The organism is Pseudomonas sp. GLN_2 (genome assembly GCF_043106005.1).
GTDB classification, from domain to species: domain Bacteria; phylum Pseudomonadota; class Gammaproteobacteria; order Pseudomonadales; family Pseudomonadaceae; genus Aquipseudomonas; species Aquipseudomonas alloputida.
The window spans coordinates 1-110,047 of sequence record NZ_JBICMC010000083.1; the positions used below are offsets into that span (position 1 = coordinate 1).

General features: G+C 62.2%; 109 protein-coding genes and 1 pseudogene. 56 read left to right on the forward strand and 54 right to left on the reverse strand.

All coding sequences use genetic code 11. The annotated features are described in order from the left end of the window. Positions 1 to 508 precede the first annotated feature (508 nt). Complete coding sequence (locus ACF8Q6_RS19605) at positions 509 to 793, reverse strand: hypothetical protein (RefSeq protein ID WP_003247660.1); 285 nt, start codon at positions 791 to 793, stop codon at positions 509 to 511. 164 nt (positions 794 to 957) lie between these two features. Here ACF8Q6_RS19605 and ACF8Q6_RS19610 point away from each other — a divergent pair, with 164 nt between their 5' ends. Both ACF8Q6_RS19610 and ACF8Q6_RS19615 read left to right on the forward strand, forming a co-directional pair. Further along, on the forward strand, positions 958 to 1,386 hold the full coding sequence (locus tag ACF8Q6_RS19610; protein WP_014756294.1) for a DUF2231 domain-containing protein: 429 nt from the start codon (positions 958 to 960) through the stop codon (positions 1,384 to 1,386). Then, on the forward strand, positions 1,383 to 2,675 hold the full coding sequence (locus tag ACF8Q6_RS19615) for a PQQ-dependent sugar dehydrogenase (RefSeq protein ID WP_392489761.1): 1,293 nt from the start codon (positions 1,383 to 1,385) through the stop codon (positions 2,673 to 2,675). The genes ACF8Q6_RS19610 and ACF8Q6_RS19615 overlap by 4 nt, the downstream gene beginning before the upstream one ends. 84 nt (positions 2,676 to 2,759) lie before the next feature. On the opposite strand, the gene ACF8Q6_RS19620 is transcribed toward ACF8Q6_RS19615, so the two are convergent. Beyond that, positions 2,760 to 4,892 (reverse strand): TonB-dependent siderophore receptor, encoded by a 2,133-nt coding sequence (locus tag ACF8Q6_RS19620; protein ID WP_012052794.1) that lies wholly within the window; start codon positions 4,890 to 4,892, stop codon positions 2,760 to 2,762. Positions 4,893 to 5,108: 216 nt separating this feature from the next. Between ACF8Q6_RS19620 and ACF8Q6_RS19625 the strand changes: the two genes are divergently transcribed. Further along, on the forward strand, positions 5,109 to 5,690 hold the full coding sequence (locus ACF8Q6_RS19625; RefSeq protein WP_003247673.1) for a hypothetical protein: 582 nt from the start codon (positions 5,109 to 5,111) through the stop codon (positions 5,688 to 5,690). A 147-nt stretch (positions 5,691 to 5,837) separates the two neighbouring features. Here the strand turns inward: ACF8Q6_RS19625 and ACF8Q6_RS19630 are convergent, their stop codons facing one another. Continuing rightward, the gene (locus tag ACF8Q6_RS19630; RefSeq protein ID WP_392489760.1) at positions 5,838 to 6,602 is read right to left on the reverse strand and encodes a hypothetical protein; all 765 of its coding nucleotides are present in this window, start codon (positions 6,600 to 6,602) and stop codon (positions 5,838 to 5,840) included. Positions 6,603 to 6,777: 175 nt separating this feature from the next. Between ACF8Q6_RS19630 and ACF8Q6_RS19635 the strand changes: the two genes are divergently transcribed. Beyond that, positions 6,778 to 7,296 carry a DMT family transporter gene (locus ACF8Q6_RS19635; RefSeq protein ID WP_392489759.1) on the forward strand — a complete coding sequence of 173 codons (519 nt, stop codon included), beginning with the start codon at positions 6,778 to 6,780 and terminating at the stop codon, positions 7,294 to 7,296. Here the strand turns inward: ACF8Q6_RS19635 and ACF8Q6_RS19640 are convergent, their stop codons facing one another. From ACF8Q6_RS19640 to ACF8Q6_RS19650, 3 genes are all read right to left on the reverse strand, one after another. Further along, complete coding sequence (locus tag ACF8Q6_RS19640) at positions 7,297 to 8,205, reverse strand: LysR family transcriptional regulator (protein WP_392489762.1); 909 nt, start codon at positions 8,203 to 8,205, stop codon at positions 7,297 to 7,299. 160 nt (positions 8,206 to 8,365) lie between these two features. Continuing rightward, positions 8,366 to 8,695 carry a hypothetical protein gene (locus ACF8Q6_RS19645; protein ID WP_104961470.1) on the reverse strand — a complete coding sequence of 110 codons (330 nt, stop codon included), beginning with the start codon at positions 8,693 to 8,695 and terminating at the stop codon, positions 8,366 to 8,368. Positions 8,696 to 8,769: 74 nt separating this feature from the next. After that, positions 8,770 to 9,420: a DUF998 domain-containing protein gene (locus ACF8Q6_RS19650; protein ID WP_392489758.1), complete on the reverse strand. Its 651-nt coding sequence runs from the start codon at positions 9,418 to 9,420 to the stop codon at positions 8,770 to 8,772. A 198-nt stretch (positions 9,421 to 9,618) separates the two neighbouring features. Here ACF8Q6_RS19650 and ACF8Q6_RS19655 point away from each other — a divergent pair, with 198 nt between their 5' ends. Beyond that, positions 9,619 to 10,368, forward strand: a complete 750-nt coding sequence (locus tag ACF8Q6_RS19655) for a FadR/GntR family transcriptional regulator (protein WP_003247694.1) — start codon at positions 9,619 to 9,621, stop codon at positions 10,366 to 10,368. Between the two features lie 134 nt (positions 10,369 to 10,502). On the opposite strand, the gene ACF8Q6_RS19660 is transcribed toward ACF8Q6_RS19655, so the two are convergent. The 9 genes from ACF8Q6_RS19660 to ACF8Q6_RS19700 all read right to left on the reverse strand — a co-directional run bounded on the left by ACF8Q6_RS19660 (position 10,503) and on the right by ACF8Q6_RS19700 (position 21,734). After that, the gene (locus tag ACF8Q6_RS19660) at positions 10,503 to 12,083 is read right to left on the reverse strand and encodes an aldehyde dehydrogenase (NADP(+)) (protein ID WP_392499329.1); all 1,581 of its coding nucleotides are present in this window, start codon (positions 12,081 to 12,083) and stop codon (positions 10,503 to 10,505) included. A 58-nt stretch (positions 12,084 to 12,141) separates the two neighbouring features. After that, the gene (garD, locus tag ACF8Q6_RS19665) at positions 12,142 to 13,695 is read right to left on the reverse strand and encodes a galactarate dehydratase (RefSeq protein ID WP_392492735.1); all 1,554 of its coding nucleotides are present in this window, start codon (positions 13,693 to 13,695) and stop codon (positions 12,142 to 12,144) included. A gap of 77 nt (positions 13,696 to 13,772) precedes the next feature. Further along, positions 13,773 to 15,137, reverse strand: coding sequence for an MFS transporter (locus ACF8Q6_RS19670; protein ID WP_003247701.1), 1,365 nt, complete (start codon positions 15,135 to 15,137; stop codon positions 13,773 to 13,775). A gap of 105 nt (positions 15,138 to 15,242) precedes the next feature. After that, positions 15,243 to 16,154, reverse strand: a complete 912-nt coding sequence (gene kdgD, locus ACF8Q6_RS19675) for a 5-dehydro-4-deoxyglucarate dehydratase (protein ID WP_010954445.1) — start codon at positions 16,152 to 16,154, stop codon at positions 15,243 to 15,245. A 566-nt stretch (positions 16,155 to 16,720) separates the two neighbouring features. Next, positions 16,721 to 17,530: a gamma-glutamyl-gamma-aminobutyrate hydrolase family protein gene (locus tag ACF8Q6_RS19680; RefSeq protein WP_392493845.1), complete on the reverse strand. Its 810-nt coding sequence runs from the start codon at positions 17,528 to 17,530 to the stop codon at positions 16,721 to 16,723. 465 nt (positions 17,531 to 17,995) lie between these two features. Further along, a complete protein-coding gene (locus ACF8Q6_RS19685; protein ID WP_012052787.1) occupies positions 17,996 to 18,787 on the reverse strand; it encodes an ABC transporter permease in 792 nt (263 codons plus the stop codon). Continuing rightward, complete coding sequence (locus ACF8Q6_RS19690; RefSeq protein WP_003254104.1) at positions 18,784 to 19,524, reverse strand: ABC transporter ATP-binding protein; 741 nt, start codon at positions 19,522 to 19,524, stop codon at positions 18,784 to 18,786. The genes ACF8Q6_RS19685 and ACF8Q6_RS19690 overlap by 4 nt, the downstream gene beginning before the upstream one ends. Beyond that, a complete protein-coding gene (locus ACF8Q6_RS19695) occupies positions 19,521 to 20,510 on the reverse strand; it encodes a YVTN family beta-propeller repeat protein (protein ID WP_054888204.1) in 990 nt (329 codons plus the stop codon). The genes ACF8Q6_RS19690 and ACF8Q6_RS19695 overlap by 4 nt, the downstream gene beginning before the upstream one ends. A 30-nt stretch (positions 20,511 to 20,540) precedes the next feature. Next, on the reverse strand, positions 20,541 to 21,734 hold the full coding sequence (locus ACF8Q6_RS19700) for an ABC transporter substrate-binding protein (RefSeq protein WP_392491937.1): 1,194 nt from the start codon (positions 21,732 to 21,734) through the stop codon (positions 20,541 to 20,543). A 150-nt stretch (positions 21,735 to 21,884) separates the two neighbouring features. Between ACF8Q6_RS19700 and ACF8Q6_RS19705 the strand changes: the two genes are divergently transcribed. After that, complete coding sequence (locus tag ACF8Q6_RS19705) at positions 21,885 to 23,162, forward strand: histidine kinase (protein WP_392491935.1); 1,278 nt, start codon at positions 21,885 to 21,887, stop codon at positions 23,160 to 23,162. Further along, positions 23,159 to 23,797: a response regulator gene (locus ACF8Q6_RS19710; RefSeq protein WP_392491933.1), complete on the forward strand. Its 639-nt coding sequence runs from the start codon at positions 23,159 to 23,161 to the stop codon at positions 23,795 to 23,797. Before ACF8Q6_RS19705 ends, ACF8Q6_RS19710 begins: the two co-directional genes overlap by 4 nt. 205 nt (positions 23,798 to 24,002) lie before the next feature. On the opposite strand, the gene ACF8Q6_RS19715 is transcribed toward ACF8Q6_RS19710, so the two are convergent. Further along, a complete protein-coding gene (locus tag ACF8Q6_RS19715; RefSeq protein WP_392489720.1) occupies positions 24,003 to 24,662 on the reverse strand; it encodes a pentapeptide repeat-containing protein in 660 nt (219 codons plus the stop codon). A gap of 66 nt (positions 24,663 to 24,728) precedes the next feature. Then, positions 24,729 to 26,624: a quinoprotein ethanol dehydrogenase gene (gene exaA, locus ACF8Q6_RS19720; RefSeq protein ID WP_033724318.1), complete on the reverse strand. Its 1,896-nt coding sequence runs from the start codon at positions 26,622 to 26,624 to the stop codon at positions 24,729 to 24,731. Between the two features lie 254 nt (positions 26,625 to 26,878). Between exaA and pedF the strand changes: the two genes are divergently transcribed. From pedF to ACF8Q6_RS19775, 11 genes are all read left to right on the forward strand, one after another. Continuing rightward, entirely contained in the window at positions 26,879 to 27,340 is a 462-nt protein-coding gene (gene pedF / locus ACF8Q6_RS19725; protein ID WP_010953594.1) for a cytochrome c-550 PedF, read from the forward strand. A gap of 5 nt (positions 27,341 to 27,345) precedes the next feature. After that, positions 27,346 to 28,221, forward strand: a complete 876-nt coding sequence (locus ACF8Q6_RS19730; protein WP_020193827.1) for an ABC transporter substrate-binding protein — start codon at positions 27,346 to 27,348, stop codon at positions 28,219 to 28,221. Positions 28,222 to 28,229: 8 nt separating this feature from the next. Next, the gene (locus tag ACF8Q6_RS19735; RefSeq protein WP_392493110.1) at positions 28,230 to 28,991 is read left to right on the forward strand and encodes a quinoprotein dehydrogenase-associated SoxYZ-like carrier; all 762 of its coding nucleotides are present in this window, start codon (positions 28,230 to 28,232) and stop codon (positions 28,989 to 28,991) included. Between the two features lie 38 nt (positions 28,992 to 29,029). Beyond that, entirely contained in the window at positions 29,030 to 29,953 is a 924-nt protein-coding gene (locus tag ACF8Q6_RS19740) for a quinoprotein relay system zinc metallohydrolase 1 (RefSeq protein WP_003254090.1), read from the forward strand. 195 nt (positions 29,954 to 30,148) lie between these two features. Further along, positions 30,149 to 31,936, forward strand: a complete 1,788-nt coding sequence (gene pedH, locus ACF8Q6_RS19745; protein ID WP_274082856.1) for a PQQ-dependent alcohol dehydrogenase PedH — start codon at positions 30,149 to 30,151, stop codon at positions 31,934 to 31,936. 316 nt (positions 31,937 to 32,252) lie between these two features. Continuing rightward, a complete protein-coding gene (locus ACF8Q6_RS19750) occupies positions 32,253 to 33,773 on the forward strand; it encodes an aldehyde dehydrogenase family protein (protein WP_003254088.1) in 1,521 nt (506 codons plus the stop codon). Positions 33,774 to 34,004: 231 nt separating this feature from the next. After that, positions 34,005 to 34,076: a pyrroloquinoline quinone precursor peptide PqqA gene (gene pqqA / locus ACF8Q6_RS19755; protein ID WP_003243383.1), complete on the forward strand. Its 72-nt coding sequence runs from the start codon at positions 34,005 to 34,007 to the stop codon at positions 34,074 to 34,076. A gap of 51 nt (positions 34,077 to 34,127) precedes the next feature. Further along, positions 34,128 to 34,400 (forward strand): pyrroloquinoline quinone biosynthesis peptide chaperone PqqD, encoded by a 273-nt coding sequence (gene pqqD, locus ACF8Q6_RS19760; RefSeq protein ID WP_003254087.1) that lies wholly within the window; start codon positions 34,128 to 34,130, stop codon positions 34,398 to 34,400. An 89-nt stretch (positions 34,401 to 34,489) separates the two neighbouring features. Next, positions 34,490 to 35,653, forward strand: coding sequence for an alcohol dehydrogenase-like regulatory protein ErcA (gene ercA / locus ACF8Q6_RS19765; protein WP_004576476.1), 1,164 nt, complete (start codon positions 34,490 to 34,492; stop codon positions 35,651 to 35,653). Next, positions 35,637 to 37,307, forward strand: coding sequence for a NahK/ErcS family hybrid sensor histidine kinase/response regulator (locus ACF8Q6_RS19770; protein WP_392493948.1), 1,671 nt, complete (start codon positions 35,637 to 35,639; stop codon positions 37,305 to 37,307). The genes ercA and ACF8Q6_RS19770 overlap by 17 nt, the downstream gene beginning before the upstream one ends. A gap of 525 nt (positions 37,308 to 37,832) precedes the next feature. After that, complete coding sequence (locus ACF8Q6_RS19775) at positions 37,833 to 38,447, forward strand: hypothetical protein (RefSeq protein WP_392493972.1); 615 nt, start codon at positions 37,833 to 37,835, stop codon at positions 38,445 to 38,447. A 43-nt stretch (positions 38,448 to 38,490) separates the two neighbouring features. Here ACF8Q6_RS19775 and ACF8Q6_RS19780 read toward each other — a convergent pair whose 3' ends face one another. The 11 genes from ACF8Q6_RS19780 to ACF8Q6_RS19830 form a co-directional block, all read right to left on the reverse strand. Continuing rightward, on the reverse strand, positions 38,491 to 39,840 hold the full coding sequence (locus ACF8Q6_RS19780; protein ID WP_392493949.1) for a D-serine ammonia-lyase: 1,350 nt from the start codon (positions 39,838 to 39,840) through the stop codon (positions 38,491 to 38,493). A gap of 248 nt (positions 39,841 to 40,088) precedes the next feature. Next, a complete protein-coding gene (locus ACF8Q6_RS19785) occupies positions 40,089 to 40,811 on the reverse strand; it encodes a peptidase (RefSeq protein ID WP_392493950.1) in 723 nt (240 codons plus the stop codon). 73 nt (positions 40,812 to 40,884) lie between these two features. Further along, positions 40,885 to 41,664, reverse strand: a complete 780-nt coding sequence (locus tag ACF8Q6_RS19790) for a transglutaminase domain-containing protein (RefSeq protein ID WP_392493951.1) — start codon at positions 41,662 to 41,664, stop codon at positions 40,885 to 40,887. After that, entirely contained in the window at positions 41,661 to 42,611 is a 951-nt protein-coding gene (locus ACF8Q6_RS19795) for an alpha-E domain-containing protein (RefSeq protein WP_012052764.1), read from the reverse strand. The genes ACF8Q6_RS19790 and ACF8Q6_RS19795 overlap by 4 nt, the downstream gene beginning before the upstream one ends. Positions 42,612 to 42,614: 3 nt before the next feature. Next, on the reverse strand, positions 42,615 to 44,024 hold the full coding sequence (locus tag ACF8Q6_RS19800) for a circularly permuted type 2 ATP-grasp protein (RefSeq protein WP_392493952.1): 1,410 nt from the start codon (positions 44,022 to 44,024) through the stop codon (positions 42,615 to 42,617). A gap of 432 nt (positions 44,025 to 44,456) precedes the next feature. Further along, entirely contained in the window at positions 44,457 to 44,828 is a 372-nt protein-coding gene (locus tag ACF8Q6_RS19805; RefSeq protein ID WP_012052761.1) for a RidA family protein, read from the reverse strand. Between the two features lie 27 nt (positions 44,829 to 44,855). Next, positions 44,856 to 45,551 carry a DUF3726 domain-containing protein gene (locus ACF8Q6_RS19810; protein WP_392493953.1) on the reverse strand — a complete coding sequence of 232 codons (696 nt, stop codon included), beginning with the start codon at positions 45,549 to 45,551 and terminating at the stop codon, positions 44,856 to 44,858. A gap of 2 nt (positions 45,552 to 45,553) precedes the next feature. Further along, on the reverse strand, positions 45,554 to 47,248 hold the full coding sequence (locus ACF8Q6_RS19815) for a hypothetical protein (protein WP_392493954.1): 1,695 nt from the start codon (positions 47,246 to 47,248) through the stop codon (positions 45,554 to 45,556). 26 nt (positions 47,249 to 47,274) lie between these two features. After that, on the reverse strand, positions 47,275 to 48,825 hold the full coding sequence (locus tag ACF8Q6_RS19820; RefSeq protein WP_004576485.1) for a BCCT family transporter: 1,551 nt from the start codon (positions 48,823 to 48,825) through the stop codon (positions 47,275 to 47,277). 55 nt (positions 48,826 to 48,880) lie between these two features. Further along, positions 48,881 to 49,867 carry a dipeptidase gene (locus ACF8Q6_RS19825; protein WP_003254063.1) on the reverse strand — a complete coding sequence of 329 codons (987 nt, stop codon included), beginning with the start codon at positions 49,865 to 49,867 and terminating at the stop codon, positions 48,881 to 48,883. Between the two features lie 13 nt (positions 49,868 to 49,880). After that, positions 49,881 to 51,323 carry an aldehyde dehydrogenase family protein gene (locus ACF8Q6_RS19830; protein ID WP_047602995.1) on the reverse strand — a complete coding sequence of 481 codons (1,443 nt, stop codon included), beginning with the start codon at positions 51,321 to 51,323 and terminating at the stop codon, positions 49,881 to 49,883. 95 nt (positions 51,324 to 51,418) lie between these two features. Between ACF8Q6_RS19830 and ACF8Q6_RS19835 the strand changes: the two genes are divergently transcribed. Then, the gene (locus ACF8Q6_RS19835) at positions 51,419 to 52,306 is read left to right on the forward strand and encodes a LysR family transcriptional regulator (RefSeq protein WP_014860458.1); all 888 of its coding nucleotides are present in this window, start codon (positions 51,419 to 51,421) and stop codon (positions 52,304 to 52,306) included. 66 nt (positions 52,307 to 52,372) lie between these two features. On the opposite strand, the gene ACF8Q6_RS19840 is transcribed toward ACF8Q6_RS19835, so the two are convergent. The 4 genes from ACF8Q6_RS19840 to ACF8Q6_RS19855 form a co-directional block, all read right to left on the reverse strand. Further along, a complete protein-coding gene (locus ACF8Q6_RS19840; RefSeq protein ID WP_047602994.1) occupies positions 52,373 to 53,302 on the reverse strand; it encodes a LysR family transcriptional regulator in 930 nt (309 codons plus the stop codon). Between the two features lie 98 nt (positions 53,303 to 53,400). Then, positions 53,401 to 53,910, reverse strand: a complete 510-nt coding sequence (locus tag ACF8Q6_RS19845; protein WP_104961956.1) for a flavin reductase family protein — start codon at positions 53,908 to 53,910, stop codon at positions 53,401 to 53,403. Between the two features lie 25 nt (positions 53,911 to 53,935). Then, entirely contained in the window at positions 53,936 to 54,970 is a 1,035-nt protein-coding gene (locus ACF8Q6_RS19850; RefSeq protein ID WP_143999980.1) for a methionine synthase, read from the reverse strand. A 26-nt stretch (positions 54,971 to 54,996) separates the two neighbouring features. Continuing rightward, a complete protein-coding gene (locus ACF8Q6_RS19855) occupies positions 54,997 to 55,980 on the reverse strand; it encodes a DUF1852 domain-containing protein (RefSeq protein ID WP_274144140.1) in 984 nt (327 codons plus the stop codon). Positions 55,981 to 56,211: 231 nt separating this feature from the next. Here ACF8Q6_RS19855 and ACF8Q6_RS19860 point away from each other — a divergent pair, with 231 nt between their 5' ends. Both ACF8Q6_RS19860 and ACF8Q6_RS19865 read left to right on the forward strand, forming a co-directional pair. Then, positions 56,212 to 56,712, forward strand: coding sequence for a peroxiredoxin (locus ACF8Q6_RS19860; protein WP_392493955.1), 501 nt, complete (start codon positions 56,212 to 56,214; stop codon positions 56,710 to 56,712). Positions 56,713 to 56,798: 86 nt separating this feature from the next. Continuing rightward, the gene (locus tag ACF8Q6_RS19865; RefSeq protein ID WP_010953617.1) at positions 56,799 to 57,737 is read left to right on the forward strand and encodes a LysR family transcriptional regulator; all 939 of its coding nucleotides are present in this window, start codon (positions 56,799 to 56,801) and stop codon (positions 57,735 to 57,737) included. On the opposite strand, the gene ACF8Q6_RS19870 is transcribed toward ACF8Q6_RS19865, so the two are convergent. After that, a complete protein-coding gene (locus ACF8Q6_RS19870) occupies positions 57,714 to 58,844 on the reverse strand; it encodes a porin (protein WP_104887455.1) in 1,131 nt (376 codons plus the stop codon). The two genes, ACF8Q6_RS19865 and ACF8Q6_RS19870, sit on opposite strands and share 24 nt — an antisense overlap. A 373-nt stretch (positions 58,845 to 59,217) precedes the next feature. On the opposite strand from ACF8Q6_RS19870, the gene ACF8Q6_RS19875 reads away from it, so the two are divergent. From ACF8Q6_RS19875 to ACF8Q6_RS19930, 12 genes are all read left to right on the forward strand, one after another. Next, positions 59,218 to 60,519 carry an MFS transporter gene (locus ACF8Q6_RS19875; protein ID WP_392493956.1) on the forward strand — a complete coding sequence of 434 codons (1,302 nt, stop codon included), beginning with the start codon at positions 59,218 to 59,220 and terminating at the stop codon, positions 60,517 to 60,519. Position 60,520: 1 nt separating this feature from the next. Continuing rightward, positions 60,521 to 61,705, forward strand: a complete 1,185-nt coding sequence (locus ACF8Q6_RS19880) for a M20 aminoacylase family protein (RefSeq protein WP_392493957.1) — start codon at positions 60,521 to 60,523, stop codon at positions 61,703 to 61,705. A 128-nt stretch (positions 61,706 to 61,833) separates the two neighbouring features. Next, a complete protein-coding gene (locus tag ACF8Q6_RS19885; RefSeq protein WP_392493958.1) occupies positions 61,834 to 62,091 on the forward strand; it encodes a hypothetical protein in 258 nt (85 codons plus the stop codon). A gap of 65 nt (positions 62,092 to 62,156) precedes the next feature. After that, positions 62,157 to 62,399, forward strand: a complete 243-nt coding sequence (locus tag ACF8Q6_RS19890; RefSeq protein ID WP_012052746.1) for a hypothetical protein — start codon at positions 62,157 to 62,159, stop codon at positions 62,397 to 62,399. Further along, positions 62,396 to 63,193 carry an exodeoxyribonuclease III gene (gene xth / locus ACF8Q6_RS19895; protein WP_012052745.1) on the forward strand — a complete coding sequence of 266 codons (798 nt, stop codon included), beginning with the start codon at positions 62,396 to 62,398 and terminating at the stop codon, positions 63,191 to 63,193. The genes ACF8Q6_RS19890 and xth overlap by 4 nt, the downstream gene beginning before the upstream one ends. Positions 63,194 to 63,309: 116 nt before the next feature. Next, a complete protein-coding gene (locus tag ACF8Q6_RS19900; RefSeq protein WP_161773677.1) occupies positions 63,310 to 63,990 on the forward strand; it encodes a thermostable hemolysin in 681 nt (226 codons plus the stop codon). Beyond that, positions 63,980 to 65,449 (forward strand): AMP-binding protein, encoded by a 1,470-nt coding sequence (locus ACF8Q6_RS19905; RefSeq protein WP_392493959.1) that lies wholly within the window; start codon positions 63,980 to 63,982, stop codon positions 65,447 to 65,449. The genes ACF8Q6_RS19900 and ACF8Q6_RS19905 overlap by 11 nt, the downstream gene beginning before the upstream one ends. Positions 65,450 to 65,457: 8 nt before the next feature. Next, complete coding sequence (locus tag ACF8Q6_RS19910) at positions 65,458 to 66,138, forward strand: TenA family transcriptional regulator (RefSeq protein WP_003254035.1); 681 nt, start codon at positions 65,458 to 65,460, stop codon at positions 66,136 to 66,138. Beyond that, positions 66,125 to 66,931 (forward strand): SDR family oxidoreductase, encoded by an 807-nt coding sequence (locus ACF8Q6_RS19915; RefSeq protein WP_012052742.1) that lies wholly within the window; start codon positions 66,125 to 66,127, stop codon positions 66,929 to 66,931. Before ACF8Q6_RS19910 ends, ACF8Q6_RS19915 begins: the two co-directional genes overlap by 14 nt. Beyond that, the gene (locus tag ACF8Q6_RS19920; RefSeq protein ID WP_088512291.1) at positions 66,928 to 67,569 is read left to right on the forward strand and encodes a hypothetical protein; all 642 of its coding nucleotides are present in this window, start codon (positions 66,928 to 66,930) and stop codon (positions 67,567 to 67,569) included. Before ACF8Q6_RS19915 ends, ACF8Q6_RS19920 begins: the two co-directional genes overlap by 4 nt. Before the next feature lie 2 nt (positions 67,570 to 67,571). Beyond that, complete coding sequence (locus ACF8Q6_RS19925) at positions 67,572 to 68,234, forward strand: response regulator (RefSeq protein WP_012052740.1); 663 nt, start codon at positions 67,572 to 67,574, stop codon at positions 68,232 to 68,234. Then, complete coding sequence (locus ACF8Q6_RS19930; protein ID WP_012052739.1) at positions 68,231 to 69,595, forward strand: HAMP domain-containing sensor histidine kinase; 1,365 nt, start codon at positions 68,231 to 68,233, stop codon at positions 69,593 to 69,595. The genes ACF8Q6_RS19925 and ACF8Q6_RS19930 overlap by 4 nt, the downstream gene beginning before the upstream one ends. Positions 69,596 to 69,607: 12 nt before the next feature. Here the strand turns inward: ACF8Q6_RS19930 and arsH are convergent, their stop codons facing one another. The 4 genes from arsH to ACF8Q6_RS19950 are packed head-to-tail and all read right to left on the reverse strand — an operon-like array spanning position 69,608 to position 72,474. Beyond that, a complete protein-coding gene (gene arsH / locus ACF8Q6_RS19935; RefSeq protein WP_392493960.1) occupies positions 69,608 to 70,309 on the reverse strand; it encodes an arsenical resistance protein ArsH in 702 nt (233 codons plus the stop codon). Positions 70,310 to 70,322: 13 nt separating this feature from the next. Further along, on the reverse strand, positions 70,323 to 70,793 hold the full coding sequence (locus ACF8Q6_RS19940) for an arsenate reductase ArsC (protein WP_012052737.1): 471 nt from the start codon (positions 70,791 to 70,793) through the stop codon (positions 70,323 to 70,325). Between the two features lie 28 nt (positions 70,794 to 70,821). Beyond that, positions 70,822 to 72,105, reverse strand: coding sequence for an arsenic transporter (locus tag ACF8Q6_RS19945; RefSeq protein ID WP_012052736.1), 1,284 nt, complete (start codon positions 72,103 to 72,105; stop codon positions 70,822 to 70,824). Between the two features lie 21 nt (positions 72,106 to 72,126). Next, positions 72,127 to 72,474 (reverse strand): metalloregulator ArsR/SmtB family transcription factor, encoded by a 348-nt coding sequence (locus ACF8Q6_RS19950; RefSeq protein ID WP_221100163.1) that lies wholly within the window; start codon positions 72,472 to 72,474, stop codon positions 72,127 to 72,129. Between the two features lie 212 nt (positions 72,475 to 72,686). Between ACF8Q6_RS19950 and ACF8Q6_RS19955 the strand changes: the two genes are divergently transcribed. Further along, positions 72,687 to 72,860, forward strand: a complete 174-nt coding sequence (locus ACF8Q6_RS19955) for a hypothetical protein (RefSeq protein ID WP_017147688.1) — start codon at positions 72,687 to 72,689, stop codon at positions 72,858 to 72,860. Positions 72,861 to 72,955: 95 nt separating this feature from the next. Here ACF8Q6_RS19955 and ACF8Q6_RS19960 read toward each other — a convergent pair whose 3' ends face one another. After that, positions 72,956 to 73,420: a hemerythrin domain-containing protein gene (locus ACF8Q6_RS19960; protein ID WP_014756344.1), complete on the reverse strand. Its 465-nt coding sequence runs from the start codon at positions 73,418 to 73,420 to the stop codon at positions 72,956 to 72,958. Positions 73,421 to 73,589: 169 nt separating this feature from the next. Next, the gene (locus tag ACF8Q6_RS19965) at positions 73,590 to 74,447 is read right to left on the reverse strand and encodes a glucose 1-dehydrogenase (RefSeq protein ID WP_392493961.1); all 858 of its coding nucleotides are present in this window, start codon (positions 74,445 to 74,447) and stop codon (positions 73,590 to 73,592) included. A 194-nt stretch (positions 74,448 to 74,641) separates the two neighbouring features. Here ACF8Q6_RS19965 and ACF8Q6_RS19970 point away from each other — a divergent pair, with 194 nt between their 5' ends. Then, a complete protein-coding gene (locus tag ACF8Q6_RS19970; RefSeq protein WP_010953640.1) occupies positions 74,642 to 75,166 on the forward strand; it encodes a hypothetical protein in 525 nt (174 codons plus the stop codon). Between the two features lie 56 nt (positions 75,167 to 75,222). Here the strand turns inward: ACF8Q6_RS19970 and ACF8Q6_RS19975 are convergent, their stop codons facing one another. The 4 genes from ACF8Q6_RS19975 to ACF8Q6_RS19990 all read right to left on the reverse strand — a co-directional run bounded on the left by ACF8Q6_RS19975 (position 75,223) and on the right by ACF8Q6_RS19990 (position 77,983). Then, the gene (locus ACF8Q6_RS19975; RefSeq protein ID WP_012052730.1) at positions 75,223 to 75,762 is read right to left on the reverse strand and encodes a type 1 glutamine amidotransferase domain-containing protein; all 540 of its coding nucleotides are present in this window, start codon (positions 75,760 to 75,762) and stop codon (positions 75,223 to 75,225) included. A gap of 92 nt (positions 75,763 to 75,854) precedes the next feature. Next, positions 75,855 to 76,547, reverse strand: coding sequence for a DUF421 domain-containing protein (locus ACF8Q6_RS19980; protein ID WP_017147685.1), 693 nt, complete (start codon positions 76,545 to 76,547; stop codon positions 75,855 to 75,857). A gap of 95 nt (positions 76,548 to 76,642) precedes the next feature. Beyond that, entirely contained in the window at positions 76,643 to 77,413 is a 771-nt protein-coding gene (locus ACF8Q6_RS19985; protein WP_392493962.1) for an SDR family NAD(P)-dependent oxidoreductase, read from the reverse strand. A 78-nt stretch (positions 77,414 to 77,491) separates the two neighbouring features. After that, the gene (locus ACF8Q6_RS19990) at positions 77,492 to 77,983 is read right to left on the reverse strand and encodes a DUF1543 domain-containing protein (RefSeq protein WP_392493963.1); all 492 of its coding nucleotides are present in this window, start codon (positions 77,981 to 77,983) and stop codon (positions 77,492 to 77,494) included. Between the two features lie 158 nt (positions 77,984 to 78,141). Between ACF8Q6_RS19990 and ACF8Q6_RS19995 the strand changes: the two genes are divergently transcribed. Genes ACF8Q6_RS19995 through ACF8Q6_RS20015 form a run of 5 tightly spaced genes read left to right on the forward strand, consistent with a single transcriptional unit; the run spans position 78,142 to position 81,233 of the window. Continuing rightward, positions 78,142 to 78,678, forward strand: coding sequence for a chalcone isomerase family protein (locus ACF8Q6_RS19995; protein WP_392493964.1), 537 nt, complete (start codon positions 78,142 to 78,144; stop codon positions 78,676 to 78,678). 2 nt (positions 78,679 to 78,680) lie between these two features. Continuing rightward, the gene (locus ACF8Q6_RS20000) at positions 78,681 to 79,217 is read left to right on the forward strand and encodes a DUF3833 domain-containing protein (protein ID WP_003254010.1); all 537 of its coding nucleotides are present in this window, start codon (positions 78,681 to 78,683) and stop codon (positions 79,215 to 79,217) included. Beyond that, positions 79,214 to 79,519, forward strand: a complete 306-nt coding sequence (locus tag ACF8Q6_RS20005; RefSeq protein ID WP_003254009.1) for a DUF6482 family protein — start codon at positions 79,214 to 79,216, stop codon at positions 79,517 to 79,519. The genes ACF8Q6_RS20000 and ACF8Q6_RS20005 overlap by 4 nt, the downstream gene beginning before the upstream one ends. An 8-nt stretch (positions 79,520 to 79,527) precedes the next feature. After that, a complete protein-coding gene (locus ACF8Q6_RS20010) occupies positions 79,528 to 81,054 on the forward strand; it encodes a cryptochrome/photolyase family protein (RefSeq protein ID WP_392493965.1) in 1,527 nt (508 codons plus the stop codon). Continuing rightward, complete coding sequence (locus ACF8Q6_RS20015; RefSeq protein ID WP_004576510.1) at positions 81,051 to 81,233, forward strand: DUF2256 domain-containing protein; 183 nt, start codon at positions 81,051 to 81,053, stop codon at positions 81,231 to 81,233. The genes ACF8Q6_RS20010 and ACF8Q6_RS20015 overlap by 4 nt, the downstream gene beginning before the upstream one ends. Here ACF8Q6_RS20015 and ACF8Q6_RS20020 read toward each other — a convergent pair. The 7 genes from ACF8Q6_RS20020 to ACF8Q6_RS20050 form a co-directional block, all read right to left on the reverse strand. Next, the gene (locus ACF8Q6_RS20020; RefSeq protein WP_392493966.1) at positions 81,171 to 81,659 is read right to left on the reverse strand and encodes a DUF2878 domain-containing protein; all 489 of its coding nucleotides are present in this window, start codon (positions 81,657 to 81,659) and stop codon (positions 81,171 to 81,173) included. The genes ACF8Q6_RS20015 and ACF8Q6_RS20020 overlap by 63 nt on opposite strands. Beyond that, complete coding sequence (locus ACF8Q6_RS20025) at positions 81,659 to 82,921, reverse strand: class I SAM-dependent methyltransferase (RefSeq protein ID WP_392493967.1); 1,263 nt, start codon at positions 82,919 to 82,921, stop codon at positions 81,659 to 81,661. Before ACF8Q6_RS20025 ends, ACF8Q6_RS20020 begins: the two co-directional genes overlap by 1 nt. Further along, positions 82,896 to 83,705 carry a DUF1365 domain-containing protein gene (locus ACF8Q6_RS20030; RefSeq protein WP_392493968.1) on the reverse strand — a complete coding sequence of 270 codons (810 nt, stop codon included), beginning with the start codon at positions 83,703 to 83,705 and terminating at the stop codon, positions 82,896 to 82,898. The genes ACF8Q6_RS20025 and ACF8Q6_RS20030 overlap by 26 nt, the downstream gene beginning before the upstream one ends. After that, entirely contained in the window at positions 83,702 to 84,949 is a 1,248-nt protein-coding gene (locus ACF8Q6_RS20035; RefSeq protein WP_161773663.1) for an NAD(P)/FAD-dependent oxidoreductase, read from the reverse strand. Before ACF8Q6_RS20035 ends, ACF8Q6_RS20030 begins: the two co-directional genes overlap by 4 nt. A gap of 6 nt (positions 84,950 to 84,955) precedes the next feature. Then, the gene (locus tag ACF8Q6_RS20040; RefSeq protein WP_392493969.1) at positions 84,956 to 85,708 is read right to left on the reverse strand and encodes an SDR family NAD(P)-dependent oxidoreductase; all 753 of its coding nucleotides are present in this window, start codon (positions 85,706 to 85,708) and stop codon (positions 84,956 to 84,958) included. Then, on the reverse strand, positions 85,705 to 86,127 hold the full coding sequence (locus tag ACF8Q6_RS20045; protein WP_003254001.1) for a nuclear transport factor 2 family protein: 423 nt from the start codon (positions 86,125 to 86,127) through the stop codon (positions 85,705 to 85,707). The genes ACF8Q6_RS20040 and ACF8Q6_RS20045 overlap by 4 nt, the downstream gene beginning before the upstream one ends. Positions 86,128 to 86,230: 103 nt before the next feature. Beyond that, the gene (locus ACF8Q6_RS20050; protein ID WP_012052718.1) at positions 86,231 to 86,677 is read right to left on the reverse strand and encodes a PAS domain S-box protein; all 447 of its coding nucleotides are present in this window, start codon (positions 86,675 to 86,677) and stop codon (positions 86,231 to 86,233) included. A gap of 153 nt (positions 86,678 to 86,830) precedes the next feature. Here ACF8Q6_RS20050 and ACF8Q6_RS20055 point away from each other — a divergent pair, with 153 nt between their 5' ends. From ACF8Q6_RS20055 to ACF8Q6_RS20130, 16 genes and pseudogenes are all read left to right on the forward strand, one after another. Next, complete coding sequence (locus ACF8Q6_RS20055; protein WP_392493970.1) at positions 86,831 to 87,718, forward strand: MerR family transcriptional regulator; 888 nt, start codon at positions 86,831 to 86,833, stop codon at positions 87,716 to 87,718. Between the two features lie 120 nt (positions 87,719 to 87,838). Beyond that, a complete protein-coding gene (locus ACF8Q6_RS20060; RefSeq protein ID WP_104961931.1) occupies positions 87,839 to 89,158 on the forward strand; it encodes an OmpP1/FadL family transporter in 1,320 nt (439 codons plus the stop codon). Positions 89,159 to 89,204: 46 nt separating this feature from the next. Beyond that, on the forward strand, positions 89,205 to 89,873 hold the full coding sequence (locus ACF8Q6_RS20065; protein WP_392499354.1) for a DUF3313 domain-containing protein: 669 nt from the start codon (positions 89,205 to 89,207) through the stop codon (positions 89,871 to 89,873). Between the two features lie 82 nt (positions 89,874 to 89,955). Next, on the forward strand, positions 89,956 to 90,486 hold the full coding sequence (locus ACF8Q6_RS20070; RefSeq protein ID WP_392499356.1) for a hypothetical protein: 531 nt from the start codon (positions 89,956 to 89,958) through the stop codon (positions 90,484 to 90,486). Positions 90,487 to 90,609: 123 nt separating this feature from the next. Continuing rightward, positions 90,610 to 90,807: pseudogene (locus ACF8Q6_RS20075) on the forward strand (transporter); the annotation flags it as partial. Between the two features lie 175 nt (positions 90,808 to 90,982). Further along, the gene (locus ACF8Q6_RS20080; RefSeq protein ID WP_392491509.1) at positions 90,983 to 91,864 is read left to right on the forward strand and encodes a transporter; all 882 of its coding nucleotides are present in this window, start codon (positions 90,983 to 90,985) and stop codon (positions 91,862 to 91,864) included. 102 nt (positions 91,865 to 91,966) lie between these two features. Then, positions 91,967 to 94,321 (forward strand): tetratricopeptide repeat protein, encoded by a 2,355-nt coding sequence (locus ACF8Q6_RS20085; protein WP_392491505.1) that lies wholly within the window; start codon positions 91,967 to 91,969, stop codon positions 94,319 to 94,321. Positions 94,322 to 94,426: 105 nt separating this feature from the next. Further along, positions 94,427 to 95,401, forward strand: a complete 975-nt coding sequence (locus tag ACF8Q6_RS20090; RefSeq protein WP_104961927.1) for a MoxR family ATPase — start codon at positions 94,427 to 94,429, stop codon at positions 95,399 to 95,401. Between the two features lie 13 nt (positions 95,402 to 95,414). Beyond that, positions 95,415 to 96,356, forward strand: coding sequence for a DUF58 domain-containing protein (locus tag ACF8Q6_RS20095; protein ID WP_392491504.1), 942 nt, complete (start codon positions 95,415 to 95,417; stop codon positions 96,354 to 96,356). Next, positions 96,353 to 96,862 carry a DUF4381 domain-containing protein gene (locus ACF8Q6_RS20100; protein ID WP_392491503.1) on the forward strand — a complete coding sequence of 170 codons (510 nt, stop codon included), beginning with the start codon at positions 96,353 to 96,355 and terminating at the stop codon, positions 96,860 to 96,862. The genes ACF8Q6_RS20095 and ACF8Q6_RS20100 overlap by 4 nt, the downstream gene beginning before the upstream one ends. Next, entirely contained in the window at positions 96,849 to 97,841 is a 993-nt protein-coding gene (locus ACF8Q6_RS20105; protein ID WP_392491501.1) for a vWA domain-containing protein, read from the forward strand. The genes ACF8Q6_RS20100 and ACF8Q6_RS20105 overlap by 14 nt, the downstream gene beginning before the upstream one ends. Then, positions 97,842 to 99,437 carry a VWA domain-containing protein gene (locus tag ACF8Q6_RS20110; protein ID WP_392491499.1) on the forward strand — a complete coding sequence of 532 codons (1,596 nt, stop codon included), beginning with the start codon at positions 97,842 to 97,844 and terminating at the stop codon, positions 99,435 to 99,437. It abuts the gene before it with no gap. Continuing rightward, the gene (locus ACF8Q6_RS20115) at positions 99,434 to 100,738 is read left to right on the forward strand and encodes a hypothetical protein (protein WP_392491497.1); all 1,305 of its coding nucleotides are present in this window, start codon (positions 99,434 to 99,436) and stop codon (positions 100,736 to 100,738) included. Before ACF8Q6_RS20110 ends, ACF8Q6_RS20115 begins: the two co-directional genes overlap by 4 nt. Before the next feature lie 45 nt (positions 100,739 to 100,783). Beyond that, positions 100,784 to 101,785, forward strand: coding sequence for an HAD family hydrolase (locus ACF8Q6_RS20120; RefSeq protein ID WP_392491496.1), 1,002 nt, complete (start codon positions 100,784 to 100,786; stop codon positions 101,783 to 101,785). Between the two features lie 98 nt (positions 101,786 to 101,883). Beyond that, on the forward strand, positions 101,884 to 103,449 hold the full coding sequence (locus tag ACF8Q6_RS20125) for an arylsulfatase (protein ID WP_392491495.1): 1,566 nt from the start codon (positions 101,884 to 101,886) through the stop codon (positions 103,447 to 103,449). A 159-nt stretch (positions 103,450 to 103,608) separates the two neighbouring features. After that, positions 103,609 to 106,062: a fused MFS/spermidine synthase gene (locus tag ACF8Q6_RS20130; RefSeq protein ID WP_392491508.1), complete on the forward strand. Its 2,454-nt coding sequence runs from the start codon at positions 103,609 to 103,611 to the stop codon at positions 106,060 to 106,062. Positions 106,063 to 106,179: 117 nt separating this feature from the next. On the opposite strand, the gene ACF8Q6_RS20135 is transcribed toward ACF8Q6_RS20130, so the two are convergent. From ACF8Q6_RS20135 to ACF8Q6_RS20150, 4 genes are all read right to left on the reverse strand, one after another. Beyond that, on the reverse strand, positions 106,180 to 107,817 hold the full coding sequence (locus ACF8Q6_RS20135; protein ID WP_392491494.1) for a mechanosensitive ion channel family protein: 1,638 nt from the start codon (positions 107,815 to 107,817) through the stop codon (positions 106,180 to 106,182). Positions 107,818 to 107,884: 67 nt separating this feature from the next. Further along, entirely contained in the window at positions 107,885 to 108,244 is a 360-nt protein-coding gene (locus ACF8Q6_RS20140) for a cupin domain-containing protein (protein ID WP_003253997.1), read from the reverse strand. Next, the gene (locus ACF8Q6_RS20145; protein ID WP_012052715.1) at positions 108,241 to 108,834 is read right to left on the reverse strand and encodes a GNAT family N-acetyltransferase; all 594 of its coding nucleotides are present in this window, start codon (positions 108,832 to 108,834) and stop codon (positions 108,241 to 108,243) included. Before ACF8Q6_RS20145 ends, ACF8Q6_RS20140 begins: the two co-directional genes overlap by 4 nt. A gap of 188 nt (positions 108,835 to 109,022) precedes the next feature. Then, positions 109,023 to 109,982, reverse strand: a complete 960-nt coding sequence (locus ACF8Q6_RS20150; protein ID WP_392491493.1) for a ribose-phosphate diphosphokinase — start codon at positions 109,980 to 109,982, stop codon at positions 109,023 to 109,025. Positions 109,983 to 110,047: the final 65 nt, after the last annotated feature.

Sequence of the window (110,047 nt, forward strand, 5' to 3'; positions counted from 1 at the left end):
GTAGGCCGAGTGCTGCAGCGTGGGGAAGCCTTGTTCCAGGTTGAAGCCTGCATCGGCATAGCGGCAGGCGGGGGCGTCGCCGGTGCGGGGTACGATGGCGTAGCGCACCGGCAGGATGGGCACGCGTGCGCTGCAGGCAGGGCCGGAGGTGGCGCTGCTGACGGAGGCATTGGTCATGCGAGCTCCTTGCTCAGAGAGACAGTCTTTTCGAACCAGAGACGCACTGCGGCAACTTTCAGTACTGACAAGACTGAAATGCCGTTATTCATACTGTGCTGGATTTCAGGCCCGACGCTATGCTGTAAGAAGTTTCCTACTTACTTGCTAAGTGCGCGGGCGATCAAGTATCTGGAGTTCAAGTGAAAGACAATGCCTCGATCGCTGCCTTTGGGTCGAGGCTGAAAGTGTAAGATTTTATTTGAATGTATAAGTATTGTGTTTGCGCAATGTCGTGTGAAAAGTTGCAGTGTTTTTGTAGGAAGTTTCGTACTTTAAGATTGTTATATGTTCAGTTTTTGCACTTGGCCATCACTACCTGGCAAGTCCTGGGCGTGCCTCCCGAGCGGCTGGCATAACGCACGCAGTTATTCAGGGATTTCTGTCGCGCAATGCTCAATGTATTGCCCCAGGCCAGGCCGCCTTCCCCGGTAGTGGGGACGGCCTTGGCAAAGCAGTTGGAGCCCACTGCAGGCGTGGCGTAGCGTGCCTTGCTGGCGTTGCTGGAGCAGCCGGCGAGAGCCAGGCTGAGGCCGAGCAGGGTGGCCAGGGCCCAGTACGCGTTTGGTCTGCTCATGTATTCCCCTTCTGCGCTTGGCAGCAAATGCCTTCCAGGATATTTCATTACAGCGAAGCGGTGAACTATCGGGGCGTCAAGGGGCTCCTTTGCTAAGCGCACCCTGCGCTTACCTGATGGCGCAAGACCATCAGCCCTGGGTCACTGAATGAAAAGGAGGCACCGTGACCGCACCTGATCAAACCCTTTACCGCTGTATGCCCAGCCCGCTGCATGCCCTGCTGCTGGCGGGCAGTGTACCGTTGTTCCTTGGCGCGCTGCTGAGCGATATCGCCTACTACAACAGCTACCAGATTCAGTGGAGCAACTTCGCCGCCTGGCTGATCGCCGGTGCCTTGGTGTTCTGTGGGCTGGCTCTGTTGTTCGCGCTGGCCAACCTGATCCGCGCCGAGCGCAAGGGCGGGCGCGCTACGCTGTACTTCGTGCTGCTGCTGGTGACGTGGGGGCTTGGGCTGATCAATGCCTTTGAGCATGCCAAGGACGCCTGGGCGGTTATGCCGTCTGGGTTGGTGTTGTCGGTCATCGTGACAGTGCTCGCGGTGGTGGCCGCCTGGACCGGTTTGAGCAACCTGCGTTCAGGAGGTGTGGCATGAAGCCTTTGCATGCATTTAGCCTGTTGGGCGTGGCGCTATTGCTGAGTGCCTGTGGTGGCGACGGCGAGCCGACCCAGGCCCATGGCCCGGACCCGAAGTTGCCGGAGCCTCAGCGCGGCTTGCTGCCGAGCATGAAGATTGCGCAACCGGCTGCCTGGGGCGAACTGAAACCGACCGTGCCGGAGGGCTTCAGTGTCACCGCCATTGCCACCGGCCTGAAAATTCCGCGCCAGAGCCTGGTGCTGCCCAATGGCGACATTCTGGTGGCTGAGGGCCGGGGAGGCAGCGCGGCCAAGCTCAAGCCCAAGGATGTGATCGCCAGCCAGATCAAGGCCAAGGGCAATACCCAGGTCAAGGGTGGCAACCGCCTGACCTTGCTGCGCGATGCTGATGGCGATGGCAACTACGAGGTACAGGCCGTGTTTGCGGATAACCTCAACGCACCGTACGGCCTGGCCTATGCCAACGGCAAGCTGTATGTAGCCAACCAGGATGCGCTGGTACGCTTTGACTACAAGGAAGGCCAGACCCAGGCCGACGGCCCGCCAACCAAGGTCACCGACCTGCCGGCCGAAATCAACCACCATTGGACCAAGGCGCTGACCATCAGCCCGGATGGCCGCTTCTTGTATGTGGGTATCGGCTCGAACAGCAATATCACCGAGCGCGGCCTGGAGGTGGAGATCGATCGGGCCATGGTCTGGCAGGTCGATGCCGATACCGGCGCACACCGGCCCTATGCCACCGGCTTGCGTAACCCGACAGCTTTGACCATCCAGCCGCAGACCGGGCAGTTGTGGACGGTGGTCAACGAGCGGGATGAGCTGGGCCCCGACCTGGTGCCGGACTACCTCACTTCGGTACGTGAAGGGGGCTTCTATGGTTGGCCTTACAGCTACTGGGGCCAGCATGTGGATGAGCGGGTGCGGCCGCAGAACCCGGACAAGGTGGCGGCGGCGATCAAGCCGGATTACAGCCTGGGTTCGCATGTGGCTGCACTGGGTGTGGACTTCTCCTCCTCGGCAATGGGCGAGCGCTTTGCAGACGGTGTGTTCGTGGGCGAGCACGGCAGCTGGAACCGGCCCAACCCGGTGGGGTACAAGGTGATTTTCGTGCCGTTCAGCAATGGCAAGCCTGCTGGGGAACCCATCGACTTCGCCACGGGCTTTCGCGGTGAGGATGGCAAGACCCGGGGGCGACCGGTTGGGGTGACGGTGGACCCGCGGGGAGCGTTGATCATTGCCGATGACCTGGCGAATACGGTGTGGCGGGTGACGCGTAATCGCTGAATGCCATCTGATCAAATCGGCAAAGCTAGCTGGCGATGGGCCGCAGAGCGGCCCAATTGCTGACTGACAGGCATTGCGCGTGGGTCAGAAGCGGTAGTTGAAACTGGCTTCCAGAGTGCGCGGTGCCCCTGGGGTGATCAGGTCGACCGAGCCATGTGCCGAGGCATAGTAGTCACGGTCAAACACGTTCTTCAGGCGCAGCGCGGCATCCCACTGCGGCACGCTGTACAGCAGCGCGGCGTCGAAGGTGGTATAGCCTGGCATCACCACCACATTGTCGAGTGCTGTGTAGCGTTCGTCGACGTAGTTGGCTCCGGCGGCCACACGCCACTCTGGTGTCAGGGTACGTACCAGCCAGACGTTGGCGCTGTTGCGCGGCGTCAGGGTAGGGGTCTGGCCTTCGTTCGCCACGCCATTGGTCTTGCTGTTGGACTTGGTGATTTCGGCGTCCAGGTAAGCGTAACCGGCATAGATCTGCCACTTGTCGGTGAGATGCCCGCTGACGGTGGCTTCAAAGCCATCGGTACGCTGTTCGCCAGCCAATACGGTCAGGTTGGGGTTGGCCGGGTCGGCAGTCTTCATGTTGGTGCGCTCAAGGCGGAACACTGCGGCGGTCAGTGACAGGCGGCTGTCGAGCAGGTCCCATTTGGCGCCGATTTCATAGTTGGTGGTTTCTTCCGGCTCCAGGTGCTGGTTGCTCGGGCTCACCGCGAACACTTCGCCCGAAGGCTGATAGCTGCGGCTGACCGACACGTAGTAGGACTGGATGGCGTCTGGCTGGTAGACCAGACCCGCACGCGGGCTCCAGGTCTTGTCGGTACGATCCAGGTCGATGTTTTGCACGCGGTCGTCGTCGTACTCCTGGCCAAAGATGTCATAACGCACACCGACCAGTGCCTTCCAGTGCGCGTTCAGCTCGATCATGTCCTGCACGTACAGACCGGTGGTCTGCTGGAAGTTGGTGCCCTTGGACGACAGGTTGGCGGCGTGTTCCGGTACCGGCACCAAGGCATCACGGTACACCGGTACCTGGGCCACGTTGGTCTGGCTCAGCACGCGCTGGTACTTGTCCTGAAAGCCTGCTTCCACGCCGTACAACAGGTTGTGCTGCATGCCGGCCAGTTGCGCTTGTTGCTTGAGCTCCGTCTGGTTGAACACGCCGTACTCATCGCGGGCGACGTTGCCACGGTTGAGCTTGATCAGCAGTTCACCGTCCGGCGCGGTGACGAAGCGCGTCGGGCTGCTGTCGGCCAAGGTGTTGTTGCGGTCCAGGTCGTAGCGGTAGTAACGGCTGGTGTTGGTCAGGGTGAAGTTGTCGTTGATGCGGTAGTCCAGGCTGGCTGTAAGCGAGAACACCTCGCTGCGGGCGTAATCCTGGTCCGCATCGCCAGAGCCAAAGCGCTTGTCGCGGTCCACGTCCACCGGGCGGTTGCCCAGGGCCGGGATGCCGAAGTCGATCAGGCGCTTGTCGTACAGGTAGGTGGCGCCCAGGTTCAGTTCCAGGTCGTCCGAGAGACGGAAGTAGGCCGACGGTGCGATGGCCTTGCGGTCGATGTAGCCATCATCGCGGAAGGTGTCGCTGTCTTCGAAGGCACCGGTCACGCGGTAGGCCTGGTTGCTTTGCGGGTCGGCCCAGCCGGTGTCGAACTGGGTTCGGCGTTTGCCTTCGCTGTCGACGTTCATGCCGACTTCACGCTTGGGTGTGAAGCTTGGTTTTTTGCTGATGCTGTTGATCAGCCCGCCCGAGGAGCCACGGCCATACAGCACCGCGGCCGGGCCCTTGATCACCTCGACACGCTCGATGTTGGACAGGTCGCGAAAGTACAGGGCGTCGTCACGCACGCCGTCTATGTACATGTCGCCAATGGCGCTGAAGCCACGGATGGTCACCTGATCGCGTTGGCCGTCGCCGTTGGACAGGCCGATGCCGGGCACGTTCTTCAGCACGTCTTCCATGGACTGTGCGCCTTGGTCCTTGATCACGCTTTCGGGAACGACGTTGACGGTTTGCGGGATATCGCGCAGCGGCGCGTCGATCTTCATGGCGCTGCGGCTTTCACTGGCCTTGTAGCTTTGCTGCTCATAGACGCTGCTGACGGCGGTGGCGGGCAGGGCGAGGCTACTTTGCGTATCGGTTTGGGCGGCAGCGTGGACAGCAGGCACAACGAGCAGGCCCAGCATGGAAATGGATGCTGGGGCAACAGACCTTTTTGCCATTACAGGCGACTCTTTGTTGTTATCGGGAGTCACGAATAGTAATGATTTGCAAATGTAAAGCAAGTGTAAAGAAGTCGTATTAGCTATAACAGTGATTTCGGCGACGAAATGCGTCGCCAACCGGGAGGGCCGGCAAGGCGGCCGGTAATGGCTATGCTTGTCAGCGCGTGAGCCTTTCACGCGCCTATTCGGACTTGATCACAGGGAAGCTCGCCTATGAACCCCATTCGTACTCTCGCTCGTGCTGTAGCCCTTGCCACGCTGGCCTCTGCTGCCAGCTTCACGGTACAGGCTGCCGGTATCCCCATCGGGAGCGAGGCGCTGGAAAGCCATGTCACCACACAGGTAACGGCTATCGACCTGGCCACCCGCCAAGTCACGGTGAAAGGCCCTGACGAGAAGAAGGATGTGACGTTCCAGCTGACCGAAAAGGCCAAAGCGCTGCCCAACCTGAAAGTCGGTGACCAAGTCGACATCTACGTGACACGCGCCGTGGCCTATGTGCTCAATCCGGAAGTGGGTGGGGCGCCGAAAGCGACTGAAGAGTCCGGTACCATTCGTGCAACCGAGCAAAACCCCAACCCGGGCGGCGAGGCGTTCCGCCAGGTCAAGGTTACCTCTCAGATCAAGAAGATCGACCTCAAGACGCATGAGGTGAGCTTGTTGCCACCGGAGGGCAAGCTGCAGGTGGTCAAGGTCGAGAACCCAGACCTGCAGAAACGCATGAAGAACCTCAAGGTTGGCCAGACGGTTGACGCGATCTACACCGAAGTGCTGCGCGTCGAAACCTCGCGCTGACCTCGGCCGTTGCCGACCTCGGTTACTCGCCTCCGATCGGCCGTTTGCGGTCCGGGCAGGCTGGTGCCGGGGAGCGGGCCTCAGTAGCCAGCGGCTTCGATCAAGGCCTGGGGCTCTGCACGTTAGGGGTAGTCGACTTGTGGTGTGTCACTGCCGCAGGCTTCGGGTAGCCCGGGTCTTGATGCGCTGTGAGGCCTTGCAGGCCGGGGGATGGCGCTGAAACAGCTGAAGTACCCAGTCGGGGCGGGTCTTGCTGGCATCGTTGAGCCAATTGGCGACTGAGTCCTGGGCGTATTTCTCAGCTTCGGCCAGCAGCGGTACCAGCAACGGCTCGGCCACTTCTGGTTGTTGCTTGAGCGTGGCAATGTGCTCGCACCAAACGCCGCGCGGGCGCAGGATCTCGATGCAGAACCGACGTACCAGCGGGTCTGCATCGCCGGTATGGCGGCCGAGTAGCGCCAGGGCCGCTTCAAGGTGCTGGGCCAGGCGCGGGCGCAGGGCAATCCATGCCCATTCACGCACGCCGAAGTGCTCATCGCGGGCGAAGCGAAACTGCGCCAGCAGGGCATCTTCCGCAGGCTGCGAGCGTGACAGGTGCGCCTGGGCGAACGCTGCCCAACTGCGCACGGTATCGGACGGGTGCGTGCAGCATTGCTCGAACACGTGCTGGCGCAACGACTCGGCGGCTTGCTCCAGCCACTTGCCCAGCGCCAGGCCAATGGCCGCCACTTTTTTTGACAGGCCCAGTGCCTGGGCCTGGTCCGCACTGGCAGCGAGGTGCTCAACCAATGCTGCTGGCAGTTGGCCTGTCAAGGCGTTGACCAAGGCGGCTTGATCCACCGCCAGGCATTCGGCCAGGTTGCGGGTTGGCAGTTGGCCAAGGTCGATCAGGGACTTTCGGTCGTCGCTCATGGCTAAGGCTCCATGGCAGTGGCACGGTGCAGTCGATTGCCGGCCAGGCGCACGCCGGCCGGAAGGAATGTTTCAGTATGCAGGGTACGAATAGTTCAAGTGCAGGATTTTGATTTCTATCAGTACTGGGCATGCAGCATCATGGTTGCCATCGATACCTTGGATGAGGACTGCCATGTTCAGTAAATCAATGCTTCTGCTGGCGCTTCCTGTGGCCATGGCGTTGCTTGCCGGTGCGGTGTTGCCGTTTCAGGCCGCAGGTAATGCTGCGGTAGGCCGGGCCCTTGGGCACTGGCTGTGGGGGGCTTTCACATCGTTGACGGTGAGCATGCTGGTGGTGATCGCCGCGCTGTTGATTATCCGGGTACCGGCGCCAGACATGGGCAAGGCCTTGCAAGGGCCCTGGTGGTTATGGATTGGAGGCGTGCTGGGGGCACTGTATGTAGCCGGCGCCGCAGCACTGACCCCGAAACTTGGCGCAGCAGGGTTCCTGGTACTGGTGGTGGCAGGGCAGATCATCACGGCAGTGCTTGCCGACCACTACGGGGCGATGGGGCTGGGTGGCAAGCCGCTTAGCCTGGCCAGGCTGGCTGGTGTGGTGCTGATCCTGTGCGGAGTGTTGCTGGTACAGGGCCCTTGGGCAACGGCGTCAGCGGCCCATTCCACGGCAGCTGTGAAGGGGCAAGAAAACTGATCAGCGCCCTGCTTGGCTGCAGGCCCAGACGGTTTCGCGCAGCCAGCGGTGCCCGGGGTCACTGTCCTTGCGGTTGTGCCAGGCTTGCTGATAGTCGAACGAGGGGATGGCCAGTGGCGGCGTGAACTGGCGCAGTGTCCTGTGCTGGCGCAACGACCCCACGGCGCGGCTGGCCACCGTCAGGATCAGGTCGGTGCCGGCCAGCACTTCGACCGCAGCACTCCAGTGTGGCAAGGCCAGGGCAATACGGCGTTGCAAGCCCCGGGCGGCCAGTGCGCGCTCGATTTCATCGAAAGCATCCGGGCGCATGGCCATCAATACATGTGGGCGTGCCAGCCAGTCTTCCAGGGCCATGCCGCCGCTGGCTGGCAGGACCTGGCGATCGGCAACGCTGATGAAGCGATCGGCAAACAGGGGCTGGGCGGTGATGTCCTGAGGCAGTTCGGGGAACAGGCCCAGGGCCAGATCCAGCTCGCCATCGAGCAACTGCGCCAACATGGTTTCACGGCTGGCCTGGCTGATGGCCAGGTCCACCTCGGGCGCGACTTGGCGCAGGTGGCGCAGCAGGTGCGGCAGGATGATGCGCGAGGCGTAGTCGGACAGCGACAGCCGGAACCGGCGCTGGGCCCTGGCTGGCTCGAACAGCGGGGTGGCCAGCAGGCTGTCGAGATTGCTCAGTGCATCCTGTAACGGTTGTGCCAGCGATTGGGCGCGGGCGGTAAGGGCCATGCCGCCACCTTGGCGTACCAGCAAAGGGTCGTCGAAGTGTTTGCGCAACTGCGCCAAGGCGTGGCTGACCGCCGGTTGGCTGCGGTGCAGGCGCAGGGCTGCGCGGGTCACGTGCCGTTCACTGAGCAGGGCATGCAGGGCGAGCAGCAGGTTGAGGTCGATCTTGCGCAGTTCATCCATCAGGTGAATGGCCTTGGTCAATTCTGGCGACTCGGATCAGCTTAACAAATGCTTGAGTCTTGTACGCGCTCACAAGCTGCTGGCGATAGAGGCTTTTCGCAGCACATGTTTTCTACTAAATGGCTTTATGTTTGATCTGTAACTTACTGATAAAAAAGTATTATCTTCTTGCAGTCGCATGCTGAACACACTGTTCAAAGTAAGTCCGCTTGATCGCTTCAGGCTTGAGCCGCGAGCGGCTGTTGTACGTCTGCTCGGTAATGCCGAAGGCAGTCATGCGCATCCATGGCTTGGGGAATTTGCGTACCTGCAGCTTCTTGCGCGTGGCGTACAAGGTTACCCCGGAAAGCTTGGCCTGTTGGGCCTCGGCGGCTATCTGCGCGCCCCAGCCGCAGGTGTGGCGATCGTTCTGGCTCAGTGCCCTGGCCTGGGCGCCGAAAGCGAGGGTGGCCAGCAGGCAGCCGGCCATCGTTGCTAGAAGTACTCGCATGTTGCTGTCCTAAGCATCTGAAAGAAAACGGAGTTTGCCTTCGCTTTCCGCAGCCGTGGGCCAGCAATTTGCCGTCAGGGCACAGCCATGCGCAGGGGACTGGCCTTCGGCTTCTGCAGGCTTGTCCAGGCCAGGCTGGCAACCCAGAGCACCGAAACACCATAGTTAAGGCGTTGATACAGGCCGAACAGCTGGCCACTCTGCGCCGCTTGGCCCATCAACGCGACGGTGATGATAGCCAACACCACGCAAGCCAGGGAAAACAGCGCCAGGGCGGGGGAGCCGGCAATGCGGTTGCCCAGCCATGCCCATAGGGCGCTGGCCAAGGTCAGTGAGAGGAACATCAGCAGACCAAACAGGTTATGCAGTTGCTGCGAGGTAGATGGCTGTGCCGGTGCACAGCCCTGGTCGCAGGGGAACCAGCCGGTGCCCAAACTGCCCATGCCATGCAGAAACACCAGGCCCGCACTCAGCAGCGCCAGCTTCGAGCTGTGCCAGCGCCGCATCAGGCCCCAGGCAAACAGGGCAAACAGCAGGGCTAGAGGGAAATTGTTGACCCGTGGTGACCAGCTGTGGGTTGGCGAGCCTGCCGCGCCAAGCTGGCTCATGGCCTGTTGCAGGTGATCATAGCCAGGGTAGGCCTGGGCGGTGAGCCATACCCCCGCCAGCAGCCAGAGGGGGATCAGCAGGCCACTGCCGAGCAAAAGGCGGTCGAGGGTTTTCATACTGCAGATTCCTTCCATGGAACAGTGAGCGTGGAGGCGTACAGTACAGGCTCGCGCAGGTCATGGGCCAGGAATTCTGCGCGTTTTTTCAGGGGTCAGGGACTGCAAAGATGGCAATAAATACCGCACGGGGTGTATGTGATCGTACAACCGCTTGCGCTATGATGAGCGCTGTCTTTTAAGGTGAAATACAGGGCAATGACAGAGCAGCAGGTACAGGCAAGGACCCGGCGCAAGCCGCGCAGTCTGGCCCAGGAACTGGTCACGGTGCTGACCGAACGCATTCGCAGCGGCCAGCTCAAACGCGGCGACAAGCTGCCGACCGAATCGCAGATCATGGCCGAGGAGGGCGTCAGCCGCACGGTCGTGCGTGAGGCGATCTCGCGGTTGCAGGCCGCCGGGCAGGTAGAGACTCGCCACGGCATTGGTACATTCGTGCTGGATGCGCCGGCTACGGGCGGTTTCCGTATCGACCCGGCCACCGTGGTCACCCTGCGCGAAGTGCTGGCGGTGCTGGAGTTGCGCATTGCCCTGGAGATCGAGTCGGCCGGGCTGGCAGCCCAGCGGCGAAGCGACGAAGCCCTGGCCGGTATGCGGGCGGCGCTGGACGAACTCAACGAGGGGGCGGCCCACGCCACTGATGCGGTATCGGCGGACTTCCAGTTCCACCTGCGCATTGCCCAGGCCAGCGGCAACCACTACTTCGCCGACATCATCAACCACCTGGGTACCAGCATCATACCGCGCACCCGGCTGAATTCGGCGCGCCTGGCCCATGATGACCAGGCGCATTACATGAGCCGCCTGATGCATGAGCACGAGGCGATCTATGAGGCGATTGCCCGGCGTGACAGCGAAGGGGCGAAGATGGCCATGCGCATGCACCTGAGCAACAGCCGCGAGCGCTTGCGCCAGGCGCATGAGGCGGCTGAAGCGCAAGGGACCTGAAAGCCTTTGCTGCCTGTAATGGCCTCTTCGCGGGCAAGATAGCCCTGTAGGAGCGGGCTTGCCCGCAAAGAGGCCGGTACAGTCAAAAAGAAAAGCCCCGCCGTGCGCAGGGCTTTCTTGTTGCGTGCAACCGGTCAGATCGCCCCGTCACTCCACTGCCCGTTCACCAACCGCCGCAGCCCCAGCGGGTTGCCGTCGCGCAGTGCCTCAGGCAGCAGTGTCTGCGGGTAGTTCTGGTAGCACACCGGGCGCAGGAAGCGGTCGATGGCCAACGTGCCGACCGAGGTGCCACGCGCATCGGAGGTCGCCGGGTACGGGCCGCCGTGCACCATGGCATCACAGACTTCGACACCGGTCGGGTAGCCATTGACCAGGATTCGCCCGACTTTCTCCTCCAGCAACGGCACCAGCCAGGCGAAGGCATCGAAGTCCTCCGCCTCGCCGATCAGCGTCGCGGTCAGCTGGCCACGCAGGCCGAGCAGCGCGTCGCGCAGTTGGTCGTTGTCCTGCACCTCTACAGCCACGGTGGTGGGCCCAAACACTTCTTCCTGCAACAGCGGGTCGGACTCGACCAGCAGGCGTGCATCGGCCTTGAACAGCTGAGCGCGCGCCTGGTTGCCTTCCTGCGCCTGGCCGGCCACATGCTCGATACCGGCATGGGCATGCAGGTGTTCAAGGCCGCCAACGTAGCTGCGCAGGCCGCCAGCGTTGAGCATGGTTTGCCCGGCTTGCTGGTCCAGGTACTGGCCAAGGTCGGCGAGCAACTGGCTGTACTGTGGCGACTGCAGGCCAATCACCAACCCAGGGTTGGTGCAGAACTGCCCGGCGCCCATGCACACGGACCCCGCCAACTCGCGAGCAATGGCCTCGCCACGCTTGGCCAGGGCGCCCGGCAGGATGATGACCGGGTTGATGCTCGACATCTCGGCAAATACCGGGATTGGCTGCGGGCGCTCAGCGGCCATGCGGCAGAGGGCATCGCCGCCTTTGAGCGAGCCGGTGAAGCCAACCGCCTGGATGGCGGGGTGCTTGACCAGCCACTCGCCCACGCCGCCACCAAATACCATGTTGAACACGCCCTTGGGCATGCCGGTACGCTCAGCGGCGCGCACGATGGCGCAGCCGACCAGGTCGGCCGTGGCCATGTGCCCGCTGTGCGCCTTGAATACCACCGGGCAGCCCGCAGCGAGGGCGGCGGCGGTATCACCACCGGCGGTGGAGAAGGCCAGCGGGAAGTTGCTGGCCCCGAACACGGCGACCGGGCCCACGCCGATGCGCATCTGGCGCAGGTCTACGCGTGGCAGCGGTTGGCGCTCGGGCAATGCCAGGTCGATGCGCGCGCCGAGGAAGTCGCCGCGGCGCAGCACTTGGGCGAACAGGCGCATCTGCCCGCTGGTGCGGCCGCGCTCGCCCTGAATACGGGCGGCGGGCAGTGCGGTTTCGCGGCAGACGATGGCGACGAAGGCGTCATCCAGTTCGTCGAGTTCAGCGGCGATGGCGTCGAGGAACTCGGCCCGACGTGCCGGAGCCAGTTGGCGGAATTCGGCGAAGGCAGCGGCAGCGGCCTTGGCGGCCTGGTCCACTTCGGCTTCGGTGGCCTGGGCAAAGCTGTAGGGCAGGGCTTCGCCAGTGCTGGCGTCCAGGCTCTGCAGGCGCTGAGGGCCAGCGGCACTGCGCTGACCGGCGATGAAGTTATGGCCGAGGATTTCAGGCATGGGGTGCTCCTGTGGGCTTGAGGGTGGCGTGTGTGAATGCGTGGTCAAGGCTGCGGCATCAGGTAATGGGCGCCGGGTTGAACAGGGTGATGTCGTTGTGCAGCCGGTGTTGTTCGGCCCAGGTCTGCTTGCGGCCGCTGGCTACGTCCAGGTAGTAATGGAACAGCTCCCAACCCAGCTCCTCGATGGTCGAGCGACCACTGGCGATGCGACCGGCGTCGATGTCGATCAGGTCGGGCCAGCGCTGGGCCAGTTCGCTGCGGGTACACACCTTGACCACCGGCGCCATGGCCAGGCCATATGGGGTGCCGCGGCCGGTAGTGAAGACGTGCAGGTTCATGCCGGCCGCCAGTTGCAAGGTGCCACAGACAAAGTCGCTGGCCGGGGTGGCGCAGAAAATCAGGCCTTTGCGGTTGACCCGCTCGCCTGGGCCGAGCACACCCTGGATAGCGCCGCTGCCCGACTTGACGATCGAACCCAGCGATTTCTCGACGATGTTCGACAGCCCGCCTTTCTTGTTGCCCGGTGTGGTGTTGGCGCTGCGGTCGGCGGCGCCTTGCTGCAGGTAACGGTCGTACCAGTCCATTTCGCGCACCAGCGCGTCGGCAACGTCCTGGTTTTCCGCGCGCGAGGTCAGCATGTAGATCGCGTCGCGTACCTCGGTCACTTCAGAGAACAGCACCGTGGCGCCAGCGCGGACCAGCAGGTCGGCGGCATAGCCCAGTGCCGGGTTGGCGGTGATGCCCGAGAAGGCGTCGCTGCCACCGCATTGCATACCGAGGATCAGTTCGCTGGCCGGGACCGTTTCGCGGCGGCGCTGGTCGAGCTTTTTCAGGCGGGTTTCGGCCAGGTCCATGATCTGCTCGATCATTTCAACAAAGCCAAGGCTGGCGTCTTGCAGGCGGTACAGCCATGGGTCGCTGAGGTCCACCGAGGGGTCGTTGTCGTGCATCACCTGGCTGGCTTGCAGTTTTTCACAGCCCAGGCTGATCACCAGTGCCTCGCCGCCAAGGTTGGGGTTGCGCGCCAGGTTGCGCACGGTGCGGATCGGGATGTAAGCGTCGCGGGCGTTGATTGCCACACCGCAGCCGTAGCTGTGGGTAATGGCTACCACGTCATCGACGTTGGGGTATTTGGGCAGCAGTTCGTTGCGAATGCGCTTAACTGCATGCTCCAGCACGCCGGTTACGCACTGCACGGTGGTGGTGATGCCGAGAATATTGCGGGTGCCGACAGTGCCGTCGGCGTTGCGATAGCCCTCGAAGGTGAAGCCCTCCAGCGGCGGCAGCGGTTGTGGCACTGCATCGCAGCGCGGCAGGCTGTCCAGTTCCGGGGCGGCCGGCATGGCCAGCTGGCTTTCCTGAACCCAGCTGCCTTGGTGCAGGTCTTCCAGCGCGTAGCCGATGATTTGCCCGTAGCGGCGCACGGGCTCGCCCTTGGCGATGGCCACGGTGGCCACCTTGTGGCTTTGCGGCACGCCTTCGATCAGGGTCAGGCCGTCGGCGAAGCGGGCGCCTTCGCCCAAGCCGCCGTCGTTGACGACGACCACGACGTTGTCGTCGTCGTGCAGGCGGACGTAGCGGGGCGAGTCGGAATGTTCGATCAACTGCATGTTTGGGCCCTACTTGTCAGGTTCTCAGGCTTTTGTACATCCGCCCATGCCGGGTGACCCGGCGCGGGCGTGTTTTTTCAGTGACGGGAGCTGGCCAGTTCGCCGTCGGTGGCAGGCTCAGCGTGTGGCTTTGGGGCAGCATCACGCAATTCGATACGCTTGATGGGGCCGACGATAACCAGATAGCTGAATACCGCTACCAGCGCGTTGGCACCCACGTACACAAGCGCCCACTTGAACGAGCCGGTGGCGCTGATGATGTAGCCGATCACGATAGGAGTGGTGATCGACGCGATGTTGCCGAAGGTGTTGAACAGGCCACCGGACAGCCCGGCGATCTGCTTGGGTGAAGTGTCCGCGACCACCGCCCAGCCCAGTGCGCCGATGCCCTTGCCGAAAAACGCCAGCGTCATGAAGCCAACCACCATCCACTCGGCATCGACGTAGTTGCAGAACACCATGGTGGTGGACAGCAGCAGGCCACAGACGATCGGCAGTTTGCGCGAGAAGGTCAGCGAGTTGCCGCGGCGCAGCAGCCAGTCGGAGATCACGCCACCCAGGACGCCGCCGATAAAACCACACACCGCCGGCAGCGAGGCGATGAAGCCGGCCTTGAGAATGGTCATGCCACGTTCCTGCACCAGGTACACCGGGAACCAGGTGAGGAAGAAGTAGGTGATGGCGTTGATGCAGTACTGGCCCAGGTATACGCCCAGCAGCATGCGGCTGGTCAGCAACTGCTTGATGTAACCCCATTTCGGGCCGTCGCTGCCGCGCTTCTGGTCCATGTCGACCAGGCCGCCGTTCTGCTCGATGTGCTCGAGTTCGCTTTGGCTGATGCGCGGGTGTTGGCGCGGATTGTAGATGGTCTTCAGCCACACCATCGAGAAGATGATGCCCAGCACACCCATGACCACGAAAACGTGCTCCCAGCCGAAGCTGAACACGATCCAGCCCATGATCGGGGCGAACAGTGCAGTGGCGAAATACTGCGCCGAGTTGAAGATGGCCGACGCCGTGCCGCGTTCCTGGGTCGGGAACCATGCGGCGACGATGCGCGCGTTACCCGGGAAGGACGGGGCTTCGGCGAAACCGACCAGGAAGCGCAGGGTGAAGAGGGTGACCACGGCCCAGGCAACCGGCAGGCCACCGACAAAACCCTGCAGCAGGGTGAACAGCGACCAGGTGAAGATGCTGAAGGCGTAGACGTTCTTGGAACCGAAGCGATCGAGCAGCCAGCCACCAGGAATCTGGCCAGCCACGTAAGCCCATCCAAAGGCGGAAAAGATATAACCGAGGGTTACGGCGTCAATGCCGAGGTCTTTCTGCAGGCTGGAGCCTGCGATAGCAATGGTCGCGCGGTCGGCATAGTTGATCGTGGTCACCAGAAACAGCATGAACAGGATCAGGTAGCGCACATGCGTTTTCTTAGTCGCTTGCATGCTGGCAATACTCCCACTAGTTATTTTTGTGCGGGCTCACGAATTGTAACCGGAGTGGGGGTAGGCCCACTCCGGGTGCGGCATCTGGCAGGCCGCGGGCAGCGCTTACTGCGGGCCCATCTTGTCCATCAGCGCGGCGAGCATTTCGTACTCTTCGGCGGTGAGGTCGGTCAGCGGAGTGCGCACCGGGCCAGCGTCGTAACCGGCAATTCTGGCGCCGGCCTTGACGATACTCACGGCGTAGCCGGCCTTGCGGTTGCGGATGTCCAGGTAGGGCAGGAAGAAATCGTCGATCAGCTTGGCCACGGTGGCGTGGTCGTCACGGGCGATGGCGTTGTAGAAGTCCATGGCGGTTTTCGGCACGAAGTTGAACACCGCGGAGGAGTACACCGGTACGCCCAGGGCCTTGTAGGCGGCAGCATACACTTCGGCGGTCGGCAGGCCACCCAGGTAGCTGAAGCGCTCGCCCAGGCGACGACGGATCGACACCATCAGCTCGATATCACCCAGGCCGTCCTTGTAGCCGATCAGGTTCGGGCAGCGCTCGGCCAGTTTTTCCAGCAGGTCGGCGTTCAGGCGGCAGACGTTGCGGTTGTACACCACCACCCCGATGTTTACCGATTTGCACACCGCTTCGACGTGGGCGGCGACGCCGTCCTGGCTGGCTTCGGTCAGGTAGTGCGGCAGCAACAGCAGGCCCTTGGCACCCAGGCGCTCGGCTTCCTGAGCGTATTCGATGGCCTGACGGGTAGAGCCACCGACACCGGCGAGGATCGGTACCGAAGTGGCGCAGGTGTCGACCGCGGTCTTGATCACCTGGCTGTATTCGCTGGCGGCCAGGGAGAAGAATTCACCGGTACCGCCAGCGGCGAACAGCGCGCTGGCGCCGTAGGGGGCCAGCCACTCAAGGCGCTTGATGTAGCCAGCCGGGTTGAAGTCGCCCTGGGCATTGAAGTCGGTGACCGGGAAAGACAGCAGGCCGTGGGAGAGGATGGATTTAAGTTCTTGTGGATTCATTGTTGTTGGCATCCTGTGGCGCTTGGGTGAGGGGGGTGTTGTTCTGCGTTGGAGGTAAGTTATCGTACAACCTGTGCGATGACCAGTCCTTTTTCAGAATTTTGTGTTCTCGCCAGGGTGGCCGTCTGGATAGGTGTGTTGTGGCGCAGATCGAGCGCCGCCCGCGCGGCGCTTCGCGGGTAAACCCGCTCCTACGCTTGTTTCGGGCCAGTTATGCCTGTGGCATTTGCGCGCGGACGCCTTGGCGCATGCCTCGATATCGCGTCATACAAACAAGGCGGTCGCGCGCGTCTGGCACAGGCGATACTGGCCCGAAACAAGCGTAGGAGCGGGTTTACCCGCGAAGCGCCGCGCGGGCGGCGCTCGATTTCACAGGCGCAGCAGGTACGACGACAAACACATGACGGTCATCGTATCTCTTGATGGGGGGAGGAAAAACGATCGCGGAGACAGGCACAAGCCCGCCGCCCGATTCCACGGGAAGTGTTCTGGGACCAGCAGAGGGTGACCGGGGAAACGGGGGCGGCCTTGCACCGCCCCGCGATCAAAGCAGAGGAAACTGAAGGTCAGGCCGCGTGCTGGCGCTTGATTTGCGCCTTGCGTACCTGGGCCCGGCAAGCATCGCCGAAGGCCTGGAAGATCTTTATCGAATCAGGGTTCTTCGCCGCCTGCCATTCAGGGTGCCACTGCACCGCGAACAGGAACGGTGAAATGCTTGGCGCGTGAATCGCTTCGACCAGGCCATCTTCGGCACGGGCGATGGCTTCAATACCGGCGCCGAGCTTGTGCAGGCCTTGGCCATGCAGCGAGTTGACGTGAATCTCGTCGGTACCCAGGGTGTCGTGCAGCCAGCTGCCCGGCTGGATCTTCACCCCATGCACCTGGGCGTACTGCACGTCGACCGGGTCTTCCGGGTTTTCCCGGTGGTCATTGAACCCAGGTTCGGCATACACCTTCTGGTAAATGTCGCCACCCAGGGCCACGTTGATTTCCTGCATCCCGCGGCAGATGCCGAAAATGGGCAGGCCACGCTTGATCGCCGCCTTGACCAGCGGAATGTCGAACAGGTCGCGGTTCTGGTCCTGGCCTTTGCCTGGGGTCTGGTTTTCCTGGCCATACAGGGCCGGGTCAATGTTGCTGCCAGCGCCAGTCAGGTAAACGCCGTCGGCCATGTCCAGGTAGGTCTCGAGGTCGTCAGTGCCGCAGCAGGTAGGCACCAACACCGGGACGCAATCGGAGAACTCGACCAGCGGGGTAATGTATTTGTGGGTCATGACCTGGTAGTCATGGCCTTTGCGCTCTTGGCTGCCCATGGTCATCAGGACGACGGGTTTGCGCAGGGAAGGTTGCTTGTTGCCAATGTTGCTGTTGGACATATGTCACCTTGGGACAGGTTCGACCTGTCGTTGTTGTGCAGGCGCACGGCTCGGGGCCCTGGGTGCTGCCTGTAGCCCCGAGCACTGCCGGCTCGTCAGAGGCGACGATTCCGGTCGGGGCTTGTAGATAGCTTGCCAGAGCCGTTCGATATGTCAAACGACGGAAGCGGGCTTTAGCGCGGGGGATACGCCGTTTTCTGGGGGCTGAAACCGATGCGGGCCTGTGGCGACGTGGGTTTGGCGGGGTCTGCGGTCAATAATATTTAACGATGCAGTTGGGTCATTGCAGCGGTGCAATGAATAGGTCGCATGAAGTCACCTCGCTCCATGTGCGGCCTTGTGTCGCGAAGCCAACACCGTGGTGGATGGCACGGGCTTCGCCCGTGTTCGCGGGCAAGCCCGCTCCCACAGGGATGTGGCGCCAGCTTTTGCTCCCACACGCTATCCGCGTTACACCCCAGGTTTTCAGCGCGGCTTGCGCAGCGCTGCATGCTGGGGGTTGAAGGTGAGGATCGCCAGCAGGGTGAACAATGCGGTCAACCCCAGGCACACCGCCAGCGCCAGCAGGTTCAACCGCTCATAAAGTGCAAACCGCACCAGCTCTACGGCATGGGTGAACGGGTTCGCAGCACAGAGCCAGTACAACCACTGGCTGGCCTCGCGCATTTTCCACAACGGGTACAGCGCCGACGACAGGAAGAACAGCGGGAAGATCACGAAGTTCATCACCCCGGCGAAGTTCTCCAGCTGGCGGATGGCGTTCGACAGCAATAGCCCCAGGGCACTGAGCATGAAGGCCACCAGCAGCAACGCTGGCAGCGCCATCAGCAAGCCCGCAGCCGGTGGCTGTACCCCGTATAACCAGGCGATGGCGAGGAAGGCATAGACTTGCAGCAGGGAAATCAATGAAGTTGCCAGCAGTTTGCTGCCCAGCAGGAACGGGCGTGGCAGCGGGCTGGTCAGCAACACGCGCATGCTGCCCATCTCGCGGTCGTAGACCATCGACAATGAGCCCTGCATGCCGTTGAACAGCAGAATCATGCAGGCCAGGCCGGGGATGATGTACACCTCGTAGGGGATGTAGGTGTCGTAGGGCTCGATGATGGCAATGCCCAGCGCTGCGCGAAAGCCGGCAGCGAACACCAGCAACCACAGCAGCGGGCGCACCAGCGCGCTGAGCAGACGTGTACGCTGCAGCACGAAACGCAGCCATTCGCGCAGCATGATGCCGTTGAAACATTGCCAGTAAGCGTTCATCGGGCGTTGGCTCCTGAGGGGGCGTTGGTCAAGCGGGCAAAGGCGTGATCGAGGTCACCGCCGTGCTCAAGGCTCAGCGCATCGGCGGTACCACTGGCCACCAGGCGCCCCTGATGCAGAATCAACAAATCATCGCTGGGCTGCACTTCGTCCAGCAGGTGAGTGGCCCACAGCACACTGAGCTGCTGCTCGCGGCACAACCGGCGCAGGTGCTGGTTAAGCGCCAGGCGGCTGGCCGGATCGAGGCCGACGCTGGCTTCGTCCAGCAGCAGCAGGCGCGGTTCATGCAGCAGCGCGCGGGCAATTTCCACCCGCCGCCGATGGCCGATGTTCAGCTCACGCACACGATCGCGCCGGCGTTCGCCAAGGCCTTGGCGGGCCAGTTCGGCTTCGACCCGCAGGTGGCTCTGACGCCGCGACAGGCCATGCAAGGCGGCGTGGTAGCGCAGGTTCTGCTCAACGCTCAGGTCCAGGTCCAGGGTGCTTTGCTGAAACACCACGCCCAGCTGGCGCAAGGCCGGGCGTGCAGCGTTGCGTAGCGAGCAGCCGCACACGCGGATGTCGCCATGCTGCAGGTCGTACAGGCGCGTGAGCAGGGCGATCAAGGTCGACTTGCCGGCACCATTGGGGCCCAGCAATGCGGCGAAGCGCCCAGGTGCCAGGCTGAAACCGACCTGCCTGAGTGCTTCGCGCTGGCCATAGGCAAAGCTCACATCACTGACGTCGAGGGCATTCATGGTGTCACCACCACGCCCCAGGGGTAGCGCCCGACTTTCACCGACTTGAGCACTTTGAGCTGCTTCACATCGATGACCGAAACGTCACCGCTGACACCGTTGGTGGCCAGCAACTGGCGCTGGTCCGGGGTGAATGCCAGCTGCCAGACCCGCCGCCCGACCAGCAGGTAGTCGAGCACATCAAAGGTCTTGGCATCGATCACCGCCACGTGGTTGGCCGGGCCCAAGGCGACGAAGGCGTACTTGCCATCGGCGCTGAGCTTGATGCCCACTGGCTGGACTTTGTCCGGGTGCACGCCCTTGATCTGGAAATTCAGGGTTTTCAGCACCTGGCGCGTGGCCACGTCGAGTATGGTCACCGTGCCGCCGATTTCTGCCGAGGCCCACAGGCGCGAACCGTCTTTGCTGAACTCGACGAAGCGCGGGCGCTGGTCGACCAGCGTGCTGTCGGCCAGGGTCTGGGTGCTGGTGTCGATCCAGTGCAGCATGTTGGTGGTTTCACTGGTGTTGACCGCCCACTTGCCGTCAGGGCTGACCGCCATGCCTTCGGGTTCGATGCCGACTTCGATCTGCCCGAGCACCTTGTCGGTGACGGTGTCGATCACCGTCACCAGCGCATCGTCCTCGTTGGACACATACAGCCAGCGGTCGTTGGGGTGCAGGGCGAACTGCTCGGGGTCCTTGCCGGAAGGCAGCTCCTTGATGATCTTGCGTGTGGCCACGTCCATCACCTGCACCCGGTCCGAATCGCTGGCGCAGATGTACAGCAGCTTGCTGTCGTGTGACAGCAGCAAGCCACGCGGGCGCTGGCCCACCGGCAGGGTTTCGGTGACTTCCAGCGTTTGCATGTCGATCAGGCTGAGGCTGTTGTCCTTCTCGTTGGAGACCCAGGCGGTGGCAGCCATGGCGTGACTGCTGGCCAGCGCCAGGGCGCCCGACAGCAGGCTGGGGTAAATCAGGGCCCGGTGGAAGAGGGGGCGGCGCATGGCGGATTCCTTATTGTTGTGGTTGTCGGGTCAGGGGTAGCTACACGTCACTTCGGGCTTGTCATAGCCCAGGCTGTCCATTTCGTTGAAGGGATGCAGGAAGCCCTCCTGCGGCGAGGTGCTGACCAGGGCGCGGGGCTGAACCAACGGGATCGGCTGGCGCAGTTCGCCGTTCCACGGGCGGTAACTGAGCTTGCGCCCCTTGAAACCGTCCAGCGGCAACTGCTCGCTGAGCAGCAGTTGCTGCAGCGCGCGCGGTTCGGCCAGGCGCAGCTTGCTGGCCGCACTGGCGACACTGCGCACAGCCATCCAGGCGGCGAAGTCACGGTCATTCATCCAGCGCCCGGCCTGGGCCTCGAAGCGTTTTTGCAACTGCGCCGCCCCGAAGGTTTCCACCGTCTTGTGCCAACCCGTGGGGGTCAGGCCCTGGGTACCGGCCACCGGGCGTGGATACCACGTCTGGTAGGGCAGGTACTCGCCGAAGTCACCGCGCTCGTCGGCCACCAGTACCACGTCGTATTCGGCAGTCTGGGTGAACAGCGGCATGTCGGCCTGGGCGCTGCGGCGCTGGTCGTTATCGAAGGTCCAGGTTTTTTCCGCAACCAGTTGCACGCCAAAACGTTTCACCGACCGGCGCAGGGCAGCGGCGTACGCCTGGTCGTCCGGCGTCTGGCCGACCACCAGCAGTGCCCGTTGCCATTTGCGCAGCACCAGGAACTGCGCCAAGGCATCGGCCAGCATGGCCCGGCTCGGCAGGCTGTGCAGGACGTTGCCCAGGCACTGGCTGCTGCGCAGGCTGTCGTCGGGGCTGCCGGCGTTGAACAGCAGGCTGTCGGGCAGGGCGGCAGACAGCGTGCGCAGGCTGGCGGCCGGGGCATTCACCACGAACAGGCGCAGGCCTTGTTCATGCTGGGCCCTGGCGGCTTGCAGCAGGGCTTCGGGGCTGTCGACATTGGCGCTGGTCAGCTGAAATTGCTGCTTCAGGAAGCGCCCGGTGCTGTTGCTGTCGACAATGGCCAGTTCGGCACCTTGGAGCCCGGCATCGCCGGGTTCGGGGATGACATTGGACAGCAGCGGGCCAGCGGCGGGGCGATAGCCGAGGTAGCCGATGCGTATCTGCAACGGGGCTGCGGCCTGGCCCTGAGCGGCGGGCGCCCGGGGCGTAGCCAGCGTTGCGGCCAAGGCCAGCAGGCAGGTCAAGGCAAGGTGGGCAGGCTGGCGCATAACACACTCCACGGCAGATGGCGCCAGCATAGGAAGCCCGCCGGGAGGGGGGAATATGCAGAAAGTAGCGCTCGGCCGGTACCAAGGTAGTAATTCAGTGCGGGGGCCGCAGTTTTACGATGGTCCACAACGGCCTGAGGAGAACCGCTTGTGCGCCTTGTCAACTTGTCGGCCCTGTGGCGAGTCAACCTCTGGGTCACGTTATGCTTCGCCTTGGTGACGCTGGCCTGTGCCGGGGTGCTGTTGCACCAGGCGGTGGCCGATGTCGAGCGTGAGTTGCAGTCCGCCGAAGCCGTGGTGGCATACCTGGGCGACACCGCCGAACGCGACCCGGCAAACCTGCAGCCCGGCTTGACCAAGAGCCTGCGCCATGTGCGGGTGCATTGGCTGGCAGCGGGTGAGGTGCCAAGGCTGCCGCAAGAGGCCGGTATGGATGCCTGGCTCGGCCGCCAGTTGTTCGGCGAGCGCTACCACAGCAGCCGGCTGCTGGACTTGAGTGATGGCCGCCGCGTGTTGATTGCCGTGGATGCGCGGGATGAAATCGATGAAGTCTGGGACTCCCTGCAACAACTGCTTGTCGTTTGTGGCCTGGCGTTGTTGCTGAGCTTGTTGACCATCCGCTGGGCGGTACGGCGGGCCATGGGCCTGCTGGATGAGCTGCTGGGCGCCTTGCACCAGGTCTCAGGCGGGCAATTGACGGCACGCCTGCGCGAAGCCGGCCTGCCGGAAGCGCGCCAGTTGGCCAAACACTTCAACCGCATGGCCGCAGCCCTGGAGCAGGCCCAGGCCGACAATGCCCAGCTGACCCAGGCCCTGCTGGCGGTGCAGGAGCAGGAGCGTACCCAGCTGGCGCAGACCCTGCACGATGATCTGGGGCAATACCTGGCAGGCATGCGAGCCCAGCTATGCCTGCTGCGTATGGTGGCCGAACAGCCTGAAGTGGTGACGCAGACGGCGCAGGCCCTTGAATTCAATTGCGAGCGCCTGCAGCAGGGCTTTCGCGCGCTGGTGCACAACCTGTATCCGGTGGCGCTGCACTACATGCCGTTGGCCGAGGCCTTCGGGCTGTTGGTGAGCCAGTGGCAGGCCAGCCAGGGCATCGAATGCCGGCTGCGGGTTGGCGAGCACTTGCCGGCGCTGCCTGGGGCGAGCAGAACGCATTTGTACCGCTTGCTGCAGGAGGCGTTGACCAACGTCGCCCGGCATGCCGGTGCCAGCCAGGTGCGGGTGCGCCTGCAGCGCAGTACCAAGGGCTTGCGCCTGTTCATTCGCGACAACGGCTGCGGCGGGTGCCAGCCCCAGCGCCCAGGGGTAGGCCTGCACTCGATGGCCGAGCGCGCCCGCAGCCTTGGGGGGGAGTTACGCATTTTCAGCCGCCCGGGCGGTGGCTGGGCGCTGGCCCTTAACATTCCCGAGGAGGTGCGATGAATATCGTGTTGGTCGATGACCACGCCGTGGTCCGCCAAGGCTACGCCAGCTTGCTGCGGGCGGTGCTGCCATTGGTGCAGGTGCGTGAGGCCGCCAGTGGTGAAGAGGCGCTGGCCAGGGTACAGGAGCAGGTGCCCAACCTGGTGATCATGGACTTTGGCCTGCCCGGTATCAGTGGCCTGGAAACCACCCGGCGCCTGCGCCAGCGCCTGCCGCAATTGCGGGTGCTGTTTTTCAGCATGCACGACGAGCTGCCGCTGGTGCGCCAGGCGCTGGATGCGGGGGCTTCGGGTTACCTGACCAAGAACTCGGCGCCCGAGGTGCTGATCGAGGCGGTGCAGCGGGTGTTGGCCGGGCATGCCTACATCGAGCAGCCCCTGGCCACCCAGCTGGCTTGCCTGTCACAGCAAAGCACCAATGACCCGCGGTTGCAGCGCATGACCCAGCGCGAACTGGAGATATTCACGATGCTGGCCAAGGGTACCCCGGCGCGGGTGATTGCCGAGCAGTTGTGTATCAGTGCCAAGACCGTGTCCAACCACCTGACCTTGCTCAAGAGCAAGTTGCAGGTCAGCTCGCATGCCGAGCTGGTGCATCTGGGGATTGACCTGGGGGTGGTGCGGGTGGCGGGGTGAGGTATTTCATTGCACCTGTTGGGGCTGCGTCGCAGCCCACCGCGCACAACGGAATGTGTCCAGCCCCCGACATGTGTCCACCCCCGATCTGTGTGTAGGAGCGGGTTTACCCGCGAATACGGTGGCGGCGACACCGGTGAACGGCAGTTGGAAATTGGCCAGCAGGGCCGGCCCTTTCGCGGGTGAACCCGCCCCTACAGGCCGCTCATTTGTCCCAGGTTTCAGGGCACCCCTTGCACCCCTCCATGTTGGCCTCCTGAAAATTCCCGTAATGCTGCCGCGCCCCGCGCAAATCGGCGTGTGCCAGGTTGCTCTGGCCAAACTTGGCCTCCTGCAGGTTGGCATCCCCCAGGTTGGCCGCTTGCAGGTCGGCCTTGCTCAACCAGGCCATCTCCAGGTCCGCCGCCTGCAAGTTGGCCTGCTGCAGCTTTGCCCCGGACAGCCTGGCGAACTGCAGGTAGGCTGCGCGCAGGTCCGCCTTTTCAAACTGTGCACCCTGGGCGAACAAGCCCCAGCCTTGAATGGCCACCAGCCTGCTGCTGCTCAGGTCAGCCAGGCGCAGATTGCTTTGTTGCAGGCTGGCGCGGGTCAGGTTGGCACCTTGCAGGCGGGCTTTTTCCAGATTTGCCAGGTCCAGCTGGGCATGACGCAGGTCGGCATCGCGCAGGTCGGCACCGGCCAGGTTCATCTTGCGCAGGTCCTGGTTGGCCAGGTTGGCGCCGCGCAGGTTGGCCCCCGGGCACTGGCTGGCTTCGGCAATCACGCAGCCGTTGATGGTCAAGGGGGTATCGGTGCCGGCGTCGTCGGCGTTCACTGCCAGGGCAGGGGATAGCGCCAGCAGCAAGGTCAAGGGCAGGTAATTCATGGCAAAAGCCTCCGGTCAGGAGAAGGGCAGAAACGGGGAGGGGCGCAGGCCGCTCCCCGCTGCAGGTCAACGCTGTGCAGTCTTGTTGTCCCAGCTCGGGATCTTGAACACCCAGAACGAACCACCCTGAGCCACCGGTTTGGTCAGCTCGGCCATGTCGCCGCCCCACAGCGGTACCGCACCGCCGTAGCCCACGGTCACGCCGATGTACTGCTCGCCGTCCTGTTCCCAGGTGATGGGCGGCGAGACGATGCCGCTGCCGGTCTGGAACTTCCACAGCTCTTTGCCCGTCTTGGCGTCGAAGGCCTTGAAGAAGCCGTCGCCCGTGCCGGTGAATACCAGGTTGCCCTTGGTCGCCAACACACCAGCCCATAACGGCAGGTGTTCCTTGTGTTCCCACACCAGCTTGCCGGTGGTCGGGTCCATGGCGCGCAACGTGCCGACGTGGTCGTCGTACATGCGCTTGATACGGAAGCCCATGCCCAGATAAGCCGAGCCCTTCTTGTAGTTCACTTCCTCGGTCCAGTATTCCTCTTTCCACTGGTTGCCAGGGATGTAGAACAGCCCGGTGTCCTGGCTGTAGGCCATGGGGTTCCAGTTCTTGCCGCCCAGGAACGGTGGCGAGACTTCCACCGGCTTGCCCTTGGTTTCACCCGGCAGCGGCTTGGCCGGGCGTTGGCCGGGGTTTTCCACCGGGCGGCCGGTCTTCAGGTCGATATGGCTGGCCCAGGTGATGTTGTCGACGAAGGGGAAGGCGTTCTGCAGCTTGCCGTTGTTGCGGTCGACCACATAGAAGAAGCCGTTGCGGTCGGCGTGGGCGGTGGCCTTGACCACGTTGCCGTTCTTGTCCTTGTAGTCGAACAGCACCAGCTCGTTGTTGCCGGAGAAGTCCCAGGCATCGTTGGGGGTGTGCTGGTAGAACCACTTGACCTCGCCGGTGCTCGGGTCGACGCCGACCTGGCCGGAGGTATACAGGCTGTCGAAGTCATGCGGGTTGCCGTCCTTCGAAGTGCGCGCCCAGGTATTCCAAGGGCCGGGGTTGCCAGCGCCGACAATGATGGTGTTGGTTTCGGGGTCGAAGCTCGCGCTTTGCCAAGGGGCACCACCGCCGTGGCTCCAGGCTTCGACCTTGCCGGTTTCGGTGTTAGGGTCGTCTGGCCAGGACGGCGCCTTGACGTCACCGGTCGGGGTGCTGTCCTTGCCGTTCAGGCGGCCCATGTGGCCCTCGACGAAGGGCCGCATCCACACTTCTTCACCGGTGTCAGGGTCGCGCGCGAACAACTGGCCGACCACGCCGAATTCATCGCCGGAGCTGCCGTGGATCAGCAGCACCTTGCCGCTGGTCTTGTCCTTGATCAGCACTGGCGCACCGGTCATGGTGTAGCCGGCGCTGTGGTCGCCGAACTTCTTGTTCCACACCACTTTGCCGGTGCGCTTGTCGAGGGCGATGACACGCGCATCGAGGGTGCCAAAGTAGATCTTGTCGCCGTAGATCGCCGCCCCGCGGTTGACCACGTCGCAGCAGGGACGAATGTTGTCGGGCAGGCGGTGGTTGTAGGTCCACAGGCGTTTGCCGGTCTTGGCATCGAGGGCGAATACCCGTGAGTACGAGCCGGTGACATAGACCACGCCATCGCTGACGATGGCCTGGGATTCCTGGCCGCGCTGCTTCTCGTCGCCGAAGGAGTAGGACCAGGCCGGGGTCAGCTTGAACACGTTCTTGTCATTGACCTGGGCCAGCGGGCTCCAGCGCTGGGCATTGGTGCCCATGCCGTATTGCAGCACGTCCTGGGTGGTCAGGTGGTCATTGGCGATGTCTTCCCAGGTGACGTTCTTGCCGGCAGGTGCAGCGGGTGTGCTGGCCGCTGTTGCCACATTGCCCAGGGCCAGGCTACCGGCTATCAGCAGGACGCGCACGCTCAGGGCCAGCGGGGAAAGGGCGGGTAGCGATCTTATTGTCATGGTTGCAGTTCCCAGTGGAGGTTTTGGCCTGCACAGGGTGGGGCGCAGCGGCTATCGCGGGATACGGAAAAAGTCCCGCCCTTGCCGGGAATAGTTCCCGCACGGCACCTCAATTGGCCCTTCGCCACAAGCCCTACTACCAAGGGATTAAGGCCCGGCCACCAAAGCAGCATTCGGCCGCCCGCGGGCTGTTCCTAAGATGGCGGCACGGCCTCTGTGGTTGAGGCTTTGTGTGCAATGGTGAGGGCATAACAATGACAACAAAATGCAATGTGTTGCTTGCTGCTGGGTTGCTGGCCGCAGCCGTGCTGACCGGTACAGCCTGGGCCCATGGCAACGTGGTGCCCCAGGCAGTGGAGACCAAGGGCCTGACCCCGATCAAGGACACTGGCGTGAGCCTGGACGGCGACGGCTGGGCTGCGGTCAACCCGTACCGCAGCTCGCCCGAGCACGACAAGGCCGTGGAAATCGGCGCCTCGGCCTATAACCAGAACTGCGCTGCCTGTCATGGCCTGGAGGCCAAGTCGGGTGGTATCGCCCCTGACTTGCGCATGCTCGATGCGGGTGATGCCGGCGATGAATGGTTCGTCGAGCGGGTACGCCACGGCGCGGTTCGCGACGGCCGCGTGTACATGCCGAAGATGGCCGATTACCTCAGCCAGGAAGCCCTGTGGGCGGTGCGCACCTACCTGGACAGCGTGCACGTCGAGGAGTGACGGCCATGCGTCTGTGGGCGGTGCTGTTGAGTGGACTGCTGCTGTGTTGCGCGGCGGCCCAGGCGCAGGTGCGCAACTATGACGCGATCATCGCTGCCGGCGAGCTCAAGGTGGCGGTGTACAAGGATTTCGCCCCCTACAGTTTCCAGGACCACGGCCAGCCGCGTGGTGTCGATGTGGAGCTGGCGCAGGCCCTGGCCACGGCCTTGGGGGTACGCCTGCAACTGATCTGGGCGCCACCCGGAGAAAAGCTCGACGATGACCTGCGCGACTACATCTGGCGTGGCAGCCCGCTGCGTCATCAGCAATTGGCCGACCTGATGATGCGGGTGCCTTACGATCGCGCCTACGCGCAGCGGCGCAACGAGCTGGGGGAGCTGGAAAACGCCCAGGTGGTGATGTTCGGCCCCTATCAGCAGGAGCGTTGGCAGGTGGCCTACGATCGCCGTCGCCTGGCCTCGGTGGCCAGTGTCGCGGTATTCCAGCAGCATCCTATCGGGGTCGAGGTGGACAGCGTGCCGTCGTTCTACCTGACATCGGTGTTCAACGGCATGCTCAGCGCCAGGACCCACCATTACCCCGGTGTGCAGCAAGCTTTCGCTGCCATGCAGGCCGGCCAGGTGGACGCAGTGATGGCGATGCGCGGCGAGGTTGACTGGCAGCTGCACCAGGCCGCCGACCCGCAACTGGCCTTGGCAGAAAACGCCTACCCGAACCTTGGCAAACAGGCCTGGGAAATCGGCATGGCCGTGCATGAAAGCAACCGGCAGCTGGCCTATGCCGTGGAGGAGGCCATGGAAGCGATGATTCGCGATGGCCGGCTCAAGGCGATGTATGCCGCCTACGGCCTGCGTTACGAGGTCCCGGAGATGTATCAATAGGAGTGGCCATGAACTGGCGAGCAACTTTCCTGCTGGCCTGCTGGATGCCCTGGGCCGCCCAGGCTGCGACACAAGGCACCCCCACAGACCCGGTGCCTTCCGTGATGTGGGACTTCTACCACAAGCAGTTGCTGGGGCAGGCGGCGTTCGTGTTCGATGACCGTGTGAAGCTTCTGGCGCCGCCCTTTGCCGAGGATGCACGGCAGGTCCCGCTGGAGATCGACGCCCGGGCGTTCACGGGCGAGGTGGTGCGGATAATCGCCTGGGCAGAGCTGAACCCTCTGCCGCGCATCGTCGACTTTCAGCCCGGCGAGCGCGTGTTGCCCTGGTTGTCGATCCGCATCCGCATCGAACAGGCCACACCGCTGCGCGCCGCGGTACTGACACGTGATGGCCTGTGGCACGTCGGTTCGACCCTGATCGATGCTGCCGGCGGCGGTTGTACCGCACCCAGCGTGGTGCGCACCCAGCCCGGCTGGGAGGAGCACCTCGGGGAGGTGCTGGGCGGGCGCTACCCGCGTGGCGACCGCAGCCGCCTGCGCCTGCAGGTGGCCCACCCGATGGATAACGGCCTGGTCAGCGGCATTCCTGAATTCTTTCTCAACCATGCCGAGTTGCAAGGTGCAGATGGCCAGCGCCTGGCCAGCCTGGAGCTGTACCCGGCGGTCAGCGAAAACCCCAACCTGGGCTTTGACATTCAGGGCCCTGGGCCAACACGGCTGCTGTTGCAGGACAACAGCGGCAACCAGTTCGAGGCGGCGCTGCCCTGAGCGCGTTGTCTGATTTCACCCTGACCCGAGGCACCGTCATGCGTTGGATCCTGCTGTTGCTGCTGTGCCTGGGGCTGCCGGCCCAGGCTGATCTGGCGTACCGGCTCACCCCCCGGCAGATCGCCGAGGGCACCTGGTTGCTGGAAGGCAGCACCGACAATTTCGCCAAGGCCAATGGCGGCAATGTGGTCAACACCGCGTTCATCGTCACCGACAGCGGTGTGGTGGTGATCGACAGCGGGCCGTCGAAGGGCTATGGCGAGGCATTGCGCAAGGCAATTGCCACCCTCACCGACAAGCCGGTAGTGGAGGTGCTGCTGACCCATCATCATCCTGACCATGTGCTGGGCAACCAAGCCTTTGCCGATGTGCCGATCGGTGCCCTGGCCGGCACCCGCGACCTGCTGCGCCAGCAAGGCGATGCCATGGCCGAGAACATGTATCGCCTGGTCGGCGACTGGATGCGCGGTACCGAGGTGGTGCTGCCGACCCGGCTGCTGCAGCCGGGCGTGCATGAGGTGGGTGGGCACCGCCTGAGGTTGCTGGGGCTGGGCGGGCATACGGGGGCCGACCTGGCGATTTTCGATGAAAAGACCGGCGTGCTGTTTGCCGGCGATCTGGTGTTCTACGAACGCGCCCTGACCACGCCCAACAGCCCGGGGCTGGACGTGTGGCTCAAGGACCTGGATACCCTGCAGGCACTGCCCTGGAAACAGCTTGTACCCGGACATGGCCCCTTGGCCAGTGATGCGCAGCCGTTCGTGCAGATGCGTGACTACCTGGGCTGGCTCGATGGCCTGATGCGTGATGGCGCGGCGCGCGGTGACGACATGGCTGAGATGATCCGCAGCCCCATTCCCGAACGGTTTGCCGGGATCAGCCTGACGCGTTATGAGCTGATCCGCAGTGTCAGCCACCTGTACCCGCGTTACGAGCGCCAGCAGTTGCAGCGCTTGCCATGACATTTACGGTGCCTGTGAGCCCCCGCGCCGTCCGTGCCGCGCTCTATGGCTGCCCCCGTCCATCGCTCAGGCCCCTACCAAGGAACTAGAAAACTCCGCACTGCGGGCAATTGTTGGCAATCGGGTCGGGACCAAGAATTCCCGGCACACCGGGAAATTTTCCCGGGCACAACAAAAAAACCAAAGGTAGCCGTCATGACCCGATCCCCACGTCGCCCCTTGTTCGCCGTGAGCCTGGTGCTCAGCGCCATGCTGCTTGCCGGCGCGGCGCACGCCGCTGTCAGCAATGAAGAAATCCTCCAGGACCCGAAGAACCCGCAGCAGATCGTGACCAATGGCCTGGGCGTGCAGGGCCAGCGCTACAGCCCGCTGGATCTGCTCAACGTCAATAACGTCAAGGAGCTGCGCCCGGTCTGGGCGTTCTCCTTTGGTGGGGAGAAGCAGCGCGGCCAGCAGGCCCAGCCGCTGATCAAGGACGGGGTGATGTACCTGACCGGCTCCTACTCGCGGGTGTTCGCCGTGGATGCCCGCACCGGCAAGAAACTGTGGCAATACGATGCACGTCTGCCGGATGACATCCGCCCCTGCTGCGACGTGATCAACCGCGGCGTCGCGCTGTACGGCAACCTGGTGTTCTTTGGCACGCTGGACGCCAAGCTGGTGGCCCTGAACAAGGACACCGGCAAGGTGGTCTGGAGCAAGAAGGTTGCCGACCACAAAGAAGGCTACTCCATCAGTGCCGCGCCGATGATCGTCAATGGCAAGCTGATTACAGGCGTTGCCGGCGGCGAGTTCGGCGTGGTGGGCAAGATCCAGGCGTACAACCCGGAGAACGGCGAGCTGCTGTGGATGCGCCCCACCGTGGAAGGGCACATGGGCTATGTGTACAAGGACGGCAAGGCGATCGAGAACGGTATTTCCGGCGGTGAGGCAGGCAAGACCTGGCCTGGCGACCTGTGGAAGACCGGCGGCGCCGCGCCGTGGCTGGGCGGTTACTACGACCCGGAAACCAACCTGATCCTGTTTGGTACCGGTAACCCGGCCCCGTGGAACTCGCACCTGCGCCCCGGTGACAACCTGTACTCCTCCTCACGCCTGGCACTGAACCCGGACGACGGCACCATCAAGTGGCACTTCCAGAGCACGCCGCATGACGGCTGGGACTTCGATGGCGTGAACGAGCTGATCTCGTTCAACTACAAGGACGGCGGCAAGGAGATCAAGGCTGCCGCCACGGCCGACCGCAACGGTTTCTTCTACGTGCTCGATCGCACCAACGGCAAGTTCATCCGCGGCTTCCCCTTCGTTGACAAGATCACCTGGGCCACTGGCCTGGACAAGGACGGCCGGCCGATCTACAACGACGCCAGCCGCCCGGGCGCACCCGGCAGCGAGGCCAAGGGCAGCTCGGTGTTTGTCGCGCCGGCCTTCCTCGGCGCCAAGAACTGGATGCCGATGGCCTACAACAAGGACACAGGGCTGTTCTACGTGCCGTCCAACGAGTGGGGCATGGACATCTGGAACGAAGGCATCGCCTACAAGAAAGGTGCGGCGTTCCTCGGCGCCGGTTTCACCATCAAGCCGCTCAACGAAGACTACATCGGCGTGCTGCGCGCCATCGACCCGGTCAGCGGCAAGGAAGTGTGGCGCCACAAGAACTACGCGCCGCTGTGGGGCGGTGTGCTGACCACCAAGGGCAACCTGGTGTTCACGGGCACGCCAGAGGGCTTCCTGCAGGCATTCAACGCCAAGACCGGCGACAAGGTCTGGGAATTCCAGACCGGCTCAGGCGTGCTTGGCTCGCCCGTCACCTGGGAAATGGACGGCGAGCAATACGTCTCGGTGGTATCCGGCTGGGGCGGCGCGGTGCCGCTGTGGGGCGGCGAAGTGGCCAAACGGGTCAAGGACTTCAACCAGGGCGGCATGCTCTGGACCTTCAAGTTGCCCAAGCAGTTGCAGCAAACGGCAAGCACCAAGCCATAACGCCTGCCTACTGCCGCTTGCTGCCGCTGATCGGTAGCAAGCGGCCCTAGGCTCTGACGAAAAGCCTTGATACTTGTTCATGCTGCGTTGAAAACCGCCTCGGAGTGCTCATGTACTCCCGTACAGTCGGGCGCGACCCCGGCCGTTCCTCGGCTGTTTTCGCCTTGCCTGACCTGCGTCTCAAGACTTTTCGTACAGAGCCTACTACCAAATGACGAGAGCCCCGCTGCCAACGGTGCATTCGCCCGGCACGCGGGCTTGTTACCATCGGTGCATCGCCTGTCGTGGGACAGGCACCGACCCGCAGAGGCTCAGCATGATCTACGCACAACCCGGAACTCCAGGCGCCGTCGTATCCTTCAAACCCCGTTATGGCAACTTCATCGGCGGCGAGTTCGTGCAGCCGTTGGCTGGCCAGTACTTCACCAATAGCTCGCCGGTCAATGGCCAGCCGATTGCCGAATTCCCGCGCTCCACGGCCCAGGACGTCGAGCGCGCCCTGGACGCCGCGCATGCCGCCGCCGAAGCCTGGGGCAAGACCTCGGTGCAAGACCGTGCGCGGGTACTGCTGAAAATTGCCGACCGCATCGAACAGAACCTGGAAGTGCTGGCGGTTACCGAAAGCTGGGACAACGGCAAGGCCATCCGCGAAACCTTGAATGCCGACGTGCCGCTGGCAGCGGACCACTTCCGCTATTTTGCCGGTTGCATCCGCGCCCAGGAGGGTGGCGTAGGCGAGATCAACGAAGGCACCGTGGCTTATCACATCCACGAGCCGCTGGGTGTGGTGGGGCAGATCATCCCGTGGAACTTCCCGCTGCTGATGGCCGCCTGGAAGCTTGCCCCGGCCTTGGCCGCAGGCAACTGCGTGGTGCTCAAGCCCGCGGAGCAGACGCCGCTGTCGATTACCGTCTTTGCCGAACTGATCGCCGACCTGTTGCCGGCAGGCGTACTGAACATCGTCCAGGGCTTTGGCCGTGAGGCCGGCGAGGCGCTGGCCACCAGCAAGCGCATTGCCAAGATCGCGTTCACCGGGTCCACCCCGGTGGGCTCGCACATCATGAAGTGCGCGGCCGAGAACATCATCCCGTCCACCGTCGAACTGGGTGGCAAGTCGCCGAACATTTTCTTCGAAGACATCATGCAGGCCGAGCCGGCATTCATCGAGAAGGCTGCCGAAGGCCTGGTGCTGGCGTTCTTCAACCAGGGCGAGGTGTGCACCTGCCCGTCACGGGCGCTGATCCAGGAGTCGATCTACGAACCGTTCATGGCCGAGGTGATGAAGAAGATCGCCAAGATCACCCGCGGCAACCCGCTGGATACCGAAACCATGGTGGGTGCCCAGGCGTCCGAGCAACAGTACGACAAGATCCTTTCGTACCTGGAAATTGCCCGGGAGGAGGGCGCGCAGCTGCTCACCGGCGGTGGTGCCGAGCGGCTGCAGGGTGACCTGGCCAGCGGTTACTACATTCAGCCAACCCTGCTCAAGGGCAACAACAAGATGCGCGTGTTCCAGGAAGAAATCTTCGGGCCGGTGGTGGGCGTGACCACCTTCAAGGACGAAGCCGAAGCGCTGGCGATCGCCAACGACAGTGAATTCGGCCTGGGCGCCGGCCTGTGGACCCGTGACATCAACCGCGCCTACCGCATGGGACGCGGGATCAAGGCCGGGCGAGTGTGGACCAACTGCTACCACCTGTACCCGGCGCATGCGGCGTTCGGGGGGTACAAGAAGTCCGGTGTTGGCCGTGAGACCCACAAGATGATGCTTGACCATTATCAGCAGACCAAGAACCTGCTGGTGAGCTACGACATCAATCCGCTGGGCTTCTTCTAAACCGCGTCGCGGCCTTCGCGGGCTCGCCCGCTCCCACAGGTTCACCGCTGGTTCCAGAGCCGGTGCAGAACCTGTGGGCGCGGGTTTGCCCGCGAAGAGGCCGGCACACGTAACGGCCTACCCGTACCAACGCACCCCGCCAGCTCGTTCCAAAGTAGCATTCGGTCCGGTCCGCCCCCGTGCATTAATGCTTCTACCGGAATCCTCCGGCACAAGAAGAGGACTTGCCCTATGTGGACTAAACCCGCCTATACCGACCTGCGCATTGGCTTCGAAGTGACGATGTATTTCGCCAACCGTTGATGACGGCCCGGCCATCGCCACGGTGGCCGGATCCTCCTGGAGCATGTGCCTGTGAACCTGATTGATCGCCAGCAAGCCCTTGCCTTGGGGCGAGGCTTGCGTCTGGACTGGGAGCCACAGAAGGCTTGCCACGTGCTGTTGTACGCCGGGGGCATCATCGAGCTCAATGCCAGTGCCGGCTGGGTCCTGGCGCTGCTGGACGGCCACAGTACCGTGGCAACGGTCATCGACCGCCTGGCACAACGCTTCCCCGATGTACCGGGGCTCGAGGAGGACGTACTGGCGTTTCTGGAGGTGGCCCGCGCCAAATCCTGGATAGAATGAGCGGTAGCCCCGCTTTGGTCTGGTTGCTTTCGTGGTGGGATGCTTTACGCTGGCGGTTATCTTCCAGAACAATAAGAACAGGCTTAACGATGAGCCAGAGTTTCAGCCCCCTTCGCAAGTTCGTATCGCCTGAAATCATCTTTGGTGCCGGCTGCCGGCACAATGTGGCCAATTACGCCAAAACCTTCGGTGCGCGCAAGGTACTGGTGGTCAGCGACCCTGGCGTGATCGCGGCCGGCTGGGTGGCAGATGTGGAGGCCAGCCTGCAGGCCCAGGGTATCGACTACTGCCTGTACACAGCGGTGTCACCCAACCCGCGGGTCGAAGAGGTGATGCTCGGCGCCGAAATCTATCGGCAGAACCACTGTGACGTGATCGTCGCCGTCGGTGGCGGCAGCCCGATGGATTGCGGCAAGGCCATCGGTATCGTGGTTGCCCATGGGCGCAGCATCCTCGAATTCGAGGGCGTGGACATGATCCGCGTGCCCAGCCCGCCGCTGATCCTGATTCCGACCACCGCCGGCACTTCGGCGGACGTGTCGCAGTTCGTGATCATTTCCAACCAGCAGGAACGCATGAAGTTCTCCATCGTCAGCAAGGCGGTGGTGCCGGACGTGTCGCTGATCGACCCGCAGACCACCCTGAGCATGGACCCGTTCCTGTCGGCCTGCACCGGCATCGATGCGTTGGTGCATGCCATCGAGGCCTTCGTGTCGACCGGCCACGGGCCGCTGACCGATCCCCATGCGCTGGAAGCCATGCGCCTGATCAATGGCAACCTGGTGGAGATGATCGCCAACCCCACCGATATTGCGCTGCGCGAGAAGATCATGCTCGGCAGCATGCAGGCGGGGCTGGCGTTCTCCAATGCGATCCTGGGCGCAGTGCACGCCATGTCGCACAGCCTGGGCGGCTTCCTCGACTTGCCCCATGGTTTGTGCAATGCGGTGCTGGTGGAGCACGTGGTGGCGTTCAACTACAGCTCGGCGCCGGAGCGTTTCAAGGTGATCGCCGAGGTGTTTGGTATCGACTGCCGCGGTCTCAATCACCGGCAGATCTGCGGTCGGTTGGTAGAGCACCTGATTGCCCTGAAGCGTGCCATCGGCTTCCATGAAACCTTGGGCCTGCACGGGGTGCGCACGTCCGATATCCCGTTCCTGTCGCAACACGCGATGGACGACCCGTGCATCCTCACCAACCCCCGTGCGTCCAGCCAGCGAGATGTCGAGGTGGTCTATGGCGAGGCCCTCTGACGAGCAGCAGCGGGCGTTGGCCGGGCTGCTGGGGCTGGGTGACCACTCGGCGCGCAAAAGCCATTACCCGGAGCTGTCCGCCCGCCTGGACGAACTGGAAGCCGAACGCAACCGTTACAAATGGCTGTTCGAAAACGCCGTGCACGGTATTTTCCAGGCCAGCCTTCAGGACGGCATGCGTGCCGCCAACCCGGCGTTGGCGCGCATGCTCGGCTATGACGACCCGCAATCGGTGCTTTTTTCCCTGACGGACCTGGCCGCCAACCTGTTTGACGGCGGTGCCGAGGAGTTACAGGCCATTTCCGCGGTGCTCGCCCGTGAGCACAGCCTGCACGGCTACGAAACCCGTTTGCGGCGCAAGGACGGCAGCCATCTCGATGTGCTCATGAACCTGCTGCTCAAACCCGGCCATGAAGGGCTGGTGGAGGGGTTCGTCGCCGACATTACCGAACGCAAGCTGGCCCAGCAGCGCCTGCAACAGCTCAATGATGAACTGGAGCAACGGGTCGCTGCGCGTACCGATGAATTGCTGGAGGCGCGCGATGCTGCCGAAGCTGCCAACCGCAGCAAGGACAAATACCTCGCCGCCGCCAGCCATGACCTGCTGCAACCGCTGAACGCCGCGCGCTTGCTGATCTCAACCTTGCGCGAGCGGCCATTGCCACAGGCCGAGCATGTGCTGGTGGAGCGGACCCACCAGGCCCTGGAGGGCGCGGAAGACCTGCTGACCGACCTGCTGGACATTTCCCGGCTCGACCAGGCGGCGGTAAAGCCGGATGTGGCCGTGTACCGCCTGGACGAGCTGTTCGCGCCGCTGGTCTCGGAGTTCAGCTCAGTGGCCGATGCGGCGGGCCTGAAGCTGCACGCACGCATAGCCGACTACGCCATCAGTACTGACCTGCGTTTGCTGACACGCATCCTGCGCAATTTCCTCAGCAATGCCTGCCGGTACACCGACGAGGGGCGGATCCTGCTCGGGGCGAGGCGCCGCAGTGGTCATTTGCGGCTGGAGGTGTGGGATACCGGGCGGGGCATAGCGCAGGACCGGCTGCAGGACATATTCCTCGAGTTCAATCAGCTGGATGTGGGGCGTGCAGCGGATCGCAAGGGTGTTGGCCTAGGGCTGGCCATCGTCGAACGGATCGCCAAGATTCTCGGTTATCGGATCGAGGTGCGGTCGTGGCTTGGGCGTGGCTCGGTGTTCAGCATCGAGGTACCTCTTGGCAAAGAAGTGCCGCTGGCTGTTCACCAGGCTGTGCCGCTGCCCAGCGCCGGTAATCCGCTGCCGGGCCGCCGCCTGCTGGTACTGGACAACGAAGTGAGCATACTCGAGAGCATGGGTGCGCTGTTGGGGCAGTGGGGGTGCGAAGTGGTCACGGCTACTGACCAGGAGGGCGCCTTGCTGGCGTTGCAGGGGCGAGCCCCGGAACTGATCCTGGCCGACTACCACCTGGACCATGGCGTAGTGGGTTGCGAGGTGGTGAGGTACCTGCGTGAGCATTTTGCGGCTGCCATACCGGCAGTGATCATTACCGCTGACCGCAGCGATCAGTGCCGGCGTGGATTGCAGAAGCTGGGGGCGCCGCTACTGAACAAACCTGTGAAACCCGGAAAACTGCGGGCGGTATTGAGCCAGTTGCTCCTGGTGCATTGACGGGGTAGTCGTTCACCACTCAGCGAAATAGAGCACTTAAATGGCCTGTCGCGGAGTTTGGATCCACGGGTCTATAAAACTTACCATTCGGTCAGCTTGCAAGAAGTTAGTAAACTAACTAATACGGCTTTAAATACCGCTGGTCGGTGCTTTTGCTCAAGAAATGAACGATTTGCCAGTGGGTCGCTCATATTTGCCAGCAAGTGTGTTCTTCAAGCAGCGCACTTCGCACCTCTCCCCAGAACGTAATGGACGTTCAACTTGATCTGAATCGCAGGGATGCACACGGGCTTTTTTACCTCTGACGATGGAGTAACGCCATGCCCAACCGAGGCTCAACGGTTGAGCCACTGTGTGCAATTGAGTAACCATTCGCTGTTTCAATTAACGATATGAATTTGGTCTTCCCGGTGCGATCAAGCCGTACGCATGCTTGTTGCAAGGCCATCTAGCGCTGATGCATTACGTGGAGAATTCGACGTGGAGTTTAATACAATTATTAGCCTGTTCGGGCAGAAAGAATCCATGGAGCTGGTGCGGTTGTCGGTCATTTATGTTCATTTACTGGCCTGTTGTGTTGCCATCGGCCTGGTATTTACCAGTGATGCCGAGATGGTCAGGGACTTGTTGAAGGGGCATCAACAGGCCCGCCATGACGGTAAGCACATGGCGCGATTGCAAGCGTCCGTTGCCAATGCCTTGATGTTCCTGTGGCTTACCGGTGCCGCGATCATTGGCATCGATTACCTTGAAAAAGGCATGAGTTATTTTGCCAATCCCAAACTTCACGCCAAGGTCATTATTGTCTTGCTCCTGACCTTCAATGGCATGTTGTTGCATCGTTATGTATTACCTGCCTTGCTCAAGGCCGGTTCCTTGCTTGACCTGAATATAGGCGTGCGGATGTTTGCCCTGTTTTCTGGCGCACTGTCAGGTGTTTCCTGGTTATATGCAGCGATGTTGGGCGTCGGTCGGCCACTGGCCTGGAAGTATTCGCTGACCGAGTTGCTGTTGGCGTATCCGGTGATGATCCTGCTTGGCTTTGCCCTGATGGCCGCACTGACCCAGTGGGCGCGAAAACGCAATATGGCCAAAGCGACACCAGCACCTGTGTGGCCGCTGGCGGGCATTCCTTGCTGATGGCCTGAGGCACTGCAACGGCGCCGCGAAGCGGCGCTCGCGGTTACGCGTTTGCCTGCACGCTGCGCCCTTTCGCCAGATAGGCATTGAACTCATCTTCCGGCACCATGCTGCCCCCCGTTCCCCAGACGAGGTGGGTAGCCTGCTGCAGCCGGGCTGGGGTGAAGCCTTGGCGAGCCAGGTATTCGCCGGCGTGCAGCACCCGCAGCATACCGGGTACGCCGGCCAGGGCCGAAGGTTCCAGTTTGACCTTGTCCTGCTCATGGGCGATGACCATCAAACGGTACAGTTCTTCGTCGGTCACGGTGTAGTAACCATCGATCAGCCGCTGCATGGCTTTGCCGACAAACCCTGATGGGCGCCCGACCGCCAGGCCGTCTGCGGCGGTGATATTGTCGATGCCGAAGTCCTGCACGCAGGTTTCATCATGCAGGCCGGTATAGACACCCAGCAGCATGCAGGGGGAGTGGGTGGGTTCGGCAAAGATGCAGTGCACCGCATCGCCGAACACCAGCTTCAGCCCGAATGCGACACCGCCCGGGCCGCCCCCTACGCCGCACGGCAGGTAGACGAACAAGGGGTGATCTGCGTTCACCTGGATGCCAGCCAGGTCGAATTGCCGCGCCAACCGTTCGGCGGCGACGGCATAGCCGAGAAACAGCTGTGGGGAGTTTTCGTCGTCGACAAAATAACAATTGGGGTCTGAAGCCGCCTGCTGGCGACCCTGCTCGACCGCTACGCTGTAGTCGCACGCATGTTCTACCACGGTCACGCCGTTGGCCCGCAGCCTGTCCTTCTTCCATTGCCGGGCGTCTGACGACATGTGCACGCTCACCTTAAAACCCAGCTTGGCGCTCATGATGCCAATCGACAGCCCCAGGTTGCCGGTCGAACCCACGGCGATCGTGTACTGGCTGAAGAATGCGCGGGCCTGGTCGCTCGCCAGTTTGGTGTAGTCATCCGTTGGCGTGATCAATCCGGCCGCCAGGGCCAGGTCTTCGGCGTGCTTGAGCACTTCATGGATACCGCCCCGGGCCTTGATCGAACCGGAGATGGGCAGGTCACTGTCCGCCTTGAGCCACAGGCTGCCTGCGTTCTGCAGTGATCCTTCTTCGACAAGCACCCGGCGCAGCTGTGGCAGCGGGATGACAGGCGACTCGATGACCCCGCCGGCAGCGGCTGTTTCGGGGAACACAGTGGCCAAGTAAGGCGCGAACCGCTGCAGCCGCGCGCTGGCCGCTTGCACGTCGGTAGCCGTCAGGCCCACATCGTGCAGGGCTTCTGCAGCCTTGGCGATACCAGGGTTGAACCAGCTGGTCTGCTTCAGGGCAACCAGCTCGGCGATGATCGGGTGGCTTTGTTGCCAGGCTTCCAGGGTTTTTCCGTGAATCATGATTTCACCTGCAGTGCAGTCTGTTGTCCGCCTGCAGCAGTCTCGTGACAGGGGGAAGGGGCAGGATAACCCACGGAGTCTCGAACATTACACATTGGCTTTACTGAGGTGTTGCCTGTACCGGCCCCTTCGCGGGCTCGCCCGTTCCCACAGGACATCACAGCCTTGAAGGCTTGCACAGTACCTGTGGGATCGGGCAAGCCCGCGCAGGGGCCGGTCCAGGCAAAGGATCTGAACCGTTTGCGTGTTCAGCCATAAGGCGGCGCTGGCAGTTCGGCCAGCAGGGTTTTCAAGCCGTCGCTCCACTGCCTGCGAATCTGCTGGTAATAGGCATCGTCGCTGGTAATGCGCTTGCGCGTCATGCTTTCCAGGCTGTTGTTGCGGTACACCAGCAAGTCCAGCGGCATGCCCACCGACAGGTTGCTGCGGATGGTGGAGTCGAACGAAATCAGGCCGCAGCGCAGCGCTTCATCGAGCGGCGTGCGGTAATCCAGGTTGCGGTCGAGTATTGGCCTGCCGTACTTGCTTTCACCCAGTTGCAGAAACGGGGTGTCCGGTGTGGCCTGGAAGAAATTGCCTTGTGCATACACGTTGTAGATGGCCTTGGGACCGCCGGCTATCTGGCCACCGACGATGAATGAACTGCTAAGGTCGATATCGGCCGTGAGCTTGCTGCGGTCTCTTTTGACCACCTCGCGCAGGGTGTCGGCGACCAGCACCGTTGCATCGTAGAGCGTGGCAACGTTCAGCAGGTGGGGGCCGTTGCCCTGGGTGCGTTGCTGCAGCAGGTTTACCACCGACTGTGAGGTCGCCAGATTGCCAGCGGTCTGCAGCACGATCAGCCGCTCGCCCGGGACGCTGAAGACGAACAACTTGGTGAACGTGGAGATCTGGTCGATGCCGGCGTTGGTGCGTGAGTCGCTGATGAAGACAAGCCCGTCCTCCAGGTGCATGGCGACACAGTAAGTCATGCGGTTTCCCTTGTGTTGCGTGTGGAAGGGTCTTGCCGCACTCGCGCGGCAAGACCGGTCTGACGCCAGCCTGTCACTGGCGATGCACGTGGACGCTGGCCTGCATCGATTCGGCGCCGCCGCCGCGGCGTACGCCCCTGACCGGACAGGCATCGAGGTAGTCCAGGCCCACCGCCAGCTTCAGGTGACGCTCTGGCCGGGTCAGGCGGTTGGTAATGTCGAAGCTGTACCAGGCTTCGTCGACCCAGGCTTCGGCCCAGGCGTGGCTGGCCAGGTGTTGTTCGTCCTCGGTGCACAGGTAGCCGGACACATAGCGTGCCGGCACCCCCAGGCTGCGTGCGCAGGCCAGGAAGGCGTGGGTGTGGTCCTGACACACGCCTGCGCCACCGCTGAAGGCTTCGATGGCCGTGGTGCCCACCGACGTGGCCCCAGGGCTGTAGGGCATGTGCTCGGCCAGGCCTTGCATCAGCCCGATCAGTGCTGCCCGGTCGCGGTGACTGCCACATTGCCGGGCGGCGAAAGCAATCAGGTTGTCGTCGGCCTGCGTCAGGTGGCTGCCGCGCAGGAACGGCAGGGGCGACTGGCTCTCGGTTTCGTGTTCGCAATCCGGGTCGATCTCGACCTGGCCGTGTGCGGTAAGCGCCAGGTGGCCATGGGGTTTGTCCAGCGTCAGCACATGCAGGATGTTGCCGTAAGGGTCGATCTGGCCCTTGACCTTGCAGGGCAGGTCCAGTTGCCATTGATTGATACGCTGGCGTTCGCTGCTGCGCGGCGTCAGGCGCAGGAACTGGATACTGTTGCACACGTCGCTGGCGTAGCTATAGGTCGTGTCGTGGCGAATGGACAGTTTCATACAACCTCCAGGTAGGAGTGATGGACGGCCTGGCCCAGTTGGTTGATGCGGCCAATGAAGTCGCTCAGCCAGGGGTGCAACCCGGCATCGAGGATTTCGTCGATTGCGGTGTAGCGCAGGCGCGCATTCAGTTCGGCGGCCATGCGCTGGGCGGCACGCCCGGTACTGCCCGGCAGGCCCGCCAGGATCAGGTCCAGTTCCTCGATGCAGGCATGCAGCGAGCGCGGCACGTCTACCCGCAACAGCAGCAGTTCGGACACCGGCCGGGCACTGGGCGCGGCGCGATAGAGCTCGTTGAAGGCCTCATACGAGGTCAGCGCGCGCAGCAGGGCGCTCCATTGGTAATAACCGCGGGCGGAGTCGTCGCTGACCTCTTCGGAAGCCTCGCCGAACATTTCATAGCGCGAATCGAGCAGGCGCAGGGTGTTGTCCGCCCGCTCCAGGAAGGTCCCCAGGCGAATGAAGCTGTAGGCATCGTTGCGCATGATGGTGCCGGAGGTCGCACCGCGAAACAGGTGTGATCGTTCCTTGACCCAGTCGCAGAACTGGCTGATGCCGTAGCGACCCAGGCCGTTGCTGGCAATGTTGCGCATTTCGATCCAGGTGGCGTTGATGTTCTCCCACATGTCGGCGGTGATACGGCCGCGCACTGCATGGGCATTGGTTCTGGCGGCCTGCAGGCAGCAATAGATGCTGCTGGGATTGGTGGCGTCGAGGGCGAAGAAGTGCAGCATGCGCTCGGTGTCGAGTTCATTGTGCCGACGCAGGTAGTCGTCCAGCATGCCCGAGGCCATCAGCGACATTGCCAGTTCGGCATGGCCGTCGCTGCGCCCGGCCTGGGGCATCAGCGACAGCGAGTAGCTGACCTCGAGCATGCGCGCGAGGTTTTCTGCACGCTCCAGGTAGCGGGACATCCAGTACAGGTCGGAAGCGGTTCGCGAAAGCATGGCTCAGTCCTCCACCACCCAGGTGTCCTTGGTACCGCCGCCTTGCGACGAGTTGACCACCAGCGAGCCTTCCTTGAGCGCCACGCGCGTCAGGCCACCGGGCACCAGGCGGGTTTCACTGCCCGACAACACGAACGGGCGCAGGTCGATGTGACGCGGTGCGATGCCGCTGTCGACGAAGGTCGGGCAGGTTGACAGGCACAGCGTCGGTTGAGCGATATAGACGTGCGGGCGGGCTTTGATGCGCGCTCGGAAGTCCTCGATCTGGGCTTTGGTCGAGGCGGGCCCGACCAACATGCCATAGCCGCCGGAACCTTGGGTTTCCTTGACCACCAGTTCGGGCAGGTGGGCCAGTACATGGGACAGGTCCGCCGGCTTGCGGCACTGCCAGGTCGGCACGTTGTTCAGGATCGGTTCTTCGCTCAGGTAAAAGCGGATCATGTCGTCGACAAAGGGGTAGATGGATTTGTCATCGGCCACGCCAGTGCCGACGGCGTTGGCCAGTACCACATTGCCGGCGCGGTAAACCGAGATCAGCCCCGGCACGCCCAGCATCGAGTCAGGGTTGAAGGACAGCGGGTCGAGGTAGTCGTCGTCCAGGCGACGATAGATCACGTCCACCTGATGGGGGCCGGCCGTGGTGCGCATGTACACATGCTCATCACGTACGAACAGGTCTGCGCCTTCGACCAGCTCGATGCCCATTTCCCGGGCCAGGAAAGCATGCTCGAAATAGGCGCTGTTGAAACGGCCGGGCGTGAGCAGCACCGCGGTAGGGTTGTCCAGTGGACTGGCGCTCTTGAGCGTGTCCAGCAGCAGGTTGGGGTAGTGATCGATGGGCGCGATGCGCTGGGCGGCAAACAGTTCGGGGAACAGGCGCATCATCATCTTGCGGTCTTCGAGCATGTAGCTGACGCCGCTGGGGGTGCGCAGGTTGTCTTCCAGCACGAAGTAGCTGCCATCGCCGTCACGTACCAGGTCGACACCGGCAATATGCGCATACAGCCCACGGTGAAGGTCCAGGCCCTGCATGGCGATCTGGTAGCCCTCGTTGGCCAGCACTTGCTCTGGCGGGATGATGCCGGCCTTGAGAATGTGCTGGTCGTGGTAGATATCCTGCAGGAACAGGTTCAGCGCCTGTACCCGTTGAATGCAGCCACGCTCGACCGTGCGCCATTCGCTGGCGCGGATGCTGCGCGGGATGATATCGAAGGGGATCAGGCGCTCGGTATCCTGCTTGTCGCCGTACAAGGTGAAGGTGATGCCAGCGCGGTGAAACAGCAGGTCGGCCTCGCGTCGGCGCTGTTCCAGCAACTCCAGCGGGGTGTTGGCCAGCCAGCGGGCGAACTCCTGGTAATGCGGGCGGCAGTTGCCGTCCGCTTCGTACATTTCATTGAAAAAAGCCCGGGACATACCCACTCCTTGCCGCCGTTGCCGGCAGCTTCATTGCGGTTCATCTGCGTCTTTCAGGGTGCTGCCTTGCTGGGGTAAGTGGGAGCTGTGTCTCGCGTTAACCTCGGTTTCGGTAGATTGCCTATGCGTTGAGTACAACCAGTCTGTGCAATAAAAGTGCCGAATACCCCTGGCGGTTCTGGCGATGCAGGAAATGTGAGGGGCGCACCCGATGTGTGCTGCCTGGCCGCAAGGGCCGGCGCATCAAAAAAGGGCGCTTTTGATCCGGGCGCGGGTTTTGAACCGTAATGGGGCGCAGGCCGGTGCCCGGCGGGAGAAAAAGGGAATAGTCCGGGTGCATGACTTGGGGGAAGGGGGCATGCATCGAGTGCCGCGCGGGCGGCACCCGATTGAACAAACGCTGAATATCGCGAGGCGAGCGCCTTCAGGCCCTCAGAGGCAGGCGTAGACCACCAGCTCCACCAGCATTTCTTCCCGGGCGAGGCCCGCCACCACGACGGCAGCGCGGTTGGGATAGGGTGCCTGGAAATACTCGGCGTACACGGCATTTACAGTTGCCAGATAGCGGCGGTCAGTGACGTAGATCAGTACCTGGGTCACGGCATCCAGCGAGCTGTCAGCGGCTTCCAGGGTATGGCGCAGGTTGTCCAGTGTCTGGCGGGCCTGTGCCTCGATGCCGCCGGCAACCACCTGGCCCTGCGTATCGATTGGGATCTGGGCCGTGTACAACGTACCGTTGCCGACGACCGCCCATTCCAATGGCGCCCTGGAGGCGAACAGCTCGGTCTTTATTGCATGCTTCATGGGTTGTTTCCTCAGTGGCTAGGGTGTTCAGTCGGCGTCGCTGCCGCCGCCTGCACCGTGGCGGCGTGAGGCATCGGTGCTCTCGACAAGGATGTGTTCGGCCAGCTGCCTGAGCCTTTGCCAGGTATGTTCGTTGACGGTAAAACCTTGCTGCAGTGAGCGTTGCGGGTCGGTTATCGCCTGGGCGGTCTGGCCTGCTCGGGTGAACAGCACCGTTACGTCTTGCGCGGCCGCTTCAATGCCCCGGGGCCGGGCTTCACTGCTCAGTTCCGGGCGCGGCATGCCGGCGGTAAAATCGGCCAGGTGGTATTGGCGGGCGTCCTCCCAGCGGGCTTGCACGTGCAGCCCCTGCACAGCTGCCCGGCTCAGGTAGCCCAGCAACAGCAAACGGTTGTGGCAGTGGCGGATGCGCAGTTCGGCCTGACCACAGCGCATGGCCTTGGCTGCCGCCAGTTCCACCACCGTCGCGGCGCAGCGCAATACGCTCTGGCCCTTGGCGTCGATCACCAGCAGGGCGTTATCCTCATGGCACAAGGCGTAAGGCCGTGCAGCTTCGGCTTGCAGATAAAGCAACGCCTTTTCCAGTGCACCGACGCCATCAAGCCCCTGCAGTTGCAACCAGCCCACGAGTTCGGCGGCATCCTCGCAGTCGCCCGGGGCGAAGCCCATGCCTTCGAATGCCTTGCGGCACATCACCTGTATTTCGTTAAGCGATACGCGCATGGTCAAAGCTCCCTTTGCGGCATGACTGCGAAATTCCAGTCGTCTGCGAACGGCTGACCGATGTCGCTGACCAGCGGCGCGCCCTGGAACAGCGTGATACGCACCCAGCGGCTTGACTTGGGGTCGAATTTCCCCGCGCCGAAAAATGCCAGTTTGCAGCGCAGCAGGTGAATCGGCAGCATGTCCCGGGCCAGCAGATTGACACGGATTTCACCGAAGTTTGTTTTTGCCATGCCTTGCAGGCGGCGTACCGCGCCCTTGAACCTCGGTTGGGCGATCAGGAAGTGAGCGGTCAGCGCCTGAGGCTGCCGTTGCAGGTGTTCCAGCAGCGCGCCATGGCACTGCTGGATATTGCGGGCAATACCCAGCTGCATTTCTTTTTCGGCCCCTGGCTCCTCTGCGCGAATGCCCAGGCGCGGCTCTTCTTTTTCAGCTGAGCGGTACCAGAAGAAGTGCTCCGCATCGGCAGCACTGAAGTCGTAGCGCAACGCCCAGCCATACTGCTGCTCGATGAGCTGGCGCAGTTGCCCAAGGGGCATCTGGGCGTCCAGCTGCCAGCTTTCGTTGACCCCCATGTGCTCGGCCAGGGGCGTGACCTGCTCGGGGTACAGCTCCAGCAGCAGGCTGACCAGAAGCTCCTGGCAGCCCACCCCCGTGTGTAATTGCGCCCAGGCCAGCAGGCGCGGCCAAAGGCCCGCGCCGTCGGCTTGCGTGCCAAGCCAGGTGGCCAGTAAAGCAAGCTCGGCCAAGGTTTGCAGGTTCTGCTCATGCTGGCGCTGGTCTTCGGTCCGGGACTGGCTCAGGTGCAACTGGGCGCGCGCCAGCAATTGCTGCAGGCGTGCCAATTGGTCGGGCTCCGCCGACTGCGCCAGCACCAGGGCCAGGGCCGTTTCCCGCGTACTGATCCAGTGCTCCACCAGTTGAGGGTGGTTGATCAGAAAAGGGGCCATTCCCAGCCCGGTCGCGTTGCCGACCCCCAGGTAGCGTTGTAGCGCTGGGGCCAGTTGCACTGCCCGCTGCGGGGCGAGTGCCCGGGCCATGTGGTTGATCTGCTCGATGCTGAAGTGTCGCAGCAGGTAGACGGTGAACATCTGCGCGCTGAACGGCTGGTTGAAGTCCGGGTTATCTTGCAGGCAACCAAAATCGGCGATGCCGAACTTGCCGTTACCGTAAACCGCTGTGGTGCGATACAGGTAGCCGACTTCAGCCAGTTGTTGTGGATCGGGCTGGCGTCCTTCTGCCAGCGCCGCCAGAAACCGGTCGAAATTGCGCAAGCTACGGTTGGCCCGCGACAACACCAGCACGCGTGCATCGAAGCGACCGGCTTCCTGCAGCGGCACGTTGCGTTGCAGGTCGGCCAGTTGTGCCGAGTCGACATCGCCGGCCACCAGCACGAAGCTGACGTCCCACTGGTCGGCGATGACTCGATCGCTGCGCTTTTCGGGCGGCAGGTAGGCCGAGAAGATCACGCAGTGGTAATGGCCGTTTGGCGTTTCGATGCGGTAGATCGCAGTGCCGAAGCCTTGGCCATCGAGGTCGAAACAGCTGCGCCGGATTTGCCAGCGCTGCTGCATCATCCGCCGCATGCTGCTGCGCACGAAGCTTAGCGGGCTCTGGAAGTGGCTACCCAGCCGGGCCAGGTCCATGACTTGGCTGGCAGGGCGCAACGCGGGTAATGCAGGCACGCTGTTGGGCATTGTTGTTGTACCTGGATGGATCATGTTCAGACGCCTTGTTCACGGGCCATGTGTCGAGCGATGCGCACGGCATCCCACAGCGCTGGCAGGATCACCAGCGACACCGGCACCGCGGTGATGACAATGAAGGATTGCAGGGCCGTCACACCGCCTGCGCCAATGGTGATCAGCACCACCGCCGCCAAGCCCATGCCGATTGCCCAGAAACCGCGCAACCACTTCTTCGGTTTATCGTTGCTGGACATCGCCAGCGCCACGGTGAAGGCCATGGCGTCGCCATTGGTGGCCACCGAGATGAAACTCAAGAACAGGAACAGCGCGCTGACAAGGCCACCCAGTGGCAGGTGCTGCGTCACTCCCAGCAACAGGTCTTCAGGCTTGGCGCCATGGGCGGTGACGATGCCTGGCGTTTGCAGCTCCAGGCCGATCCCGGTACCGCCCACCACAGTGAACCAGAACATGGTCACCAGCGGTGCGATGATCGACAGCGTCATGATGATCTCGCGGATGGTGCGGCCCCGCGAGATCCGCGCGACATACAGGGCCACCATGGGCGCGTAGCCGATGAACCAGCCCCAGTAGAACACCGTCCACCAGTCCAGCCATTTGGGGTCGGCGCGGAACATCGTCAGGGGGATGAAGTGCTCCACGTGCAGGGCAAAGGCCGCCGGGAAACCGCCGAGGATGAACAGCGTCGGTCCGAATACCACCATGAACAGGGCCAGGCCGATCATCAACCAGACGTTGATCTCGCTGACAAAGCGGATGCCTTTGAGGCCCACCAGGCACGAGACGGTGTACATCGCGGTCACCAGGACAATGGTCAGCGACTGGGTGACGATAGTGTTGGGCAGCCCCCACACGGCGTGCATGGCGCTGCTGATCTGCAGGCCAAGGAAACCGATCGGACCGATGGTGCCGGCCACTACCGCGATGATCGAGGCAGCGTCGGCCAAGGTGCCGATCGGGCCCTTGAGCGCTCGCTGGCCGAACAGGGGGTAAAGCAGGGTGCGCGGCGCCAGCGGAAGGCCTTTATCGTAATGCAGGTGCATCAGCACGATCGCCAGCAGGCTGCCCAGCACGGCCCAGGCCAGGAAGCCCCAGTGCACGAACGATTGCGCCAGTGCCGCGGTGGCCGCCGCTTCGCTGTGCGGTTGCAGGCCGGCGAAGAAGGGCGGTGGGCTGGCAAAGTGCATCAAGGGTTCGGCAGCGGCCCAGAAGGCGCCACCACCTGCCAGCAGGGCGCACATGATCACGGCGATCCAGTTGAAGGTGCTGACGTCCGGGCGCTGGGTGACCCCGCCCAGGCGTACACGCCCGCACCTGGAAAAACCGATGAACAGGCTGACGGCGAAGGTTGCCAGCATCAGCACTTGCCAATAGAGGCCAAAGGCCTTTGTCGACCAGGCGAACAGGGTATTGACCAGCGCCGACACGGTGTCGATGTCGATCAGCGCCGCCAGCAGGAAGGCGCCGAGGAATCCGCCGCTGATCAGGAACAACGGCCAGTCGATATCGCGTGCCATAGGCAGGCCCATGGCCTGGCCGTCGGCCTGCAAGGTAGTTGGGTTTTTCATGAAACCTCCGGAACCTGCGATTCTTTTTATTGTTGATGCTGTCCGTGCAAGGGGTTCAGGCCTGTGCCGTGGTGGCGGTCTCCAGCAAGCGCAACCAGTTCAGCCCCATGATGTTGCCCACGTCGTGCTCGGCAAAGCCGCGGGCGCGCAGGCCCTGGGCAATGTTGCGGAAGTCGCGGCTGTCGCGGAACCACTGCAAGGGCGCCGGCCAGTTGGCGTTGTCCCTGGAGCCTTCGCCGTAGTCCTTGTCCTTGCTCCAGCGGCCGTTGCGCATCCATTCCAGCACAGACAAGGGTTGCGCCTGGCACAGGTCGGTGCCGATGCCGATGTGCTCCACACCCATCAGGTCGGCGGTGCGCGCGACCATGTCGCAGAAACTTTCCAGGCTACAGTCCGAGGCACCCTTGAGGTGGAACGGGTAGGTGCTGAAGCCCAGCAGCCCGCCGGACTCTGCGATCCCGCGTAGCACCGCATCGGATTTGTTGCGCTTGGCGGCGTGGAAGCTGGCAGGGTTGGCGTGGGAGATGATCACCGGTCGGCTGGACAGTTCGATGGCCTCAAGCGTGCTTCGCTCGGCGCTGTGAGACATGTCGATGAGCATGCCGACGCGGTTCATTTCGGCGATCACCTGGCGGCCGAAGCGGCTGATGCCGTTGTCCTCGCGCTCATAGCAACCGCTGGCCAGCAGGCTTTGGTTGTTGTAGGTCAGCTGCATGACGAACACCCCGAGCTGGCGGAAAACCTCCACCAGGGCAATGTCGTCCTCGATCGGCGAGCAGTTCTGGAAGCCGAAGAAGATACCCACCCGGCCCTCCTCGTGGGCCAGGCGGATGTCGCTGGCCGTGCGCACCGGGCGGATCAGCTCGGGCCATGTCTCGAAGCGGCGGTTCCACTCGCCCAGGCGTGACAGGGTTTCGCGGGCGTTTTCGTGGTAGGCGATGGTGGCGTGCACCGCGCTCAGGCCACCGGCCTGCATCTGCTGGAATATTTCCTGGCTCCAGTTGGAGTACTGCAGGCCGTCGATCATCAAAAGGTCGTGCATGGCATGTATTCCTTCAGGGCCGCAGGTAGGTGGTCTTGACCACGGTGTAGAAGTCGCGAGCGTATTGCCCCTGTTCCCGGGGGCCGAAACTCGAGGCTTTGCGGCCCCCGAATGGCACGTGGTAGTCGGTCCCGGCGGTGGGCAGATTGACCATCACGCAGCCGGTCTGGGCGCGGCGCTTGAAGTGGCTGGCGTGGCGCAGCGACTGGGTGATGATCCCGGCTGTGAGGCCGTACTCGGTATCATTGAGCGTGGCCAGCGCCTCTTCAAAATCGCGCACGCGGATCACGCAGGCGATGGGGCCGAACACTTCCTCGCGGTTGATGCGCATGTCGTTGCGGCTGTTGATGAACAAGGCCGGGCGCATGTAGTAGCCATCGGAGGCCAATTGCAGGCGCTCGCCGCCTTCTATCAGGGTGGCGCCTTCGGCCTGGGCCAGTTGCAGGTAGGCCAGGTTCTGTTCCAGCTGGCGCGCGTCAGCTACCGGGCCGATCTGGACGCCAGCCTCCAGTGCATGGCCGACCTTGAGCTGGCGCATGCGCAGGCGCAGCGCCTCGACGAAGCGGTCGTGGATGCCGTCGCAGACGATCAGCCGTGATGACGCAGTGCATTTCTGCCCAGTGCCAAAGAAGGCCCCGTTGAGCGCGCATTCCACGGCCAGTTCGAGGTCGGCGTCGTCCATGACCACCAGGGCATTCTTGCTACCCATTTCCAGCTGGCAGCGCACCAGGTTACCGGCGGTGGCCACCGCTACGCGTCGGCCCGTCTGCAGAGAACCGGTGAACGTCAGGGCATCGATCTCGGCGGACTCGATCAGGGCCTCGCCGACGTCGGCACCGCTGCCCATCACCAGGTTGAAGGTACCGCTGGGCAGGCCCTGACGGCTGATGATCTCGGTGAGCGCCCAGGCACTGGCCGGCACCAGGTTGGCCGGCTTGAACACCACGGCGTTGCCGAAGGCCAAGGCCGGGGCGATTTTCCAGGCGGCGGTGGCCATGGGGAAGTTCCATGGGGTAATGATGCCCACCACACCCACCGGTTCGCGATGCACTTCGATGTCCACCCCTGGGCGCACCGAGGCGGCAGTCTCGCCCATCTGACGCAGCACTTCGGCGGCGTAGTAATGGAAGAACTGGCCACTGCGGTTGACCTCGCCGATGCCTTCGGCCAAGGGTTTGCCTTCTTCTCGCGACAGCAGTTCGCCGAGTTCTTCCTTGCGGGCGATCAGCTCGTCGCCGATGGCCATCAGCACTTGCTGGCGGCTTTCCAGTCCAGTGGCGGCCCACAGGGGTTGAGCGGCGCGGGCGGCCTGAATGGCCTGGCGGGCCTGTTCGGCGCTGGCCTGATGGTACTGGCCGATCAGGTCGCCAGTGTCCGAGGGGCTGTAGTTGCCCAAAGTGGCGTGGCCTTCACACCACTGGCCATCGATGTAGTTGTTGTAGGTCTTGTGTGACATGGATGAACGCCTCCGTTTGCATGGCATTCATCATGCGAGCAATATGCAGCAAATAAAAATTAATAAAAAAAATGCTTTGATAAGGAATGCTAACCATGTTGCCCGAGCTGAAAATCGCGCAGTTGCGTTACTTCGTACTGGTCGCCGAACACAAGAGTTTCCACGCGGCCGCCCGCCAGGCCTTTCGCACCCAGCCTGCGATATCCCTGGCCCTGCGTGAACTGGAGCAGAAGCTGGGGCAGGCACTGGTCGAAAAGGGCGGTGGCCGGGTAGAGCTGACGCCATATGGCGAGCATTGCCTCCCGTTGTTTCGTGGCTTGATCGAGCACCATGACCGTATTGCGCGTGAAGCCATGCTGTTTGCCCGGCATGAAATCGGCCAGGTCAGCATCGCCACCGTGCCTTCTGTGGCCAGCCGAATGCTGCCAGGGCCGCTGGCCCGCTTTGTGGCCGCGCACCCCAATGTGCAGGTCAGCATTCAGGACGGCACGGCCGAACGTGTGCAGCAGTTGCTCGCTCAAGGGCAGGTTGATTTCGGCATCAGCAGCCTGTGGGTGGACGATGACCAGCTCGAATTCGCCCCCATCGTGAATGATCAGGTTGGCGTGGTGTGCCGCAGCGACCACCCGCTGGCGCAGGCGGGGGGGCAGCTGCATTGGGCGCAGTTGCTGGGCGTGCCGATGATCCGCAACGGTACCTCGCAATTACTGGCGGGTACCGAGGCCGAGGGTTTGCTGGCCGATAGCCGGCTGTTCATTTCCAACATGATTTCGTTGATCGCCATGCTGGAGGAGGGGGTAGGGATCAGTACCTTGCCGTACCTCGCTTTTCCGCAGGAGAACGAAAAACTGGCGTTCGTGCCCCTTGTGGAGCCCAAGGTAGAACGGCACATCGGCATGCTCACCCGCAAAGGGCGCAGCTTGTCACCTGTGGCGGGGGCACTGATGGCGTTTCTGCAAGTGCAGTTGGCGAAGGCTGGCTGATTCCTTGGCCGTAGGGGCATGGCGCGCCATGGCCGGCACTGAGGTTCGCAAACGCACGCCCGGGCTTCAGATAACCGGGCCTGAAGGCACGCTGACACCTGCCAGCGTGGTGAACGAAATATCCTTGGCCGTCAGCAGAAAATCACGCACGTACGGCACCTCCAGCATGTCACTGCGCAGTGCCGCATAGAGGTTTGCCTGCAGGCCGTGTTCGCCAAGGCGCTTGGCGGTTACATAGCCGCGCGAACTGTATTCGTGCACGGCCCAGTTGGGCAGGCAGCAGACGCCGCGCCCGGACGCAACCAGTTGCATCATCATCACGGTAAGTTCTGAGGTGCGGACCTGTGCGGGCTCGACGTCGGCGGGGTCGAGGAAGCGGGTGAAGATGTCCAGGCGGGTGCGTTCGATCGGGTAGGTGATCAGTGTCTGGCTGGCGATATCGGCGGGCTCCAGGTACGGCTTGTGGCGCATGGCGTGGTGGTTGTCGATGGCCAGCAGCGCCTCGTAGCTGAACAGAGGCACGTAGCTGATACCCGGCAATGTCACCGGGTCGGAGGTCACCACCAGGTCCAGGTCGCCGCGCTCCAGGGCTGGCAGTGGCGCGAAGGAAAAACCCGAGGCGAGGTCCAGTTCCACCTCAGGCCAGGCGCCGCGGAACTCATCCACTGAAGGCATCAGCCACTGGTAGCAGCTGTGGCACTCGATGGCGATGTGCAACCGTCCGGCGCAGCCCCCGGCCAGCTTGCCCAGGTCCCGTTCGGTATTGCGGATCTGAGGCAGCACCTGATCGGCCAGCTGCAGCAGCTTCAGCCCGGCGCTGGTGAAGCGCACCGGCCTGGATTTGCGCACGAACAGTGGCATGCCGATGCGCTCTTCCATATCGCGGAACTGGTGCGACAGGGCTGATTGTGTCAGGTGCAGGCGCTCGGCGGCCTCTTGCAGGCTGTCGGTTTCACGCAGCGCGTGGAGGGTTCGCAGGTGGCGTAAATCGATCATGAGTAAAATGGCGGATCAACGCAGTAATGGCGGGTTTTCTTCACTGCTGCGTGATCCTGACAATTCCTTTGCTGGGTTTTCCGTGAGTGGGGTGAGGCTCAAGCCGCGTGAGGCGCGGCGAGGTTGCAGTACTGCCCCTTGAAATACAGCAGCGGCTGCGTGGCAGCAGTGGCCTGCAGGTTCAACGCTTTGACTTCGCCAATCACGATCAGGTGGTCCCCGGCGGCATGCTCGGCGTGAATTTCGCAATCAAGCCAGTGCAGGCTGCCGGCAATGATCGGGTTGCCCAACGGCGACGCTTGCCATTCGACGCCCTGCCACTTGTTGGCGCCGCGCCGTGCAAACTGGTTGGAAATGCCGACCTGCTCACCTGACAGGATGTTGACCGTGAAGCGGCCAGCCTGGCGGATTTTCGGGTAGCTGGCCGAACTGGACATCACACTGAATGACACCAGCGGCGGGCTCATCGATACGCTGTAGAACGACTGGCAGGTGAAGCCGATCGGCTCACCTTCGTGGTGCGATGTAATCACCGTGATGCCGGAGGCGTAGTGCCCGAGTGCCTGGCGAAAAGTCGACGGCTCGATCGCCGTACCGGAAAGCAACATGGTAGGTCCTGTGGCTGCATTCATTTCAGCGTGCGTTAGCGAGTTCCTGACGGACGATGGCTGCGCCTGCACTCAACGCCTTGAGCTTGCCGCTGGCTACCTGGCGGGGCAGGGGCGCCATGCCGCAGTTGGTGCAAGGGTAGAGCTTGTCGGCATCGACGAATTGCAGTGCCTTGCGCAGGGTGGCGGCGACCTGTTCGGGTGTTTCAATGACATGAGTGGCCACATCGATGGCGCCGACCATGACTTTCTTGCCGCGAATCAGCTCGAGCAGGTCCATCGGAACATGCGAGTTATGGCATTCCAGCGAAATGATATCGATGCTGGACTGCTGCAGTTTGGGGAAGGCCTGTTCATATTGCCGCCATTCTGAACCGAGGGTCTTTTTCCAGTCGGTGTTGGCTTTGATGCCATAGCCATAGCAAATATGGACGGCCGTTTCGCACTTGAGGCCCTCGATGGCCCTTTCCAGGGTAGCCACGCCCCAGTCATTCACGTCGTCAAAGAAAACATTGAATGCCGGTTCGTCGAACTGAATGATGTCCACGCCCGCGGCTTCCAGTTCTCTGGCTTCCTGGTTGAGAATCTTGGCGAACTCCCAGGCCAGTTTCTCGCGGCTTTTGTAGTGGTTGTCATACAGTGTGTCGATCATGGTCATGGGGCCGGGCAGCGCCCACTTTATCGGCTGTGTGGTGTGCTGGCGGAGGAACTTGGCATCTTCGACAAACACCGGTTTTTGTCGAGCGACAGCACCCACCACCGTCGGTACGCTCGCATCGTAGCGATCACGGATCCTGACAGTTTTCCGTTGTTCGAAATCAACGCCGCTGAGGTGCTCGATAAACGTGGTGACAAAGTGCTGGCGGGTTTGTTCGCCGTCACTGACGATGTCGATACCGGCGTGTTGTTGTTCTTGCAAGGCCAGGCGCAAGGCATCCTGTTTACCTTCGACCAGTTGCGCGTCTTGCAACTTCCACGGTGACCAGAGTGTTTCGGGTTGAGCAAGCCAGGCGGGTTTAGGCAGGCTGCCGGCCGTGGAGGTGGGTAGCAATGTGTTCATGAACAGTGACCTTGTGCTTTGAATGTTCAACGTGCGTATTGAGCGGACCATTGCGCTAGCGTGGCCTGGTAGGGTTTGACAAATTGCTCCTCGGCAAATTTGCCCTGCTCGATCGCCAGGCGGCTGCGCTCTTCCCGGTCGTAGACAATGCGCGTGAGCGAGTAATCCTGGTTGTTCAGGCTGGGCTGGTAGGCCTTGCCTGCGGGAGAATTGGCGTTGTAGATCTCGGGTCGGTAGATTTTCTGAAAGGTGTCCATGGTGCTGATGGTGCTGATCAGTTCAAGGTCGGTGTAGTCAGCCAGCAAGTCGCCGGCAAAATAAAATGCCAACGGGGCGACGCTGTTCGGCGGCATGAAATAGCGCACCTTCAAGCCCATTTTCTTGAAGTAGTCATCCGTCAGCGAGTACTCATCCTGCTGGTACTCAACACCTAGCACAGGGTGCTGATTTTCGGTGCGCAGGTAAGTCCTGCTGCTCGATACGCTCAGGCAGATAACCGGTGGTTTGCTGAAGTGCTCCTGGTAGGTTGGCGAGTTGACGAAACACTTGAACAGGTTGCCGTGCAGCTCGCCGAAATGATCGGGTGTGCTGAAGGTGGACCGATGCTTGTTATGCTCCAGTAACAGTACGCTGAAGTCGTAATCGCGCACGTACGAGGAGAAGTTGTTGCCTACCATGCCTTCGAGGCGAGTATTGTTCTTGCGGTCGACAATATAGGTTTTCAATATTTCGATCAGCGGCAGGGCATTGCCGTGCTGCGCGTTTTCAAGGTTCATTTCCACCGATATGATGTCCAGCTCTACGCGATAGCGATCATGTTCGGGGTTGTCCCAGTGCGCCAGCGCATTGAAACGGTTGTTGATCATCGCCAAGGTATTGCGCAGGTTCTGCTGGCGGTTTGCACCCCGTGCCAAATTGGCGAAGTTGGTCGTGATGCGGGTATTTTCGGCAGGGAGATAATGTTCGTCGAACGCAATGCGCTTGACGGTGAATGTTGGCGCTTTATTCATGGTAACGGCTTCCAGGTGCCTGAGTGTGAGCGATCCAGTGCTTGTCAGTTGCGTAGGCTGAGTCGTTCACACCGTAATCTTGATGTGTTTGATTGAGGCGTATCCTAGGTGGGGCGCTGCATGAATGATATTGAAGTTATTTCACAGGTTTTTTAGCTCTGCTCATGATGCGTTGCCTGGTTGACTGCGGCATCATGGCTGCCTGGCCTTCACTTCACCCAGGAGACAGCGATGATCAAAACCGGCGATCAATTGCCCGACGTTACCCTTTATCAATACAACAACGACGCAGGCGCCTGCGCGATCGGCCCCAAGGCCTTTTCCATTCGCGAGCGTTGCAAGCACAAGAAGGTGCTGATCTTCGCGTTGCCGGGCGCGTTCACGCCGACGTGCTCTGAACGTCATGTTCCCGGTTATGTCGCGGCGGCCCCTGCGTTGTTCGCAGCTGGCATTGACGAGATCCTGTGCGTCTCGGTGAACGATGCCTTTGTAATGAACGCCTGGGGCAACAGCTTGCAGGTTGGGGATGCGGTCAAGATGATCGGCGATGGTAATGGCGAATTCAGCTACGCGCTGGGCCTGACCCAGGACCTTTCGGCACGCGGTTTGGGGCGGCGCTCGCAGCGGTATGCGATGTTGGTCGACGACCAGGTAGTCCAGTACATTGCGGTTGAAAGCCCCGGCAAGTTCGAGGTCAGCGATGCGGCCAGCCTGCTGGCTGTGTTGCGCTAGCCATACCTTTCAGGCCTTGCCGACAACGGCTGTCAGGGCTGCCAGAACACCTTTCGAACCGGCCGCTAACAACAAGGTACAGACGGTTGAAACTTCACCAACTCAGGGCGCTGGTCGCCATTCATAACGCAGGCAGCATCCTCGAAGCCTCCAAGCTCATGCACATTACTCAGCCCGCGCTGAGCCGTTCGATCAAGGAGCTGGAGCGGGAGGTGGGGTTTACCCTGTTGCAGCGGTCGCACAAAGGCATGGCCCTTACCGAGGAAGGCAAGCGTGTCATCCGCCATGCCAACCTCGTGGTAGAGAGCATACGCCGCCTGCAGATCGAAGCGGCGAGCATTCAGGATGCGGCGCTGGGCGCCGTGTCGATCGGGGTGACGTCGTTGACGGCGATGCTCGATGGCGTCGATGAAAGTATCCTGGCCTTTCGGCGCAAGTACCCGCGGGTGAAGATCACCATCACCGACTTGCGCCCCAGCCAGATCCTGCAGCGCTTGCGCGATGGCAGCCTGGACTTTGCCATTACTTCGCAGCAACCGCTGAGTCGGCTGAGCCTGGACTGGGAGGCGCTGGGCAGTATCAAGGGCAGGGTGATTTGCCACGCCTCGAATCGGCAGAAGTTCAGCCAGTCACTGCGCACCTTGCAATACGCCCCCTGGATCAGCCTGGACGAGTTGTCCGACCAGGCTTCGCAGTTTCACCAACTGTTCGAGGCCAACGGCCTTCGGGTGCCACAGAACACCGTTGAATGCACTTCAGTGATGATGGCGCTGAAGCTGTTGAAGAACACGGAATCGTTGATGACCATCAGCGAACTGGCGGTGGACCAAGGGTTTACCTACGGAATCGATTGCGAGTTCGTCGCCATGGCGGTGCAGGAGTTGATTCCGGATTACCCCATCAATCTGGTCTGCATCGACCGCCACAGCCTCACGGCGCCTGCCCAGGAGCTGTTCCACAGCTTGCGCGGGCAGGTGCTCAAGCAGACCCGCCCCGTGGGGTCAGAAGTGGTAGTACATGCCTAGCGAGACGTTGCTTGGGTTATCGCCCGCCTGATCCACCGGGGTGCCGGCGTAGGTGACCGACGAGGCACGCTGGTTGGCGATCATGCCGAGGCGTCCATAGAGGGCCCAGCGAGGGTTGATGAAATGGTCATAGCCGATCATCACACCCCACGCGTCCTTGTCGCGGGCGCTGACCTGGCGTTGCATCACAGCCAGGCGCAGCACGTCCAGTTCGCCCACTGGCGCCATCATGCCGAAGGTGTACAGCGTGGTGCTGGGCGTGCCGGCCTGGTCCACATCCTGACGCTGCCAAGTGAGGCTGGTGGCCAGCGGGCCGAAATCGTAGAACGCCGACAGGCTCTTGAAATCATTGGCGGTCTGGCGTGAAACGCCGCCGTCGTCCCATGGGTCACTGTAGTAACGGTTGTAGGAGGCCAGCAACATCACCCGGCTGTTGCGGTACTGCAGCCGGGCGCCACCGCCACGCACGGTGCGCCCAGCGCTGGCGGCATCGTCGAAGCCGAAGCTCAGCGCGGTACCGAGGCTGAAGCCGCTGAAGGTCGGGCTGGTGTAGGCCAGGGTGTGCTTGGGGCGCAGGTCAAGGTAAAAGGCGCCCTTGCCGGCGGCAGGCAGGGCCAGGTAGGTGTAGGGCGAGCCATAGGTGGCCAGGAACGGGTCGGCGTAGGTGGGCGTGGCCATGCCGTAGGTCTTGCCGAACTCGAGCTTGCCCAGGGTGCGCGAGCGCAGGGCGACTGTCGCCAGGCGCAGGGTGCCGACGGTATCCCAGGTGCCCTCCAGGGCCTCGCCATTGAGGTTGAAACCCTCCTCGACGTCAAGCTCCACCACGGTATCGGGGTCAAGCGCCTTGCGTGCGTACAGCCCGAGCTTGTTGGTCCAGGCGCCGCCACCGGCCAGCCTGAAACCCGAGTGGTGCTGTGAGTCGTGATAGCTGGCGAATGCATCCACGGTGCCGTACACCTTGAGTGTGTCATCGAAGCCGTAATCCAGCCCGTAATAACCAAAACCCGGCGCAATCCGCGCGAGCGTCGGAAAACCCTCTGCCTGTGCCTGCCCAGCAAGGCAAGCCCCTTGGATCATCAACAGCAACGACGTAATGCGAGTGTTCATTCACGGCTCCAGGCCAGCACGGTGATGGGGTGGCTTTAGCGTCGGTGAACAGAACGTTGCAGCGTGATTGCTTATTCGGTCAGGTCATGCCGTTTGGTTAATCAAGGGCTGGCGCGGCGTGTGGATTGGCGAGCGCATCCGCGTTAGACAGGCTTCGTACCTGCGTCAACGCTGCGCTACGGATGCTGATCTGTGGGCGTTATTGGGGCCGCGCGCGGAGCGAGGGCGGACTGTGCGCCAGCTCAGGGCAATTTGGCCAACGATCGCGCCGGCTAATTAATCATTGGTTATCCCTATGCCGAAACTGCAAGTGTATTGAGTGCCCGATTGGCTGATATTCGCTGCACGCCGCGATTTGCCAACGGAGACAACAATGATCAGACCGCTACCCACATCGCCGAGCCTGCAAACAGGTGCGCATTCAGCCGCGCAGGTATCGTCCTCCCGTAAAACCTTGGTCGCCTGCTCGTTGGGCAATGCGCTGGAAATGTACGACTTCACGATCTACAGCTTCTTCGCTGTACTGATCGGCAAGCACTTCTTCCCCTCCGACTCGGCCATGGCGTCGTTGTTGATGTCGCTGGCCACCTTTGGCGTCGGTTTCCTGATGCGCCCGGTCGGGGCGATGGTCATCGGCCGCTATGCTGACCGGCATGGACGCAAGGCCGCTTTGAGCCTGACCATCGGGCTGATGACCCTGGGCACCGCAATGATTGCCTTTGCGCCCACGTATTCACAGATCGGGATTTTCGCCACCTTGCTGCTGGTGACCGGCCGGCTCATCCAGGGCATGTCGGCAGGCGGGGAGGTCGGTACCGCGTCGGTGTTCCTGATGGAATCCAGTGCAGTCGGCAATCGCTGCCAGAGCGTCAGCTGGCAGGCCGCCAGCCAAGGCTATGCCGCCTTGGTGGGGGCCGGCTTTGGCCTGGCCCTCAGTCAGTTGCTCGACCCCACGGCGTTGGAAAGCTGGGGATGGCGCATACCGTTCATCTTCGGCCTGCTGATCGGGCCAGTCGGTTGGTACATACGCACGCGGTTGCCGGAAACCCATGAGGCCGCACCGGCGCAGAAGGCAGAGCAGGGGCTGGATGCCGAACTGCTCAAACGCATCGCCCAAGGCATCGGCCTGATGGCCAGCTCGACCATTGGCATGTACCTGTTCGTGTTCTACATGCCGACCTACCTGACCACCGCCTTGCATTACCCACCCGGCAGCGCGATGGCGATTGCCTGCATCAGTAGCGGTTGCATGGCCGTCATCTGCCCGTTGGCCGGCAAATTCGCCGACAAGTATCAGCTCAGAAAACGCCTGCTGGTGTGGACGGTCGCCGCGCCGGTGGTGTTGACCCTGCCCGTGTTCTATCTGCTTGGGCACGTGCAGCACATGGGTCTGGCCATGATGGGCGTGGCGATCCTGATCTTGCCGACCTGCATCGGTGCCGGTGCGTTCTTCGCGCTGATCATGGAGGGCTTCCCGAAGGCCAGGCGCTCGTTCGGCACCTCGGTCAGCTACAGCCTGGGGGTGACCCTGTTCGGTGGCTTCTCGCCATTGGTGGCCACCTGGCTGATTGCAGCGCTGGGCACGCCGTTGGCGCCAGCCTACTTCCTGCTGGCCGGCGGCGTCGTCAGCCTGGCCTGCCTCAGGTACTTCCCCGAAAACAAAGGATGCGAGTGATATGGGTATTTTGCAGAGCAATCAAACACCGAGCTCAGCCGCCGAGCTGGATGAGTTCGTCATGCTGCGCCGGCAGATCCACGCTGCGCCGGAAATTGGCGGCGACACCCCCGATACCGCGGCCCTGGTAGCCGACAAGCTGCAAGCGTTGGGCTATGAAGTGCATCGCAATGTAGGTGGGCATGGTGTGGTCGGCGTGCTGAAAGTGGGGGACAGCCCGCGCAGCATCGGTTTGCGTGCAGACATGGACGCACTGCCCATGGGCGAAAAGAATGCGTTTGCGCATGCCAGCAAGATCCCCGGCCGGATGCATGCCTGTGGCCATGACGGGCATACCGCGATCCTGCTGGCAGCCGCTGCGCAACTGGCGGCTACACGCCAGTTCAACGGGACGTTGAACGTGATATTCCAGCCCGACGAGGAAGGCCTGGCGGGGGCCAAGGCGATGATCGACGACGGCCTGTTCGAGCGCTTTCCGTGCGACTCGGTGTATGCACTGCATAACATGCCCGGCCTGCCGGTGGGCACGTGCGTGGTGCAGGCGGGGCCCACCATGGCGTCTTCCGAACGCGTCAGCATTCGGATTACCGGCAAAGGCGGGCACGGTGCGATGCCGGAGCTGTCGGTAGACCCGGTGATGGCGTTGAACAGCCTGATCAGTGGCATCCAGACCATCAAGTCGCGCAACCTGAGCGTCGAGGACTACGCCGTGATCAGCATCGGGATGATCCAGGCCGGCACCGTCTACAACATCATCCCTGACGAGGCCTGCATGTTGCTGAGCGTGCGCACCGACACGGCCCAGACCCAGCAGAAGATCAACAGCCGCATTGACGCCCTGGCCAAGGGGCACGCAGAAAGCTATGGCGTGGAGATCGAGGTGCAATTCACCCAACTGGCGCCCGCCTTGTGCAACAGCGATCACGAAAGCGCGTTGCTGCGTGACAGCCTGAGGCCGTTGTTCGCCGACGGCGCGCTGCTGGACAAGATGCCGAAGAAGGTCATGGGCACCGAAGACTTTGCCTACATGTTGCAGGCGCGGCCTGGCTGTTACTTCATGCTGGGCAATGGCACGGGCGAGTTCCATGGGTGCTCGGTGCATAACCCCCACTACGATTTCAATGATGCGTTGGTGAAGATTGGCGCTGATTGTTGGGTGACGTGGGTTCAGGACTATTTGCGTTGACACTGCGTCATCTGCGTTGGAATGGTCTACGCTCTCAGCCGAAGCGCGTCGTGACAGGCTTCATCCCGTTAGCGTCGCTCTGGCGATTCACACCGACGGACCAGGCTCGGTCCAAAGAGGGTGCTGCAATGGCGACTATCGACACCGAGAACCTTGCAAAGGGGCTGCAGCAGGTTGAAGCCTGCTGGCAGGCGTATACCTCCTCACAGCGACTTATTGAGGGCCTTGAAGGGGGCGACCTGAGCAGTGCCATTGAAACAGCCAACCGCGATTTCACCAGGTTTCAGAACCAATGCCAGCTGTTTTATGCCGAAGTGCGCAAGAGGGCAGCGGATGCGGACAAGCTGGAGAGCGACATGGCACGGTATCCCCATTACTTTCAGTGACGCCTGATTGAACGTCGCGCTGTGCCTGGGTTCTGACAAGCAAAGGGTACAGCGAGGACGCTTTCATGAGCATCGAACGCAGCATTCCCGAGCTTGAAGCCTGGTATGCCCAGTACGACGACATCAGTTACCGGCGCGCGTCACCGGATGCCTACCACCATGAACTGCTTCGCACAGCCGAGGCCCTGCGCGACGATGGCGCCATCGACTGGGACGACTGGTTGGCGCTCAAGGCGCTGGCCGATGAGGCGCATATCCGCGCGCTGGAAGATGCCGTGCAGGCCCATGTGAGCGACCCGGACGCATGAAAGCGCTGAAGATTGCCACCTTCAACATCAATGGCATCCGCAGCCGTTTGCCGGCGCTGCTGGCCTGGCTGGAGCGGGAGCAGCCCGACATTGCCTGCCTGCAGGAGCTGAAGGCGGCCGATCAGCAGTTCCCTCGCGCGGAGCTGGAGGCAGCGGGCTATGGCAGCCTTCATCATGGGCAACCGTCATGGAACGGCGTGGCCATTCTGGTGCGGGGCAGTGATCCGCTCGAGGTTCGCCGCGGCTTGCCCGGCCTGGAAGAGGACAGCCAGAGCCGCTATCTGGAAGCTGCGGCACACGGGGTGTTGGTCGCTTGCCTCTACCTGCCGAACGGCAACCCGCAGCCCGGGCCCAAGTTCGATTACAAGCTGCACTGGTTCGAATGCCTGATCCAGCATGCGCGCAGCCTCTATGAAAGTGGCCACCCCACGCTGCTGGCAGGGGATTTCAATGTCGTGCCCACCGACATGGACATCTATAACCCGCGTTCCTGGCTGAAGGACGCACTGCTGCAGCCTGAGTCGCGAGCGTGTTACCAACGACTGCTTGATCAGGGCTGGCTCGATGCCATACGCCATCTGTACCCGGACGAGCGTGTCTACACCTTCTGGGACTATTTCCGTAACCACTGGGCCCGCAATGCCGGGTTGCGGATCGACCACCTGTTGCTCAACCCCGAGCTTGCGCCTTATCTGAAGCGGGCGGGTGTCGATGCGTGGGTGCGTAACGAGGCCAAGGCCAGCGACCATGCACCCGTCTGGATCGAGCTGGGCACGCGTCGTGCCCGGTCATAGTCAATTCAGCACATGAACGAGCGCCGGGTTGAGGTGTTGCGACAGTAGCCGACTTCAGATTGCATTCAGATTCGACCCCGATAATTTCCTCCGTCGCACCCAGGCGGGGAAATTTCATGACTCAGACTCATCAATGGCACAGTTTGCTTCCGTTACCCATCGGTAGCCATGCCGATCATCAGGCGCATCTTTCTCTTCACCTCAGCGGCGATCATGGGCGAGGCGAGCTGGAGCACTTCATACACGAGCGCTTTGCCAGTGTGCACCAGGCGGATGTGCAGCATTACCTGCCGGAGCTGCTTGCCTTGCAGGGTAGCCACGGTCGCCTGATCGCGGCGGCAGGCATGCGACCGGCCAGCGAAGGGCCGCTCTTTCTCGAGCGGTACCTGGACGAGCCTCTGGAATCTGCTGTTTCACGGGTAACCGGTGCCTCACCGGATCGCAACTGCATGGTAGAAGTAGGCAACCTGGCCTCACTCAGCGCCGGCAGCGCTCGAATAATGATCATCGCCGTGACGTGGTTGCTGGCCATGCGGGGCCTGGAGTGGGTCGCATTCACGGGCGCCGCGACACTGTTCAACAGTTTCCGGCGACTGGGGCTGGTGCCCACTGTTCTGGCCTCAGCGGATCCTGCGCGCTTGCAGGGCCAAGTCGACCAGTGGGGGACCTACTACGACCAGCGACCCCAGGTATTCGCCGGCAACATAGGCTTTGGCTTCGATGCCCTGAAGCAGGCGGGCATGTTCGAGCGGCTTGGGTTTCCCATGTTAGCCCTGGAGACCGGCCATGCGGCATGACCTGTCTGCCTTTCAGGCACTGTTGCGCCAGCACGCGCTGGAACATCCTGACGCCGTGGCCGTCCAGGGCGATGCGCAGCGTTACACCTACCGGCAACTGCTCGACGAAGTCGAATCTCGTGCGGGCTGCCTGCGTAGCCAACCACCGGGAACCTTCGCCGTGGTGCTGGATAACGGGCCCGAGGCGCTATTCTGGGATTTGGCGGCGCTGTTCGCCGAACGCGCCAGCGTGACAGTGCCGTCGTTTTTCAGCGCGACCCAGTTCCAGCACTGCTTGCAGCAAAGCGGGGTCACGGCGGTCGTGTGCGAGGCGCAGTGGGCCGAACAGCTCATGGCGCTTGGCTTTGACCTGCAGGCACCCGCTGGCGTCTGGCTGCGTGACAGTTTTGTCGCCCCGGCGCTGCCTGAGGGCACTGCCAAGATCACTTACACCTCCGGTAGCACCGGCACGCCCAAAGGCGTGTGCCTGAGCGCTGAAACCCTGCTGCGTGTGGCGCATGAGCTGGAGGCCGCCAGCCGCCCAATCGAGCCGCAGCGATACCTGGCGGTACTGCCACTGGGTGTTCTGCTGGAAAACCTGGGCGTCTACGCCGCGCTCATGGCTGGCGCTTGTGTGCAGCTCTATCCGCAGCAGCAGTTGGGGGTGGGAGGCGCGAGCCAGGTCGATTTCAAGCGCCTGCTGGGCGCAATCGCCCTCAGTGGTGCGCAGAGCCTGATCCTTGTGCCGCAACTGCTGATGGGGCTGGTGACAGCGATCGAACGCGGGCTGATGCGGGTCGGCCCTCTGCGTTTGGTGGCGGTAGGCGGCGCTCGGGTATCGCCAAGCCTGCTCGCGCGGGCCGAGGCGGTCGGTTTGCCAGTGTTCGAAGGTTACGGCTTGTCTGAGTGCGCCTCGGTAGTGGCGCTCAACCGCACAGGGGCTGTGCGCCCTGGGAGCGTCGGCAAGCCATTGCCGCATGTGCAGGTGCGCATTGCCGACGATGGCGAAGTTTTGGTGGCCGGTTCGATATTGCTGGGCTACCTGGGAGAGCCGCCTGTAACCGGGCAGTGGTGGGCAACAGGCGATGTAGGGCACCTCGATGAGGAGGGTTACCTTTACCTGGATGGCCGCAAGAAGCATCAGTTCATCACCAGCTTCGGGCGCAACGTCAACCCGGAGTGGGTAGAAGCCGAGCTGAGCCAAAGTGGCGTGATTGCCCAGGCGTTCGTGCATGGCGAGGCCTTGCCGCGCAACCTTGCCTTGCTCTGGCCGCTGGATCCCGGCATCAGCGACGAGGCCATCGAACAGGCCGTACAGCAATGCAACGCGCGATTGCCCGATTACGCCAGGGTGCACGCCTGGCGCCGCTTGCCAGTGCCTCTGAGCACGCTTGACGAAACCCTGACTGCCAATGGCCGCCCGCGACGTGAAGCGATCCTGCAGCGTTACCACACCCTGTTGTCCGACATCTCGTTGTGAGGCTCACAATGTCCTTTTTCGACACCCTGCAAGTACAAACCGCCCAAGAGCGTCAGGCGCTGTTCGCCGTACCGGTGATCCGTGAAGCGCTGGCTGGCCAGGTCAGCCTGGACAGCTACGTTGCCTTCCTGACTCAGGCCTATTACCACGTGCGCCATACCGTACCGCTGATGATGGCCTGTGGGGCTCGATTGCCGCTGCGGCTGGAGTGGCTGCGCGGCGCGGTCTGCGAATACATTGAAGAGGAGTACGGCCACGAGCAGTGGATCCTCAACGACATCAAAGCGTGCGGCGGTGACTGGGAGGCCGTGCGCGATGGCCAGCCGGTGCAATCCATCGAGCTGATGGTCGCCTACCTGTACGACCTGATCGCCCGTGGCAACCCGGTCGGGTTGTTCGGCATGGTCAACGTGCTCGAAGGCACTAGCATCGCCCTGGCCACCCAGGCGGCGGGCGTTATCCAGAACACATTGGCACTGCCAGACCAGGCGTTCAGCTACCTCAGCTCGCACGGAGCGCTCGACCAGGAGCACATGGTGACCTACAAACAGTTGATGGATCGCCTCGACGATGCCGGAGACCAGCAGGCCGTTCTCCACGCGGCCAAGGTCGTCTACCGCTTGTATACCGAAATGTTCCAGGGCTTGCCGCGTGCCGGGCAGCAAGAGGTGCACCATGCGTTTGGCTGAGTCCGCGGTGATCCTCACCGGCGCCAGTGGGGGCATAGGCCTGGAGCTGGCTGAACAGCTCTGCGCTGCCGGTGCCCAGGTGTTGGCCGTCAGTCGGCATATGGGCAAGCTGGCTGGCCTGATGAACCGGTACCCTGATCGTCTGCGCTGGCAGGAAGCCGACCTGCGCAGCCCGTCAGGGCGCGAACATGTCATCGAGCGGGCACGCGAGATGGGGGCTGTCAATGTGCTGATCAACGCGGCTGGCGTGAATCGCTTCGCTCTGCTCGACCAGCTGGATGAGTATGCGCTGGATGAGCTATTGGACATCAACCTGAAGGCCCCCTTGCAACTGACACGCGCCTGCCTGCCGTTGCTGCGCGCTCAGCCCAAGGCGTTGGTGGTCAATGTCGGGTCGACTTATGGCTCGATCGGCTACCCCGGCTACGCCACCTACTGCGCCAGCAAGTTTGCGCTGCGTGGTTTTTCGGAGGCGCTGCGCCGCGAGTTGGCCGACACCACAGTGAACGTGCTGTATGCCGCCCCCCGGGCGACCCGCACAACGATGAACAGCAGCGCTGCGACTGCGCTCAATCAAGCGCTGAAAGTTGGCATGGACGACCCGGCGGACGTCGCCCGTGCTGTGCTCCAGGCGGTGCAATCCGAGCGCACCGAGCTTTATCTGGGGTGGCCGGAAAAGCTCTTCGTGCGTATCAACGGCATGTTGCCCGGCATGGTCGATCGCGCACTGCGCAAGCAATTGCCAGTCATTCGCCGCTATATCGGTAGCCACTCCAAGGAGTCGAACAAATGAAGCGTCTGTTCATTGCCAGCTTGCTGGCATTTGCACCCTTCACCTGGGCACTGGACCAGGCAGGCAGCCAGCGCCTGAGCGATCTGCAGCAGCGCTGGGCGCAGATTCAGTACCAAATGCCCAAGGACAAGCGTGCCGACGCCTTTGAAAAATTGGCCGGCGAAGCAACAACGTTTGTTCATCAGTATCCCGGCACACCTGAACCCCTGATCTGGGAGGGCATCATCAACAGCAGTTGGGCGGGGGCGACGGGCGGCCTCGGCGCACTGGGCAAGGTCAAGGCGGCGAAAGCCAGCCTGGAGCAGGCCATGAAGCTGGACCCCAACGCCCTGCAAGGTTCGGCCTACACCAGCCTGGGCACGCTGTATGATCAGGTGCCCGGCTGGCCTATCGGTTTCGGTGATGCCGAAATGGCCGACAAGATGCTGCGCAAAGCCCTGCAGATCAATCCCAACGGTATCGACAGCAACTATTTCTGGGCTGATCATCTGTATCGGCAAAAGCGCTACCCTGAAGCTACCGCAGCCCTGCAGAAAGCCTTGCAGGCACCGCCCCGGCCGGGGCGTGAGTTGGCTGACCAGGGCCGGCGTGCCGATATCGATGCTTTACTCAAGGCCATCAAGGACAAACAGGACTGAACATGCGGCTGTTGCTGGTTGAGGATGACATTGCACTGGGGGAAGGGATCTGCGATGGCCTGCGCCAGGAGGGGTACACCCTCGACTGGTTGCGTGACGGTGTCAGTGGCCTGCATGCGCTGCAGCACGAGACCTTCGACCTGCTGATCCTGGACCTTGGATTACCCCGTATGGATGGCATCGAGCTACTCAGGCGATTACGCGCCGGCGGCGACAGCTTGCCGGTGCTGATCCTCACCGCGCGGGATGCCCTCGATGATCGCATTGCCGGCCTGGATGCCGGTGCCGATGACTACCTGGTCAAGCCTTTCGACCTCAACGAGCTCAAGGCACGCTTGCGTGCCTTGCTGCGGCGCAGCGTCGGGCGCGCCAAGGTACTGATCGAGCATGCCGGGGTCAGCCTGGACCCGACCACCCAGCAAGTGCATTACAACGGCGTCGACGTTGTGCTCACCCCCAAGGAGTACGTGCTGTTGCATGAGTTGCTGGCACATCCCGGCAAGGTATTCACGCGTGAGCGCCTCACTCAACTGCTGTATGGCTGGGATGAAGAACCGGAGAGCAACACGCTGGAGGTGAACATCTACCACCTGCGCAAGAAGCTGTTCAACGGCCTGATTCGCACGGTGCGCGGCATTGGCTATCTGGTCGAGGTCAAGGCATGAGCTCGCTACGCCAGCGTACGCTGTGGCGCGTGATGCTCTTGCTGCTACTGGGCACCGGCCTGCTCGCGCTCTATAACTACCATGACAGCAGCCACGAAATTAACGAGGTGTATGACGCGCACCTGGCCCAGAACGCGCGTTTGCTGCAAGGCGTCATGAGCATGCCGGTACAAGAGGGCTCGCGTGAGGCGCTGTATCAGGCCTTCAACGATGCCTTGGGCAAAGCGGGGCGGCACCAGGTGGGGCACCCTTACGAAAGCAAGCTGGCATTCCAGGTCTGGGGTGAAGGCATGGCGTTGCTGGTGCATACACCCAGTGCGCCGCCCATTGACCCACCACCCACTGCTCCAGGGTTCTACGACTTTTCCAGTGGCGGTGAACAATGGCGCGGGTTCGTTTTGCCGGTGCCGGAAAAGCACTGGCTTATCTGGGTGGGTGAGCGTGATGATGTGCGCTACGACCTGATCGACCGCATCGTTCGCCACACGCTGTTCCCGTTCCTGCTTGGCAGCCTGGCGTTGGCACTGCTGGTGTGGGCTGCGATCGGCTGGGGGCTACGGCCACTGCAGAACATGGCCAATGTCATCCGCAGGCGCCATGCCGATTCGCTGGAGCCGCTGCAACTGGTACCGCTTCCCACTGAACTGGAGCCCATGCAGGCGGCCATCAATCGCTTGCTGGCGCAGATCGACGATCTGCTGCGGCGTGAGCATCGCTTCATTGCCGATGCTGCCCACGAAATGCGTACGCCTCTGGCCGTACTGCGGCTGCACGCACAGAACGCGCTGGCCGCCAGCAATGATGCCGAGCGCCAGAAAGCCCTGGGCTTTCTTGTGGGCGGGGTCGATCGGCTGACACGGGTGGTCAACCAATTGCTGACATTGGCCCGCGTCGAGCCAAGACTGGGGCAGCGAGCCAGCACCCGGATCGACCTGGCCGAGGTCGTCACCGAAACCCTGGCTGAACTCACCCCATGGATACTGGACCGAGGCCTGGAGCCTTCGCTGGACATCGACGAAGGGGACCACCACCTGCAGATCGACGCCGGCGCGCTGGGCATTGCGCTACAGAACCTGGTGTCCAACGCGGTAGAACACTCACCGCCTGGGGGGCGCATCGCCGTGTCACTGCGGCGTCTGGACAGCAGCATAGAACTGGTCGTCGAGGATGAAGGGACGGGTATCGATGAGGAGAGCCTGTCCCGTGTATTCGAGCGCTTTTACAGCCGAAATAGCCCAAATGGTGCTGGCCTCGGGCTGTCCATCGTAGCGACCATCATCGACCGTATGGGGGGGCAGGTACGCCTTGAAAACAGAGCGGGTAGCGGGCTGGCCGCTACCTTGTCGTTTCCACTGTCTTGAATCACCTTTGCTTCAGATGGATCGCTGATTGACCCGCTTAGACAGCTGCTCGGCGCTTTCCTTGCGCTCTGAATAGCGATCGACCAGGAATGCCTGGCGGTCGCGCAGCAGCACGGTAAACTTCACTAGCTCCTCCATGACGTCAACCACGCGGTCGTAGTACGGCGATGGCTTCATCCGCCCGGCGTCGTCGAACTCCAGATAAGCCTTGGGTACCGAAGACTGGTTCGGGATGGTGAACATCCGCATCCAGCGGCCCAGCACGCGCAACTGGTTGACCACGTTGAACGACTGCGAGCCGCCGCACACCTGCATCACGGCCAGGGTCTTGCCTTGGGTGGGGCGCAATGCCCCCAGCGCCAACGGAATCCAGTCGATCTGTGCCTTGAACACCGCCGACATCGCCCCATGGCGCTCCGGCGAGCACCACACCTGGCCTTCTGACCACTGCACCAGTTCACGCAGCTCCTGCACCTTGGGATGCTCCACGGGTACATCGTCAGGCAGCGGCAGACCCGACGGGTCGAAGGTGCGGGTTTCGGCACCGAAGTGCTCCAGTAGGCGTGCGGCTTCTTCTACCAGCAAGCGACTGAAGGCGCGTTCTCGGGTAGACCCATACAGCAGCAGGATGCGTGGTTTGTGTTCGCTGGTCGGGGTTGCCGAAGGCGGCAGGTCGAACAGCGTGAGGTCGAGGTTAGGCAGTTGCTCGGACATGTTTTCTTCCTGTTCAAAGCGAGCCGATGCGATCCAGCGCGTGCTTGAGCTGCTCGCGGTCGAGGTGATCGAACGGCAGCGCGAAGAAGGCCTGGCAGCGAGACTCGATGCGGGCCAGTGTGGCGCGGAACGCCGCATCGACCGAAGCTTCGTCACCCACGACATCGGACGGGTCTTCCAGCCCCCAATGCGACTTCAGCGCAGGGCCGAAATACACCGGGCAGGCTTCGCCCGCGGCCTTGTCGCAGACGGTGATGACGATGTCGGGTGGGTTGCCCTCGAACGCATCGTTGCCTTTGCTGCTCAAGCCCTGGGTCGAGATATTGGCCTGCTGCAACGTGCTCAGGCTGCGTGGCAGCACCTGGCCCTTGGGGAAACTGCCAGCGCTGACTGCCTCGAAACCGGGCGGTGCCAGGTGGTTGAACATTGCTTCGGAAAGGATGCTGCGGCAGCTGTTGGCCGTGCACATGAACAGGACTCGCATGGAGGGCTCCTCCGCTGGGGGGCGAACGTCAGAGGCTCAGGCGCAGTGCCAGAGCAGAAAGGGTGATCAGCAAAACCGGTACGGTGAGCAGCAGGCCGACCTTGAAGTAGTAACCCCAGGTGATGCGCATGCCTTTACGCGCCAGCACATGCAGCCAAAGCAGTGTGGCGAGGCTGCCAATCGGGGTGATCTTCGGGCCGAGGTCGCAGCCAATGACGTTGGCGTAGATCATCGCCTCACGTACCACGCCCTCTGCGCCGCTGGCCTGGATCGACAAGGCGCCGATCAGCACGCTGGGCATGTTGTTCATGACTGAGGACAGCAGCGCGGAGATCAACCCGGTGCCAATGGCCGCGCTCCACAGGCCCTGCTCGGCAAGCCTGTCCAGCAGGTGGGTGAGCATGTCCGTGAGGCCGGCGTTCTTCAGGCCGTACACCACCAGATACATGCCCAGAGAAAAAATCACCACCTGCCACGGCGCTTCCCGCAGCACGCGACGGGTTGAGATGCGGTGACCGCGAGCGGCCACGGCAAAGAGGATTGCGGCACAGACGGCGGCCACCGCACTGATCGGGATGCCCAGAGGTTCCAGTACGAACAGGCCTGCAAGCAACACCAGCAGCACCCACCAACCGACTTTGAAGGTAGCGTGGTCATGAATTGCCTCGCTCGGCGCCTTCAGCGCATCGAGCGCGTACTGCTTGGGGATATCACGACGGAAGTACAGAAACAGCACCAGCAGGGTGGCCGCCACGCTGGCGATATTCACCGGCACCATCACCGATGCGTATTCGGCGAAGCCCAGGCCGAAGTAGTCGGCCGAGACGATATTGACCAGGTTGGAGACCACCAGCGGCAGGCTGGCCGTGTCGGCAATGAAGCCTGCGGCCATGACAAAGGCCAGTGTCGCTGCAGGTGAGAAGCGCAGCGCGAGCAGCATCGACATGACGATGGGGGTGAGGATCAGCGCCGCACCGTCGTTGGCGAACAGCGCCGATACAGCGGCGCCGAGCAGTACGCAGAAGGCGAACAGGCGGTAGCCGCTGCCGTTTGCCCAACGCGCCACATGCAATGCGGCCCATTCGAAGAAACCTGCCTCGTCCAGCAGCAAGCTGATGATGATGACCGCGATGAACGTGGCGGTGGCGTTCCAGACAATGGCCCATACGGCAGGGATGTCATGCAGCGAAACGGCGCCTGTAGCCAGGGCGATGATGGCGCCTAGCGCAGCGCTCCAGCCAACACCGAGCCCCTTGGGCTGCCAGATGACCAGTATGAGGGTGAAGACGAAGACAGCAATGGCGGGCAGCATGAAAATCTCGCTTGGTGATGATCAGCAGCAGACGGAATCACGCACGGGGCGACCGTCCATGTTCTTCAGCCGAAGGGCATTGTCAGCCAGCCATTGCGAATTGGCGTGCAAGGTGACCTGAAGCATTTCGTGAACCCAGCAAGGCAGTTCCGGATTCAGGCGGTAATACACCCATTGGCCCTGACGGCGGTCCAGCAGCATGCCATTGCTGCGCAGTTGTGCCAGATGGCGACTGATCTTGGGTTGGCTGTCGTCCAGCGCGCACATCAGTTCGCAGACGCACAGTTCGCCCAGGCTGGCGATAAGCAGCGTGGCGCGAGCGCGGGTTTCGTCAGAGAGGCTCTTGAAGACATCGGGCGGTGTGATCATGGGGTTGCCTGTACATACGGAAAGCCGAATATACGTATTTCCATATGTTCGAGCAAGCATTCCTGGGCTTGTGCGCTTGCAGCTCACCATGGCCACGCCCTTCGGTCGACAAAAGCAGGGTTCTGGCAGGCTTCAGACGCTGATGGCACTGCAGGGTGTATAGTGCTTGCCCGGGTGACTGTCGTTCAGTGGCTCATAACCGAGAGGCCAACATGTCCCAGACGTACCCCAGCGCGGCCCAAAAAGCCCATGTGCGCATCTGCGAGCAGGTCGAGGCCTTCCTTCAGCATGGCGGCCGCATTCAGCAGGTAGCGATCGGTGTCACCGGCTATGCTGAAGGTGTTTCCAGGGCGCAGTGGAAAAAAGGGCGCACTGCAAAGCCTTGAGGATGTCGGCAGTGCGCCTTTGTGGTGCTCGGCGTCCCAAACATTGACCCATGGCGCCAGGCCGGTCGCACCCGAACCGGCCTGGCGCTTTTGATTCAAGCGGCCCGTTGCTCACCCTTAAGCAGTTTTTTCTGCGCTTGCATGGCGAGCCCCAGCTCGTCCAGTTGGTCTTTCCCCAGCAGCTTTTTCGCAGTGGGGAAGAGCGCTTCTTCCTCTTCCTCAATGTGATGCTCAAGCAGCTCCTTCATCACCTTGACCCGACCGGCGAACTCAAGGGTGCCTGTTTGCGTATGCAGCAGATCAGGGAGCACCAGGGCGTCGACAGTCCGGTGTTCTTCCTTGGCTTCGTAATACATCTTGGCCTCCTCTTTACCACCGGCTTGCTTGATCGCCGGGTAGAGGATGTCCTCCTCCAGAGCAGTGTGGATCTGCAGTTCCTGCCCAATGCGCTGCAGCAGTTCGGCGCGCTTCTTCACGGCACGTTCTGTGGTCGCGCAGAGCTCTTCCAGCAGTTTCTTGACCAACTTATGGTCTTGAATCAGCAAATCGATAGCATTCATGGTGTCACCTCGTCGCGGGCGAATGAACAATGGCTTGCATGGAATTGAGTGACAGTGGGCGGCAGGGTTCAACGTCGATGATGGCTGGCAAAGCGCGCTTCGAGGTCACGGTGCGATTACGCGCTGCCAGAAGCCCAAAGGCCCGCGTATGCAGGCCTCGGCAGCACATTCAAAGGATAGGTTTGCCCCCCGTCACGGCGTACCGCGAACCCGAGATGTAGCTGGCTTCATCGGACCCCAGCAAGACATAGATTGGCGCCACCTCCACAGGTTGACCCGGCCGCCCCATCGGGTAACCGGAACCGAAGTTCCTCACCGCCTCATCAGGCATGGTGGCCGGGATCAGCGGGGTCCAGATCGGGCCGGGTGCGACGCTGTTGACGCGAATGCCCTGCTTGCCCAGCAATTGCGCAAGGCCTGCAGTGAAATTGGCAATGGCACCTTTGGTCGCGGCATAGGCCAACAGGCTGGGTGACGGGTCGTCCGAGTTGACCGAGCTGGTGTTGATGATCGAACCGCCTTTTGGCATCGAGGGCAAAGCGCGCTGGCAAATGCGGAAAATGGCGGTGATGTTGGTATCGAAGGTCTTCAGCCATTCATCGTCGTCAATGTCTTCCAGGCTTTCATGGGCCATCTGGAACGCGGCGTTGTTGACCAGGATATCGATGCGACCAAACTGCGCCACGGTCTTGTCGACGATGTCATGGCAGTGCTGTTTCTGTGCCAGGTCGCCGGGTAGCAGCAGGCACTGGCGGCCAGCCGCTTTGACCCAGCGCGCGGTTTCCTGCGCATCGTCGTGTTCATTCAGATAGGCAATGGCAACGTCAGCGCCTTCTCGGGCATAGGCAATGGCCACCGCACGCCCGATGCCGCTGTCAGCACCGGTTATCAAGGCGATCTTGCCTGCGAGGCGATTGTTGCCGGTGTAGCTCTGCTCACCGCAGTCCGGATAAGGATCCATCTCGCGCTGGGAACCGGGAACGCTTTGCGGTTGGGAAGGGAATGGCGGGGTAGGGTAGTCGCTCATGCTGGAAGCTCCTGCAGGTTTGGAACGCTCATTCCCATTCGAAAGGCGCGCCAGGCCAGTGTTGAAGTGGATCTTCGTGCTGAGCGACGAGCGGTTGATGCACCCATTTCCAGTGAATTTTTACCCACCGCACGGCTCTACCGCTGACGGGGCTTGCTGGCATGGGTGAGGCCCACGTTATCAAGGAGTCTGCGGTGCCTCGAATCATCACGCCTTCCACGCCGGAACATGAGATCGATCAGACGAACGAGAGGATGTTCGGTACGCCCAAGGAGAGGCTGGATTTCTATCGACGCGAAATTCAGTATGAGACCACCATCCTGGCCAACCGTACCGACGCTTATCTTGCGGCCCAGTCGTTCCTGGTGATCGCCTACGTGTCATCGATGGGTAACCTGAACCAAAGCTGGGGCGAAATGTTCACCCTGATGGTCCCGGCTTTTCTCGCACTGCTCGGCGTGCTCAGTACACTGAATGCCTGGCCTGGCATCCGCGCGGCCTTCCGGATTATCGAGCACTGGCAGATGAAGCAGAGCCACTTGCTGCGCAGCGAACCGCTGATGGGGCTGGCCTATGACGAGTCGCCGCTGTTCTGCGAGGCCGAAACCTCTCAGGCGGGGCACCGCAAATCGCTGCTGTTTTCCTTGCGCACGCCCTGGATTTTCCTCTGCTTCTGGGTGTTGCTGGGCAGCTATTCGGTTTTCATCCAGCTGGCCTGATCAGTGCGTGCTGGTCGGCATCATGGGCGACCAGCACGCGCTGAGCAGTAGCAGGGTCAGTCTGCCAGTGCCTTGATCAACTGCTCATTGAAGGCGGGGATATCGTCCGGCTGGCGGCTGGTGATGAGGTTGCCATCGACCACCACTTGTTCATCCACCCACGTACCGCCCGCATTGCGAATATCATCTTGCAAGGTCTTGTAGCTGGTCATTCGCTTGCCTTTGGCCAACCCGCTCGATATCAGCAGCCACGCGCCGTGGCAGATAACCGCCAGTGGCCTGCCAGCCGCATCATGGCTTTTTAGCAGTTTCTGCGCACCGGGGATCAAGCGAATCGTGTCGGAGTTCTGCACACCGCCGGGCAGCACCAAGGCGTCGTAGAGGTCAAGCTGCGCACTGTCGAAAGTCGCATCCACGCTGAACGCGTCGGCGGGTTTGTCATGGTTCCAGCCACGTACCGTGCCTTCTTTCTCGCTCAGGATATCGACCACCGCGCCGCTGTTTTCCAAGGCTTCACGCGGGCCGGTCAGTTCCACCTGTTCAAAGCCATCGGTGACCAGAAAGGCCACGCGCTTGCCGTTCAATTGTGCACTCATCATTTTCTCCTCGTGCTGATAGGCCTTTCATAAGGGCCTGCAAACAGCGAGCAAAGTTCCTGCTCGATGCCTGGCGGTATGGGGAGAACCTGCTAACGGTTGCGCACGGTATCCAATGCAGGCGACCAGACCGTATGACCGCAACGTGAACACGCCAGGGTGTCATGAGGCTCATGGTAGGCCGGGAAACCACAGCTCACGCAGCAATGCAACCCGGCGCCGGGCGGGGATGTGTACTCCGGGCGATGCTCGACCGGCAGCACTGACAGGCCTGGGCGTGTGTCTTGCTGATCGTAGAAATACAAACTGAGATCGCCATCGGTTTCCAGAAGGCCCAGTCGAACCTGGCCCAGGTGCTCGACACCTTGCTGGCGTAGCTCCATGAACAGCTCATTCGGTGAAATGTTCATGTGACGCAGCGAATGGATTTCGTACATGCCCTCTTTCACTACCGTGACTGGCAGCCCGTCGATCCAGGCCTCGCAGGTTCTGTTTCGCCTCATGAGGTAGACCGTTCCTCGGTAAAGCATGAACAGGGTGAGGAAAACCAAGGCCACCGGCAGCAGCGGTACATCTTCATAAAAGGTTACATCGCCGGCCGCTGAGCCCAGGGTGAGAATGACCACGAGCTCGAACCGGGACAGCTGTCTGATCCCGCGCCGGCCACTGAATTTCAGAAAGAAGAACACGGCCAGGAAGGCCGCTGAAACACGCACAGCGACCTCCAGCAGAAAGGTAAAGGGAAAGTCGCCTATCAGCATCCGCTGCAGATCAAACGAAACCATTCGTTCCACCCTTCCTTCTGCCGTTGTCAGATAAAGGGTTGACCGTTCTCGCTCAGGGCTGGTTCATCGACTTGGCCTGCAACTCTCCGCGCGCGTCACCAGGGAATCGGCGTGCCGTCCCACGCCCAGAACGTTCCGCTCTGCGCCGGGCCGTGACGGCTCACAAGCGCCAGGATGCAGGTGGCGGCAAACGCGGGCGAGAACAGTTTGCCTGGCGGCACATTGCCCTGAAAGGGTCGGGAAAGCTGGGTGTCGGTGGTGCCGGGATGCAATGCAAGTACCGTCGACGCGGGGTTCAGTCGCTTCAGCTCGATGCTTGCAGTGCGCAGAAGCTGATTGAGCGCGGCTTTGCTGGCACGGTAGCTATACCACCCACCCAGGTGATTGTCGCCGATCGACCCAACCCGCGCCGACAAGGCGACGAAGGCCATCGGTTGCCGACGCAGCAGCGGCAGCAAATGCTTGAGCAGCAGAACAGGGGCGAAACAGTTGGTTGTGAAAGTGCTCAGCAACCCCGCCATGTCTAGCTGGGTCAGTGCTTTTTCAGCCCGCGCCGGGCCTTCTTGCAGCACGCCAAGCGTACTGAAGACCAGGTTCAGTTGGTCGCAGCAGGCGCCCACCTGCGCGGCCAGTGTTTGCAGTGCCTGCTCGGATCGGGCGTCGCAGTCGAGGCGAACCAACCGTCGCGCGTGCTCTTTGAACAAGGTCTCCAGCGCAGGGCTGGTGGTGGCGCGTCGCGAAACGGCGAACACCAGCCCGATGTCATCGCGCGCCAGCAACTGCGTGCACAATGCCAGGCCAATCCCTTGGCTGGCCCCGCAGACCAGCACGTTGGCGGGTGTGTGAAGGTCGTTGATCAGGCTCATCGGCGTGTCCTCTTGGCTGGGCGCTGGCGCTTCGTCCTGTGATGCCTGCCAACGTTCTTGCACATGGCAGGGGCGAGCTCACAGCAGGATATAGTCGCTGTACTGCCGTAAGCCGTCATGGGGCCCTTCGATCAAGTGCACGTAACGGTCGTTCACCCGGTCGATCGGCAGGCAATCGTCGACGTCCAGTACCGCGTCGGTATGCGGCTTGAGCCAGTCTGCCTGCAGGCGCTGCTTGCCCAGTTGCCTGGCCTCGGCCTTGTCCTTGGCCACCACCAGCAGGTAGCGGTGTGCCTCGCCAAACACCCCGGGCTCGTAGCCGCCAAGGTTGATGAAAAACAATTTGGGATCGTGTGGGCCAGGCGCAACCTGACTGAAAGCGATGCGGTAGCGATCGATACCGTCGATTTCCATCCATGCGTCGATGTGCAGGCCCGTTCGGCTCCCGAACCAGGTTTGGCGCAGATGGGGGTAGGCCTGTTCAAGTGAGTCCGCTTGCGCGAACAACACGTCGTGGACCTCGATATTGGCCCGTGGGTGGCGTCCACCGAGCATGACGACGTACAGCATGAGCAATTCCTTCTATCTCGACTTTCATGGGTGTTCGATAACGGGGGCGAGTCTTACAGAAATGTGCATGCTGGGCATCAAAATCTGTACATAGCTCGTCATATATGTGTACAAGCGTCTATAATTGTATAGTATTTAACACAGTGCTCGAGGTCAGAATGGTGCACCCTGCACGTTGGACCTGCCTTTGCCTGCTGCTAGCCGCCATGTCGTCGGCGGCAGACTGGCGAGCGGAGCTGCCTGCGGCGCAACGGCTGGGCGCCGGTGATTTCACCTGGTTTGGCCTGCGGCTGTATACCGCCCGGTTATGGGCAGTTGGCCCGGTTCAGGACTGGAACCAACCGTTCGCCCTTGAGCTGCTCTATCACCGTTCATTGTCCAGGGACACGCTGGTCAAGGCCAGCCTTGAGGAAATGCAACGCCTGGGTGGCGGCAGCATGACGGCACAGCAACGCGCGGCATGGACCAGGGCGATTGAGCAGGCATTCGTGGACGTGAGCCCTGGCATGCGCATCACGGGCTTGTACCTGCCGGGGCAGGGTTGCCGCTTTTACGTCGACGGCAAACTGAGCCACGCGATCGACGATCCGGTGTTCGCCCGGGCCTTCTTCGCCATCTGGCTTGACCCGCGGGCCAGAGACCCCCAATTGCGTCAGCGGCTGCTTGGGCTGGCTGGCGATGACCGAGGAGCCTGAACATGTACAAAGCGCTGTTGCTGGCTGCCTGCCTGCTTCTGGGCAGTTGTGGCAATGTCGGTATCGAGCACTATGCCCAGGAGCAGCCGAAGCTGGACCTGGCGGCGTTCTTCTCGCGCCCGGTTCAGGCGTGGGGGATGTTCCAGAAGCGTTCCGGTGAGGTGGTCAAGCGCTTCCATGTGCGCATCGACAGCCGCCGCGAGGGTGAACGGCTGATCCTTGACGAGCATTTTCTCTATAGCGATGGCACACGCCAGCAGCGTACCTGGACGCTGGTGCCGGACGGCCCCGGGCGCTGGCGGGGAACCGCGGGGGACGTGATTGGCGAGGCGCGTGGCGAAGTGGCGGGCAACGCGCTGCGATGGCGTTACCAACTGGATCTGCCGGTCGACGGGCGGCACTGGCAGGTAGACCTGGACGACTGGATGTACCTCATGGATGACGACACCCTGATCAACCGCTCGAGCATGAGCAAACTGGGCGTGGAGATTGGCCAGATCACCTTGTTCTTCCGCCGCCTGCCAGAGGGCACACCATGAACCTGATCGCGCTGACCCAGCTGGTTTCGACCGGCGAAGCCAAGGAACTTGAACTGCTGTCGCTGGAGGGGGGCTTCTACCTCCTGCGCGCCCTGACCGACGCCGGCCCTGTGACATTGAGCGATGCCCAGGGGCAGCCCGTGCGCGTGCGCTCCACGACCGAACTGCGGCAGTTGCTGGCCGATCTGCCGCCGGTGCCATGCATGCTGGTGCAGCAGGTGGTGCACGATGAGATGTGCGGACAACGCGACGGCCCCATCGCACCGCTGCGCGTACCGGTAACGCTCACCAGCCAGTGGTAGCCCGGACGATGCGCCTGGGCCTGGTGCTGGGTGACCAACTGTCGTTCGACCTGGCAAGTCTGGCGTCCCTTGACCCTGCTCGCGATGCGGTCCTGATGGCGGAAGTGGAGGGGGAGGCCCGATACGTACCGCATCATCCGCTGAAGATCATTCTCATCTTCAGCGCCATGCGGCATTTTGCCCAGGCCCTGCGTGAACGGGGTTGGCAGGTGCACTATGTCGAGCTGGATGCCGAGGGTAACAGCGGCAGCATCGTGGGTGAGTTGCGTCGATGGCAACAAGCCTTGGGCGTCACCCACATTCACTTGACCGAGTGCGGTGAGTGGCGCCTGGAGCAGGCCTTGCGTGATGCCGCACTGCCGCTTGTGTGGTTTCGCGACACGCGTTTTCTATGCTCCCGTGAAGCCTTCGGGCGCTGGGCTACAGAACGTCGCCAGCTGCGTATGGAGCACTTCTACCGTGGCATGCGCAAGCGAACCGGCCTGCTCATGGAGCCTGACGGCAGCCCGGCAGGTGGCGCCTGGAATTTCGATGGCGACAATCGCAAGCCATTGCCACGGCAGCTGCGTGGCCCGTTCGCTGCGCATTTTGCGCAGGACGACATCACGGCAGCGGTGGTAGCCTTGGTGCGTCAGCGCTTCAGCGACCACTACGGGGGCGTCGACGGTTTCGACTACCCCGTGACCCACGCCGAGGCACAACAGCTGTGGCAGCATTTTCTGGATTTCGGCCTGGCGGCTTTCGGTGACTACCAGGACGCGATGGCCGAAGGCGAGCCGTACCTGTTCCATGCGCGCATCAGTGCGGCGCTCAACATCGGCCTTCTGGATGTGCGTCGTTTGTGCGACGACGTCGACAAAGCCTGGCGCGAGGGGCGGGTGCCGCTCAATGCAGCCGAAGGCTTCATTCGCCAGCTGATCGGCTGGCGTGAGTATGTGCGTGGCATCTATTGGCAGCGCATGCCGGCGTATGCCGGGCTCAATCACCTGAACAACGACCGGGCGCTGCCAGAGTTCTACTGGACCGGGCGCACTCGCATGCGCTGCATGGCCCAAGCCATCGGGCAGACCCTGCGGTTGGGCTACGCTCACCATATCCAGCGGTTGATGGTTACCGGCAACTTCGCCTTGCTGGCCGGTATTGTGCCAACCGCGATTTGTGAGTGGTACCTGGCGGTCTACATGGATGCCTTCGAGTGGGTCGAACTGCCCAACACGCTTGGCATGGTGATGCACGCCGATGGCGGCTACCTAGGGTCCAAGCCGTACTGCGCCAGTGGTCGTTATATCCAGCGCATGTCCGATCATTGCAAGGCTTGCAGTTACAGGGTCGACCAGGTGACCGAAGAAGATGCCTGCCCGTTCAATGCCTTGTATTGGCATTTTCTCATTCGTCATCGCCCCCAGCTCTCGGCTAACCCGCGCCTGGCCCTGGTCTATCGTAGCCTCGATGGCATGCCCGCTGGCCGTCGCGATGCCGTGTGGCAACGTGGCCAGTCATTGCTGGCTCGGCTCGATGCGGGGCAGGCGTTATGAAAAAGAGCCTTCTGCCCAGCAAGGTTTGCGTGGTGTGTGGCCGGCCGTTCACCTGGCGCAAGCGCTGGGCACGCTGTTGGGAGCAGGTGCGTTACTGCTCCGAGCGATGTCGCCGGTCAGCGCCGCGCCGCGATGCGCGCCAGCAGGGGCAGGGCCAACGCCCAAATCGGCATCAGTAGCAGGCCGGTTTCCAGCGCGCCCAATGGCAAGGCGACATCTGCCAGCCTGGCGCCGCCTACATAGGCCAGAGGGCCGCCAATCGCCCCCAGCAGTGCACCGCTTCGCCAGTGCCTGCCGGCCCATGCCAGGCTGTGACGCATCCCGCTGGCCAGCACCAACCACAGCAGCGCTAGCCACAACGGCAGGGGCCTGGCGTCGAAACTGAACACACCCAGTGCTCCCAGCGCGCTGTCGAGCACGCAGCCGATAAAGGTGACGCGCAACAGTGCCTTGAGCTCGGCATTGATGTCCGGGCACAGGCGCAGGTGTACAGCCACGCCCGGAATCACCAGCAGCAACAGCAAGGGCTGCTCGGCGCCCAGCACGCAGATCCACCAGCCGGCTTGCAGCCAGAGGGCATTGCCGATCAGCCAGCGGCTGGGCATCAGGCACCGCCAGGCAAGGGCGCGCGGCGTGCCTGGGGCGCTGCCCAGAGTAGGTGTGCTACGCCAATGGCGCGCTCCTCGAAACCGCCTTGGCAGTAGCAAAGGTAAAACTCCCACAGGCGCTGGAACATGTCGTCGTAGCCAAGGTCCGTCAGCGCGGTGCGAGCCTGACGCAGGTTTTCGCGCCAGTGCCGCAGGGTGTGGGCATAGTCCTGACCGAAATCCTCCATGTGCACAAGGTTGAGGCCAGTGTGCCGGCTGGCGGTGTCGAGCAACACGCTCAGCGAAGGCAGGGCGCCACCGGGGAAGATGTAGCGCTGGATAAAGTCGACCGAGCGCTGCGCCTGGGCATAGCGCTGGTCGCGGATGGTGATCGCCTGCAATAGCATCAGGCCTTCAGGCTTGAGCAGCGAAGCACACTGGCGGAAATACACCGGCAGGTAGCGATGACCGACCGCTTCGATCATCTCGATCGAAACCAGTTTGTCGAACGTGCCTTGAAGGTCGCGGTAGTCTTCGCGGAGCACTTGCACGCGCTGCCCCAGCCCCAAGGCCTTGACGCGCTCCAGGGTATGGCTGTACTGCGCCTCGGAGAGGGTCGTGGTGGTCACCCTGCAGCCGTAGCGGGTGGCTGCATGGATAGCGAGGCTGCCCCAGCCGCTGCCAATTTCCAGCAGGTGATCGTCAGGGCTCAGTTCGAGCTTCTGGCAGATGCGCTCCAGCTTGTGCAGCTGGGCCTGCTCCAGTGTTTGCTCAGGGTGTTCGAATTGCGCAGCCGAATACATCATGGTGGGGTCCAGCAGCCGCTCGAACAGGGCATTGCCCAGGTCGTAGTGGGCCAGAATGTTGCGCCGGGCTCCACGCTTGTCGTTGCGGTTAAGCCGGTGCAGCAGGCGCAGGGCAGGGCGGCCCAGGCGGGCCAGGCCGCCCTCGAGCGCGTCGAGCACTTCGAGGTTGGCGACGAACAGGCGGGTCACCAGCGCCAGGTCGGGGCTGCGCCAATAGCCGTGAATGTAGGCTTCGCCAGCACCGATCGAGCCATTGCCGGCGATCAGGCTCCAGGTGGCGTCATCGAGGATCTCCACCTCGGCCTGCAACGGGCTGTCGGCATCACCGAAACTCCACTGCTGCCCGTGGCTGAGCAGGCGCAGGTGGCCGTGACGCAGCTTGCTCAACTGGGCGAGCACGGCGCTTCGTGCCAGCCCGCCGAGCAGTGGCGCAAGGCCTGCGAACTTGCTAACGCTCAGGGTGGGATTTGACATCATCAAGGTCCTCGCAAGGTTGGCCGAGTGCCAGGTCACGCTGGCAGGTGGTGTGGTCATGCACGGGGGTGCGTTTGAGTAACAGGCGCAGCGCTTGCCAGTAGATGGCCGAGACAGTGCGCAGGCTCATCCATGGGAAGTTCAGGACATACCGACGTAGCGCTGCTCCGTCCAGTGGCGTGCGGCGCAGGGCGAGATCGGCCTCGAACACCTTTGTGCCGCCTTGCCAGTTCTGCATCTGAATGCGTACATGGTCCGTGTCCAGGAAAAAGCGCAGGCGATAGTCCATGTCCAACGGCATGAACGGCGACACATGGAAGGCCTTGCCGACGCTGAAGGGGCTGGCAAGGTTGCCTTGCACCGGTAGCACGTAATGAAAGCGTTCACGCCAGGGTGTGTTGCGCACTTCCATCAGGATCGCACTCAGGCGCCCGTCGCGGTCATGGCAGAAATAGAAACTCACCGGGTTGAACGACAGCCCCCAGCACCTCAGTTGCGTGAGCAGCTGTACACGGCCTTCGGGCAGGTGCCCCGTCGCCTGCCCGACCAGCAAGCGTGCAGCCTGGGCCAGCGATTCGCCTTGGCGGGTCAGGGCGGGCAGGTAGTCGGTCTCGCGCCAGCACAACGGCGCCAGGCGCCAGTGTCCCAGCAAGCGTGACAGGCCCATCAGCCAGGATTGTTCGTCCAGGTCCAGGTAGAACATGCCGATCCGGTAGCGGAACGCGTGGACCCGCGGCGTCAGCCGTCGGTGGCTGATCCAGCCCATGCAGAGGCTGCTGTTCACAGGTGCTCTCCGAAGTGCGCGGCCACCTTCAGTGCGCTGACCACCCCGTCTTCATGAAAGCCATTGCCCCAGTAGGCGCCGCAGAAGTAACTGTGCTGTTGCCCTTGCAGTTGTCCTTGGCATGCCTGGGCAGCCGACGCTGCAACGCTGTACTGGGGATGGGCGTACTGGAAGCGGGCGATGACCTGCGCCGGGTCTATCAGTGCGGTCTGGTTGAGGCTCACACAGAAGGTTGTCGGGGCCTGGATACCCTGCAGAATGTTCATGTTGTAGGTCAGCGCGGCGGGAGCCCGCTCAGGGCCGCCCAGGCGGTAGTTCCAACTGGCCCAGGCGCGCTGGCGGCGTGGCAGCAGGCGGGTATCGGTGTGCAGCACCACGTCGTTGCTGGCGTAATCGATGGCGCTGAGTACGGCGCGCTCCTGGTTGCTGGGGCTTTCCAGCAGCGCCAGGGCCTGATCACTGTGACAAGCGAACACCACATTGTCGAAGCGTTCGGTGCCGGCCGCGCTCACGAGGGTCACGCCACCTTCGTCGCGGCTGACCCGGTAAACCTTGCAGTTGAGGCGGATGCGCTCAGCGAACGGCCGGCACAGCGGTGCGACATAGCTGCGCGAGCCGCCTTTGATCACCCGCCACTGTGGACGTTGGTTGACCGACAGCAAGCCGTGGTTGCGGCAGAAGCGCACAAAGAACTCAAGCGGGAAGTGGAGCATGTCTGCGCGAGACATCGACCAGATCGCCGACCCCATCGGCACGATGTAATGATCGATGAAGCGTTGCCCATAGCGGTTCGCTTGAAGGTAGTCGCCCAGCGTGGTGCTGGCATCGATACGCTGGTTGTCCAGGTCGGCCAGTGCCTGACGGTTGAAACGCAGAATGTCCCGGATCATCCCCCAGAACCCTGGGGACACCAGGTTGCTGCGTTGGGCGAACAGGGTGTTCAGGTCGTGGCCGTTATATTCAAGGCCCGTCATCGGGTCATGCACGGAAAAACTCATCTCGGTCGGCTGTGAAGGGACCTTGAGCTGGTCGAGCAAGCGGATGAAGTTCGGGTACGTCCAGTCGTTGAAGACGATGAAACCGGTATCTATCGCATGCTGCTGGCCTTTCCAGACCACATCAAGGGTGTGGGTGTGGCCCCCGACCCATTGCTCGGCCTCGAAAACCGTGACTTCGTGCTTGCGTGACAGCAAATGGGCGCAGGTCAGCCCCGCGATGCCACTGCCGATGATTGCTATACGCATGGATCATCATTCCTGTTCATGACGGGCGAGGCGTTGGCCCAGCGCCAGGCGCAGGCGCGCGGGCAGCGCCCCGAGCAGGCGCAACACCCAGGTGAAAAGACCGGGGAAGTTGATTTCCAGGGGGCGGCGGGGCAGGCGCGTGGCGATATGCCGGGCGGCACGCTGTGCAGACCACAGCTGTGGCATGGGGAAATCGTTGCGACGGGTCAGTGGCGTGTCCACGAAGCCTGGGCTCACCAGGGTGACCGCGATGCCCTCGCGGGCCAGGTCGATTCGCTGTGACTCCACCAGATAGCGCACCGCGGCCTTGGACGCGCCATAGGCGCCGGCGCGGGGTAAGGCCAGCCAGGTTACCGAACTGCCCATCACCACCAGGTGGGGGCGCTGGCCTGCGCGCAGCAAGGGCAGTGCTGCCGCCAGGCAGTAGCTGACGCCCAGCAGGTTGGTGCGCATGACGCGCTCGACCAACGCCGGATCGAAATGCCCAGGCTCCAGGTATTCGCAGGTGCCGGCATTGAGAATGGCCATGTCCAGGCCCCCCCAGGCCTGCTCGATTTGCGCAGCGATGCCGGCGACCTGCTCCGGGTTGTCAAGATCGCCAATGGCCAGCAATGCCTGCCCGGGAAACCGTTCGGCCAGGGGTGCAAGGCGGTCGACGTTGCGCCCGCCCAAGGCGACCTGGTGGCCTTGCTCCAGGAGGATTTGTGCGAGCGCGGCACCGATACCGCTGCTGGCGCCGGTCAGCCAACAGCGGCTCATGCCAGCCTGCCTTTGAGCCAGCGGATCGCAGTGCCCATGACAGGAAGGTGCTCATAAAGCAGGGCACCGGCGTCGAAATAGTCCTGGTGAAAATGCACACGGTCGCGCCAATGCAGGCAGCTGCAGCCTTGCAACGTGATCGGCTGCCCACCGGCCAGGCGTGGGTGGCAAAACTGCAGTGTCCAACGCAGGTACCCCTGCCCGGGCTTTACCTCGTCGGCGCTGGTGAAGGCGTAGCGGATATCGGTGGCGTTGGCGTACAACTGCTCGAAGTAGGCACGCAGGGCCTGCAGCCCCTGTATCTGGTGCAGGGGATCACGAAAGGTGACATCGTCGCTGTACAGTTTATCCAGCGTGTCGAGGCTCGCCCCATCAAGGCGGGCGAAGCGTTCGGCGAATTGCTGTAGGTACGCTGACATACTGGGCTCCAGGCAATCCTGTACAACATTGAATTGTTGTACAGGTATAACTGAAGCCTAAGCTTTTATCTATACAAGTCAACGTCCTTGTATAGGTTTTTTGTCAGCGCTTGGCTTGGCCCTGCTGCCGGCGCAGTTCTGCCACTTCAGCCTCCAGCTCGCGAACCCTTTCCTCGGCGAATATTTGCGCTGTGACATCGCGCTGGATGCCAATGTAGTAGGTCAACTGGTCCGCCTCGTTGTGCACGGGTGTGATGGACAACTCGTTCCAGAACAGGCTGCCGTCCTTGCGGTAGTTGCGCAGCACCTGGCAGCAAGGGCGGCCTTCGCGGATCGCCTCGCGGATAATTGCGATGCCCGGCTGGTCGTGATCCTCGCCCTGAAGAAAACGGCAGTCCTGATAGAGGATATCGTCGGCGCAGTAGCCGGTCAGGCGCTCGAAGGCCGGGTTGACGTAGATAAGGATGCTCTCATTGCCTTCCTGCTCGGCGACAACGATGCCATCGTTGGAATGTTCGACCATCAGTTGCAGGAGTTTTGCATTGATCATGGGGCTCACCTACAGGCATTTCGTATGCGATGTGCGCCAAAGGCTTCCGTGCAGTAGCTTTTGGCGCTGTTTGTTGCATGATGAACCAAGGAGGCTCGCCGCAGAAGGTGCATCTGGGTTTAGAATGTATCACCCCTTGAATGACACCTCGTTATGACCGACGCCACCCCACCCGAATTGCTACCCATGCGCGATGTGGTCAGCCTGACCGGCATCAATCCGGTGACCTTGCGTGCCTGGGAGCGGCGTCATGGGTTGATTCGCCCGCAGCGCACCGAGGGCGGCCATCGCTTGTACACGGCCCAGGATGTCCAGCGCATACGTGACATCTTGCGCTGGACCGCCAACGGCCTGCCCATCAGCAAGGTGGGTGACAGGCTCGCCTGCCAGCCTGAGGCGCCTGTGCAGCAGCCCTCGGCCTTTGACGACTGGCGCGCCGCCGTTGCGCGCGCTTCCAGGGCATTCGATGCGCAGGCGCTGGAAGCTATCCATGGGCAGCTGTTCACACTCTTGCCAAAGGCCACGGTGCTGCGGGACGTGCTGATGCCGGTTTGGCATGAGCTGGCTTCAGGCACTGCGCCAGGCCAGCGTAGCCAATGGTTGTTTCTCGATACGTTCTTGCGCGCCCGGCTTCTGCTGCGCTTGCAGATGAACCAGGTCGATGCGCCGCGGGTGCTGCTGGCGGGTACCGAGGGTCAAGCCGAATGCCAGGTGTTGTGCGCCGGGCTGCTGTTGAGCAGCGAGCGACAACGCATCGAAGTGCTCGGCTGCGGGCAGCCGCTGGAAGAGCTCCCGCTGCTGTGTGCGGCGATGCAGCCAGCGGCACTGGTGATCGCGCTGCAGCCACCGGTGAGCCCTGCCTTGGCCAAGCGCCTGCGTTCGCTGCAGATGGACATTGCTTGTCCGCTGGCCTTGACGGGCGAGGGGCTGGCCGGTGTGCAAGCGGCCTTGCACGGGCTGCCGGCGTGCCTGTTGGACGAGCACGGTGCTGACGTCGCGCGCGTGCTTGACGCCTTGCTCAGGGGTGCGCTGGACCTCTGAACCTGGCCCTTCCCCCTGTCCAAGTAGTGAGGTGCACAGTTCCGTAACGGCGTCTACGCTCTCTGAGCGTCATTAAACTTATGCTGAACCGATACGGCGCATTGTTCAAAGGAGCTGGCAATGACTGTGTTCGTAAAGCGTTTCAGTACGCATCGGGCGGAACATGCGAAACGGTGGCTACTTGCACCGGTTATCCTGTTGGCTCTCCACAGTAGCGACCTGTTAGCCGGAGGCATCTTCATCTATGAGGCCGGCCAGGAAAGCAACGGCTTGGCCAATGCTGGCTCGGCGGCGCTGGCCACCGACCCCAGCGTGCTGATGAGCAATCCCGCAGGTATCGCCCTGCTGCCCGGCACGCAGATCAGCGCCAACACGCAGGTAATCCTCGGCGACCTGCGTTACTCACGCGACAGCAACAACCAGTTCGACGGCAACGAGGGCGGCAATGCCCTGCAATACCTGCCGGGCGCCAGCCTGTTCATCAGCCACCAGCTCGATGACCGCTCGGCCATCGGATTTGGTATGTACGGTAACTTTGGCTTGGCACTGAACTACGACGATGACTGGGCAGGGCGCTACTTTACCCAGGAAGCAGCGGTGATTGGCGTGTCTTTCCAACCCACCTTTGCGTACAAGTTCTCCGATGACCTCACCGTCGGTATCGGCCCGCGCATGATGCTCGGCTATTACCGCACCGAGGTGGCCGTCAATAACAGCCTGCTGGGTTTGGTCGAGCGCCCCGACGGCCAGCTTGAATACAAGGACACGGATTTTGGCATTGGTGTGAACCTGGGCCTGCTCTACCAGCTCGCCCCTCGCACGCGAATTGGCCTGGCCTACACCAGCAAGGTGAAACTGGAGTTTGAAGACAATCCGCATGTCAGCAACATCAACAATCCCCTCATCAATGCCGCCCTGAACCGCCTGGCTGTAGACACGCTGGAACTGGAGATGAACGTGCCGCAGACCGCGACGTTCAGCGTGGCCCATCAGCTGGACGATCAATGGACACTGCTGGGTAGTCTGGGTTGGCAGGACTGGAGTGAATTCGGTGATATCGGCGTGGAGGTAGATGCCAACGCCGCCGGGGTTAGCCGCACGGTCGATCGCCAGTACAAGGACACCTGGCACGCCTCGGTCGGCGCGCAGTACCAGGCGACCCGCCAGCTGCGCTGGAGCGTTGGGGTGGGGTATGACAGCTCGGCTGTCGATGACAAGGACCGTACTGTGGACAACCCGATGGGCGAGACGTGGCGCTTCGCGACCGGGGTGAACTATCAGGTTGAAGAAGGGTTGGACCTGCACCTGGCCTATACGCTGGTCTGGCTCGGCGATATGGACGTGGAGCAGACCAAGGCACGCTCCGGCGATACGTTATCAGGCAGTTTCGATAACGCCGCTTTGCACATCATCGGCGGCGGCGCAACGTGGCGATTCTGATGGATTTCATCCTTGATAACCGCTTCAACCTGGAAGGAGAAGTTGCATGAAAAGTAGGTCGCTTATTGCAACCGTGTGCCTCGCATCGCTGTTACTGCATGGCTGTGCGAGCAAATACGTGGAGCCCGATGAATACTCCGGGTTTCTGAAGGACTACAGCAAGCTCAAAGAGGAAAAATCACCGTCGGGCGCGGAGGTGATGCGCTGGATCAAGCCTGGGATCAAGGCCAACCAATTTACCAGCGTCTATGTCGAACCCAGCCAGTTTTATCCCAAGCCGCAACCCACTGCAAAAATTCCGCAGCAAACCTTGCAAGGTATAACCCAATATTACGATCAGGCATTGAAAAACCAATTTTCCACCGTGCTGCCGCTGGCGACGAGCCCCGGGCCAGGTGTACTGGTGGTGCGCCCGGCGATTACCGGGGTAAGCGCCAAAACCAAAGGGCTACGCCCCTATGAGGTTATCCCGATCGCGTTGGTGGCCGCCGGCATCAGTACGGCTACCGGTATTCGCGACCAGGACACCAGTGTAGCCACCGAGGCCGCATTCATTGACGGAAGCTCCAATGAAGTGGTGGCCGAAGTGGTGCGCAAGGGTGCAGGCGCTGAGCTCGACAACTCTTCGCAGATCATGCAGGCCAAGGACGCACGTGCTGTGCTCGATGGCTGGGCAAAGGACATGGTCAGTTCATTCAAGGCACTGAAAAAGTAACCCGCATGTTCCCCCTGACGTGGCTGTGCGTCAGGGGGCATCGGCATGTGATCCGCGGATTCGATGCTTCAAGGATGCCCCGATGAAAACCATCCTGCTAAAGATCAAACATGAATTCCTGAAGGTGCTTCCTCCCACCGTGTTCTTTTTCGTGATTCTGCACATCGTTGCGCTGATTCGCGCACTCATGATCAAGGGGTCAGGGGTGGACCTGCCTGTCTCCGCGTCGGTGCTCATCGCCGCTCTGATACTGGGCAAGTCTGTGCTGGTGGCCGATATGCTGCCCTTCATCAATCGCTTCCCGGACAAGCCGCTGATCTGGAACGTGGCCTGGAAGACCTTCATGTATGCCTTGGTCGCGTTGATCGTGCATTACCTGGAGCGGCTGTACGAGTATTGGAAAGAGGCGGCTGGCCTGGTGGATGCGAATGCGATGTTGTGGTCATCGATAAATTGGCCTCGCTTCTGGGCTGTTCAGATTTTGCTGATCACCTTGATATTCATGTATTGCGTCATCGCTGAACTGGCTCGCGTCATTGGCCGCGAGCGCCTTAAGCGCATGTTCATTGGTCCGCTGCCGCCAAAGCAGACAGAAATGTCGGATCACGCTTAATAGCCGAATGTCCGGGTCGCTCTAAACCACAGGGCTTTCAGTTGACGGGTAATACTATGTCGAAAAGAAATGGCTACCCGCTCTATCTACTTGCGTTGCTGGCACATACCGGACAAGGGCAATATCAACAGTGAGTCCACCTACGACTGGCAATCCAAAGACTGGACGATACCCCTCAACTTGACCGTTACCCAATTATTGAAGGTTGGCGGCCAGCCCATAACCGTCCAGGCCGGCCCCCGTTACTGATTCGACTCAGCGGATAATGGCCCGGATGGCTGTGGCTTTCGCTTTGCTGTAACGCTGCTGTTCCCGCGCTGAGCCGGGCAATCAAACCCGTCATGACAAAGCGCATTTTCAGTTTGCGGCTATGCTCATTAACCAGTCGACTGCAGCCGGGATCAGGCTGACGCGGGTATTTTCCGCAGCATTTGTCCACTCCATGGATGAACATCAAGGACCCTACATGCTTCGAACCTCGTGGTGTAACAGCAAAATGCTGCTGGGTATTGCCGCTTCCATTACCACCGTTACCACTCAGGCTGACAATGCGCGTGACTGGCAGAACCTGCCTACCGACCTGAACATGATCTTCGGTTACTACAACCTCATCGACACCAATACGCCAATAGACACTTCGTTGCCAATCGATGGGCTGTCGCTGAACGCCGACCTGTATATTCTGCGCTACGCGCGGTCCTTCGGCATCGACGGACGCAACTCTGCGATACAAGTGCTTCAGCCGTATGCCGATGTCAGTGCATCATTCGATGATGCGCGGTTTTTCGACGGTACCAAACACAACGGGGGCCTGGGTGATGTGCAACTGGTCTTCGTGCACAACGTGTTCGGCGGGCCGGCGCTGACCCAGGAAGCATTCGCCACCTGGCAGCCAGAGACATTCCTCACCGGGGCCTTATGGGTAACGGCGCCCACCGGCGACTACGACAAGAAGCGCATCATCAATATTGGCGCCAATCGCTGGGTGTTCAAACCTGAGATGGCATTTGGCACGCCTATCGGGCCGACGTGGCTCGAGGTCAACGCCTACGTGTCCCTGTATGGCGATAATGATGATTACCTGGACGACAACACGCTTGAGCAGAAGCCGCTGTACGCCGTGGAAGGCCACTATAGCTATAGCTTCAACCGGGCGCTCTGGGCCTCTTTCGATGCGACTTACAATAAAGGTGGAGAGACCAGAGTCAATGGCGTCAATCAGGACAATCAACAAGAAAACACGTTACTGGGCGCCAGCCTGGGTTTCATGCTATCGCCCCAGTTCGGCGGTTTGATTGCCTATTCAGACACTGTCTCCGAGCGAACAGGTTCACCAGACGTGAACACCTGGACGTTGCGCTTGCAGTATGTCTGGTGAGCATTGATTGAAGGTCATAGCGTAATTCATGCAGGTGTCGTTACCTAGCATGCCAGAAGAACCCTGAAGGGCCGCTGACTCGTTTGACCACGGAGCTGAAGGATGGGGCGTCGCAAACAAGGCAACATGCTGGGCAGGCCATTGAAGGCCTTGTCCTGTTTGACCGTTTTGATAACCCTGTTGGTCGGTCCGGTGGGCATTGCGCTCTGTGCCGATGCGGCGGGAGCTGTACCCACCCCCTCGATCACGTCCGAGGGCTATGTGGCAACCGCTACTTGCCTTGGCTGTCACGTTACCCAGGCCAAAGCCTGGAAGGACTCGGATCACGGCTGGGCCATGCGTGATGCTACCGAGGCCAACGTGCTCGGCAACTTCAAGGATGCTCGCTTCGATGAGGCCGGGGTAACGGCGCGTTTCTTCCGTAGGCAGGGTGGCTTCTTCGTCAATACCGAAGGTGAGGATGGCCAGCCGGCAGACTTTCAAATTCTCTACACCTTTGGCCACTATCCGCTGCAGCAGTACCTGGTTGCCCTGCCCAGGGGACGCCTGCAGGCTTTGACCATCGCCTGGGACAGCAGAGCCAAGGATGAGGGCGGGCAACGCTGGTTCTCGCTCTACCCAGGCCAACGCTTCGCGCCCGATGACCCCTTGCACTGGACCGGTCGCTACCAGAACTGGAACGGCATGTGCGCCGATTGCCATTCCACTCGCTTGATGAAGCATTACGACGATCGTCAGGACAGCTTCGCCTCCACCTGGAAAGAGCAGAACGTTGGCTGCCAGAGCTGTCATGGGCCTGGCAAGGCGCATGTCGATTGGGCGAGCAACGCCAAACCCGCCGGGCAAACCTATGCGTCGGCCAAGGATATAGGGTTGGCAGTCGACTACAAGGCGTTGGGCAGCCAAGGCATGGTCGAGCAATGTGCGTTCTGCCACAGCCGGCGGCAGACCCTTGGCGTGGGGCAGTTACCTGGTCATCCGCAGCTTGACCAGAGCCTCCCGGCAACATTGCGCCGCGGCCTTTACCACGCCGATGGCCAGATCGACGGTGAGGTGTACGAGTATGGCTCGTTCACGCAAAGCAAAATGTACAACGCAGGGGTAGGCTGCACCGACTGCCACAACCCCCACACCACCAAGGTCAAGATCGAGGGCAACGGGTTGTGCCTGCAGTGCCACAACGGCAATCCACCGGTAGCCCGCTTCGCTACCCTGCAGGCCAAGGACTACGATACACCCGCCCACCATCACCATGTCGCTGGCAGCCCTGGCGCCCAGTGTGTCAGTTGCCACATGCCGACCAAGACCTACATGGTCGTCGACCCTCGTCGTGACCACAGCTTGCGGATCCCACGTCCGGACCTCGCCGGCAAGGTCGACAGCCCCGATGCCTGCACCGCCTGTCACAAGGACCAGCAGCCGGCCTGGGCGGCCAAGACAATCGAGCAATGGTTTGGCAAACCGCAGCGGCCGGTGTTGTTTGGCGAGGCGTTCCAGGTGGTGCGCGATGGCCAAGGTATTCCGTTGAGCCTTTTGAATACGGTGCTGGCAGACAAGACCAAGCCGACCATCGTCCGGGCCACAGCTGCCGAACAGATGGCCGACCTGGGCCCCCAGGCCCTCATCAGTCTGGGCTGGGCGTTGAAAGATCCGAGCCCATTGGTGCGAGCCTACGCCACCTCTGGATTCTCCAGCGTGCCACCAGAACAGCGTCTCAAGCCACTGTTGCCCCTGCTCGAAGATCCGTCCCTGGCGGTGCGCGATGAGGCAGTGCGGGCGCTCGCGGATGTGCCCAAGGCGCAGTTGCCCGCCCAGTCGATGGAGGCGTTCAGCGCCGCATTGGCGGACTATGAGGCGCGGCTGCGTGGCAATGCCGACCTGCCTGGCGGGCGCTTGAACCTGGCTGTCCTGTTGAGCCGTCAGGGGCGTCAGCAGGAAGCCATGGAACAGTACCGTCAGGCATTGCACCTTGACCCTTACTTTGTGCCGGCGCGGGTCAACCTGGCCAATCTTGCAACGGCCGAACACCAGCTCGATGAAGCGGAAAAGGTACTTCGCGCAGGCTTGGCGCTGGACAAGATGTCGGCCCCCGACCACGGCAACCTGGCGTATATGCTCGCCCTGCTGCTGGTGGAGCGACGCCAGCCCGAAGAGGCCGTGGGCTTGATGGAAACGGCAGCGGTCGCGCTGCCAGGTAATGCGCGCATTCGTTACAACCAAGGTTTGCTGCTGTCGCGCATGAACCGTCGGGATGAGGCCTTGGTGGCGCTGCGGCGCGGCCTTGAGCAGGCGCCTGACAACGCCGACCTGCTTTACTCGTTGATCTACCTGCATGCCTTGGCCGGTGAACGCCGTGAAGCCTATGCCTATGTACAAAGGATGCGCAAAGCGGCCCCTGACGATTCACGCCTGCAAGGCATCGAGCCTTATTGGCAAAAGTATGAAAGTACAAACTGAGCTGGCGAGGGTGCTGTGAGCGGCTAGATTTACCTCGTCGCCTTCAAGCAGTTGCGAACATCCGTGGGGCATCCTGTCGATGCCCCGACTGACTAGGACCGGACAGTGGATATACGCGAGCAGATTGCTGAACTCGAAGCCCATGTGGCGCAGAGCGTGCTGGGCCAGGCCGATACCATTCGTCATGTGATCCTTGGCTTGCTGGCCAATGGTCACGTCTTGCTGGAAAGCCTGCCGGGGCTGGCAAAAACGCGTACGGTCAAGGCGTTGGCCACGCATCTGGAAGCCAGCATGCGGCGCATCCAGTTCACCCCCGACTTGTTACCGTCGGACATCACCGGTGGCGAAATCCTCCAGCAGACCGCGCAGGGCAACGAGATCAAGTTTCAACCCGGGCCGCTGTTCGGCAACGTGATTCTCGCCGATGAGATCAACCGCGCCCCGGCCAAGGTTCAGGCGGCGCTGCTTGAAGCCATGGAAGAACGCCAGATTACCGTGGCCGGTCAGAGCTACCCGATGTCGGGCCTGTTCATGGTGCTGGCGACCCAGAACCCCATCGAGCAAGAAGGTACCTACCCATTGCCCGAGGCGCAGATGGACCGGTTCCTGATGAAGCTGCAACTGGACTATCCCAAGGTGGAGGATGAAACCCTGGTGCTGCGCCTGGTGCGCAACGAGGAACAGCAGGCAGGCCACCCGCACCAGGCGCCTGGGCGTCTGCCCCAGGAGGTGGTGTTCGCCGCCCGCAGCGCGATCGCCGGCATCGAAGTATCGCCTGCGATCGACCGCTACCTGATCGATCTGATCAACGCCACCCGCCACCCGGCAGAGCATGACCCCGACCTTGGGCGCTGGGTCAAGATCGGTGCCAGCCCGCGTGGCGGTATCAGCCTGGATAGGGTGGCGCGCGCCCACGCGTGGCTGGCCGGGCAGGAGTACGTCACCCCGGACGATGTGCGTGCGGTCATCCATCCGGTGTTGCGCCACCGCTTGCAGCTCTCTTACGACGCCGTCGCCGATGGCATTGGGGCCGACCAGGTGATCGACCGGCTGCTGGACAAGGTCGCCATCCCGGCCTGAACGGAGCGAGCCCATGCAACCGACCCAGGATGGTTTCGTCTACGCTTCGCTGAGCCAGCTGATGGCGTTCGAATACCGCGTGCGCGGTTTGAGCTTTCTGGCGCGTCAGCCCTTGGCGAGCATTCTGGCGGGCAACCATGCCTCACGCCTGCGTGGCCGGGGGTTGAGCTTCGACGAGCTACGCCGTTACATACCAGGCGATGACCTGCGACACCTCGACTGGCGCGCCTCGTTACGCTATGGCAAGCCGTTCGTGCGCACGTTTACCGAGGAGCGCGACCGGCCGACGCTGCTGATGGTCGATCAGCGCATGAACATGTACTTCGGCTCCAGGCGCAGTTTCAAGTCGGTCACCGCTGCCGAACTTGCCGCGTTGTCGGCATGGATCGCCCTGCAGGCCGGTGATCGGGTGGGCGGGTTGGTGTTCGACGATCAGCAGGTGGTGCACATCAGGCCGCTGCGCAGCCGCGCACGGGTGCAGGCACTTTGCGCGGCAGTGGTGCGCAGCAACAACCGCCTCAGTGCGTCAGGGCCGGACAGCGAACAAGCGGGGCAACTCGACAGTGCGCTGCGTACTGTCATCGGCCTGGCCGGGCATGATGCGCTGGTTTGCATCATCAGTGACTTTGCCGGTGTGTCGGAGCAGACCTTGAAGCTGTTGCGACAACTGAGTGCGCACAATGATGTGATCGCCATGCAGGTGTATGACCCTATCGCGCTGGAGGTGCCTGACAAGGGGCGTTTGAGCGTGACGCAGGGTGAGGTGCAGGTCGACCTTGAGGTCGGGCGGCGCCAGGTGCACCGGCCGTTGGGCGATTTTCTCTCCGGGCGCCTGCAGGAAGTGGCCCAGTTGCTGCGCCGCAGCCAGATACCCCTGATGATGATCAGTACCGGCGACGAGGTGCTGGGCCAGGTACAGCGTGAACTGGGGCGGCTTGGGGGGAGTGCCCGATGAATGCCCGGCCGTCGCCTGCCGCCATCGACCAGCTCAAGGAGCTGCCGTTGCCGGTACCGCCGTTCAGTTATGCCCCGCACACCTGGGGCTGGGCGGTATTGCTGGTCTTTGTGGTGCTGGCAGGGCTCGCTTATACCGTGTATGCCTGGCGGCGCTGGCAGCGCAATCGCTATCGGCGTGAGGCGCTGTTGCGGCTCGACGCGCTGGCGGGGGCGCTGGCCAAGCCCGAGCAGCGTCTGGCGGCCCTGCGTGAAGTGCCGGAGCTGATCAAGCGGGTAGCGCTTTCCATGCCCGATGCACCCGCGGTGCATAGCTTGTCGGGCGCGCAATGGCAGGTGTTTCTGCAGCAGCGGGCACGCTTTGCCTTGCCTGGGCAGTTCGCCGCGCAACTGCACACGCTGGCTTATGCGCCAGAGCTGCAGGTGCAGGCGATCGGCGAACCTGAGCTGCGGACCCTGGTGAACACCTGCAGGCGCTGGATCGAGGCTCATCATGTGGCAGTTTGATTACCTGTGGGTGTTCTTGTTGCTGCCCTTGCCCTGGCTCGTCTTCCGTTTCATGCGCCCTTATCACGAGGCGCGCAGCGCATTGCGGGTGCCGTTTTTCTTCGCCATGAGCCGTGCAGTGAACCAGTTGCCGGGCACCTCGCCACCCTCGGGCGGGCGCTGGCAAGTGCTCGTGAACCTGCTGGTATGGGGCCTTCTGGTGGCGGCCTGCGCGCGGCCCGTGCTGGTGGAAAAGGCCATCGAGCGTGAGCAGCCGATTCGCGACATGCTGCTGGCGATCGATATTTCGCAGTCCATGCAGGCCAAGGACTTTACGGACGCCAGTGGCCGGCAAGTGGATCGGTTGAGCGCGGTGAAAGGGGTGGTCCGCGACTTCATCGCCCAGCGCAAGCAAGACCGCATCGGCTTGATCGTCTTCGGCACGGGTGCCTATCCACAGGCGCCCCTGACCCTCGATCATGCCAGCCTCTCGCTGCTGCTCGATGAAGTCGGTGTGGGGATGGCCGGGCCGAATACCGCCATAGGCGATGCCATTGGCCTTGCCATCAAGCTGCTGGACCAGGCCAATGAGCAGGAAAAGGTGATGGTGCTGCTGAGCGACGGCAACGACACCGGCAGCGCCATGACACCTGAACACGCGGCAGCCTTGGCCAGCGATCGGAAAATCGTGGTACATACCATTGGTATCGGCGACCCCCAGGCCAGCGGTGAAGACAAGGTGGACTTGCAGGCGCTGGAGCGCATCGCGCGTACCACCGGTGGCCGGTTCTTCCGCGCCGATGACCGGGGCGCGCTGGCGCAGGTGTATGCCACACTCGACCGGATCACCCCGCACCGCGTCAAGACCTTCAGCCATCAGCCCAAGCGTGACCTGTTCTGGTGGCCACTGGGGGCGGCCCTGCTGTTGCTGGCCTTGGGGCACAGCCTGGCAGCCATGGCTGGCCCGTTGCGGGCAAGGCCTGCGCAGGGGAGGCCGTGAATGGACATCGACCTCAGCGCCTTGCACCTGCTGCGCCCTTACTGGTTGTGGCTGTGGCTACCGGCTGCGCTGCTGCCGTGGGCCTGGCAGCGGCGCCATGATCTGAGGCGGCAGTTGCAAGGCGTGATCGCTCCACACTTGGTCGAGCATTTGCTCATCACCCCCGAGGAGCAACACCGGGTGCGGCCCGTTCACCTGCTGGCAGCACTGCTCGGCCTGGGTGCCCTGGCCGCAGCCGGGCCGACCTGGCAGCGCGACATCCCAGCGTTCGTCGACAACCGTGCGCCGTTGATCCTGGCGCTGGACCTGTCGCCCTCTATGGATGCCGACGACGTCCCCCCGTCCCGCCTGCAAGCCGCCAAAAATACCTTGCACGACCTGGTGATGCGTCGCGCGGGGGCGCGCACGGCGCTCATCGTGTATGCCGGCAGCGCGCACCTGGTACTGCCCGCCACCGAAGACCCACAGTTGCTCGATACGTTCTTGCAAGCACTGACCACCGACTTGATCGCGCAACCCGGCAAGGATGTAGCGGGGGTGATCGACGTGGCGAAACGCTTGCTTGCTGCCGAACAGGTGCCCGGCACCCTGGTGCTGCTGACCGATGGCGCCGATGCCGGGCAACTGTCGGCACTCGCGGGCGCGCTGAAAGGCAGCGACTTGCAGGTGATGGTACTGGCGGTTGGCAGCCACGACAGCGGTGTTTTGCATGACGCCCAGGGCCGTACCCGCGTCGATGCCGAAGGGCGCCCGCTACAGGCGGACTTCGATCAGCAGGGGTTGAGGCAGTTGGCCAAAGCCGTCAACGGCCCGCTAGGCAGCCTGACCCTGAGTGACGACGACCTGGACTGGATCGAGCTGCATGCGCAACAGCATTTTCAGGCAGCCCAAGGCGACCCGCAGCAGGTGCACTGGAAGGATGCCGGCTACTGGCTGTGTTGGCCGCTGGCGCTGATCGCGCTGTTGTGCCTGCGCCGTGGCTGGAAGGTGCACTGGATGGTCACCGTGCTGGTGGCGGCATTGTTGGGCACGCAGCCGCAAACGGCGCGGGCCGGGACTGTCGCTGATGCCTTCTTCACGCCTGACCAGCAGGGTCGCTGGGCCTTTGAGCATGGCCATTACCCGCAGGCTGCGGCGCATTTCAACGACCCTTACTGGAAAGGCCTGGCTGCCTACACCGCCGCCGACTATGACGTAGCCTTGGCCAGCCTGGGCAAGCTCGATACCGCCCAGGCATTTTTCTACCGGGGCAATATCTACGTACGCCAGTTCAAGTTCCCCCAAGCGGTCCAGGCCTACCAACAGGCTTTGAAGCGGCAGCCAGTGTTTCCCGAGGCCAGCGCCAACCTGGCATTGGCACAGGCGCTGCTCAAAGACTACGAAGACCAGCAAAAGGCAGGAACACCAGACGAGAAGGCCGACAAGGTGGTGGAGGACCAGACACCCTCCAAAGGCGCCCGGCAGAAGCAGCAAACTCCGCAGGCCGCTTCGGACCAGGTCTGGCTGAACAACCTGACGACGTCGCCGGCACAGTTCCTCAGGCGCAAGTTCCTGCTTCAGGACGCCTCACGGCAAACCCCGGAGGGCACCCGATGAAACGCTTGCTGTTGCTGCTAGGGCTCTACCTGCCATTGCTCGCGGTCGCGGCACCCGAGGCACGCGTGCAGGCGCGCCTGCTGCCGGCCGGTGACACGGTGGTAGGCGCGACGCTCGAGCTGCAGGTCGACTTGCTGGTGGACACCTGGTTCACCCAGCCGGCCGTGCTGCCGGTGATCGAACTTCCGGGTGCTACGGTGAGCGCGCCGAGCGGTGAAGCGCAGCATCTGAACGAACGACTCGACGGCAAGCCCTTCTTCGGCCTGCGTTACACCTATCAGATCACCCCGCAAACGGCCCAGGCTTTCACGCTCCCTGCGCAAACCTTTCAGGTGTTCCCCGGCCAGGCGGATGCGCCGGTCACGCTCACCAGCGAACCGCTGTCGTTCACAGCCAAGGCCCTGGCCGGCGACGCGACTGTGCACCGCCTGGTGGCGCGAAACGTCAGCCTTGAGCAACAAACACAACTGTCGCATTCGCCGTTGCGTGCAGGGGACAGCATTACCCGCCGTGTGATGACGCAAGCCGAAGGTGCGCAGGCGATGCTGATACCGCCGCCACCGCTGGTCGACATCAAAGGCCTTAAACGCTATGTACAAACCCCTCGTATTGCGCCGCTCAGTGATGGCCGCGGAGGCTCGATCGGCGGCCAGCGCGAGGACAGTGTGAGCTATGTGGTATCGGCTGCCGGACGTTACCAATTACCCGCGATCGAACTGCAGTGGTGGGACGCGGCTACCGGTGAGGCCAGGCAAGCAACGTTGCCCCCCATCGACGTCAACGCCGTCGAGGGTGGTTACAAGGCGCCCTTTGCCATCGACCAGGACCTGCGCGCGCTCGGCCGTCAGGCACAATTGCGCCTGCCCGGTCATTGGTTGTGGGCAGCGGGCTTGCTGGTGCTTGGCGGGGGGCTGGTTTACTTTGCACAGCCTTGGATGCACGCGGTGTGGCGGCATTTGAAAGGCTGGCAAGCAGCGCGGCGAAGGGCGCGCTTGCAGTCTGCCGAGCATGCCTGGCGGCAGGCGCGCGCACAACTTGCGCAAGACCCACCTCGGCTCGATGGGTTGTACCTGTGGATCCGGCGGGCTACCGGAAAGCGCACGGTATCGGAATTTTCCTCAGCTTTACCGTCCCCATTGCGAATACGTCTACTAGACTGGCTCCAGAGTCGCTATGGCAACGTCAACAAAATGCACCACGCCCCGCCGTCATTGAGACCGATGCTACCCGCGCTGCGGCGAGCGGCAGTGACTGGGCGGCAGGTCAGCCACCCTGAAGGCTTGAAACCGCTCAACCCGTGAGCCTTTTGCCTGAAGTGGATGGACAGCACACAGGAGGGATACTTCATGCTCGACCTGCACCGCACGCGCTGGTGGTTGACCTTGTTGATCGTATTGCCCTTGGCGGTGCAGGCCGCGAACCCGCTGCCGTCCTGGCGCGATGGCCCCTCACGGCAAGCCATCGAAGCTTTCGTGGGCGCCGTGACCACCGAGGGCAGCAAAGATTATGTGCCTGAGGCCGAGCGCATTGCCGTCTTCGACAATGACGGCACGCTATGGAGCGAGCAGCCGTTGTATTTCGAAGTGCTGTTTGCCCTTGATGAGGTCAAAAGGCTCGCACCCCAACACCCGGAATGGGTCACCCAACAGCCGTTCAAGGCCGTCCTTGAGGGCGACCAGCAAGCACTCAGTGACAGCGGCATGGACGGCATGCTGAAGATCGTGGCCGCCACCCATGCCGGGGTCAGCACCGAGGCTTTTATCGCCAATACCCAGCGCTGGCTGGCGAAGGCCGTTCACCCTCGCACCCACAAGCCGTACACCGAGATGGTCTTCCAGCCCATGCTCGAGCTCTTGCAGTACCTGCGGGCCAACGGTTTCAGGACTTACATCGTTTCAGGCGGCGAGGTGGCCTTCATGCGTGCGTTCGCAGAGGAAGTCTACGGCGTGCCGCCAGAGCAGGTGATCGGCACCACACTGGATGCGCGCTTCATCGATGACAACGGCAAACTGTCGATCGAACGGCTGCCCAAGTTGCTGCACAACGATGATGGCCCAGGCAAGCCGGTGAGCATCGATGCCCATATTGGCCGTCGCCCTATCTTCGCCTTCGGCAACTCCGACGGCGACCTGCAAATGCTGCAGTGGACCATGGCTGGCGACGGCAAGCGCTTTGCCGGGCTGGTCCACCACACCGACGCGACACGCGAATGGGCCTATGACCGCAACAGCAAGGTCGGGCGCCTGGATAAGGCGCTGGATGCCGCCATGGGTGCGAACTGGACCGTGGTCGATATGGCCCGTGAGTGGCAGCGCATCTACCCATTCGAAAGCAACCAGGCTCAATGAAAGAGAACCGCAGGGCACAGGGAACCAGCCAAGCAGTAGGTCGATCGTGCACGTAGTCGTGGCAAATGCCAGTAAACGTGATACGGAGAAACCGCCTTATGAAGTCCAGTAGAAGATGGATATCCACATTCGCGCTAGCCGCTACTGCGGCGGTGAGCGTGTGCACAGCGAGTGCCGCGGAAAAGCCCAATATCCTGGTGATATTCGGCGATGACATTGGCCAGACCAATATTAGCGCCTACGGCAAGGGCGTGGTCGGCTATCAGACGCCGAATATCGACCGCATCGGCCAGGAAGGGATGCTGTTCACTGACTATTACGCCGAGAACAGCTGCACCGCTGGGCGTTCCTCCTTCATCACCGGACAGACACCGCTGCGCACTGGCTTGTCCAAGGTCGGCATGCCTGGTGTGCCCGTGGGCTTGCAAGCGCGAGATGTCACCATTGCCCAGGCCCTCAAGGCGCAGGGCTATGCCACTGGCCAGTTCGGCAAGAACCACTTGGGCGATCGAGACGAATACCTGCCAACCAATCACGGGTTTGATGAATTCTTCGGCAACCTGTATCACTTGAATGCTGAAGAAGAGCCCGAGCGTGAACTTTGGCCCAAGGAAGACCAGGAGTTCATAAAGGCCGCTTCGCCACGGGGCGTGATCAAGGCCAGCGCCGATGGCAAGATCGAAGACACCGGTGCGTTGACCAAGTCGCGCATGGAGACCATCGATGACGAGACTACCCAGGCGGCAATCAACTTCATCGACAAGCAGGTCAAGGCTGACAAGCCGTTCTTCGTGTGGATGAACACTACGCGCATGCACCTTTACACCCATGTGCGCGAAACGATGCGTGGCCAGAGCGGTATGCCGGGCAATGAGTATGCCGATGGCATGCTCGAGCACGACGGTGATGTGGGCAAGCTGCTCAAGACCCTCGATGACCTGAAGATCACCGACAACACCATTGTGGTCTACACCACGGACAACGGCCCTAACCAGTTCTCCTGGCCTGATGCCGCGACGACGCCGTTCCGCAACGAGAAGAACTCCAACTGGGAAGGCGCCTACCGCGTGCCGGCGATGATCCGTTGGCCGGGCAAGGTCAAGCCGGGCACGGTGTCCACCCAGATGTTCTCGGGGCTGGACTGGTTCCCGACACTGTTGGCCGCAGCCGGTGACGCTGGCATCAAGGACCGCTTGCTCAAGGGCGCCGATGTGGGTGGCAAGAACTTCAAGGTGCATCTGGACGGTTACAACCAACTGGATTACCTGACCGGCAAAACGGACAAGAGCGCGCGTGACGAGTTCTATTACTTCAACGACGACGGTGAACTGGTGTCGATGCGCTTCGGCAACTGGAAGCTGGTGTTCTGCGAACAGCGCGCCCCTGGGGGCTTCGCGGTTTGGAGCGAGCCGTTCACCTGCCTGCGGGTACCCAAGGTCTTCAATTTGCGTATGGACCCGTATGAACGCGCCGATGTCGTCTCTAACCAGTACTACGATTGGGTGACCAAGAACGACTACCTGATCTTCCAGGGAACCCGCAAGGCTGCCGCATTCCTGCAGACGTTCGTGGAATACCCGCCGAGCCAGCGTCCGGCAAGTTTCAGCATCGACCAGATCCGTGCTGACGTGGACAAGAAAATCGAAGAGAAGATGAAGCAATAACGGCAATGCCCCGCGCCCGCCCTCGGCGGGCGCATTCTTTCATACCCAGTGCGGACAGACGTGTGGGTCCGCTAAGGCTTGATGATGCCAGCAGTCGTGAACCTTCCCCGCGCCGACAGTTCCGCCTCCACCGAAACGCAAGCACCGTTGCAATGGCTGATGCCTGCGGCGTTGCTGTTCATCTCTGGCGGTGCAGCGCTGATCTATCAGGTGCTTTGGGTCAAGCAGCTGTCTCTGGTGGTCGGAGTGGAGGTGTATGCCATCACCGCTGGCATCAGCGCGTTTTTTGCAGGGCTGGCCATGGGGGGCCTGCTGTTCGGTCGCTGGGCTGACCGGTTGCGCCACCCGATCAAGCTCTATGCGGGGCTGGAGTTGGCGGTCGCTTTACTGGCGGTGGCGGCGACCTTGGGGCTGGCGCAGAGTGCGGCACTGTTTGCCCGCCTGGAGGCGAGTGTCGGCTTGCTGGCCTGGCTGCTGCCATTGAGCCTGGTCGGGCTGCCTGCCTTTTTGATGGGCGGGACCTTACCTGTACTGGTTCGAGCGCTGACCCCCAGTGACGCGCAGACGGGGGAGGCGGGCGGTCGGCTATACGCCGCCAATACCGCTGGAGCAATCTGCGGCACCTTGCTGGCTGCATTTGTCTTGCTGCCCCTGCTTGGCGTCACCGGGGCCGCCTGCGTAGCGGGGGCGTTGAATCTGCTGGCCGCGCTGGGCGCCTGGTGCGGGCGCGGTAGGCATGAGCGGGCCTTGCCTACCTCTGCCACTGCCTCGCTGCCGCGCACGCGGCAGGCTCGCTTGGCCATCGCCCTGTATTGCCTGGCAGGTGGCGTGGCGCTCGGTTATGAAGTGGTTTGGACGCAATCGATCGTGCAGTTCATGAGTACCCGCGCGTTTGCCTTTTCCGTGGTGTTGGCCACCTATCTGATGGGGCTGGTCCTGGGCAGTGCACTGTATGCGAGGCGCGCAGATCGCATCCGCGACCCTTGGGGGCTGTTCGGCCTGCTGATCGCGTCTGCCGGGCTGCTGGCGTTGTTGCAGATTGCCGGGCTCGGTCGGTGGCTGGTGACCTGGCAGACCCTGCTGGAAAGCCATGTACTGCAACTGACCGGCAGCCAGTTGGCAGGGATGTGCGCGCGCTTTGCGGCTGCCGCAGTGTGCGTGGTATTCATCCCGACCACGTTGCTTGGGGCGGCATTTCCGCTGGCCCTGCGCCTGGCCGTGGACAGTGGCCAGGTGGGGCGGGATGTGGGGGCGGTGATTGCCCTCAATACCCTGGGTGGCATCGTCGGTGTCATGCTCACGGGGTTTGTCCTGGTGCCTGGAATAGGGCTGGTGCGAACCTTGGTGGTGCTCGCTTGCGTGGCAGCGGCCATTGGGGCAGTAGCGACATGGCGCGGCCAGGCCGTGCACAAGGGCATGCGGGCAGCGGTCCTGCTGGTTGGCGGCGCGACCCTGGTTACCGGCGCGCTTACCCCACCAGAACGCTTGGCACAGTTGTTACCAGGCGCGCGAAGCGGCGAACTGGTGTTCTATCAGGAAGGCCGCGGCGGCACGGTAGCGGTGGTCAACCAGCAGCGTCAGGGACAAGCGTTCAACCGCCTGTACATCCAGGGTGTGTCCAACACTGGGGATGCCATGCCGTCACTGCGCTACATGCGCCTGCAGGCGTTGCTGCCCTTGCTGATACATCGCGGCGAGCCGCGCTCGGCCTTGGTGATCGGCTTCGGCACCGGGATCACCGCCGGGGCAATGCTGCGCTATTCAGGCCTGGAGCATCCGGTGGTTGCCGAGCTGCTGCCGCAGGTACTGGCAGCGGCGCCGCTGTTCTCCGGTAACTACGACGCTGTGAACGATCCGCGCCTTGACATCCGCCTGCGTGATGGGCGCCGGGAGCTGTTGCGTAATGAGCAACGATACGACGTGATCACCCTGGAGCCGCCACCGCCCTCGGCAGCAGGTGTGGTCAACCTTTACTCGCGCGACTTCTATCAGTTGGCAGCCTCTCGCCTGCAGGAGCATGGACTGGTCGCTCAATGGCTACCGCTCCCCACCCAGAACGACGAGGACAGCCGCTCGCTGGTACGCAGCTTTCTTGACGTGTTCCCGCATGCCTCGCTGTGGACCACCGAGTTTCACGAGATGCTCTTGATCGGCTCGGCAACGCCGATGGTGCTGGATGTACCGCGCATCCGCCAACGCTTCGAGCAACCCCAGGTTTCGACTGCCCTGGACCAGGTCGGCGTGAGTTCGGTCGAGGCATTGCTGGCCACCTGGGTGACCGACCGGCAAGGGCTTGAGCGTTATGCCGGCGATGCACAGCCGGTTACCGACGATCGGCCCCGTATCGAGTACGCGCCGTGGGTACGGCCGCGCGAAATCACCCGCGTGCTGCCGGCCTTGCTGGCGCTGCGCGTAGCGCCACCATTGGAAAACGCCAACCCCTCGGTGCTCGCCGCGGTGAATGATGAGTGGGCGTTGCTGCGTCGTTTTTATGGGCTGTCGCTACTGGCTTACAACGGCAATCGCCAGGCCTGGATGCGTGAGGCGCGGGCCTTGGCGCCGATCAGCGCAGAGAATCCTTACATGCGCTGGTTTACCGGCGGCAAGCGCTGAACTGAACCCACGGTTAGAAACTGCGTCAGGCCTGGCTATTACTATGTGTTGCGCCTGCACCCGATGATTCTGTTCGGTGCCTTGGCTGTGGCCGACCAGCACCGGAGGAGTCATTGTTCACGCGGAGTTTTCAGGTTTGGACGGGGCCGAGTGCCACTGCTCCTTGGGCACCCATTTGGGTTGCTCGGGGTCGCCCAGGTAGTGAGGCGACATAATTTGCACTCCATACTCGTTGAACACGTCCTGGATATTGGCGTGCAACAGGCTCAGTAGCTGCGCGCGTGGCCTGGGCTCTGACGGAATGGCCTGGGCCACTAATCGATACTCGGGGTAGAAGTCCGACAGTGCCGTCTGGAATACCTGGGGCATGGGCGTTTGCAGCACGCCGTCGGTGCGCCGAGCCGCTTCCAGCAACATCGCCTCGACCTGACGCCACGGGGTGTCATAGCCGATGGTCACCACGGTATCGACCACATAGCCTGGCCCTTGCACGATACGTGAGTAGTTCTTGGTCACCGAGCCGGTAATCATTGAGTTGGGGAGTGTCAGCACTTCGCCAAGCCCGGTGCGAATGGTCGTAGTGAACATGCCCACCTCGGTCACCGTGCCCTCGTAATCACCCACACGTACAAATTCACCGGCGCGCAGCGTGCGCGTGTAGGTGAGGATCAGTCCGGCGGCGCCTTGGCCGATGACACTGGTCGCCCCCAGTGAAATCATCAGACCGAGCAACACTGACAACCCCTTGAAGGCATCGGTACCCGAGCCGGGTAGATAGGGGTAGGCCATCACCAGGGCGAAGAGCCAGATCGCCAGCGACGTCAGGCGCATGGTTGGTTGCAAGGTTTCGGCGGTCAGCCATTTCAACGTGCCCGGGCGTGCCATGCGCCTTAGCACACGCTTGGAGAAGGCGCTGATGCCACGGGCGATGAAGAAGATCGACAGTGCAACGGCCAGGCCGGGCATGGCGCGCAAAATACCGCTGATCAGGTAGTTGAGCAGCGCCATCAGGTGGATATTGAGGCTTTCCCCCCAAGACCTCGTGTAGGGGAACTGAGACAGCACGAAGCCCAGCCACTGGTAGCAGAACAACAGCACGACCAACCAGTACAGCAGCCAGAGTGAGCGGTCGATCAGGTAGTACAGGTTTTGCAGGTCGAACAGTTGCGTGTGGCCGACCTTGAGGCGCTCGGAGTGTTTGCCCATCAGTTTGGGCAGCAGCCCCAGGAGCTTGCGTCGACAGTAGCCTGCGGCCTTTACCAGCATGAAAAAGACCACGGTTGCCGCAGCGCTGTAGCCTATCGCGGTGAGCAAGAACCGCAGGCTACGCGCCTGACGGGTTTCCTCGACGACAAGGCGCAGGTTCTCGGCGGCCTGCTCGGCGGCTTCGCCTGTTGTAATGTTGTCGGCCGCAGCATCCAGTGGCGTCACGATGAATGCACGGCGCCCGCCCAGCAGCACCAGGTAGCTGCGCAGGATAGGGTCGACGCGAACCTCCAGGTCGTTCGTTTCCTGGAGCGTTTCCTCGATGACCTTCTTGGCGCGCTGGGCGCGCACCTTGGGTGTTTCGCCCAGCAGCGTCGCACGAAAGACCAGCACCGTGCGGTTGATGACGGTCAGCGGGGCGGGTTCGGCAATCACACCCTCTATCTCCGGCCCGGCCTGAGGGGTGTCTGCGTGGAGCAGGGGCGAGAACAGCACGTGGATCAGTAGCATCAGCCAAGCAGCCCGTCCCAACCTGCGCTTCATGCCCATTTAACAGCCCCTGTGCCGACGAGTGGATTGCTACCAGCATAGTCGGCTTCAGCCAGCATTCAGTGGCTTAGTTCGCGGGCACGAGGATCACGAAATTCTTCTTCATGTCTTCCACTACGGTCCATTTGCCCTTGGCGCCCGGTTCGATAATGAACGTGTCGCCAGCGGCCAGCGTGACCGGGGCGCAACCCTCAAGCTCGATGACGCAGCACCCACTCAGGACATGGCAGAACTCCCAGACTTTGTAGTCAATGCGCCACGCCCCGGTGCTGGCTTCCCATTCTCCGGAAATGCGACCTTGCTGTTCATCGTGATAGTACTTGGACGTCAGCGTGTGAGGGGTACCTTCCAATACTTCTTCAAAGAAGGGCAGGTCGCGCAGCGGTTGGATATCCAGTTCGCGGAACACGGTCAGTTTCTGGTTCATGGCTGTTTCTCGAGCACGTTGTGAGTAGGGCGATACATTAAATAGGCTTCACCGGTGACGCCCAGCATCGGGTGCGGAACGATCTGGCAGGTTTTAACAATTTGAAAACCATGACGTTCGTAGAAGCGGCGTGCACCATGGTTTTCTGCGTAATCGATCAGGCACAACCCATCAAGGCCCGCGTCGTCAGCGCGCTGCTGGGCGTGGCGAAGAAACTGGGCGCCCAGCCCCTGGCTCCGCCAGGCCTCATCCAGCGCCAGGCTGGATATGTACAAGGTATCGGGTATTTCCATGTCGGAATAAGGCGCGAGGACGGGGTCGGTCTCGACTGGCCTGTCAGGCGTTGCGCGCAAGGCATAGCTATGCATCATGCCGATGACGCGCCCTTCGAAAGTGGCCATCAGGCAGTTCTTGTATGAAAAGTCGCCCTGTTCTCTGGCATAGCGAGACGCACCGACACTCAGCAAGGCTTCTCCAGGTGCGGCGAGCTTGCTCCATATGTAATCGGCCATGCCCTCCGATGTCAGTTGAAAGAAGCGCGCAATATCATGCGCGTCCGAGACTCGAGCGGGTCTGAAGTCGATAGGCATGCACAGTGCTCCCATGGTGCCGGGGGTCAGTATTCAAGGGCTACGCCTTTGGCCGGGAGGCAGGGTAGACGGTTATAGCGGTTCCCATGATGCTCTGCGCGAACACCATCAGCATGGCCTACGACACGCCTCATGACCCGACCGATTTCAGGAGCAGGGACGCTCCGCCGGCGCCACCTGCACCGGGGTCATGCGCCAGTGCCCGGGCGGTTGGCAAGCAACTCGGCGACCAAGGCGCTGGTATCGACGATATCCAGTTGCGCCAGGCATCGCACAGGCAGGCGAAAGGGGGCGATGCTGTCGGCCACCAGTACCCGTTCGAACGCGCCGCTGTCGAACAGCTCGCCACCGGTGGTGAACAGGCCGTGGGTGGCCGCAGCCAGTAGGCGGCTGGCTCCGGCCTGCCGGCAGGCCTGGGCAGCGCGCAGCAGCGTCTGCCCCGTACTGATCAGGTCGTCGAACACGATAACGGTGCTGCCTGCCACGTTACCGACCAGGTGTTCGCCGCTCAGGCCTGCCTGTTGGCGGTGTTTTTCCATCATGGCCACCGAGACCGGGCGCGCCAGCAGGTGCGCCAGGACCTGGCGAAACTGCTCCGCACGTTTGACGCCACCCATATCTGGCGACACCACCGTGACCGCCTGCTCACCGAGGAGCGGGGCCAGGCGTTGGGCGAACAGTGGGGTGCATTGCAGGTTCCAGCTCGGGATTCGGTAGGCGTTGTCGAAGGCGCTGGGGTTGTGCACGTCCAGCGCCACAATGCGGTCCACGCCGCAGCTTTCCATCAGCCGAGCCACATGGCGGGTGATGATAGCGTCCTGAAACTCCACCTTGCGGTCCTTGCGACCGTAACAGAGGTAAGGCGTGACTGCCGTCACCTGGCGGGCAGCAGCGTCCTTGAGCGCGCCACAGAAGAACAACAACCGGCATAGCTTGTCATGCGCGCTGTGGTGCGCGTCACCATACAGCGAGTGGAAGACGATGACCGATCGACCGTCCACCGATTCGCCAGGCCAGCACTTGTGCTCTCCGTCCTCGTAGTCGCGCTCTTCATGTGCAGACAGTTTCCTGCCCAAGCGTTGCGCCACGGCATTCCCATAGGCCTGGCTGCCTTGCAAGGCGAACAGTAACGGCGGTGTGTCATTCATGCCCTGCGCTCCAGAGGTCGTTCACAGCAACATGAGCTGCATGGCACTGTGCGGTTTGATGAGTA

What these genes read in the sequence shown, in the direction of transcription:
- ACF8Q6_RS19605 (WP_003247660.1), bottom strand. Translation starts at nt 793, where the DNA reads ATGAGCAGACCAAACGCGTACTGGGCCCTGGCCACCCTGCTCGGCCTC.
- ACF8Q6_RS19615 (WP_392489761.1), top strand. Translation starts at nt 1,383, where the DNA reads ATGAAGCCTTTGCATGCATTTAGCCTGTTGGGCGTGGCGCTATTGCTG.
- ACF8Q6_RS19620 (WP_012052794.1), bottom strand. Translation starts at nt 4,892, where the DNA reads ATGGCAAAAAGGTCTGTTGCCCCAGCATCCATTTCCATGCTGGGCCTG.
- ACF8Q6_RS19625 (WP_003247673.1), top strand. Translation starts at nt 5,109, where the DNA reads ATGAACCCCATTCGTACTCTCGCTCGTGCTGTAGCCCTTGCCACGCTG.
- ACF8Q6_RS19630 (WP_392489760.1), bottom strand. Translation starts at nt 6,602, where the DNA reads ATGAGCGACGACCGAAAGTCCCTGATCGACCTTGGCCAACTGCCAACC.
- ACF8Q6_RS19635 (WP_392489759.1), top strand. Translation starts at nt 6,778, where the DNA reads ATGTTCAGTAAATCAATGCTTCTGCTGGCGCTTCCTGTGGCCATGGCG.
- ACF8Q6_RS19640 (WP_392489762.1), bottom strand. Translation starts at nt 8,205, where the DNA reads ATGGATGAACTGCGCAAGATCGACCTCAACCTGCTGCTCGCCCTGCAT.
- ACF8Q6_RS19645 (WP_104961470.1), bottom strand. Translation starts at nt 8,695, where the DNA reads ATGCGAGTACTTCTAGCAACGATGGCCGGCTGCCTGCTGGCCACCCTC.
- ACF8Q6_RS19650 (WP_392489758.1), bottom strand. Translation starts at nt 9,420, where the DNA reads ATGAAAACCCTCGACCGCCTTTTGCTCGGCAGTGGCCTGCTGATCCCC.
- ACF8Q6_RS19655 (WP_003247694.1), top strand. Translation starts at nt 9,619, where the DNA reads ATGACAGAGCAGCAGGTACAGGCAAGGACCCGGCGCAAGCCGCGCAGT.
- ACF8Q6_RS19660 (WP_392499329.1), bottom strand. Translation starts at nt 12,083, where the DNA reads ATGCCTGAAATCCTCGGCCATAACTTCATCGCCGGTCAGCGCAGTGCC.
- garD (WP_392492735.1), bottom strand. Translation starts at nt 13,695, where the DNA reads ATGCAGTTGATCGAACATTCCGACTCGCCCCGCTACGTCCGCCTGCAC.
- ACF8Q6_RS19670 (WP_003247701.1), bottom strand. Translation starts at nt 15,137, where the DNA reads ATGCAAGCGACTAAGAAAACGCATGTGCGCTACCTGATCCTGTTCATG.
- kdgD (WP_010954445.1), bottom strand. Translation starts at nt 16,154, where the DNA reads ATGAATCCACAAGAACTTAAATCCATCCTCTCCCACGGCCTGCTGTCT.
- ACF8Q6_RS19680 (WP_392493845.1), bottom strand. Translation starts at nt 17,530, where the DNA reads ATGTCCAACAGCAACATTGGCAACAAGCAACCTTCCCTGCGCAAACCC.
- ACF8Q6_RS19685 (WP_012052787.1), bottom strand. Translation starts at nt 18,787, where the DNA reads ATGAACGCTTACTGGCAATGTTTCAACGGCATCATGCTGCGCGAATGG.
- ACF8Q6_RS19690 (WP_003254104.1), bottom strand. Translation starts at nt 19,524, where the DNA reads ATGAATGCCCTCGACGTCAGTGATGTGAGCTTTGCCTATGGCCAGCGC.
- ACF8Q6_RS19695 (WP_054888204.1), bottom strand. Translation starts at nt 20,510, where the DNA reads ATGCGCCGCCCCCTCTTCCACCGGGCCCTGATTTACCCCAGCCTGCTG.
- ACF8Q6_RS19700 (WP_392491937.1), bottom strand. Translation starts at nt 21,734, where the DNA reads ATGCGCCAGCCTGCCCACCTTGCCTTGACCTGCCTGCTGGCCTTGGCC.
- ACF8Q6_RS19710 (WP_392491933.1), top strand. Translation starts at nt 23,159, where the DNA reads ATGAATATCGTGTTGGTCGATGACCACGCCGTGGTCCGCCAAGGCTAC.
- ACF8Q6_RS19715 (WP_392489720.1), bottom strand. Translation starts at nt 24,662, where the DNA reads ATGAATTACCTGCCCTTGACCTTGCTGCTGGCGCTATCCCCTGCCCTG.
- exaA (WP_033724318.1), bottom strand. Translation starts at nt 26,624, where the DNA reads ATGACAATAAGATCGCTACCCGCCCTTTCCCCGCTGGCCCTGAGCGTG.
- pedF (WP_010953594.1), top strand. Translation starts at nt 26,879, where the DNA reads ATGACAACAAAATGCAATGTGTTGCTTGCTGCTGGGTTGCTGGCCGCA.
- ACF8Q6_RS19730 (WP_020193827.1), top strand. Translation starts at nt 27,346, where the DNA reads ATGCGTCTGTGGGCGGTGCTGTTGAGTGGACTGCTGCTGTGTTGCGCG.
- ACF8Q6_RS19735 (WP_392493110.1), top strand. Translation starts at nt 28,230, where the DNA reads ATGAACTGGCGAGCAACTTTCCTGCTGGCCTGCTGGATGCCCTGGGCC.
- ACF8Q6_RS19740 (WP_003254090.1), top strand. Translation starts at nt 29,030, where the DNA reads ATGCGTTGGATCCTGCTGTTGCTGCTGTGCCTGGGGCTGCCGGCCCAG.
- pedH (WP_274082856.1), top strand. Translation starts at nt 30,149, where the DNA reads ATGACCCGATCCCCACGTCGCCCCTTGTTCGCCGTGAGCCTGGTGCTC.
- ACF8Q6_RS19750 (WP_003254088.1), top strand. Translation starts at nt 32,253, where the DNA reads ATGATCTACGCACAACCCGGAACTCCAGGCGCCGTCGTATCCTTCAAA.
- ercA (WP_004576476.1), top strand. Translation starts at nt 34,490, where the DNA reads ATGAGCCAGAGTTTCAGCCCCCTTCGCAAGTTCGTATCGCCTGAAATC.
- ACF8Q6_RS19770 (WP_392493948.1), top strand. Translation starts at nt 35,637, where the DNA reads ATGGCGAGGCCCTCTGACGAGCAGCAGCGGGCGTTGGCCGGGCTGCTG.
- ACF8Q6_RS19775 (WP_392493972.1), top strand. Translation starts at nt 37,833, where the DNA reads ATGGAGCTGGTGCGGTTGTCGGTCATTTATGTTCATTTACTGGCCTGT.
- ACF8Q6_RS19780 (WP_392493949.1), bottom strand. Translation starts at nt 39,840, where the DNA reads ATGATTCACGGAAAAACCCTGGAAGCCTGGCAACAAAGCCACCCGATC.
- ACF8Q6_RS19785 (WP_392493950.1), bottom strand. Translation starts at nt 40,811, where the DNA reads ATGACTTACTGTGTCGCCATGCACCTGGAGGACGGGCTTGTCTTCATC.
- ACF8Q6_RS19790 (WP_392493951.1), bottom strand. Translation starts at nt 41,664, where the DNA reads ATGAAACTGTCCATTCGCCACGACACGACCTATAGCTACGCCAGCGAC.
- ACF8Q6_RS19795 (WP_012052764.1), bottom strand. Translation starts at nt 42,611, where the DNA reads ATGCTTTCGCGAACCGCTTCCGACCTGTACTGGATGTCCCGCTACCTG.
- ACF8Q6_RS19800 (WP_392493952.1), bottom strand. Translation starts at nt 44,024, where the DNA reads ATGTCCCGGGCTTTTTTCAATGAAATGTACGAAGCGGACGGCAACTGC.
- ACF8Q6_RS19805 (WP_012052761.1), bottom strand. Translation starts at nt 44,828, where the DNA reads ATGAAGCATGCAATAAAGACCGAGCTGTTCGCCTCCAGGGCGCCATTG.
- ACF8Q6_RS19810 (WP_392493953.1), bottom strand. Translation starts at nt 45,551, where the DNA reads ATGCGCGTATCGCTTAACGAAATACAGGTGATGTGCCGCAAGGCATTC.
- ACF8Q6_RS19815 (WP_392493954.1), bottom strand. Translation starts at nt 47,248, where the DNA reads ATGCCCAACAGCGTGCCTGCATTACCCGCGTTGCGCCCTGCCAGCCAA.
- ACF8Q6_RS19820 (WP_004576485.1), bottom strand. Translation starts at nt 48,825, where the DNA reads ATGAAAAACCCAACTACCTTGCAGGCCGACGGCCAGGCCATGGGCCTG.
- ACF8Q6_RS19825 (WP_003254063.1), bottom strand. Translation starts at nt 49,867, where the DNA reads ATGCACGACCTTTTGATGATCGACGGCCTGCAGTACTCCAACTGGAGC.
- ACF8Q6_RS19830 (WP_047602995.1), bottom strand. Translation starts at nt 51,323, where the DNA reads ATGTCACACAAGACCTACAACAACTACATCGATGGCCAGTGGTGTGAA.
- ACF8Q6_RS19835 (WP_014860458.1), top strand. Translation starts at nt 51,419, where the DNA reads ATGTTGCCCGAGCTGAAAATCGCGCAGTTGCGTTACTTCGTACTGGTC.
- ACF8Q6_RS19840 (WP_047602994.1), bottom strand. Translation starts at nt 53,302, where the DNA reads ATGATCGATTTACGCCACCTGCGAACCCTCCACGCGCTGCGTGAAACC.
- ACF8Q6_RS19845 (WP_104961956.1), bottom strand. Translation starts at nt 53,910, where the DNA reads ATGTTGCTTTCCGGTACGGCGATCGAGCCGTCGACTTTTCGCCAGGCA.
- ACF8Q6_RS19850 (WP_143999980.1), bottom strand. Translation starts at nt 54,970, where the DNA reads ATGAACACATTGCTACCCACCTCCACGGCCGGCAGCCTGCCTAAACCC.
- ACF8Q6_RS19855 (WP_274144140.1), bottom strand. Translation starts at nt 55,980, where the DNA reads ATGAATAAAGCGCCAACATTCACCGTCAAGCGCATTGCGTTCGACGAA.
- ACF8Q6_RS19860 (WP_392493955.1), top strand. Translation starts at nt 56,212, where the DNA reads ATGATCAAAACCGGCGATCAATTGCCCGACGTTACCCTTTATCAATAC.
- ACF8Q6_RS19870 (WP_104887455.1), bottom strand. Translation starts at nt 58,844, where the DNA reads ATGAACACTCGCATTACGTCGTTGCTGTTGATGATCCAAGGGGCTTGC.
- ACF8Q6_RS19875 (WP_392493956.1), top strand. Translation starts at nt 59,218, where the DNA reads ATGATCAGACCGCTACCCACATCGCCGAGCCTGCAAACAGGTGCGCAT.
- ACF8Q6_RS19880 (WP_392493957.1), top strand. Translation starts at nt 60,521, where the DNA reads ATGGGTATTTTGCAGAGCAATCAAACACCGAGCTCAGCCGCCGAGCTG.
- ACF8Q6_RS19885 (WP_392493958.1), top strand. Translation starts at nt 61,834, where the DNA reads ATGGCGACTATCGACACCGAGAACCTTGCAAAGGGGCTGCAGCAGGTT.
- ACF8Q6_RS19890 (WP_012052746.1), top strand. Translation starts at nt 62,157, where the DNA reads ATGAGCATCGAACGCAGCATTCCCGAGCTTGAAGCCTGGTATGCCCAG.
- xth (WP_012052745.1), top strand. Translation starts at nt 62,396, where the DNA reads ATGAAAGCGCTGAAGATTGCCACCTTCAACATCAATGGCATCCGCAGC.
- ACF8Q6_RS19900 (WP_161773677.1), top strand. Translation starts at nt 63,310, where the DNA reads ATGACTCAGACTCATCAATGGCACAGTTTGCTTCCGTTACCCATCGGT.
- ACF8Q6_RS19905 (WP_392493959.1), top strand. Translation starts at nt 63,980, where the DNA reads ATGCGGCATGACCTGTCTGCCTTTCAGGCACTGTTGCGCCAGCACGCG.
- ACF8Q6_RS19910 (WP_003254035.1), top strand. Translation starts at nt 65,458, where the DNA reads ATGTCCTTTTTCGACACCCTGCAAGTACAAACCGCCCAAGAGCGTCAG.
- ACF8Q6_RS19915 (WP_012052742.1), top strand. Translation starts at nt 66,125, where the DNA reads ATGCGTTTGGCTGAGTCCGCGGTGATCCTCACCGGCGCCAGTGGGGGC.
- ACF8Q6_RS19920 (WP_088512291.1), top strand. Translation starts at nt 66,928, where the DNA reads ATGAAGCGTCTGTTCATTGCCAGCTTGCTGGCATTTGCACCCTTCACC.
- ACF8Q6_RS19925 (WP_012052740.1), top strand. Translation starts at nt 67,572, where the DNA reads ATGCGGCTGTTGCTGGTTGAGGATGACATTGCACTGGGGGAAGGGATC.
- ACF8Q6_RS19930 (WP_012052739.1), top strand. Translation starts at nt 68,231, where the DNA reads ATGAGCTCGCTACGCCAGCGTACGCTGTGGCGCGTGATGCTCTTGCTG.
- arsH (WP_392493960.1), bottom strand. Translation starts at nt 70,309, where the DNA reads ATGTCCGAGCAACTGCCTAACCTCGACCTCACGCTGTTCGACCTGCCG.
- ACF8Q6_RS19940 (WP_012052737.1), bottom strand. Translation starts at nt 70,793, where the DNA reads ATGCGAGTCCTGTTCATGTGCACGGCCAACAGCTGCCGCAGCATCCTT.
- ACF8Q6_RS19945 (WP_012052736.1), bottom strand. Translation starts at nt 72,105, where the DNA reads ATGCTGCCCGCCATTGCTGTCTTCGTCTTCACCCTCATACTGGTCATC.
- ACF8Q6_RS19950 (WP_221100163.1), bottom strand. Translation starts at nt 72,474, where the DNA reads ATGATCACACCGCCCGATGTCTTCAAGAGCCTCTCTGACGAAACCCGC.
- ACF8Q6_RS19955 (WP_017147688.1), top strand. Translation starts at nt 72,687, where the DNA reads ATGTCCCAGACGTACCCCAGCGCGGCCCAAAAAGCCCATGTGCGCATC.
- ACF8Q6_RS19960 (WP_014756344.1), bottom strand. Translation starts at nt 73,420, where the DNA reads ATGAATGCTATCGATTTGCTGATTCAAGACCATAAGTTGGTCAAGAAA.
- ACF8Q6_RS19965 (WP_392493961.1), bottom strand. Translation starts at nt 74,447, where the DNA reads ATGAGCGACTACCCTACCCCGCCATTCCCTTCCCAACCGCAAAGCGTT.
- ACF8Q6_RS19975 (WP_012052730.1), bottom strand. Translation starts at nt 75,762, where the DNA reads ATGAGTGCACAATTGAACGGCAAGCGCGTGGCCTTTCTGGTCACCGAT.
- ACF8Q6_RS19980 (WP_017147685.1), bottom strand. Translation starts at nt 76,547, where the DNA reads ATGGTTTCGTTTGATCTGCAGCGGATGCTGATAGGCGACTTTCCCTTT.
- ACF8Q6_RS19985 (WP_392493962.1), bottom strand. Translation starts at nt 77,413, where the DNA reads ATGAGCCTGATCAACGACCTTCACACACCCGCCAACGTGCTGGTCTGC.
- ACF8Q6_RS19990 (WP_392493963.1), bottom strand. Translation starts at nt 77,983, where the DNA reads ATGCTGTACGTCGTCATGCTCGGTGGACGCCACCCACGGGCCAATATC.
- ACF8Q6_RS19995 (WP_392493964.1), top strand. Translation starts at nt 78,142, where the DNA reads ATGGTGCACCCTGCACGTTGGACCTGCCTTTGCCTGCTGCTAGCCGCC.
- ACF8Q6_RS20000 (WP_003254010.1), top strand. Translation starts at nt 78,681, where the DNA reads ATGTACAAAGCGCTGTTGCTGGCTGCCTGCCTGCTTCTGGGCAGTTGT.
- ACF8Q6_RS20005 (WP_003254009.1), top strand. Translation starts at nt 79,214, where the DNA reads ATGAACCTGATCGCGCTGACCCAGCTGGTTTCGACCGGCGAAGCCAAG.
- ACF8Q6_RS20010 (WP_392493965.1), top strand. Translation starts at nt 79,528, where the DNA reads ATGCGCCTGGGCCTGGTGCTGGGTGACCAACTGTCGTTCGACCTGGCA.
- ACF8Q6_RS20015 (WP_004576510.1), top strand. Translation starts at nt 81,051, where the DNA reads ATGAAAAAGAGCCTTCTGCCCAGCAAGGTTTGCGTGGTGTGTGGCCGG.
- ACF8Q6_RS20020 (WP_392493966.1), bottom strand. Translation starts at nt 81,659, where the DNA reads ATGCCCAGCCGCTGGCTGATCGGCAATGCCCTCTGGCTGCAAGCCGGC.
- ACF8Q6_RS20025 (WP_392493967.1), bottom strand. Translation starts at nt 82,921, where the DNA reads ATGTCAAATCCCACCCTGAGCGTTAGCAAGTTCGCAGGCCTTGCGCCA.
- ACF8Q6_RS20035 (WP_161773663.1), bottom strand. Translation starts at nt 84,949, where the DNA reads ATGCGTATAGCAATCATCGGCAGTGGCATCGCGGGGCTGACCTGCGCC.
- ACF8Q6_RS20040 (WP_392493969.1), bottom strand. Translation starts at nt 85,708, where the DNA reads ATGAGCCGCTGTTGGCTGACCGGCGCCAGCAGCGGTATCGGTGCCGCG.
- ACF8Q6_RS20045 (WP_003254001.1), bottom strand. Translation starts at nt 86,127, where the DNA reads ATGTCAGCGTACCTACAGCAATTCGCCGAACGCTTCGCCCGCCTTGAT.
- ACF8Q6_RS20050 (WP_012052718.1), bottom strand. Translation starts at nt 86,677, where the DNA reads ATGATCAATGCAAAACTCCTGCAACTGATGGTCGAACATTCCAACGAT.
- ACF8Q6_RS20055 (WP_392493970.1), top strand. Translation starts at nt 86,831, where the DNA reads ATGACCGACGCCACCCCACCCGAATTGCTACCCATGCGCGATGTGGTC.
- ACF8Q6_RS20060 (WP_104961931.1), top strand. Translation starts at nt 87,839, where the DNA reads ATGACTGTGTTCGTAAAGCGTTTCAGTACGCATCGGGCGGAACATGCG.
- ACF8Q6_RS20065 (WP_392499354.1), top strand. Translation starts at nt 89,205, where the DNA reads ATGAAAAGTAGGTCGCTTATTGCAACCGTGTGCCTCGCATCGCTGTTA.
- ACF8Q6_RS20070 (WP_392499356.1), top strand. Translation starts at nt 89,956, where the DNA reads ATGAAAACCATCCTGCTAAAGATCAAACATGAATTCCTGAAGGTGCTT.
- ACF8Q6_RS20080 (WP_392491509.1), top strand. Translation starts at nt 90,983, where the DNA reads ATGCTGCTGGGTATTGCCGCTTCCATTACCACCGTTACCACTCAGGCT.
- ACF8Q6_RS20085 (WP_392491505.1), top strand. Translation starts at nt 91,967, where the DNA reads ATGGGGCGTCGCAAACAAGGCAACATGCTGGGCAGGCCATTGAAGGCC.
- ACF8Q6_RS20095 (WP_392491504.1), top strand. Translation starts at nt 95,415, where the DNA reads ATGCAACCGACCCAGGATGGTTTCGTCTACGCTTCGCTGAGCCAGCTG.
- ACF8Q6_RS20100 (WP_392491503.1), top strand. Translation starts at nt 96,353, where the DNA reads ATGAATGCCCGGCCGTCGCCTGCCGCCATCGACCAGCTCAAGGAGCTG.
- ACF8Q6_RS20105 (WP_392491501.1), top strand. Translation starts at nt 96,849, where the DNA reads ATGTGGCAGTTTGATTACCTGTGGGTGTTCTTGTTGCTGCCCTTGCCC.
- ACF8Q6_RS20110 (WP_392491499.1), top strand. Translation starts at nt 97,842, where the DNA reads ATGGACATCGACCTCAGCGCCTTGCACCTGCTGCGCCCTTACTGGTTG.
- ACF8Q6_RS20115 (WP_392491497.1), top strand. Translation starts at nt 99,434, where the DNA reads ATGAAACGCTTGCTGTTGCTGCTAGGGCTCTACCTGCCATTGCTCGCG.
- ACF8Q6_RS20120 (WP_392491496.1), top strand. Translation starts at nt 100,784, where the DNA reads ATGCTCGACCTGCACCGCACGCGCTGGTGGTTGACCTTGTTGATCGTA.
- ACF8Q6_RS20125 (WP_392491495.1), top strand. Translation starts at nt 101,884, where the DNA reads ATGAAGTCCAGTAGAAGATGGATATCCACATTCGCGCTAGCCGCTACT.
- ACF8Q6_RS20130 (WP_392491508.1), top strand. Translation starts at nt 103,609, where the DNA reads ATGCCTGCGGCGTTGCTGTTCATCTCTGGCGGTGCAGCGCTGATCTAT.
- ACF8Q6_RS20135 (WP_392491494.1), bottom strand. Translation starts at nt 107,817, where the DNA reads ATGGGCATGAAGCGCAGGTTGGGACGGGCTGCTTGGCTGATGCTACTG.
- ACF8Q6_RS20140 (WP_003253997.1), bottom strand. Translation starts at nt 108,244, where the DNA reads ATGAACCAGAAACTGACCGTGTTCCGCGAACTGGATATCCAACCGCTG.
- ACF8Q6_RS20145 (WP_012052715.1), bottom strand. Translation starts at nt 108,834, where the DNA reads ATGCCTATCGACTTCAGACCCGCTCGAGTCTCGGACGCGCATGATATT.
- ACF8Q6_RS20150 (WP_392491493.1), bottom strand. Translation starts at nt 109,982, where the DNA reads ATGAATGACACACCGCCGTTACTGTTCGCCTTGCAAGGCAGCCAGGCC.